The organism is Actinacidiphila sp. bgisy160 (assembly GCF_057707815.1).
The window spans coordinates 1-99,180 of record NZ_JBYIQW010000026.1 but is presented as its reverse complement, the minus strand read 5'-3'; the positions used below and the strand labels follow the sequence as shown (position 1 = coordinate 99,180).

At 73.1% G+C, this 99,180-nt stretch carries 96 protein-coding genes, 6 pseudogenes and 1 riboswitch; of the genes and pseudogenes, 58 read left to right on the top strand and 44 right to left on the bottom strand.

Going from position 1 to position 99,180, the window contains the following annotated elements:
• Positions 1-200: 200 nt before the first annotated feature.
• From AC3EUJ_RS21290 to AC3EUJ_RS21280, 3 genes are all read left to right on the top strand, one after another.
• The gene (locus AC3EUJ_RS21290; RefSeq protein ID WP_431963653.1) at positions 201-521 is read left to right on the top strand and encodes a DMT family transporter; all 321 of its coding nucleotides are present in this window, start codon (positions 201-203) and stop codon (positions 519-521) included.
• A complete protein-coding gene (locus AC3EUJ_RS21285; RefSeq protein WP_431963651.1) occupies positions 521-1,075 on the top strand; it encodes a TetR/AcrR family transcriptional regulator in 555 nt (184 codons plus the stop codon). Before AC3EUJ_RS21290 ends, AC3EUJ_RS21285 begins: the two co-directional genes overlap by 1 nt.
• A 105-nt stretch (positions 1,076-1,180) precedes the next feature.
• Positions 1,181-2,392: an MFS transporter gene (locus AC3EUJ_RS21280; protein ID WP_431963649.1), complete on the top strand. Its 1,212-nt coding sequence runs from the start codon at positions 1,181-1,183 to the stop codon at positions 2,390-2,392.
• On the opposite strand, the gene AC3EUJ_RS21275 is transcribed toward AC3EUJ_RS21280, so the two are convergent.
• Positions 2,370-3,257: a winged helix-turn-helix transcriptional regulator gene (locus AC3EUJ_RS21275; RefSeq protein ID WP_431963647.1), complete on the bottom strand. Its 888-nt coding sequence runs from the start codon at positions 3,255-3,257 to the stop codon at positions 2,370-2,372. The genes AC3EUJ_RS21280 and AC3EUJ_RS21275 overlap by 23 nt on opposite strands.
• 68 nt (positions 3,258-3,325) lie before the next feature.
• Here AC3EUJ_RS21275 and AC3EUJ_RS21270 point away from each other — a divergent pair, with 68 nt between their 5' ends.
• Together AC3EUJ_RS21270 and dapD are read left to right on the top strand one after the other, a co-directional pair.
• Entirely contained in the window at positions 3,326-4,579 is a 1,254-nt protein-coding gene (locus AC3EUJ_RS21270; RefSeq protein WP_431963645.1) for an MFS transporter, read from the top strand.
• Positions 4,580-4,589: 10 nt separating this feature from the next.
• Positions 4,590-5,582, top strand: a complete 993-nt coding sequence (gene dapD / locus AC3EUJ_RS21265; RefSeq protein ID WP_431963643.1) for a 2,3,4,5-tetrahydropyridine-2,6-dicarboxylate N-succinyltransferase — start codon at positions 4,590-4,592, stop codon at positions 5,580-5,582.
• A 416-nt stretch (positions 5,583-5,998) separates the two neighbouring features.
• On the opposite strand, the gene AC3EUJ_RS21260 is transcribed toward dapD, so the two are convergent.
• Both AC3EUJ_RS21260 and AC3EUJ_RS21255 read right to left on the bottom strand, forming a co-directional pair.
• On the bottom strand, positions 5,999-6,502 hold the full coding sequence (locus AC3EUJ_RS21260) for a GNAT family N-acetyltransferase (RefSeq protein ID WP_431963641.1): 504 nt from the start codon (positions 6,500-6,502) through the stop codon (positions 5,999-6,001).
• 319 nt (positions 6,503-6,821) lie between these two features.
• Positions 6,822-8,549, bottom strand: coding sequence for a dolichyl-phosphate-mannose--protein mannosyltransferase (locus AC3EUJ_RS21255; protein WP_431963639.1), 1,728 nt, complete (start codon positions 8,547-8,549; stop codon positions 6,822-6,824).
• A 43-nt stretch (positions 8,550-8,592) separates the two neighbouring features.
• On the opposite strand from AC3EUJ_RS21255, the gene AC3EUJ_RS21250 reads away from it, so the two are divergent.
• On the top strand, positions 8,593-9,453 hold the full coding sequence (locus tag AC3EUJ_RS21250) for an alpha/beta fold hydrolase (protein WP_431963637.1): 861 nt from the start codon (positions 8,593-8,595) through the stop codon (positions 9,451-9,453).
• 23 nt (positions 9,454-9,476) lie between these two features.
• On the opposite strand, the gene AC3EUJ_RS21245 is transcribed toward AC3EUJ_RS21250, so the two are convergent.
• A complete protein-coding gene (locus AC3EUJ_RS21245; protein WP_431963635.1) occupies positions 9,477-10,064 on the bottom strand; it encodes a suppressor of fused domain protein in 588 nt (195 codons plus the stop codon).
• A gap of 343 nt (positions 10,065-10,407) precedes the next feature.
• Between AC3EUJ_RS21245 and AC3EUJ_RS21240 the strand changes: the two genes are divergently transcribed.
• Together AC3EUJ_RS21240 and AC3EUJ_RS21235 are read left to right on the top strand one after the other, a co-directional pair.
• Positions 10,408-11,937, top strand: coding sequence for a hypothetical protein (locus AC3EUJ_RS21240; protein ID WP_431963633.1), 1,530 nt, complete (start codon positions 10,408-10,410; stop codon positions 11,935-11,937).
• A gap of 153 nt (positions 11,938-12,090) precedes the next feature.
• Positions 12,091-13,557 carry an alkaline phosphatase PhoX gene (locus AC3EUJ_RS21235; protein ID WP_431963631.1) on the top strand — a complete coding sequence of 489 codons (1,467 nt, stop codon included), beginning with the start codon at positions 12,091-12,093 and terminating at the stop codon, positions 13,555-13,557.
• Positions 13,558-13,625: 68 nt separating this feature from the next.
• Here the strand turns inward: AC3EUJ_RS21235 and AC3EUJ_RS21230 are convergent, their stop codons facing one another.
• Complete coding sequence (locus tag AC3EUJ_RS21230; RefSeq protein ID WP_431963664.1) at positions 13,626-14,837, bottom strand: TerD family protein; 1,212 nt, start codon at positions 14,835-14,837, stop codon at positions 13,626-13,628.
• Positions 14,838-14,902: 65 nt separating this feature from the next.
• Here AC3EUJ_RS21230 and AC3EUJ_RS21225 point away from each other — a divergent pair, with 65 nt between their 5' ends.
• On the top strand, positions 14,903-15,634 hold the full coding sequence (locus tag AC3EUJ_RS21225) for an SDR family NAD(P)-dependent oxidoreductase (protein WP_431963629.1): 732 nt from the start codon (positions 14,903-14,905) through the stop codon (positions 15,632-15,634).
• 12 nt (positions 15,635-15,646) lie between these two features.
• On the opposite strand, the gene AC3EUJ_RS21220 is transcribed toward AC3EUJ_RS21225, so the two are convergent.
• Positions 15,647-16,456, bottom strand: coding sequence for an NAD-dependent epimerase/dehydratase family protein (locus tag AC3EUJ_RS21220; RefSeq protein WP_431963627.1), 810 nt, complete (start codon positions 16,454-16,456; stop codon positions 15,647-15,649).
• Positions 16,457-16,665: 209 nt separating this feature from the next.
• Between AC3EUJ_RS21220 and AC3EUJ_RS21215 the strand changes: the two genes are divergently transcribed.
• The 4 genes from AC3EUJ_RS21215 (at position 16,666) to araD (ending at position 21,708) form a co-directional block, all read left to right on the top strand.
• Complete coding sequence (locus AC3EUJ_RS21215) at positions 16,666-17,646, top strand: 5-dehydro-4-deoxyglucarate dehydratase (RefSeq protein WP_431963626.1); 981 nt, start codon at positions 16,666-16,668, stop codon at positions 17,644-17,646.
• Complete coding sequence (locus AC3EUJ_RS21210; RefSeq protein WP_431963624.1) at positions 17,643-18,818, top strand: hypothetical protein; 1,176 nt, start codon at positions 17,643-17,645, stop codon at positions 18,816-18,818. Before AC3EUJ_RS21215 ends, AC3EUJ_RS21210 begins: the two co-directional genes overlap by 4 nt.
• 227 nt (positions 18,819-19,045) lie before the next feature.
• Complete coding sequence (locus AC3EUJ_RS21205; RefSeq protein WP_431963622.1) at positions 19,046-19,948, top strand: dihydrodipicolinate synthase family protein; 903 nt, start codon at positions 19,046-19,048, stop codon at positions 19,946-19,948.
• A 35-nt stretch (positions 19,949-19,983) separates the two neighbouring features.
• Positions 19,984-21,708, top strand: coding sequence for an L-arabinonate dehydratase (gene araD, locus AC3EUJ_RS21200; protein WP_431963620.1), 1,725 nt, complete (start codon positions 19,984-19,986; stop codon positions 21,706-21,708).
• 389 nt (positions 21,709-22,097) lie between these two features.
• Here the strand turns inward: araD and AC3EUJ_RS21195 are convergent, their stop codons facing one another.
• Entirely contained in the window at positions 22,098-23,009 is a 912-nt protein-coding gene (locus AC3EUJ_RS21195; protein WP_431963619.1) for an AraC family transcriptional regulator, read from the bottom strand.
• Between the two features lie 123 nt (positions 23,010-23,132).
• Here AC3EUJ_RS21195 and AC3EUJ_RS21190 point away from each other — a divergent pair, with 123 nt between their 5' ends.
• Positions 23,133-24,098 (top strand): SDR family NAD(P)-dependent oxidoreductase, encoded by a 966-nt coding sequence (locus tag AC3EUJ_RS21190; protein WP_431963618.1) that lies wholly within the window; start codon positions 23,133-23,135, stop codon positions 24,096-24,098.
• Between the two features lie 99 nt (positions 24,099-24,197).
• Complete coding sequence (locus AC3EUJ_RS21185; protein ID WP_431963617.1) at positions 24,198-24,755, top strand: carboxymuconolactone decarboxylase family protein; 558 nt, start codon at positions 24,198-24,200, stop codon at positions 24,753-24,755.
• A gap of 16 nt (positions 24,756-24,771) precedes the next feature.
• Here the strand turns inward: AC3EUJ_RS21185 and AC3EUJ_RS21180 are convergent, their stop codons facing one another.
• From AC3EUJ_RS21180 to AC3EUJ_RS21170, 3 genes and pseudogenes are all read right to left on the bottom strand, one after another.
• Complete coding sequence (locus AC3EUJ_RS21180) at positions 24,772-25,173, bottom strand: hypothetical protein (protein ID WP_431963615.1); 402 nt, start codon at positions 25,171-25,173, stop codon at positions 24,772-24,774.
• Positions 25,174-25,268: 95 nt separating this feature from the next.
• A pseudogene (locus tag AC3EUJ_RS21175) lies at positions 25,269-25,469 on the bottom strand (substrate-binding domain-containing protein); the annotation flags it as partial.
• Positions 25,470-25,679: 210 nt separating this feature from the next.
• On the bottom strand, positions 25,680-26,447 hold the full coding sequence (locus AC3EUJ_RS21170) for an IclR family transcriptional regulator (protein ID WP_431963613.1): 768 nt from the start codon (positions 26,445-26,447) through the stop codon (positions 25,680-25,682).
• 112 nt (positions 26,448-26,559) lie between these two features.
• Between AC3EUJ_RS21170 and AC3EUJ_RS21165 the strand changes: the two genes are divergently transcribed.
• On the top strand, positions 26,560-28,095 hold the full coding sequence (locus AC3EUJ_RS21165; protein WP_431963611.1) for an aldehyde dehydrogenase (NADP(+)): 1,536 nt from the start codon (positions 26,560-26,562) through the stop codon (positions 28,093-28,095).
• Between the two features lie 299 nt (positions 28,096-28,394).
• Here the strand turns inward: AC3EUJ_RS21165 and AC3EUJ_RS21160 are convergent.
• Positions 28,395-28,799 (bottom strand): annotated as a pseudogene (locus tag AC3EUJ_RS21160) (alanine--glyoxylate aminotransferase family protein); the annotation flags it as partial.
• 80 nt (positions 28,800-28,879) lie between these two features.
• Between AC3EUJ_RS21160 and AC3EUJ_RS21155 the strand changes: the two are divergent.
• From AC3EUJ_RS21155 to AC3EUJ_RS21140, 4 genes are all read left to right on the top strand, one after another.
• The gene (locus AC3EUJ_RS21155; RefSeq protein ID WP_431963609.1) at positions 28,880-29,980 is read left to right on the top strand and encodes an amidohydrolase family protein; all 1,101 of its coding nucleotides are present in this window, start codon (positions 28,880-28,882) and stop codon (positions 29,978-29,980) included.
• Positions 29,981-30,148: 168 nt separating this feature from the next.
• Positions 30,149-31,267 (top strand): Hint domain-containing protein, encoded by a 1,119-nt coding sequence (locus tag AC3EUJ_RS21150; protein WP_431963607.1) that lies wholly within the window; start codon positions 30,149-30,151, stop codon positions 31,265-31,267.
• A 213-nt stretch (positions 31,268-31,480) separates the two neighbouring features.
• A complete protein-coding gene (locus AC3EUJ_RS21145; RefSeq protein WP_431963605.1) occupies positions 31,481-32,521 on the top strand; it encodes an SCO1860 family LAETG-anchored protein in 1,041 nt (346 codons plus the stop codon).
• A 120-nt stretch (positions 32,522-32,641) separates the two neighbouring features.
• Positions 32,642-33,121 (top strand): periplasmic substrate-binding domain-containing protein, encoded by a 480-nt coding sequence (locus tag AC3EUJ_RS21140; RefSeq protein WP_431963603.1) that lies wholly within the window; start codon positions 32,642-32,644, stop codon positions 33,119-33,121.
• Between the two features lie 241 nt (positions 33,122-33,362).
• Here AC3EUJ_RS21140 and cobC read toward each other — a convergent pair whose 3' ends face one another.
• From cobC to AC3EUJ_RS21085, 11 genes and pseudogenes are all read right to left on the bottom strand, one after another.
• Positions 33,363-34,388 (bottom strand): Rv2231c family histidinol phosphate aminotransferase CobC, encoded by a 1,026-nt coding sequence (gene cobC, locus AC3EUJ_RS21135; protein ID WP_431963662.1) that lies wholly within the window; start codon positions 34,386-34,388, stop codon positions 33,363-33,365.
• A 108-nt stretch (positions 34,389-34,496) separates the two neighbouring features.
• A pseudogene (locus AC3EUJ_RS21130) lies at positions 34,497-34,730 on the bottom strand (CbiX/SirB N-terminal domain-containing protein); the annotation flags it as partial.
• An 89-nt stretch (positions 34,731-34,819) separates the two neighbouring features.
• Positions 34,820-35,272 (bottom strand): cobalamin biosynthesis protein, encoded by a 453-nt coding sequence (locus tag AC3EUJ_RS21125; RefSeq protein ID WP_431963601.1) that lies wholly within the window; start codon positions 35,270-35,272, stop codon positions 34,820-34,822.
• Between the two features lie 8 nt (positions 35,273-35,280).
• A complete protein-coding gene (locus tag AC3EUJ_RS21120) occupies positions 35,281-36,654 on the bottom strand; it encodes a cobyrinic acid a,c-diamide synthase CobB (protein WP_431963599.1) in 1,374 nt (457 codons plus the stop codon).
• Positions 36,648-37,244 carry a cob(I)yrinic acid a,c-diamide adenosyltransferase gene (gene cobO / locus AC3EUJ_RS21115; RefSeq protein WP_431963597.1) on the bottom strand — a complete coding sequence of 199 codons (597 nt, stop codon included), beginning with the start codon at positions 37,242-37,244 and terminating at the stop codon, positions 36,648-36,650. The genes AC3EUJ_RS21120 and cobO overlap by 7 nt, the downstream gene beginning before the upstream one ends.
• The gene (locus AC3EUJ_RS21110; protein ID WP_431963595.1) at positions 37,244-39,250 is read right to left on the bottom strand and encodes a putative cobaltochelatase; all 2,007 of its coding nucleotides are present in this window, start codon (positions 39,248-39,250) and stop codon (positions 37,244-37,246) included. Before AC3EUJ_RS21110 ends, cobO begins: the two co-directional genes overlap by 1 nt.
• A 73-nt stretch (positions 39,251-39,323) precedes the next feature.
• Positions 39,324-40,835, bottom strand: coding sequence for a cobyric acid synthase (locus AC3EUJ_RS21105; RefSeq protein WP_431963593.1), 1,512 nt, complete (start codon positions 40,833-40,835; stop codon positions 39,324-39,326).
• A complete protein-coding gene (locus tag AC3EUJ_RS21100) occupies positions 40,832-41,824 on the bottom strand; it encodes a cobalamin biosynthesis protein (RefSeq protein WP_431963591.1) in 993 nt (330 codons plus the stop codon). The genes AC3EUJ_RS21105 and AC3EUJ_RS21100 overlap by 4 nt, the downstream gene beginning before the upstream one ends.
• Before the next feature lie 54 nt (positions 41,825-41,878).
• Positions 41,879-42,005: riboswitch (cobalamin riboswitch) on the bottom strand.
• A gap of 154 nt (positions 42,006-42,159) precedes the next feature.
• Entirely contained in the window at positions 42,160-42,396 is a 237-nt protein-coding gene (locus AC3EUJ_RS21095) for a hypothetical protein (RefSeq protein WP_431963589.1), read from the bottom strand.
• Between the two features lie 37 nt (positions 42,397-42,433).
• Positions 42,434-43,660, bottom strand: a complete 1,227-nt coding sequence (locus tag AC3EUJ_RS21090) for an inorganic phosphate transporter (RefSeq protein ID WP_431963587.1) — start codon at positions 43,658-43,660, stop codon at positions 42,434-42,436.
• Positions 43,661-43,976: 316 nt separating this feature from the next.
• Positions 43,977-45,368, bottom strand: a complete 1,392-nt coding sequence (locus tag AC3EUJ_RS21085) for an NAD(P)/FAD-dependent oxidoreductase (RefSeq protein WP_431963585.1) — start codon at positions 45,366-45,368, stop codon at positions 43,977-43,979.
• Positions 45,369-45,485: 117 nt separating this feature from the next.
• On the opposite strand from AC3EUJ_RS21085, the pseudogene AC3EUJ_RS21080 reads away from it, so the two are divergent.
• From AC3EUJ_RS21080 to AC3EUJ_RS21070, 3 genes and pseudogenes are all read left to right on the top strand, one after another.
• A pseudogene (locus tag AC3EUJ_RS21080) lies at positions 45,486-46,136 on the top strand (class II aldolase/adducin family protein); the annotation flags it as partial.
• Between the two features lie 239 nt (positions 46,137-46,375).
• Positions 46,376-47,488 (top strand): alpha/beta hydrolase family protein, encoded by a 1,113-nt coding sequence (locus AC3EUJ_RS21075; RefSeq protein ID WP_431963583.1) that lies wholly within the window; start codon positions 46,376-46,378, stop codon positions 47,486-47,488.
• Between the two features lie 125 nt (positions 47,489-47,613).
• Entirely contained in the window at positions 47,614-48,996 is a 1,383-nt protein-coding gene (locus AC3EUJ_RS21070) for a hypothetical protein (RefSeq protein WP_431963582.1), read from the top strand.
• Between the two features lie 15 nt (positions 48,997-49,011).
• Here AC3EUJ_RS21070 and AC3EUJ_RS21065 read toward each other — a convergent pair whose 3' ends face one another.
• Positions 49,012-49,422 (bottom strand): VOC family protein, encoded by a 411-nt coding sequence (locus AC3EUJ_RS21065; RefSeq protein WP_431963580.1) that lies wholly within the window; start codon positions 49,420-49,422, stop codon positions 49,012-49,014.
• Positions 49,423-49,525: 103 nt separating this feature from the next.
• Positions 49,526-50,428, bottom strand: coding sequence for a KPN_02809 family neutral zinc metallopeptidase (ypfJ, locus tag AC3EUJ_RS21060; protein ID WP_431963578.1), 903 nt, complete (start codon positions 50,426-50,428; stop codon positions 49,526-49,528).
• A 227-nt stretch (positions 50,429-50,655) separates the two neighbouring features.
• On the opposite strand from ypfJ, the gene AC3EUJ_RS21055 reads away from it, so the two are divergent.
• The 3 genes from AC3EUJ_RS21055 (at position 50,656) to AC3EUJ_RS21045 (ending at position 53,762) form a co-directional block, all read left to right on the top strand.
• Positions 50,656-52,254 (top strand): ABC-F family ATP-binding cassette domain-containing protein, encoded by a 1,599-nt coding sequence (locus tag AC3EUJ_RS21055; protein ID WP_431963576.1) that lies wholly within the window; start codon positions 50,656-50,658, stop codon positions 52,252-52,254.
• Positions 52,255-52,630: 376 nt separating this feature from the next.
• Entirely contained in the window at positions 52,631-52,852 is a 222-nt protein-coding gene (locus tag AC3EUJ_RS21050) for a helix-turn-helix domain-containing protein (protein WP_018560612.1), read from the top strand.
• Between the two features lie 118 nt (positions 52,853-52,970).
• A complete protein-coding gene (locus AC3EUJ_RS21045; RefSeq protein ID WP_431963574.1) occupies positions 52,971-53,762 on the top strand; it encodes an enoyl-CoA hydratase/isomerase family protein in 792 nt (263 codons plus the stop codon).
• Positions 53,763-53,794: 32 nt separating this feature from the next.
• On the opposite strand, the gene AC3EUJ_RS21040 is transcribed toward AC3EUJ_RS21045, so the two are convergent.
• Positions 53,795-54,499 carry a hypothetical protein gene (locus AC3EUJ_RS21040; RefSeq protein ID WP_431963572.1) on the bottom strand — a complete coding sequence of 235 codons (705 nt, stop codon included), beginning with the start codon at positions 54,497-54,499 and terminating at the stop codon, positions 53,795-53,797.
• A gap of 154 nt (positions 54,500-54,653) precedes the next feature.
• Between AC3EUJ_RS21040 and AC3EUJ_RS21035 the strand changes: the two genes are divergently transcribed.
• From AC3EUJ_RS21035 to amaP, 5 genes are all read left to right on the top strand, one after another.
• A complete protein-coding gene (locus AC3EUJ_RS21035) occupies positions 54,654-55,145 on the top strand; it encodes an Asp23/Gls24 family envelope stress response protein (protein ID WP_431963570.1) in 492 nt (163 codons plus the stop codon).
• Positions 55,146-55,176: 31 nt separating this feature from the next.
• Positions 55,177-55,359 (top strand): hypothetical protein, encoded by a 183-nt coding sequence (locus tag AC3EUJ_RS21030; RefSeq protein WP_018560608.1) that lies wholly within the window; start codon positions 55,177-55,179, stop codon positions 55,357-55,359.
• A 63-nt stretch (positions 55,360-55,422) separates the two neighbouring features.
• Complete coding sequence (locus tag AC3EUJ_RS21025; RefSeq protein WP_431963568.1) at positions 55,423-55,758, top strand: Asp23/Gls24 family envelope stress response protein; 336 nt, start codon at positions 55,423-55,425, stop codon at positions 55,756-55,758.
• Complete coding sequence (locus AC3EUJ_RS21020; RefSeq protein ID WP_431963566.1) at positions 55,755-56,369, top strand: DUF6286 domain-containing protein; 615 nt, start codon at positions 55,755-55,757, stop codon at positions 56,367-56,369. The genes AC3EUJ_RS21025 and AC3EUJ_RS21020 overlap by 4 nt, the downstream gene beginning before the upstream one ends.
• A gap of 6 nt (positions 56,370-56,375) precedes the next feature.
• The gene (gene amaP / locus AC3EUJ_RS21015; protein WP_431963564.1) at positions 56,376-56,945 is read left to right on the top strand and encodes an alkaline shock response membrane anchor protein AmaP; all 570 of its coding nucleotides are present in this window, start codon (positions 56,376-56,378) and stop codon (positions 56,943-56,945) included.
• A 4-nt stretch (positions 56,946-56,949) separates the two neighbouring features.
• Here amaP and AC3EUJ_RS21010 read toward each other — a convergent pair.
• From AC3EUJ_RS21010 to AC3EUJ_RS20990, 5 genes and pseudogenes are all read right to left on the bottom strand, one after another.
• Positions 56,950-57,159 (bottom strand): annotated as a pseudogene (locus AC3EUJ_RS21010) (SDR family NAD(P)-dependent oxidoreductase); the annotation flags it as partial.
• A gap of 4 nt (positions 57,160-57,163) precedes the next feature.
• On the bottom strand, positions 57,164-58,957 hold the full coding sequence (locus AC3EUJ_RS21005) for a glycoside hydrolase family 15 protein (RefSeq protein ID WP_431963562.1): 1,794 nt from the start codon (positions 58,955-58,957) through the stop codon (positions 57,164-57,166).
• A 58-nt stretch (positions 58,958-59,015) separates the two neighbouring features.
• Positions 59,016-59,843 carry an SURF1 family cytochrome oxidase biogenesis protein gene (locus AC3EUJ_RS21000; protein WP_431963560.1) on the bottom strand — a complete coding sequence of 276 codons (828 nt, stop codon included), beginning with the start codon at positions 59,841-59,843 and terminating at the stop codon, positions 59,016-59,018.
• A 73-nt stretch (positions 59,844-59,916) separates the two neighbouring features.
• The gene (locus tag AC3EUJ_RS20995) at positions 59,917-60,171 is read right to left on the bottom strand and encodes a hypothetical protein (RefSeq protein WP_431963558.1); all 255 of its coding nucleotides are present in this window, start codon (positions 60,169-60,171) and stop codon (positions 59,917-59,919) included.
• 80 nt (positions 60,172-60,251) lie between these two features.
• Complete coding sequence (locus AC3EUJ_RS20990) at positions 60,252-61,238, bottom strand: DEDDh family exonuclease (protein ID WP_431963556.1); 987 nt, start codon at positions 61,236-61,238, stop codon at positions 60,252-60,254.
• A gap of 277 nt (positions 61,239-61,515) precedes the next feature.
• Between AC3EUJ_RS20990 and AC3EUJ_RS20985 the strand changes: the two genes are divergently transcribed.
• From AC3EUJ_RS20985 to AC3EUJ_RS20975, 3 genes are read left to right on the top strand one after another with little or no spacing between them, the layout of a single operon-like run.
• Positions 61,516-62,364 (top strand): sterol desaturase family protein, encoded by an 849-nt coding sequence (locus AC3EUJ_RS20985; protein WP_431963554.1) that lies wholly within the window; start codon positions 61,516-61,518, stop codon positions 62,362-62,364.
• Entirely contained in the window at positions 62,361-63,044 is a 684-nt protein-coding gene (locus AC3EUJ_RS20980; RefSeq protein ID WP_431963552.1) for a lysoplasmalogenase, read from the top strand. Before AC3EUJ_RS20985 ends, AC3EUJ_RS20980 begins: the two co-directional genes overlap by 4 nt.
• Positions 63,029-64,072, top strand: a complete 1,044-nt coding sequence (locus AC3EUJ_RS20975) for a zinc-dependent alcohol dehydrogenase family protein (protein ID WP_431963551.1) — start codon at positions 63,029-63,031, stop codon at positions 64,070-64,072. Before AC3EUJ_RS20980 ends, AC3EUJ_RS20975 begins: the two co-directional genes overlap by 16 nt.
• An 84-nt stretch (positions 64,073-64,156) precedes the next feature.
• Here the strand turns inward: AC3EUJ_RS20975 and AC3EUJ_RS20970 are convergent, their stop codons facing one another.
• Positions 64,157-65,689, bottom strand: coding sequence for a S8 family peptidase (locus AC3EUJ_RS20970; RefSeq protein ID WP_431963549.1), 1,533 nt, complete (start codon positions 65,687-65,689; stop codon positions 64,157-64,159).
• A 303-nt stretch (positions 65,690-65,992) separates the two neighbouring features.
• Here AC3EUJ_RS20970 and AC3EUJ_RS20965 point away from each other — a divergent pair, with 303 nt between their 5' ends.
• The 3 genes from AC3EUJ_RS20965 to moaA all read left to right on the top strand — a co-directional run bounded on the left by AC3EUJ_RS20965 (position 65,993) and on the right by moaA (position 69,108).
• A complete protein-coding gene (locus AC3EUJ_RS20965; protein ID WP_431963547.1) occupies positions 65,993-66,391 on the top strand; it encodes a DUF485 domain-containing protein in 399 nt (132 codons plus the stop codon).
• The gene (locus AC3EUJ_RS20960; RefSeq protein ID WP_431963545.1) at positions 66,388-68,025 is read left to right on the top strand and encodes a solute symporter family protein; all 1,638 of its coding nucleotides are present in this window, start codon (positions 66,388-66,390) and stop codon (positions 68,023-68,025) included. Before AC3EUJ_RS20965 ends, AC3EUJ_RS20960 begins: the two co-directional genes overlap by 4 nt.
• Positions 68,026-68,118: 93 nt before the next feature.
• Positions 68,119-69,108: a GTP 3',8-cyclase MoaA gene (gene moaA, locus AC3EUJ_RS20955; protein WP_431963543.1), complete on the top strand. Its 990-nt coding sequence runs from the start codon at positions 68,119-68,121 to the stop codon at positions 69,106-69,108.
• Here moaA and AC3EUJ_RS20950 read toward each other — a convergent pair.
• Together AC3EUJ_RS20950 and AC3EUJ_RS20945 are read right to left on the bottom strand one after the other, a co-directional pair.
• Positions 69,091-69,315: a hypothetical protein gene (locus AC3EUJ_RS20950; RefSeq protein ID WP_431963541.1), complete on the bottom strand. Its 225-nt coding sequence runs from the start codon at positions 69,313-69,315 to the stop codon at positions 69,091-69,093. The two genes, moaA and AC3EUJ_RS20950, sit on opposite strands and share 18 nt — an antisense overlap.
• Positions 69,316-69,495: 180 nt before the next feature.
• On the bottom strand, positions 69,496-69,858 hold the full coding sequence (locus AC3EUJ_RS20945) for a DUF3099 domain-containing protein (RefSeq protein ID WP_431963539.1): 363 nt from the start codon (positions 69,856-69,858) through the stop codon (positions 69,496-69,498).
• Positions 69,859-70,036: 178 nt separating this feature from the next.
• On the opposite strand from AC3EUJ_RS20945, the gene AC3EUJ_RS20940 reads away from it, so the two are divergent.
• Positions 70,037-70,315 (top strand): GlsB/YeaQ/YmgE family stress response membrane protein, encoded by a 279-nt coding sequence (locus tag AC3EUJ_RS20940; protein ID WP_431963537.1) that lies wholly within the window; start codon positions 70,037-70,039, stop codon positions 70,313-70,315.
• A 14-nt stretch (positions 70,316-70,329) separates the two neighbouring features.
• Here AC3EUJ_RS20940 and AC3EUJ_RS20935 read toward each other — a convergent pair whose 3' ends face one another.
• From AC3EUJ_RS20935 to AC3EUJ_RS20925, 3 genes are read right to left on the bottom strand one after another with little or no spacing between them, the layout of a single operon-like run.
• On the bottom strand, positions 70,330-70,881 hold the full coding sequence (locus AC3EUJ_RS20935) for an RNA 2'-phosphotransferase (protein WP_431963535.1): 552 nt from the start codon (positions 70,879-70,881) through the stop codon (positions 70,330-70,332).
• 20 nt (positions 70,882-70,901) lie between these two features.
• On the bottom strand, positions 70,902-72,293 hold the full coding sequence (locus AC3EUJ_RS20930) for a metallopeptidase TldD-related protein (protein ID WP_431963533.1): 1,392 nt from the start codon (positions 72,291-72,293) through the stop codon (positions 70,902-70,904).
• Positions 72,290-73,813, bottom strand: coding sequence for a TldD/PmbA family protein (locus AC3EUJ_RS20925; protein ID WP_431963531.1), 1,524 nt, complete (start codon positions 73,811-73,813; stop codon positions 72,290-72,292). Before AC3EUJ_RS20925 ends, AC3EUJ_RS20930 begins: the two co-directional genes overlap by 4 nt.
• Before the next feature lie 194 nt (positions 73,814-74,007).
• On the opposite strand from AC3EUJ_RS20925, the gene fabG reads away from it, so the two are divergent.
• From fabG to AC3EUJ_RS20910, 3 genes are all read left to right on the top strand, one after another.
• Positions 74,008-74,712 (top strand): 3-oxoacyl-[acyl-carrier-protein] reductase, encoded by a 705-nt coding sequence (gene fabG / locus AC3EUJ_RS20920; RefSeq protein ID WP_431963529.1) that lies wholly within the window; start codon positions 74,008-74,010, stop codon positions 74,710-74,712.
• Positions 74,713-74,717: 5 nt separating this feature from the next.
• The gene (gene fabI / locus AC3EUJ_RS20915; RefSeq protein WP_431963527.1) at positions 74,718-75,485 is read left to right on the top strand and encodes an enoyl-ACP reductase FabI; all 768 of its coding nucleotides are present in this window, start codon (positions 74,718-74,720) and stop codon (positions 75,483-75,485) included.
• Between the two features lie 392 nt (positions 75,486-75,877).
• Positions 75,878-76,201, top strand: a complete 324-nt coding sequence (locus AC3EUJ_RS20910) for a hypothetical protein (protein WP_431963525.1) — start codon at positions 75,878-75,880, stop codon at positions 76,199-76,201.
• Here the strand turns inward: AC3EUJ_RS20910 and AC3EUJ_RS20905 are convergent.
• Positions 76,182-76,862, bottom strand: coding sequence for a FadR/GntR family transcriptional regulator (locus tag AC3EUJ_RS20905; RefSeq protein WP_431963524.1), 681 nt, complete (start codon positions 76,860-76,862; stop codon positions 76,182-76,184). The genes AC3EUJ_RS20910 and AC3EUJ_RS20905 overlap by 20 nt on opposite strands.
• Positions 76,863-76,905: 43 nt before the next feature.
• Between AC3EUJ_RS20905 and AC3EUJ_RS20900 the strand changes: the two genes are divergently transcribed.
• The 4 genes from AC3EUJ_RS20900 (at position 76,906) to AC3EUJ_RS20885 (ending at position 79,357) form a co-directional block, all read left to right on the top strand.
• Positions 76,906-78,183, top strand: coding sequence for a CynX/NimT family MFS transporter (locus tag AC3EUJ_RS20900; protein WP_431963522.1), 1,278 nt, complete (start codon positions 76,906-76,908; stop codon positions 78,181-78,183).
• A 46-nt stretch (positions 78,184-78,229) separates the two neighbouring features.
• Entirely contained in the window at positions 78,230-78,352 is a 123-nt protein-coding gene (locus AC3EUJ_RS20895) for an SGM_5486 family transporter-associated protein (protein WP_431963520.1), read from the top strand.
• A 174-nt stretch (positions 78,353-78,526) separates the two neighbouring features.
• A complete protein-coding gene (locus AC3EUJ_RS20890; RefSeq protein WP_431963660.1) occupies positions 78,527-78,763 on the top strand; it encodes a hypothetical protein in 237 nt (78 codons plus the stop codon).
• A 72-nt stretch (positions 78,764-78,835) separates the two neighbouring features.
• Complete coding sequence (locus tag AC3EUJ_RS20885) at positions 78,836-79,357, top strand: SixA phosphatase family protein (RefSeq protein WP_431963518.1); 522 nt, start codon at positions 78,836-78,838, stop codon at positions 79,355-79,357.
• A 124-nt stretch (positions 79,358-79,481) separates the two neighbouring features.
• Here the strand turns inward: AC3EUJ_RS20885 and serB are convergent, their stop codons facing one another.
• On the bottom strand, positions 79,482-80,723 hold the full coding sequence (gene serB / locus AC3EUJ_RS20880; protein WP_431963516.1) for a phosphoserine phosphatase SerB: 1,242 nt from the start codon (positions 80,721-80,723) through the stop codon (positions 79,482-79,484).
• 70 nt (positions 80,724-80,793) lie between these two features.
• Positions 80,794-82,530, bottom strand: a complete 1,737-nt coding sequence (locus AC3EUJ_RS20875) for a streptophobe family protein (protein ID WP_431963514.1) — start codon at positions 82,528-82,530, stop codon at positions 80,794-80,796.
• 180 nt (positions 82,531-82,710) lie between these two features.
• Here AC3EUJ_RS20875 and AC3EUJ_RS20870 point away from each other — a divergent pair, with 180 nt between their 5' ends.
• Positions 82,711-85,311: an FHA domain-containing protein gene (locus tag AC3EUJ_RS20870; RefSeq protein WP_431963512.1), complete on the top strand. Its 2,601-nt coding sequence runs from the start codon at positions 82,711-82,713 to the stop codon at positions 85,309-85,311.
• An 81-nt stretch (positions 85,312-85,392) separates the two neighbouring features.
• On the opposite strand, the gene AC3EUJ_RS20865 is transcribed toward AC3EUJ_RS20870, so the two are convergent.
• Positions 85,393-86,136, bottom strand: coding sequence for an aggregation-promoting factor C-terminal-like domain-containing protein (locus AC3EUJ_RS20865; RefSeq protein WP_431963510.1), 744 nt, complete (start codon positions 86,134-86,136; stop codon positions 85,393-85,395).
• Between the two features lie 621 nt (positions 86,137-86,757).
• Here AC3EUJ_RS20865 and AC3EUJ_RS20860 point away from each other — a divergent pair.
• The 4 genes from AC3EUJ_RS20860 to AC3EUJ_RS20845 all read left to right on the top strand — a co-directional run bounded on the left by AC3EUJ_RS20860 (position 86,758) and on the right by AC3EUJ_RS20845 (position 89,542).
• Complete coding sequence (locus tag AC3EUJ_RS20860) at positions 86,758-87,912, top strand: GAF domain-containing sensor histidine kinase (protein ID WP_431963508.1); 1,155 nt, start codon at positions 86,758-86,760, stop codon at positions 87,910-87,912.
• Entirely contained in the window at positions 87,905-88,549 is a 645-nt protein-coding gene (locus tag AC3EUJ_RS20855; RefSeq protein WP_431963506.1) for a response regulator, read from the top strand. The genes AC3EUJ_RS20860 and AC3EUJ_RS20855 overlap by 8 nt, the downstream gene beginning before the upstream one ends.
• 258 nt (positions 88,550-88,807) lie before the next feature.
• Positions 88,808-89,056, top strand: coding sequence for a chaplin (locus tag AC3EUJ_RS20850; RefSeq protein ID WP_361795778.1), 249 nt, complete (start codon positions 88,808-88,810; stop codon positions 89,054-89,056).
• A 246-nt stretch (positions 89,057-89,302) separates the two neighbouring features.
• A complete protein-coding gene (locus AC3EUJ_RS20845) occupies positions 89,303-89,542 on the top strand; it encodes a chaplin (RefSeq protein WP_431963504.1) in 240 nt (79 codons plus the stop codon).
• Positions 89,543-89,608: 66 nt separating this feature from the next.
• On the opposite strand, the gene AC3EUJ_RS20840 is transcribed toward AC3EUJ_RS20845, so the two are convergent.
• Positions 89,609-90,406 carry a hypothetical protein gene (locus AC3EUJ_RS20840; protein ID WP_431963503.1) on the bottom strand — a complete coding sequence of 266 codons (798 nt, stop codon included), beginning with the start codon at positions 90,404-90,406 and terminating at the stop codon, positions 89,609-89,611.
• A 113-nt stretch (positions 90,407-90,519) separates the two neighbouring features.
• On the opposite strand from AC3EUJ_RS20840, the gene AC3EUJ_RS20835 reads away from it, so the two are divergent.
• From AC3EUJ_RS20835 to AC3EUJ_RS20820, 4 genes are all read left to right on the top strand, one after another.
• Entirely contained in the window at positions 90,520-91,311 is a 792-nt protein-coding gene (locus AC3EUJ_RS20835; RefSeq protein ID WP_431963501.1) for an ABC transporter ATP-binding protein, read from the top strand.
• 124 nt (positions 91,312-91,435) lie between these two features.
• Entirely contained in the window at positions 91,436-91,846 is a 411-nt protein-coding gene (locus tag AC3EUJ_RS20830) for an NfeD family protein (RefSeq protein WP_431963657.1), read from the top strand.
• A 126-nt stretch (positions 91,847-91,972) separates the two neighbouring features.
• Entirely contained in the window at positions 91,973-92,914 is a 942-nt protein-coding gene (locus tag AC3EUJ_RS20825) for an SPFH domain-containing protein (RefSeq protein WP_431963499.1), read from the top strand.
• Between the two features lie 102 nt (positions 92,915-93,016).
• Positions 93,017-93,784, top strand: a complete 768-nt coding sequence (locus tag AC3EUJ_RS20820) for a sulfite exporter TauE/SafE family protein (protein ID WP_431963497.1) — start codon at positions 93,017-93,019, stop codon at positions 93,782-93,784.
• Positions 93,785-93,811: 27 nt separating this feature from the next.
• Here the strand turns inward: AC3EUJ_RS20820 and AC3EUJ_RS20815 are convergent, their stop codons facing one another.
• The 3 genes from AC3EUJ_RS20815 to AC3EUJ_RS20805 all read right to left on the bottom strand — a co-directional run bounded on the left by AC3EUJ_RS20815 (position 93,812) and on the right by AC3EUJ_RS20805 (position 96,087).
• Positions 93,812-94,315 carry an HNH endonuclease gene (locus AC3EUJ_RS20815; RefSeq protein ID WP_431963495.1) on the bottom strand — a complete coding sequence of 168 codons (504 nt, stop codon included), beginning with the start codon at positions 94,313-94,315 and terminating at the stop codon, positions 93,812-93,814.
• Between the two features lie 409 nt (positions 94,316-94,724).
• Positions 94,725-95,258 carry a YbhB/YbcL family Raf kinase inhibitor-like protein gene (locus tag AC3EUJ_RS20810; RefSeq protein WP_431963493.1) on the bottom strand — a complete coding sequence of 178 codons (534 nt, stop codon included), beginning with the start codon at positions 95,256-95,258 and terminating at the stop codon, positions 94,725-94,727.
• Between the two features lie 46 nt (positions 95,259-95,304).
• Entirely contained in the window at positions 95,305-96,087 is a 783-nt protein-coding gene (locus AC3EUJ_RS20805) for a sporulation protein (protein ID WP_431963491.1), read from the bottom strand.
• An 84-nt stretch (positions 96,088-96,171) separates the two neighbouring features.
• Between AC3EUJ_RS20805 and AC3EUJ_RS20800 the strand changes: the two are divergent.
• From AC3EUJ_RS20800 to tyrS, 4 genes and pseudogenes are all read left to right on the top strand, one after another.
• Positions 96,172-96,423: pseudogene (locus tag AC3EUJ_RS20800) on the top strand (DNA-3-methyladenine glycosylase); the annotation flags it as partial.
• Between the two features lie 20 nt (positions 96,424-96,443).
• Complete coding sequence (locus AC3EUJ_RS20795) at positions 96,444-97,055, top strand: DNA-3-methyladenine glycosylase (protein ID WP_431963489.1); 612 nt, start codon at positions 96,444-96,446, stop codon at positions 97,053-97,055.
• 134 nt (positions 97,056-97,189) lie between these two features.
• Positions 97,190-97,636, top strand: coding sequence for a DNA-3-methyladenine glycosylase (locus AC3EUJ_RS20790; protein ID WP_431963655.1), 447 nt, complete (start codon positions 97,190-97,192; stop codon positions 97,634-97,636).
• On the top strand, positions 97,633-98,898 hold the full coding sequence (tyrS, locus tag AC3EUJ_RS20785; RefSeq protein WP_431963487.1) for a tyrosine--tRNA ligase: 1,266 nt from the start codon (positions 97,633-97,635) through the stop codon (positions 98,896-98,898). The genes AC3EUJ_RS20790 and tyrS overlap by 4 nt, the downstream gene beginning before the upstream one ends.
• The last annotated feature ends 282 nt before the right edge of the window (positions 98,899-99,180 follow it).

Here is a 99,180-nt window from a genome sequence, read left to right as displayed (position 1 = left end):
GAGGTCGCCGTGGCCGACGAGGAGTTGACGGACACCCCGGCCCCGGGGCACTGGGTGGACGGGGAGTTCTTCCTGACCGGTTCGCTGGGCCTGACCCCGGTCGCGGTGCCCGACGCCGCCCGGAAGCGGTGGTGGCCGCGCCGGTCGTGAGGGAGCCGTCATGCGTACGGGCGTACACATCGATGTGTACGCTTGTACGCATGGCATACGCATTGCTGGGCGGGGCGATCCTCGCCGAAGTGCTCGGTACGACGTCCATGAAGTACAGCGACGGCTTCACCAGGCTGTGGCCCTCCCTCGGTACCACCGCCGGCTACCTGATCGCCTTCGCGCTGCTCGCGCAGACGCTCAAGTCGATGTCGGTGGGCACCGCCTACGCGATATGGGCCGGAGTCGGCACGGCCGCGATCGCCGCCATCGGCATGGTGTTCCTCGGCGAGGCCGCCACCGCCGCCAAACTGACGGGGATCGCCCTGGTCATCGCCGGGGTGGTCGTCCTCAACCTCGGCGGCGCCCACTGATGGCCCGCCGGTACGACCCCGAGCGGCGGCAGCGCATCATCGACGCCGCGATCCGCGTGGTCGGCGAGCGCGGCATCGCCGGGCTCGGTCACCGGGCGGTGGCCGCGGCAGCCGACGTCCCGCTCGGCTCGACGACGTACCACTTCGCCACCCTCGACGACCTGCTGGTGGCGGCCCTGCGGCAGTGCAACGAGGCCTTCTTCCGTGAGGTCGGGGAGCGCGCCCTGCTCGGCTCGCCGGGCGCCGACCTGGCCGCGGAACTGGCCCGGTTCGTCGAGGAGACGGTCTCCCGGGACCGCCCCCGTGCGCAGCTGGAGTACGAGCTCTATCTCGCCGCGCTCCGCCGCGAGGCCGTACGCCCGGTCGCCGCGGAGTGGGTGGACCACATGGCCGCCCTCCTGGCCCGGTGGACCGACCCGGTCACCGCCCGCGCGCTCGCCGCCCTCACCGACGGGATGTGCCTGCAGGCCCTGCTGACCGGCCGCGACATCGACCGGGAAGAGGCCCGCGAGGTCTTCGCGCGGATCATCGGCAAACCCGGACGAGACTGCTGACCTATACCGGCCGCGACCTGATCCGGCATCCTCACGCGCCGCATTCGCGCCTTCACGTGATCGATTCTTGTAGAGCGTCGATCGGAGGGCAGTATGAAACAGGCGATGAAGGACATACCGAGGGTGGTGTGGCTCCTTGCCACCGGCATGTTCTTCGTGGCGGCGGTGAGCTTCACCTTCGTCTACCTCTTCGTCTACCTGACCGGACCCCGTGGGCTCAGCACCTCCCAGGCAGGGCTCGTCGCAGGTGTGGGCGGCATCGGCATGGTCGCCGGCAATTTCACCGGCGGCTGGTTCGGTGACCGCTTCGGACACCGCCGCACCCTCATCACGGGCATGGTCGTGTCCGGTCTCGGCCTCGCGGCCCTGCCGGTGACGCCGACCGCCGCCCTCGCGGTGGTCTTCCCGGTCGCCCAGTACGCCACCGGCGTCACCCGGGCCTCCAACTCGGCACTCATCGCCTTCTCCGTACCCGAGGGCTCCCGCCGCCAGGGTTTCGCCCTGCTGCGCTTCATGGCGAACCTCGGTGTCACCGTCGGCCCGCCGCTCGGCGCGCTGATCGCCACCACGGTCTCGTACGACTGGCTGTTCGTCGCCGACGGCCTCGGCATGCTCTTCTTCGGCGTCTACGCGCATTTCATCCTGCCGGCGAACGGCAACCACCGGCCCAAGGGCGACGCCGCGCCGGACGCGCCCGGTCTGTGGACCGCGCTGCGCGCCCGGCCCGCCGTCCTGGTGCTGCTCGCCGCGATCCTGGTCGCCGACACCATCTACCGCCAGCAGTACTCCACCCTGCCCGTGTACCTGAAGGACCACGGCATCGGCACCGGCGTCTACGGAGCCCTGATCGCCATCAACGGCGCACTGGTCATCCTCCTGGAACTCCCGGTCACCGTCGCCCTGCGCCGGCGCGCCCCGCTGCCGATCATCGGGCTCGGCGTGATCCTGGTCGGGCTCGGCTTCGCCGCGCTGACCACCGGCCGCTGGTACGTCGCGACCGCCGTGGTGATGATGATCCTGCTGACCGTGGGCGACATCCTCTACAAGTCGCCGTCCACCGCGTACGTCGCCGACAGTGCCCCCGACCACCTCCAGGGCCGTTTCCAGAGCATGTACGCCGGCGCCTCCATCAGCGGCGTGGTGCTGGCCGCCCCGCTCGGCGGCGTGCTCTACGAGACCGCTCCGGGCGTGCTGTGGCCGCTGTGCGCGGTCCTCGGCGTCGTCGCCGGCGCGGCCGTGCTCGGTGCCCGGCGGCTGCCGGGCGTACGGGACGCGGCGGCCGAACCGGACGCGGTCAGGGCCGCGACACAGTCCTGACGGCATCGAGGGCCTCCGCCACGCTCGCCGTGATGTCCGTGACCGGGTAGAGCACCCGCCGGACCACCCGGTCCGCGCCGACCACCAGGGTCAGCCGCTTCAGGCGCACCGCTCCGCCCGCGCGGAAGGTCGGCAGCCGCAGTGCCGCGGACAGGGCCAGCTCCGCGTCCGACAGCAGCGGGAAGCGCAACCGCTCCCGCTCGGCGAACTCCGCCTGCTCGTCCGGGCGCTGGCCGCTCACCCCGTGCACGGCCGCGCCCGCCGCGGTGAACTCCGCCAGCCGGTCGCGGTAGGTGCAGGACTCCAGCGTGCAGCCTGCCGCGCCCGGGATGTCGCCCCAGCCCGGGGGATAGGACGCGGGCCGCGCGTAGGCGCCGGGGAAGCAGTAGAGGACCGTGAACGGGCGGTCCGCGGCCACCGGGTCGCGGAGTTCGCCGCCGGGTCCGGCGGGGAGCAGCAGCGGGGGCACGCGGGTCCCCGTCAGCGCGTGCACGCGCCCGGCCTCCCGTGAGCCGTCCGCCGCGGTGCCGGTGGTCGTGCCGTCGCCCAGGACCCACTGGTCACCCCAGTCCTGAAGGGCGATCAGCACCGGCAGCAGCGCCCGGCCGCGCGGGGTGAGCCGGTACGCGTACCGGACCGGGCGGTCCTGGTAGGGCTCGCGGGTCAGCACGTCCGCGTCGACCAGCAGGCGCAGCCGTTCGGCCAGCACCTTGCGGGACACGCCGAGTTCGCGCTGCAGGTCGTCGAAGCGTTCCACGCCGCGGGCGGTGTCCCGCACGATCAGCAGCGTCCACCAGTCGCCGACCACGTCGAGGGACTGGGCGATGGAGCAGTTCGCGTCACCGAGGTCTGTGCGGCGGGCCATACCGCTATCCTGCCAGCCGAGGGTGAGTTTCCAAAAGGAACTCACTGGCGGGAGAAGGGGGTAAGGGCATGCGCGAGGTGCCCAGGGTCGTCTGGTTGCTGGCCGCGGGGGTCTTCATGAACGCGGTCGTGAGCTTCACGTTCGTCTACCTCTTCGTCTGGCTGACCGCGGTGCGCGGTCTGCCCGTCCCGGAGGCCGGGCTGATCGCCGGGACGGGCGGAGTGGGCCTGGTCGCCGGCAACTTCACCGGCGGCTGGTTCGGCGATCACCTCGGACACCGCCGTGTCCTGCTCGCCGGGTCCGCCGTCTCCGGCGCCGGACTCGTCCTGCTGCCCGCCCTGCCCACCGTCGCGCTGCTGCCCGTCCTGCTGCTCGCGCAGTACGCGGCCGGCACCGTGCGGGCCGCCAACTCCGCGCTCGTCGCCGTCTCCGTGCCCGAGGGCGCGCGCCGCCAGGGCTTCGCCGTGCTGCGCTTCGCCTCCAACGCGGGCTTCACCGTGGGGCCGCCGCTCGGCGCCCTCCTGGCCACCCGCACCTCGTACACCTGGCTCTTCGTCGCCGACGGCGTCGGCACGCTGCTCTTCGCGGGCTACGCCGCCCGCGCGCTGCCCGCCCAGGGCGTCCGCCGGACGCGTGCCCTCCGCCCCGCCCGCGCCGACGGGTTGTGGGCGGCACTGCGCGCCAGGCCCTCCGTCGTGGTGCTGCTGGCGACGATTTTTGTCACCGACACCGTCTACCGGCAGCAGTACTCCACCCTGCCCGTCTGGCTCGCCGGCCACGGCATCGGCACCGGCGCGTACGGCTGGCTGATCGCCGTCAACGGCGGCGTCATCCTCTGCCTGGAGATCCCGGCCACGGTCGCCCTGCGCCGGCGCCCGCCGCTGCCGATCATCGGCACCGGGCTCGTCCTCGTCGGCGCCGGCTACGCGGCACTGGCCGGCGGCGCGCACATCGCCACGGCGGTGACGATGATGCTGCTCCTCACCGCGGGGGAGATCCTCTACAAGACCACCGCCACCGCCTACGTGGCCGACAGCGCCCCGGACCACCTGCAGGGCCGCTTCCAGTCCCTGTACGCGGGGGCCTCCGTCAGCGGCACCGTCCTCGCCCCGCCCCTCGGCGGCGCCCTGTACGACACCGCGCCGGGCGCCCTGTGGCCGGTCTGCGCGGTCCTGGCCGCGCTCAGCGGGGCGGTGCTGCTGGCGGCCGCCGCGAGGTGGCGGGGCGGCGCGGGGGAGGAGGCCGGCGAGGGCGTGGTGGGCCAGGCGCGGCGACGTTCCGGATGGCGGGCCGGTTGGGCAAGTGCGGGACGCAGCGACTAGCGTTCGACACATGACTGAAACGACCGCCACCTCTCGCGCCACCGGTGCCGTTGCCGCAGGCCTCGCCACGATCGCCGGCGACGGCACCGTCCTCGACACATGGTTCCCCGCGCCCGAGCTCGTGGCGGCGCCCGGCCCCGCCGGGACCGAACGGCTCACCGCCGGCCAGGCCGCCGAGTTGCTGGGCGACGCCGCCCCCAAGGCACTCGGGCCGGACCCGCGCCGCGGCGTCGAGGTCGTCGCCGTACGCACCGTCATCGCCTCGACCGACGACAAGCCGCTCGACGCCCACGACGCCTACCTGCGCCTGCACCTGCTGAGCCACCGCCTGGTGAAGCCCAACGGCCAGAACCTGGACGGCATCTTCGGCCTCCTGGCCAACGTCGCCTGGACCTCCCTCGGCCCCGTCCCCGCCGGCGACATCGAGCGCGTCCGCCTCGCCGCCCGCGCCGAGGGCCTGCACCTGTCGGTCTACGGCGTCGACAAGTTCCCGCGCATGACGGACTACGTCGTCCCCGCCGGCGTCCGCATCGCCGACGCCGACCGCGTCCGCCTCGGCGCCCACCTCGCCTCCGGCACGACCGTGATGCACGAGGGCTTCTGCAACTTCAACGCCGGCACGCTGGGCACCTCCATGGTCGAGGGCCGCATCAGCCAGGGCGTCATCGTCGGCGACGGCTCCGACATCGGCGGTGGCGCCTCGATCATGGGCACCCTCTCCGGCGGCGGCAAAGCCATCGTCTCCATCGGCGAGCGCTGCCTGCTCGGCGCCGAGGCCGGCATCGGCATCTCCCTGGGTGACGACTGCGTCGTCGAGGCCGGCCTCTACGTCACGGCGGGGACCCGGGTCTCCCTCCCCGACGAGACCATCGTCAAGGCCAAGGAGCTCTCCGGCGCCGACAACCTCCTCTTCCGCCGCAACTCCATCACCGGCGCGGTCGAGGTCATTCAGCGCACGGGCTCGTGGGGCGGGCTGAACGAGATCCTCCACAGCCACAACTGACCTGCGGGCGGCTGTGAGGCCGGCTACGTGACGAGCGTCCTTCCGTGACCGATGGAGGCACGGGAGGGCGTCCGGCCATCGGCCCTCGTCCGGGCCGGAGCTCATGTCGTGTGCGCCGACGCCGAGTTCGGCACCGACGGCGGCGTGGAAGTCCCTGACCTCGCGGTCCAGGTGCCGGCCGAGGCGGTTCGGGTTGTCCGGAACCCCGGCACGCTTTCCGGGTCGCGTATCGTCGAAGTGGCGCACCACCATGAGCACCGCTCCGCCGCCTTCAGCAGCCAGGCGGCGGCGAGTTCGGCTGTGCGGCCGGTGTGGGGCCGCAGCCTGTCGACAACGCGGGAGCAGCTTGCCGCGCCGCCCGCCGAGTCATCTCGGATCATGACGGGCCATCGGCACGGCGCCTCCTGGGCCCGGGCCTACGAGGACCTCTCGGGTGACGGGGGCGGGGCGTCGGTGGCGGGGAGGGGGAGGCGCAGGACGATCTCGCCGTCGTCGATCTCGCCGGTCGGCTCGAAGCCGAACTTACGGTAGAAGGGCCACGGCTCGCCGTCGCCGGGTTCGTAGCTGGTCAGCAGCTCGGTGGCGCCGTCCGCGCGGACCAGGTCGACGATCTGCGTGAGCACCTCTCGGCCGATGCCGTGCCCCTGGTGCCGCTTGTCGATCAGGAGGCGCCAGATGAAGTGCCGCCCCTGGTAGGGGCCGGACGGCGGTTTCCACGACAGCATCACGAAGCCGACCGGCTCGTCGCCGCGGTACACCGCGCGGTACCAGGGGTTGGCGTCCGGCGTCTTCGCCGCCTGCTTCAGCGACAGGGACACGGATGCGACGAACTGCTTCTGCTTGTGCCGGACGCGGAGGGCACGGACGGCCTTTCGGTTGTCGTCGGTGATCTCCCGGAGGTGCACGCCTGCGGACGTCATGCCACACCCTTTCCCACCTGGCACGTCGGACGTCCTCGCAGGGTATGCGGGCCGGGCGCGCCGGGGCGGGACTGGCGCGCCGGGCGCGGGCCCCGCCGGTGGACCGCGTCCTCGCCGGACCGGCTCGCGGGCGGTCCCGCCCTGCCGGTTCGTGCGGCGCGGGCACGACGTACGCCGTGTGGCCGCCCTCGAAGGGCGCCGGCCGTACCGGCCACGGCTGCCGGTGGCGACGAGGCGGGCCTCCATCGCGTGGAACCGGCAGCAGATGGGCGAGCCGGAAGACGGACGACGTGCTCGGGGATGTGCGGGGCGGTCCCGCTCAGATCCATGTGTTCAGCCACATCCGGGCGTGCCAGTCGTCGTAGGGGATCGTCCGCCCGGTGTAGATCGGGAAGAAGTAGATGAAGTTCCAGACGATCAGGAGGACGAGGACGCCCGCGGCCACCGCCCCGTAGGTGCGGCGGCGTTCGGCCGCGCCGGGACGGCCGAGGAGCGCGCCGAGCGCCATGGCCAGGGCGAGGCAGAGGTAGGGGAGGAAGACGACGGCGTAGAAGGAGAAGATGGTGCGGTTCTGGTAGTGGAACCACGGCAGGTAGCCCGCGGCGACCGCGCACAGGACGGCGCCGGCGCGCCAGTCTCGGCGCAGCGCCCAGCGGTACAGCAGGTAGGCGAGGGCGAAGCAGGCCGTCCACCACAGCAGGGGCGTGCCGAGGGCGAGGATCTCCCGCGAGCAGTTGGCCGTGCCGCAGCCGTCCTGCCCCGGCTTGGGGGACTCGTAGAAGAAGGACACGGGGCGGCCGAGGACCAGCCAGCTCCACGGGTTGGACTGGTACGGGTGCGGGTCCTCCAGGCCGACGTTGAACTGGTAGACCCCGTACTCGTAGTGCCACAGGCTGCGCAGCGGCGCCGGGATCCACGACCAGGTGCCGCCGCGGCCGTCGGCCCAGTGCCGGCCGTAGCCGTCGTCGGTGAGGAACCAGCCGGTCCAGGTCATCAGGTACGTCGCCACGGCGACCGGGACGAGGGAGAGGAAGGACCAGCCGAGGTCGCGGCGAAGCACCGCGCGGTAGGGGTGGCGGGCCCCGGCCAGGCGGCGGGCGCCGACGTCCCAGAGCAGGGTCAGGAGCACGAAGAACGCGAGGTAGTACAGGCCGTTCCACTTGACGGCGGAGGCGAGGCCCAGGAGCGCGCCGGCCGCGAGCCGCCAGGGCCGCGGGCCGGTGCCCGCGCGGGCGGCGGTGACCGCCTCGGGACCGGCGAAGCCGTCGCCGCCCACCGGGAGGGCCGCCGCGAGCCGCGCCCGCGCACGGTCACGATCGATCAGCAGGCAGCCGAACGCCGCGAGCACGAAGAACATCACGACCACGTCCAGGAGGGCGACGCGGCTCATCACGAAGTGCAGCCCGTCCACCGCCATCAGCCCGCCGGCCAGGCACCCCAGTGCCGTGGAGCGGAACAGGCGACGGCCGATGCGGCACAGCATCAGCACCGAAAGCGTGCCGAGCACGGCGGCCATGAAGCGCCAGCCGAACGGGTTCAGGCCGAACATCCACTCGCCGAGGGCGATCACCCACTTGCCCATCGGCGGGTGCGCCATGAAGTGCCCGGTCTCCGAAAGGGGGATGGCCTGGGGGTCCCCCAGGATCTGCGGGTCGGAGACCTTGCTGTCGGGCCAGCCGCCCTCGTAGCCGAGCCGGAGCAGGGACCAGGCGTCCTTGGCGTAGAACGTCTCGTCGAAGACGATGGCACGCGGGCTGCCGAGGCTCACGAAGCGCAGTACGCCGGCGAGGACGGCGACCAGGACGGGGCCGAGCCAGCCCATGGCCCGTGCGGCGCGGCGCGCCCGCCCCGGTGACAGGCCCAGGGCCCGCCATATCCGGGTGCCGGGTTCGGGGAAGGCCGGGACCAGCCGCTCGCGGGTGTCGGTCCGGGGGCGTGGGCTGTGGCCGAACCGGCTCAGTCGCAGCGGCCAGTCGGCGGCGGTTGCCGCCCGGGAGTCGCCGGCGTCGTCGTCGGTGCGGTCCGGCGTAGCGGTGTCCGTCGTCACCCGGACATCCTAGGGACGTTGTCGGATCGTCATACTGGCCCCTGTGCTCGAGGAGATCCTGGTTCCGGTCTCACGCGACCCGGCGGTGCGGTTGTTCGTCGCACAGGCCGGCCGGCCGTCCGGGGCGCCGCTGCTGGTGGTGCACGGCGGGCCCGACTGGGACCACACGCATCTGCGGCGGCCCCTGGACCGTCTCGCCGGGCACCGCCGGATCGTCCTGCCGGACCTGCGCGGCTGCGGTCGCTCCACCCGCGGGCTCGCCGACGGCCACTACACGCCGGACGCGGCCACCGCCGACCTCGTGCGGCTGCTGGACACGCTGGGGATCGGGCGGACGGACGTGCTCGGCTTCTCGTACGGAGGGCTGATCGCGCAGCGCCTCGCCATGGCCGCGCCCGGGCGCGTGCGGCGACTGGTGATCGCGTCGAGCAGCGTGCTGCCGGTGCCGCCGGACGCCTTCGACGGCTGGCGGGAACGCGACGAACGGCTGGCGGCGGAGGCCGAGGTGTGGTCCGACCCCTCGCTGTCCGGACCGGCCCTCACCCGGGCGGCCGCCCTGGCCTCCGCGCCGGCGAACGTGTGGCGCGCGGACGCCCTGCCCGGTTACCTCGACGTCCTGCGCGGCGTCCGCTTCACCGCCGAATGGCTGCGCCCCTTCGAGGCCGGGACGCTGCCGGGGCCGCGCCGCCCCGGTGACCCCGAGCGGCTCGCGGCGCTCGGTCTCCCCGTACTGCTGCTGCACGGACGGCAGGACATGACCTTCCCGGCCGGCCTGATCGGACCCACGCTGCGGCTTCTTCCGTCCGCGCGGGCCGCGATCATCGAGGAGGCCGGGCACATGGCCCACATCGACCGGCCCGACGCCTGGCTGGAGGCACTGGAGGACTTCCTCCGGGAGGACTGAGGCGGCCGGCTGAGCGACGCGCCTCAGGCGACCGGCGCCCGGTGCAGGTCCAGCGGAAGGATCCCCGCGTCGTCGAAGCGCTGCTCCAGTGCCTCGGTGCCGTGTTCGCGGCGGAAGGCGATCTCGGACGCGGTCACCGGCAGCAGCCACAGCAGACGGGCGTGGCCGCCCGGCAGGTGGCACACCTCCAGGCCGGGACCGTGGAGGTACGGGAGGCTGACCAGGATGTGGTCGCAGGCCGAACCGGGGACCCAGGGTTCCCCGACCGGCAGGCTGTGGCCCAGGTCGAGCAGACGGGGCCGCGGACCGCAGTGGTAGTGGGCGGTCATGGCGATCAGGTCGGCGAAGCGCGGGTCGGGGACCGGGGCGGTCAGGATGAACTCGAGGCCGTGGCCGTCGTGGTTGGCCCGCGACCAGCAACCGGCCGTGACATAGGTCCAGTGGTCGCCGCGCGGCCCCGGGCCCACCTCGACGACCCGCAGGCCGGGGACCGTGCCGCGCCGCCCGTCCCCCAGGTCGTACGGGGCCGTTCCCACCGGGTGGCCTGCGAAGAACCGCCGTATGTGCCGGTCGAGCGCCTCGTGCGCCGGGTCCGCCTCGCTCGTGGTCATGGCGGGGATCATGTCAGGCGCCCCTACGCCGCCGGCCTCGGGGGCGTGCGGGGGCCGGCCGTACGCCCGGTCGTGCACCGGTGCTTCCGTGCGGCGCGCGCCGCCGGGCGTGCGCACCGGTGCCCGGCACCGGAGGTGGGGCGGAAGTGACCCCGCTGACGGGTGGAACCGCCGCACACGTTCCCCGGGCTTGTCCACGCGCGCCAACGCCGACATCCCACGCGTCCGTTGCCGTAACGGCGGGTGACGGAAAGCCGAAGCGCGCCCGCCGGGCGCCCACACGTCTAGGCTGGTGCTGCGCCTTCGGGCGCCCCCCGGACACCGCTGCATTGGAGACCCCGCCATGGCCGCTGACCGCCTCGACCTGCCGCCGGTGAGGCTGCTGCCCGAGGAGGAGCTGGCGCGGCTCGCAGTCGCCGTACCGCTCCTCGACCGCGCGGTACGGCTGGCACGCTGGTGCGCGCCGCACGTGACCGTGGACGCGATGGGGGAGCTGACCGCCGAGGACGTCCCGCGCGCCGTCCGCGAGCTGGGCCTGGAGGGGGAAGCGGACGGCCCGGCGGAGGCGACGCAGGCCTGGGGCGTGGCCGTGGACGCCGGCCTCGTCGACCTGGAGATCGAGGACACCGCGGACGAGGACGCGGAGCCCGGCGCCGGGAGCGTGGCCCTGGACGAGCCCGCGGGGCGAGCCGTGCCCGGCGAGGCACTGCGGCGGCTGGAGGCGGGCGAGCCCCGCGAGGTGCTGGAGCTGTGGCTCGCCGCACTGGACACGGCGCTGGCCGAGGCCGCGACCCCCGACCTCGAAGGCCTGATGGAGGAGCTGGGGCCGGACGGCGAGATCGACCTGAACACCCTGGACTGGGACCCGGAGGAGGAAGGCGAGTTCCTCGACGGCGCGCTCGCCAACCTCTACCTCTTCACCGTCATGGAGGACTCCGGCGGCGACACCAAGGACGCCGTGCCGCTGCCGGTCCTGGCCGCCTCCCTCGTCGTCCCCGAGGACGTGGAGGAGCCGAGCGACGCCCTGCTGGAGGACGTCACCGAGGTGATGGTGCGCCTCGATGAGCACTTCCGGCTGCTCACGACCACCGGGCTGCTGGAGTACCAGCCGCTGGACGAGGCCCTGATCGAGGAGGCCGAGTCCGAGGACGCCGGCCCCGCCGAGGGCGCGGCGGTCCTCCCGGAGGAGATCGGGCCCGAGGAGGTCTCCCGTTACGGCCTGGTACGGCTGACCCCGCTCGGTGTGTACGGCGTGCGGTCCCGGATGATCGACGCCGGCCTGCACGCCCCGGCCGCCGGCGAGCTGGCCGGGGAGCCCGCCGCCGCCCTCCTGGAGGCGCTGTTCCGGTACCCGGACCAGATCGCCCGCCGGGAGGCCGACGCGTGGCTCGGCAACCGCAAGCCGTACGACGCGGCCCGCGAGCTGCTGGAAGCCGCGCGCGGCGAGGACCGCAACGCGCCCGGCCGCCGGCTGGTGGCCCAGCAGACGCTCAGCCTGCTCGGCGACGAGGCCGAGCCGGCCCTGCGCGAGGTCCTGGCCGACCGCCAGCTCGGCGGACTGGCCCGGGTCTGGCTGACGGAACGCGAGGCGGTGGACGTTCCCGCGCCCGACGAGGACATGATCTTCTGGCTCACCGTCGACACCATCGCTGCCCAGCTCGACGCCGACGACGACCCCGAGTTGCTGCGCGAGCTGGTCACCGACCTCGTCGCCCGGCACGACGGCTTCTTCAGCGCGGCCTGGCGGGTGGACCACCCGGCCACCGCCGACGTCCTGGAGGCCATGGGCCGCATCCACCCCGACAAGCGACTGGCCAAGGAGGCGCGCAAGGCCGCGTTCAAGGCCCGTTCGGCGGGACCCTCGGCGCCTTGAACCGCCCGCGGGGACGCGGAACGGGCCGGGGAGGAGGCCCGAACGCCTCAGGGAATGGGCGGCGGAACATCCCGCTCCGTTCAACTCCCGTTCGCCGTGGGGCGGGAGCGTGACTGCGGAAGAGCAGTGACCTTGTGGCCTCAGGAGCAAACGATGCCTCTCACCCGCAGAGACTTCGCCAAGCGCACGGCGATCACCGGCGCCGGAGTCGCGCTGGCCGGAACCGTCGACGTCCTCGCGACCGCGCCGGGCGCCCTAGCCGCCGAGGCCCCGGCCACCGCCGCGGAGGCCGGGGCGTCCCGGCACCACGGCCGGCTGGGCTACGGCGAGCTGATCCCGGACCCCAAGGGCATCCTCGCGCTGCCCAAGGGCTTCTCGTACCGCGTCATCACCCGGACCGGCGTCACCAAGCTGGAGTCCGGCGAGTCGACCCCCTCCAACCACGACGGCACGGCCACCTTCGAGGGCCTGCGCGGTGCCACGCTGATCGCCAACAACCACGAGCTGGCCGGCGCCCGTGCCGACTGGCCGCACCCGGTCCCGCTGACCGAGGGCCTGGTCTACGACTCCGGCGCGGCCGGCGGCGTGACCATCGTGGAGGTCGCCAAGCACGGCGGCCACGTCGTGGAGTGGGTCGGCGTGGCCGGCACCGCCACCAACTGCGCGGGCGGCCGTACCCCCTGGGGCACCTGGCTGACCTGCGAGGAGACCGAGGACAAGGCCGGCAAGAACGGCTTCCTCAAGGACCACGGCTACGTCTTCGAGGTCGACCCGTACGACCGCAGGGCCAACCGGGACCCCAAGCCGATCAAGGCCCTGGGCCGCTACGCGCACGAGGCGGTCGTGGTCGACCCCAAGCGCGGCCACCTCTTCCTGACCGAGGACGCCTCCAACCCCAACGGCCTGTTCTTCCGCTGGACCCCGCCGGCCGGCTTCCACCACGGCCGCGGCAAGCTGCGCGCGCTGTCCGACGACGCGGGTGTGCTGCAGGCCTTCAAGTGCTTCGACTCCGGCGGCGGGTTCGTCGACGACCTGTCCCGCGCCACGAAGATCGGCACGGTCTACGGTGTGGACTGGGTGGACGTCCCGGACCGCGACGCCAAGGCCGTCTCCGTCCGCAAGCAGTTCGCGGCCGGCGGGGTCACGCGGGCCCGCAAGCTGGAGGGCATGTGGTGGGCTGACGGCGGCGTCTACATCGTCTCCTCCTACGCCCGGGAGGAGAGCCCGGGCGCGGCCCACGACGGCGCCGTGTGGTTCTACGACCCCAAGCGCCGCACCCTGACCCTCAAGGTCCTCCTGGGCGTCAACCCCGACCCGTCCGCCGACGGCGCCTTCGACGGCCCGGACAACATCACCGTGTCGCCCTACGGCGGTCTGGTCATCGCCGAGGACGGCGAGGGCGTGCAGCACCTGTTCGGCGCGCTCGGCGACGGCCGCACCTACCCGATCGCCCGCAACGAGCTGAACATCGGCACCGCGGAGGAGCCGGAGTACAGCGAGTTCACCGGTGTGACCTTCTCGCCCGACGGCCAGACGCTGTTCGCCAACATCCAGGACCCGGGCATCATGCTGGCCATCACCGGCCCGTGGCGCCGCCAGGGCCACGGCGGCGCCTGCTGAGGCCCGACCGCGTCACCGGCGCCCGGTGGTCCGTGCCCCGCACGGACCACCGGGCGCGAGCGCGTCGCTCAGAGCGCCTGCGCGGCGGGCTTGACCATGCCCTTCACGGTGCGGGAGTCGACGAAGTCGCCCATCGCCGTCATCTCCCACTCGCCGGAGAACTGGCGGATGAACTTCGCCATCATCACGCCCGTGCGGGGCTCGGCGCCGGTGAGGTCGAAGCGCACCAGCTCCTCGCCCGTCGTGCCGTCCATCAGGCGGCAGTATGCCTTGGCGACCTGGTTGAACTTCTGGCCGGAGAAGGAGTTCACCGTGAAGACCAGCCCGGTGACCTCCGGCGGCAGCCCGCCGAGGTGGACGGTGATGACCTCGTCGTCGCCCGCGCCCTCGCCGGTGAGATTGTCGCCGGAGTGCTGGATCGCGCCGTTCAGGATGGTGAGCCGGCCGAAGTAGCAGGACTCGATGTGGTTGCGCTGCGGTCCGTACGCGATGACCGAGGCGTCCAGGTCGATGTCCTTGCCGCGGTAGGCGGGTTCCCAGCCGAGGCCCATGCGGACCGAGGTCATGAGCGGCTTGCCGCCCTTGACCAGGGAGACCGTCTGGTTCTTCTGGAGGTTGACCCGGCCCTTGTCCAAGTTGATCTTTCCGGTGCCGACCGGCGGGGCGGGCGGGGCCGGGGGCGCGGGGGGAGGGGCCATGGCGGCGGCCGGCGGAGCGGGCGGCGGGGGAGCCACGGGCGGTGCCTGGGGCGGTGCCTGGGGCGGTGCCTGCGGCGCGGCGGCCGCGGGCTCGTCGACGGACACCCCGAAGTCGGTGGCGATGCCCGCCAGCCCGTTCGCGTACCCCTGGCCGACGGCGCGGGCCTTCCAGGCGCCGGAGCGGCGGTAGATCTCGACCACGACGAGCGCGGTCTCGCTGCTCAGGGCGGGCGGGGTGAAGGTCGCCAGGACGGTGCCGCTGTCGGCGTCCCGCACCGTCGCCGTCGGCTCGGTGCCCGCGAAGGTCGCCCCGGGCGCGTCGGGACTCGCCGTCACGACGATCTTCTCGATGTCGGCGGGTACGGCTACGGTGTCCACCGTGATCGCGTCGGGGGAGCTGCCGCCACCGGACCGGTAGGTGACACCGGGCCCCGCGGGCTGGTTGTAGAAGACGAAGTCGTCGTCGGAGCGGACCTTGCCGTTGGCGGCGATCAGGAGGCCCGACACATCCAGCCGCACGGGCGCGGATACCTCCACTGTCACGCGCGCCGCGGAGAGCGGGATGTTCGAGCCGGGTGTCATTGCGGTCATGTTCCGCTTAACGATCGTTCCGGGTTTACGGTTCCATTACCGATTGGGGTTTTCAGGTGTCACGCATCGTGGTCGTCAGCGGTGGCGGTACGGGGATCGGCCTGGCTGTCGCGGAGGCCTTCGTCCGCGACGGGGACCGGGTCGTGCTGGTCGGACGGCGGGCGGACGTCCTGGACGAGGCGGTTGCCCGGCTGGGTTCCGGATCCGCCCTGGCGGTCCCGGCGGACCTGACCGACGAGAGGGAGGCGGCCGGGGTCCGTGAGCTGGTGGCCGAGCGCTTCGGTCGGGTGGACGTGCTGGTCAACAGCGCGGGCGGGAACGTCGCGCTCGGCGCCGGCGAACCGTCGCTCACCGAGCTGTGGACGGGCAACTTCCGGTCCAACGTGCTGACCGCCGTGCTGCTCACCGAGGCGCTGCGCGATCTGCTGGCCGACGGCGGCCGGGTGCTGCTGCTCAGCTCCATCGCCGCCGTGCGCGGCGGCGGGTCCGGCTCGTACGGCGCCGCCAAGGCGGCCCTGCACCCGTACGCCTACGACCTGGCGGCCGACCTGGGCGCGCGCGGGATCACGGTCAACGTCATCGCGCCCGGCTTCATCGACGACACCGAGTTCTTCGGCGGGCGCATGACGCGGGAGCGGCGCGCGTTCCTCGTCGGCCAGACCCTGAACGGCCGGGTCGGCGTCCCCGAGGACGTGGCCTCGCTCGCGCACTGGCTCGCCTCCCCGGCTGCCGCGCACATCACGGCGCAGATCCACCAGGTGAACGGCGGCGCCGAGCGCGGCCGCTGAGGGCCGCCCAGGTCAGCGGGGCCAGATGGGCGGGTGCGTGGTGAAGTGGCCGCCGAGGTGGGCGTGGTCCGGGTTCGCGGGGTCGAGTTCGCCCTGCTCGGCGATGAGCTTCCCGGCGAAGGGCTCGGAGTCGTCCTGCGGCTCGTAGCCCAGCGCCCGCGCGGAGGACAGGTCCCACCACAGGCGGGTGTTGGCCGAGCTGCCGTAGACGACGGTGTGCCCGACGCGCTCGGCGGTGAGGGCGGCGTGGAAGAGCCGGGCGCCGTCCCCGGGGCTCATCCAGACCGAGAGCATGCGCACCGACGTCGGTTCCCGGAAGCAGGAGCCGATGCGGACCGAGACCGTCTCCAGGCCGTGCAGGTCCCAGTAGAGCTGGGCGAGGTCCTCGCCGAAGCACTTGGACAGGCCGTAGAAGGTGTCGGGGCGGCGAGGGGTGTCGATCGGGATGAGCGGGTCGTCCCCGACCGGGCGCGGGGTGAAGCCGACGGCGTGGTTGCTGGAGGCGAAGACGATCCGCGGCACGCCCTCCTCGCGGGCGGCCTCGTAGAGGTGGTACGTGCCCTCGATGTTGGCGCGCAGGATCTTGTCGAAGGGGGCTTCCAGGGAGATGCCCGCCAGGTGGATGATCGCGTCGACCCCGCGCACGGCATCGCGCAGGGCGGCGCGGTCCGCCAGGTCCGCGGTGATCGCGTCGGGCGCGCCCTCGACGGGCAGCATGTCGAGGAGGCGCAGCTGGTAGCCGTATCCCGGCAGTAGCTCGCGCATCAGGGTGCCCAGGCCGCCTGCGGCGCCGGTGAGCAGGACGGTGCGGGGAGCGGGCATGCGCGGGTCTCCTCGAGTCGAGGTCCACGTTCATGGACGTAATTCATATGCGTGGACACGCTAAAGAGCGCTTGCCGAAGCGTCAAGACTCCACCACCTGCGGCTGTCTTCCTTGACCCTTCCTCCTGTGCTGCCTTAGCGTGAACGCGTTCATGAATATAGACATCGATCAGATGCGCGCACAGACGCCAGTCTCCAGGGAGAACCCGATGACCGATGCCGCCTCACTCTCCGCGCGCCTCGACGGCCTGCTGTTCTTCCCCGTGACGCCCTTCGGCCCGGACGGCGCCGTTGACCTGGAGGTCTTCCGCGCGCACGTGCGCCGCGGGATCGAGGCCGGGGCGGGGGCGGTCTTCGCGTGCTGCGGCACCGGTGAGTTCCACGCGCTGACGCCCGAGGAGTTCCGCGCCTGCGTCGCCGCGGCCGTCGAGGAGTCCGCGGGCCGGGTCCCGGTCGTCGCCGGCGCCGGCTACGGCACCGCCCTGGCCCTGCAGTTCGCGCGCCTGGCCGAGGAGGCGGGCGCCGACGGACTGCTCGCCATGCCGCCCTACCTGGTTGTCGCCGACCAGGCCGGACTGCTGCGGCACTACGCGGAACTCGCCGCGGGCACCTCGCTCGACGTCATCGTCTACCAGCGCGACAACGCCGTCCTCACCCCGGCGACCGTCGCCGAGCTCGCCCGCATCCCCCGCATCATCGGCCTCAAGGACGGCGTCGGCGACCTCGACCTGATGCAGCGCATCATCAGTGCCGTCCGCAGCACCGTCCCCGGCCGCGACTTCCGCTACTTCAACGGTCTTCCCACCGCCGAGCTCACCGGCCTCGCCTACCGCGGCATCGGCGTCACCCTCTACTCCTCCGCCGTCTTCTGCTTCGCGCCCGAGATCGCCCTCGCCTTCCACCGCGCCCTGACCGGCGGCGACGACGCCACCGTGAACGCCCTCCTCGACGGCTTCTACCGGCCCCTGGTGGAACTGCGCCAGCAGGGCCGTGGCTACGCCGTTTCCCTGGTCAAGGCCGGCGCCCGGCTGCGCGGGCTCGACGTCGGCGAGGTGCGCCCGCCGCTGTCCGAGCCCTCGCCCGCGCACATCAAGGAACTCGCCGAACTCATCGACCGCGGACTCGCCCTGCTCGGCGAGGACCGACGTACGGTGGCCCGCGTCACCCCCCATCCGCAGGAGTCGCGTTGAGAGCCTCCACCTTCGTCTACCCGTGGGACGTCATAGGCGACCCGGCGGCGGCGGACCGCATCGCCGGCCTCGGCGTCCACCAGGTCACCCTCGCCTCCGCCTACCACTCCACGCGGGCGCTGACTCCCCGCCACCCCGGGCACCGCGTCGTCACCGCCCGGCACGCCGCCGTGCTCTACCCGCCGGACGAGGGGCGCTGGGCGGGGCGCGTCCTGAGGCCGTACACCCAGGACTGGGCGGGCGCGGAGGACGCCTACGCCGAGGCCGCCGGGGCCCTGCGGGGGGCCGGACTGGACGTGCACTCCTGGGTCGTGCTCGCCCACAACTCCCGTCTCGGGGACGAACACCCCCGGGTGAGCGTGCGCAACGCCTACGGCGACCGCTACACGTGGGCGCCGTGCATCGCCCGGCCCGAGGTGCGCGAGTACCTGGTCACACTGGCGGCGGAGGCCGCGGTGCGGCCGGGGACGGGCACGGGGGGCACGGAACTGGAGTCGTGCGGCTGGTACGGCCTCGCGCACCTGCACGCGCACGACAAGACGGGCGGCGTGCCGCTGCCCGGGGCGGCGCAGTACCTGATGTCCCTGTGCTTCTGCTCCGCGTGCGAGGCGGGGTACGCCGGGCTGGGCGCGGACCCGGTGGAAGTGCGGGCGGCCGTGCGCGGCGCCCTCGCGCCGGTGTGGGCGGGGGAGTGGACCCCCGGGTCCGACGAGTGGGCCGACGTCGAGAAGCTGCTCGGGGCGGAACTCGCGGGGCTCACGATGGCGTGGCGGGGTTCCGTCGCGCGGGACGTGCAGCGGGCGGCGGTCGAGGCGGTACGGGCCGTAGCGGCACCGGGGTTCCAGGTGCTGCTGCACGCGGATCCGCACGCGCATCGCTGCGGGGCCAACGTCGGCGTCGACCCGGGGTACGTCCTGGGCCACGCGGACGGGCTCGTGCTCCCCGGGGCGGACCTGGTGGCGGCCTGCGTGCCGCACGCCCGGGCGGGGACCGTGCTGGCGGCCAACTTCCCCGTGGTCGCGGGGATGGGGGGCAGCCCCGGCACGCTGGCCGCGGACGCGGCCCGGGCGGTGGCGGCCGGGGCGACGGAGCTGCGGCTCTACCATGCGGGGCTCGCGTCCGCGGGGGACCTGGCGGCGGTGCGGTCGTTTTTGGCGGGGGCAGGGGGCTGAGGCTCGCGCTTCGTGCGCCGGGCGTGGGGCCGCGGCCCGGTTGTCGTGCGCGGGTCGTCTGCGCCTGCGGCGGGCAGTCCCGCCCGTCCGCTCGGAAGACTTCCGGCGCCTGCGCGCCGCCGGCGTCGAGCCGGGCGCCCGCCCCGGGCCGTCTCTTCGGTCCGTCCGCTCCGTGGCCACCATGTCCCCACCGGACCCCGCAGGAAACCGAGTTGAAGGGCTACCGAATGTCATTCGAAGAGCAGTCGTCGGCGCTCGCCGATGTCGTGGCGATCCCGGTGACCCCGTTCGACGCCGACGGGGGCGTGGAGCGCGCCGCGTACCGGTCGCTGCTGCGCAGGCTGTTCGACAGCGGGGTGCGAACGGTCACGCCGAACGGCAACACCGGGGAGTTCTACGCCCTCGACCCGGCCGAGCGGCGGCTGGTCGTCGAGCTGACGATGGCGGAGGCGGATCCGCACACCCAGGTCGTGGTGGGTGTCGGCCACGACGTGCCGACGGCGGTGGCCGCGGCGCGGCACGCGCGCGACGCCGGGGCGCAGATGGTGATGGTGCACCAGCCGGTCCACCCGTACATGTCGCCGGAGGGCTGGGTGGACTACCACCGCGCCATCGCGGAGGCCGTCCCCGGGACCGGGGTCGTTCCGTACGTCCGCAACCCGGTGCTGGGCGGTGAGCCGATCGCGCGCCTCGGCGAGCTGTGCCCGAACGTCATCGGGGTCAAGTACGCGGTGCCAGACGCCGCCCGCTTCGCGGCCGTGGCGCGGGACGCGGGACTGGACCGCTTCACCTGGGTCGCGGGCCTCGCCGAGCTATACGCCCCCGCCTACTGGGCGATGGGCGCGACCGGCTTCACCTCGGGCCTGGTCAACGTCGCGCCCCGGGTGTCCCTGGAGATGCTGCGGGCGCTGCGCGACGGCGACTACGCGGCGGCGACGAAGGTGTGGGAACGGATCAGGGAGTTCGAGGACCTGCGGGCGGAGCAGGGTTCCGCCGGCAATGTGTCGGTGGTGAAGGAGGCGCTGGCGGTGCTGGGACTGTGCCGCCGCGAGGTGCGCCCGCCCAGCCGCCCGCTGACCGGGGACCGGCGCGAGCGGGTGGCCGCTCTGCTCGCCGGCTGGGGCCTGTGAGCCCGCCGGATCGCGGGAGGGGACGGAGGGCCGCCATGAAGAAGCCGGAAGAGCTCCGCAGCCACCAGTGGTACGGGACCGACGGCCTGCGCTCGTTCAGCCATCGGGCCCGCACCCGGCAGCTCGGCTACCTGCCCGAGGAGCACCTGGGCAAGCCGGTGATCGCGGTCCTCAACACCTGGAGCGACATCAACCCCTGCCACGTCCACCTCCGCGACCGGGCCCAGGCGGTCAAGCGCGGGGTGTGGCAGGCGGGCGGCTTCCCCCTGGAGTTCCCCGTCGCGACGCTGTCGGAGACGTACCAGAAGCCGACGCCCATGCTCTACCGCAACCTGCTCGCGATGGAGACCGAGGAGCTGCTGCGCTCCTACCCCGTGGACGGGGCGGTCCTGATGGGTGGCTGCGACAAGTCCACGCCCGCGCTGCTCATGGGGGCAGCGAGCGCCGACCTGCCGGCGGTGTTCGTGCCGGCCGGGCCCATGCTGCCCGGGCACTGGCGCACCGAGGTGCTCGGCTCCGGCACCGACATGTGGAAGTACTGGGACGACAAGCGGGCCGGCCTGATCGGCGACTGCGAGATGGCGGAACTGGAGAGCGGGCTGGCCCGTTCGCCCGGCCACTGCATGACCATGGGCACCGCCTCCACGCTGACCGCCGCGGCGGAGGCGCTGGGGATGACCGTGCCGGGCGCGTCGTCGATCCCCGCCGTCGACTCCGGGCACGACCGCATGGCGGCGGCCTCCGGGAGGCGGATCGTCGACCTCGTGCGCGAGGACCTGCGCCCGTCGGCGATCCTGACCCGCGAGGCGTACGAGGACGCGGTGGCCACGGTGCTCGCCCTCGGCGGTTCGACCAACGCCGTGATCCACCTCATCGCGATGGCGGGGCGCAGCGGCGTCCCGCTGACGCTGGACGACTTCGACCGCATCGCCCGCACGGTGCCGGTGCTGGCGAACCTCCGGCCGGGCGGCCGTCACCTGATGGAGGACTTCCACTTCGCGGGCGGCCTCCCCGGGTTCCTGACCCGGCTGCGGGACGCCGGTGTCCTCCACCTCGACCGGCCCACCGTCGGGCACCCGACCCTGCGCGAGCAACTGACCGGGGCCCTCGTCCACGACGACGACGTGATCCGCCCGCTGGACGCACCGCTCGCGGCGGAGGGCGGCGTCGCGGTCCTGCGCGGCAACCTCTGCCCGGACGGTGCGGTCATCAAGCACATCGCGGCCGAGCCGCGCCTGCTCGAGCACACCGGCCCGGCCGTGGTGTTCGACGACTACCGGACCCTGCAGCGCACGATCAACGACCTGGGCCTCGGCATCACCGAGGACAGCGTCCTGGTGCTGCGCGGCTCGGGCCCGCTCGGCGGCCCCGGCATGCCCGAGTACGGGATGCTGCCGCTGCCCGACCACCTTCTGAGGAAGGGGGTGCGGGACATGGTGCGGATCTCCGACGCCCGGATGAGCGGCACGAGTTACGGCGCGTGCGTGCTGCACGTGGCGCCGGAGTCGCACGTGGGCGGACCGCTCGCGCTCGTCCGCACCGGGGATCTGATCACCCTGGACGTCCAGGCGCGCACCCTGCGCCTGGAGGTCGACGACGCGGAACTGGAACGCCGGCGCGCGCGATGGCAGGCACCGCCGCCCCGCTACGGACGCGGCTACGGCGCGCTGTACCAGGACCAGATCACCCAGGCCGACACCGGCTGCGACTTCCGCTTCCTGGCCCGGCCCGGAGAAGTGCCGGAGCCCTACGCGGGCTGACGCCCTGCCGCGCACCACCCCGCACCGGCCGGTGAACGCCGTTGCGCCCGGTGGCGGCCCGCACCACTCGGCGAGCGTTTCCCCGTACCCGTAGGACGTCGCGTAGGACGTCGACCGCGCCACCCTCATCAAGAAGTGAAAGGGCACGGCCTCACCGACGACGGCAACCTCGTCGACGGCCGCCCCGTCGACCTGCTCGCCGTGCAATCAGCCCGGGCCCCGGTGAGCGGCTCGGCGACAACGCGGGACGGATCCCGGCCCTGCGCACACGGGGCGACCAGGAAGGCTCTGACGGCGCGCCGCCCGCCGCCCCCCCGCCCGCCGCGTCGGCCGACCGTTTCCGGCCGGCGAATGCCGTATCCTCCGGTCCTCCGGTCCTCCGGCCGCCGTCAGGCCGCCGGGCCGCCGCGGTACGCACGGGGAGAGCTTCCCGTCACCTCCTTGAAAGCCGTGCTGAGCGCACTCTCCGAGCCGTAGCCCACCGCGCGGGCGATGACGGCGAGGGTCTCGGTGCCCTTGCGCAGGCGCTGCGAGGCGAGTTCGATGCGCCACCGCCTGAGGTAGTCGAGCGGCGGGCAGCCCACGGTCCGCTTGAACCGCGCGGCGAGCGTGGAGCGGGACACTCCGCTGGTCCGGGCGAGTTCGGCCACCGTCCAGCCGTGCGCCGGCGCGCCGTGCAGCGCGGCCAGTGCCTGCGCCACGACGGGGTCGGCCAGGCCGGCCGGCCAGCCCGACGCGCCCTGCGACTCGCGCGCGAGGTGCAGGCGCAGCACGTGGACCAGCATGACGACGGCCAGGTGCTCCGCCACGAGCGTGGCGGCCACGGGCCGTTGCAGCAGTTCCTGCCCGATCTGTTCCAGTGCCCACCGCACCGTCTCCGCGTGCGCGGTCCCCGCGGGCACGTGGATCACCGGCGGCAACGCGTCGAGCAGCAGGGCCCGCGCGCGGTCGCCGAAGGAGAAGCGGCCGCCGACGAGCAGGACGTCGTCCCCCCGGCCGACCCGGGCGAAACCGCCTTCCGCCGCGGCGAACACCGGCTCCGCGTCGACCGGTACCACGCCGGGAGCGCTGCGCAGCACGAACGGGCGGGCCTGGGTGAGCAGGAAGCAGTCGCCCGGGGCCAGCTCCACCGGCCGGTCCGTCCCCTCGACCTCCAGGAGGCACCCGCCGCGCCGGACCGCGTTGAACTTCACCCCGGACGGCGCCCCGAAGCGCACGGCCCACTCGCCGCCCGCCATGAGGCCCGTCGACACATGGGCCCTGGTCTCCAGCAGGGCCAGCACGTCCTCGAGCGGATCCACACGTGCCTCCCGGGTCGGTCTGGACGATGAGTGAAGTTTTCCGGAGTTTTCATTATGGAGAATACGCGACCTCCTTCATAGCCTGGTGCGAGTACCAGCCGTTCCCCTCCCGAGTAGGTCCCCGTGCCCGACCAGCCCCTTCTGCAGACCCCCTTCTCCTCCCACGCCACGGCCTCCGAGGTCATCACCGGTGTCGACCTGACCGGCCGCCGCGCCCTCGTCACCGGCGGTGCCTCCGGCATCGGGCTCGAAACGGTCCGGGCCCTGGCATCGGCCGGCGCGGACGTCACCGTCGCCACGCGCGACCCCGCCGCCGCGGCACCCGCCCTCCGCGCGTTCGCCGCCACGGCCCCGGCGGGCTCGGTCGACGTACGGGCCCTCGACCTGGCCGACCTCGCGTCCGTCGCCCGTTTCGCGCGTACTTGGAGCGGCCCGCTCGACATCCTCGTCGCCAACGCCGGGATCATGGCCCTCCCCACTCGCCAGGTCACCGGCCAGGGGTGGGAGTTGCAGCTCGCCACCAACCACCTCGGGCACTTCGCCCTCGCCACGGCACTCCACCCCGAGCTGCGGGCGGCCGGTTCGGCACGCCTGGTGGTCGTCAGCTCCGGAGCCCACAGGAACGCCGCGTTCGACTTCGACGACCCCCACTTCGAGCAGCGTCCCTACGACCCCTGGACGGCGTACGCGCAGTCCAAGACCGCCGACGTCCTGCTCGCGGTCGGCGCCCGCAGGTGGGCCGCCGACGGCATCACGGCCAACGCGCTCAACCCCGGATGGATCCTCACCACCAACCTCCAGCGCCACATCGACGCCGACACCATGCGGGCGATGGGCGTGACGGACGAGGACGGCACCGTCATCCCGCAGCCGTACCACAAGACCGCCGAGCAGGGTGCCGCCACATCGGTGCTGCTCGCGGCCTCACCCTTGCTGGACGGCGTGACCGGACGCTACTTCGAGGACAACCAGGAGGCGCCGGTCGTCCACGCGGACGAGGAGCACCCCGGCGGCGTCGCCCCCCACGCCGTCGACCCGCTCGCCGCCGACCGGCTCTGGGACCGCGCCATGTGCGCCCTGCGGATGTGACCCCGGGATTGCCCCCGGCCCCGATGTCACAGCGGGGATCCCGCCGTCCGGTCGTACTCCCGCAGCACGACGCGGACGACCCCAGAAGGCACGCACCACATGTCCCGCAGAGCCCCCGACCCGCGGCGGACCCCGTTCATCCGGCTCGCCGAGCGGTATGCGCGCCGCCGGTTCGGCAGGGTCCTCGACCCCGGCCGGGCGGTCGGCCGCAACCCGAAGGTACTGATGACCCGCGTCCGGTTCGAGCACGGCGTCCAGAAGTGGCACGCGCTCGAGCCGGCGCCGGCGCACCTCGCCGTCATGGCGTCCGCGGTCCGCGTCGGCTGCTCCTGGGGCGGGGACCTCGGCCACCGGAAGCCCGAGGGCCTGGGCCTGCCCATGGAGAAGGCCGGCAAGGTGCCCGTCCGGCGCGAGCACCGGGAGGACTTCACCGAGTTCGAACAGGGGGTGATGGAGTACGCCGAGGCCATGAGCGAGACCGAGCCGTTTGTCACCGACGAGATGGCCCGCGGGCTGTTCGACCGGCTCGGCGAGGCCGCCTCCGTCTGGCTCACCGCCTCGTCGCGGTGGAGGACCTGCGCTCCCGGGTCGACCCGCCCCCGGACCGGCCGGCCAGGGCTCCTCCGCGCAGTGCGCGGTGCCGCTCCTGCGTCCTGACCGCCCCGCGGTCCGGTCACGCCGCCGCGGCGCCAGCGGGGGCCGCGGCACGGGCCCGCCGGCCCTCGTACCACAGGGCCGTGCCCGTCACCAGCGCGCCGACGCCCTCCCACACACCGACCCCGAGGAAACCGGAGGGCGCCCGGCCGATCACCACGGCCGTGGTGAAGACGGTGAACGTCAGCAGCCGGAACGGGACCGTCCAGCGGAAGAAGGCGCGCCAGTCGGCGAGGGCCGCCAGAACGTAGTACACGCCCATGTTGAGCGCCGCCATCGAGGACGCGGTGAGGAAGACCAGGGTGTAGTCGCCGGCCGCGCGGTGGTCCGGCCGGTGGAAGCCGAGCAACGACAGCTGCACGGCCGGCGAGACGATGCCGACGATGCCGAGCGCCGCGGCGAGCACACCGAAGACAGCCATGGTCCAGCCGGAAAGGGAGCGGGGGAGACGCACCGGTCCTCCAAGTCCGGGGGCGGCGGCTTCGACGCCCCAACTCCCATGATCCTAGGGGATGTTCATGCCGAAGCCCGCCGCACCGGCTCCGTCTGGAGGATCACCCCGGAGGGCTCGCCGCCGGTGCTGCGGGCGAGCAGCAGCCGCACCATCTCGGCGCTGATCCGGTCCCACGGCCGGCGGAACGTGCTCAGCGGCGGCAGCGTGGCCGGCGCCGCCGGGGAGTCGTCGAAGCCGCCGGCCGCGACATCCTCCGGCACCCGCCCCGGCCGGGCCGGACTGCCGCGTGACGCCGGGGCCGTCCGCCGCGCCGGGCACATACCTCTTCGTGATCAACCGCGCCGGGGCCGAGGCGAAGGTGCCCCCGCGACGTGCCGGGCACGGAACCGCTCACCGCGGAGCGGGCCATCGGCCGGCCCGGTGTGCCGCCGGGTGCGGTCCGGGTGCTCCGGGAGGAGTCCTGACCGGGTCGGTCAGAGGCGGCGGGTCGCCAGCGTGAGGCGGTCGCGCGCGTCGAAGAGGGCGTCCTTGATCAGCTGTTCGTGGGCCGGGGTCAGCCGGGCCACCGGGACCGAGCAGCTGATGGCGTCGCGCGCGGGTGTGCGGTAGGGGACGGCCACGCCGAAGCAGCGCAGGCCCAGCGTGTTCTCCTCGCGGTCCACGGCGTAGCCCTGCTCGCGGATCTGGTGCAGCTCCGCGATCAGCTTCTCGCGGTCGGTGTGCGTGTGCTCGGTGAGCGGCTCCAGCATCTCCGGCAGCAGCTTGCGGACCTGCTCGTCGGTGTACGTGGCGAGCAGCGCCTTGCCGAGCGAGGTGGAGTGGGCCGGCAGCCGGCGTCCGACCCGGGTGAACGGCCGCAGGTAGTGCGAGGACTGACGGGTCGCCAGGTAGACGACGCTGGTGCCGTCGAGGCGGGCCAGGTGGATGGTCTCGCTGGTGTCGTCCGAGAGCCGGTCCAGAGTCGGGCGGGCCGCGGCGACGACCTCGTCGCCGTCGATGTACGAGGTGCCGACCAGCAGGGCGCGCACGCCGATGCCGTAGCGGGTGCCGGTGGCGTCGGTCTCGATCCAGCCCAGCTCCACCAGCGTGCGCAGCAGCATGTACAGGCTGGACTTGGGGTAGCCGACGGCCTCCTGCACGGCGGCCAGGCTGTGCATGCCGGGCTGCCCGGCGAAGAACTCCAGCAGCTCCACCGTCCGCACCGCGGATTTGACCTGCGCGCCGCCGTCACCTGCAGCCATCTGGAGTGGACCCCTCTTGTTCGGCCGGGACCCGCACAAGTAGGCTCCCGAGCAGATTCACAATTGCGGATGCTGTTCAGTATATCGAACGGAAGGCCTGGAGGTACCCGCTGTGCCCGTACCAGTGTGGAGCGTCGATCCCCGAACCGGGAAGCAGCGGGAGCAGGTCGCCGTCGAAGCCACCGCCGAGGAGGTCGACGCCGCGGTGCGCGCCGCCGCCGCGGCCTTCCCGGCACTGGCCGACCGTGTGGCGCGGGCCCGGCTGCTGCGCACCGCGGCCGACTTCCTCGAGGAGGCCGGCCCCCGCATCCTGGAGGCCGCCGACGCGGAGACCGCCCTCGGGCCCGCCCGCCTCACCGGCGAACTCGGGCGGACCACCTACCAGCTGCGGGCCTTCGCCGAGATCGTCGAGGAGGGCGCCTTCCTCGACGTCATCATCGACCACGCCGACGCCACGCTCGCCCCGCCCCGGCCGGACCTGCGGCGCTACAAGATCCCGCTCGGCGTCGTGGCCGTCTACTCCGCCAGCAACTTCCCGCTCGCGTTCTCCGTGCCGGGCGGCGACACCGCCAGCGCGCTCGCGGCGGGCTGCCCCGTCGTCGTCAAGGCCCACCCCGACCACCCGGCGACGAGCGAGCTGTGCGCGGACGCGCTGCGCCGTGCCGCCGTCGCGGTCGGCCTGCCCGCCGACGTCGTCTCGGTGGTCCACGGCTTCCAGGCCGGCATCGACCTGATCAAGCACCCGCTGGTCTCCGCCGCCGGGTTCACCGGATCCGTACGGGGCGGGCGCGCCCTCTTCGACGCGGCGGCGGCACGACCGGTGCCGATCCCGTTCCACGGCGAACTCGGCAGCCTCAACCCGGTCGTCATCACGCAGGCCGCGGCCGAGGAGCGCGCCGAGCAGATCGGCGCGGGGCTCGCCGGGTCGATGACGCTCGGCGTCGGCCAGTTCTGCGTCAAGCCCGGCCTCGTACTGGCCCCGGCGGGCGAGGCGGGCGACCGCCTCCTCAAGTCCCTGGCGGCCGCGGTGGGCGACGTCGCGCCCGGCACGCTGCTCGACGCCCGCATGCGGGACAACTTCATCGCGGGCGTGCGCGAACTCACAGCGCTGCCGCAGGTGGAGGCGCCGGTCGAGCCCGGCGATGGCGGCGAGCACCTGGTGCGCGCCGGCTTCGTCGCCGTCCCGGCCGCCCGGCTGGCGGAGGGCGGCGAGCACGACGCGCTGCTGGAGGAGCACTTCGGGCCGGTCACGGTCGTCGCGCGGTACGGCAGCGCGGAGGAGGTCGAGGGGGTGCTCGGACGGCTCCCCGGCAACCTCACGGCGACGGCGCACCTGAGCGAGGCCGAGGCGTCCGGCGCCGACGGCGACGGCTCCGGCGCGGAACTGCTGCGCCGGCTCACCCCGCTGGCGGGGCGCGTCGTGGTGAACGGCTGGCCCACGGGGGTCGCGGTGGCCCCGGCCATGCACCACGGGGGGCCGTACCCGGCCACGACCTCGACCTCGACGTCGGTCGGCGGCACGGCGATCGAGCGGTGGCTGCGGCCCGTCGTGTACCAGGACGCCCCGGAGGGGTTGCTCCCGGCGGAGCTGCGCGATGGCAACCCCCTGGGGTTGCCGCGCCGCTTCAACGGCCGCCGCGAGGCCTGACCGGTCTTCCCGGGGTCGGCTGTGCGGCCCGGTCGTCGTGCGCGGGTTGTCTGCGCCTGCGGCGGGCGGTTCTCCCGCCCGCCCTCCCCCCAGCCTTCGGCCGGGGCCCCGTCCGGCGCGGGTAGGTGCGGGCCTGCGCGGGGTGCGTTGGGTGGGCCGGGGTCGGGGCCTGCGGGGCCGGGCGTTCTGTACCGCATGTTCATGTGCATGGCGGGCACTCGCGCCTGGCCGCCCCGGCCGCACAAACACATACACGTCAGCGTCCAGAACGCCCACCCTCCCCCAGTCTTCGGCCGGGGGAACAGCGCGCCGTGCGCCCGGACCACCTCGCCGATCTCCGCGACCGGGTCGGTGTTGCCGGTCGTCGCCGCCTCCGCGCGCACCAGCGACACGAAGTCGATCTCCGGGCGGTCGGACAGCGCGCGACGTCCCGCGCCCTCACGGCGGCGTGGCAGGGCACCTCCAGGTCCGCCACGGTCGCGCCCGCGTCCCGCAGCCAGTCGCCGAAGGTCTGGCCGTACGGCCCGGTCACCGCGTTCAGCGGCGTGGAACCCGGCCGCGCCCCGCGGCGGATGCAGCCCTCCAGCGGCACCAGGGCCTCGCCCTGCGTGATCACGAAGGCCTGCTCCGTATGCGGCAGGCGCGGCGACTCTCCGCTCGATCGCGGCGAAGCGCTCGGCGGTCAGCGGGGGCAGGCCGAGCAGGGGTGGGACACGGCGGCGCTGATTCCTTCGTCGAGGGGGTGCAGGGCCCGAGGGTACCCACCGACTCGTAGAGTGCTGACATGGCTGTTCGCGAGGCGTCGCAGGCGCTCCACATCAAGGGCCGCATCCTGGCCGGGCCGCAGGACGTCCGGGACGAGCTCTGGGTGGTCGGCGGGCGCGTCACCTACGGGCGCCCCACCGGCCTGCGCGACCTCACCACCGTCGAGGGCTGGGTCCTGCCCGGCCTGGTCGACGCCCACTGCCACGTCGGCCTGGACCATCACGGCCCCGTCGACCCGGGCACCTCCGAGAAGCAGGCGCTCACCGACCGCGACGCGGGCACCCTGCTGCTGCGCGACGCCGGTTCGCCCTCCGACACCCGGTGGATCGACGACCGTGAGGACCTGCCGCGGATCATCCGGGCCGGCCGGCACATCGCCCGTACCCGCCGTTACATCCGCGACTACGCCTGGGAGATCGAGCCCGAGGACCTGGTCGCCTATGTCCGTCGGGAGGCCCGGCGCGGCGACGGCTGGGTCAAGCTGGTCGGCGACTGGATCGACCGCGACGCCGGCGACCTCACCGCCTGCTGGCCGCGCGGCGCCGTCGAGGCCGCCATCGCCGCCGCGCACGAGGAGGGCGCCCGCGTCACCGCCCACTGCTTCGCCGAGGACTCCCTGCGGGACCTGGTCGAGGCGGGGATCGACTGCGTCGAGCACGCCACCGGGCTGACCGAGGACACCATCCCGCTCTTCGCCGAGCACGGGGTCGCCATCGTCCCCACCCTGGTGAACATCGCGACCTTCCCGGAACTGGCGGACGGCGGCCAGGCCAAGTTCCCGCGCTGGGCCGACCACATGCGCCGGCTCCACGCCCGCCGCTACGACACCGTCCGCGCGGCCCACGACGCCGGCATCCGGATCTTCGCCGGCACCGACGCCGGCGGCTCGCTCGCCCACGGGCTCGTCGCCGGCGAGGTCGCCGAGCTCGTCACGGCCGGCCTGCCCGTCCTCGACGCGCTCTCCGCCGCCACCTGGTCCGCCCGCGAGTGGCTCGGCCGCGACGGCCTCACTGAGGGCGCCTCCGCCGACCTGGTCGTCTACCCGGACGATCCGCGCGCCGACGTCCGCGTCCTGGCCACGCCCCGGCGCATTGTGCTGCGCGGCCGCGTGGTGGGGTGACCCGGCGGTCACGGCGGAGCCACCGCAGCGGGGCGCGACCACCAGTGCGCCCGGAATGACGCTGGAGCACCGATTCGGGTGATCCTGTACGGGAACAGTCGATCCATCCCTTTCCTTCGTGCTGCGATCGGCCGTACCGGCCGACACCGCAACGGGACGGGGAGCACCATGACCAGGCAGGGACCGCAGAAGTACCCGGGGGCCTCGCGCAGGTACTGGTACCAGGACGACTACGGCGGCGACGCGATGGAGGTCAACGCCGTCGTGCTGCACACCACCGAGGGCCGCAGCGTGCCGACGTACGGGAGCGGCAGCAGCGCGCCCAACCTGACCGCGAAACCGGACTTCGAGGACGAGAAGCTGGTCTGGTACCAGCACTTCGACATCGACATCTCCTCGCGCGCCCTGGCCAACCGGCCCGGCGGGGTGGAGACCAACACCCTCAACGTGTGCCAGGTGGAGCTGGTGGGCACCTGCGACCCCGGGCGGCACGAGGACTGGGGCGCCGCCAACCGGCACGTCTACTGGCCCAAGGCCCCGCAGTGGGCACTGCGCGAACTCGCCGAGTTCCTCGCCTGGATGCACACCCATCACGGCGTGCCGCTGAAGGGGCCGAAGCTCTGGCTGCCCTACCCCCGTTCGTACGGGAACGCGGGCGGCCAGCGGATGACCGGACGGGAGTGGAACGCCTTCCGCGGGGTCTGCGGCCACCAGCACGTTCCGGAGAACTGCGTGCACCCGGACACCCCGGTGCTCCGCGCCGACCTGAGCTGGGCCCGGGCGGCCGAACTCACCGTCGGGGACGAGATCGCGTGCTTCGACGAGGAAGACGCCGAAGGCGCCGTGGACCTCGGGGGCGGGCCCGGGCGACGCCGGCTCCGCCGCGGGGTGGTGACTCGCAACGACCCGGCGCGTAAGGACGCGTACCGGGTGACCACGGCGCGGGGCGAGGTCGTCGCGACGGCCGACCATCCGTGGCTGGTGCGCCTGCCGCACGGCGACGCGTGGGTGACCAGTCGTGAACTCACCCCGCTCAAGCACCGGATCGTCGCCCTCGCCGACCGGCAGGGCACTCCCGCGGGCGGCTGGGAGGGTGCCGCGGTCGCCGACGCCACCGGTGAGGCGGAGGTGCTCGCGGTCGAGTCGCTGGGGGAGCAGCCGATCGCCTCGCTGTCGACCTCGGCCCGTACGTATGTGGCGCGTGGGCTGCTGTGCCACAACTCCCACGGGGACCCCGGCGCGCTGGACTTCGCCAAGCTGCTCGAATACGCGCGATCGCAGGTGTGACGCGCGGGAACGCCTGTGCCGCAGGTTTCGAATGCGGAGGCGAAAACCACCCTTTGGAGTGAACCGGGCCCAGGCGGGTGCCGGTTCACTCTCCGTACGTAAATCATTACGGGGTCGAGGTCGCCCGGCGGAGCGCGCTGTCCCCTTCAGCGGCGCCGTGGCGACTCCATGACCATTTGGGGGTTTTCCACTTTGTCCAGCTCTCCCTTCAGCATGCCCGCGCGCCGTCCCGCCGCCGCGCTGGGTGCCGCCGTCGCGCTGGCGGCGGGCACCCTCGCACTGGGGCCCGCCACCCCGGCCGCCGCGACCGGGGGGACCCACGGCTCGACCGGCAAGGCCGGTGCGGTCGTCCTGCGGACCGGCCTGGAGGTCTCGCTGCTCCGCGACTCCGTCGACGTGCCGCTGAATCTGACGCTCAACGAGGTGCGCGCACCCGCGAGCGCCGACGAGACCGCGCTCACGGCCACCCTCGACGGGGTCGACCACGGCAAACCGTTCAGCGTCCTGCGCGCCGAGGTCGCCACCGCCCGGGCCACCGCCGACCGCCACAAGGCGGAGGGCTACGCCAACCTCGTCAAGGCGCGCGTCAACCTGCCGGGACTGCCGTTCCTCGGGCTCATCAAGGCCGACACGCTCTCCGCGCGCGCCACGTGCGTGGCCGGCCGGAGGCCGGTCGCCGACGTCGAGCTGCCCGGCCACGTCGTCGTCCTCGGCAAGCGCGTCGCGGTCTCGGCCGACGGCACGACCCTGGTGAAGGTGCCCGGCGTGGGCGAGGTCCGCCTCGAACTCGCCAAGAAGACCGTCACCTCGCGCAGCGCCGCCGCCACCGCACTGGAACTGTCGGTGGAGGTGAACCCGCTCAAGCTCGGCGTCGCCGAGGTGAACGGCACCGTCACCCTCGCCGGGGCCACCTGCGAGACGCCCCGCCGCGGCGGACACGGCGGCGGTGGTGGGCACCAGGACGGCGGACACGGCGGCGACGACTCCGGCAGCGGCGAGGAGCCGCAGACCGGCGGTGAGTCCGAGCAGCCGTCGCAGTCCGCGCAGCCCTCACAGTCGGCCGCGCCCTCGGAGTCCGCGCGCGCCGACCAGTCCCCCCAGGCCGCGCCCGCGGCCACCGGTGACCTCGCCGAGACCGGCAGCAGCTCCATGACCCCGTATCTCGCGGGCGGTTCGGTCCTGCTGTTCGCCGCCGGGTTCCTCGTGATCCGCAGGACCCGCCGCAAGCCGGCGGCCGAGAGCGCCCGGGACTGACGAACCCGGGTGACCCCAGGGGGCGGACCAGGGGGTGAGGGGGGACGTGGAGGGCGGCGGAGTGACCGGAGCCGCCCTCCACGTGGTTCCCGCGTCGCTCCCGGCCCCTTTCGCTCGCTCATGCGCCGCCCACGCGGCCAGCAGCAGATCAAGGACAAGGGCTGGGGGATCGACATGACCACCTGGCAGTCCGACTGGCCCTCCCCGGCCGGGTTCCTGCGCCCGCTGCCGCTGCCGTCCAGCCCCAGCAACTACGCGCGGCTGGACGACCGCGAGATCAACTCCCTGAGGAACGAGGCCGACCCCGAGACCGACCGCAAGGCCGCGGACGACCGCTGGCGCACCGTCGACTCCACCGCCCAGGACCGCGGCACGCCCCTGCCCTTCCCTTACGACCGCCGCCTCAGCTATCGCTCCGACCGCCCGACCAACGCCTACGTCCACCGCCCTGGGCGGCCTCGACATCCAGGCCCTGGGCGTCAAGGGCTGAGCCGCTGGCCGGTTCCAGGTGCCGTGCGTCCTCGGCGGGGCGTCCGTGGCCGCCCGAACGGGCCGCGTGCGTGGCCATGGCGGCGTGGCATCGCAGCCGCGGCCAGGTGACCACTCGTCAGGGGCTCGGCAGCACGGGCGGGGGCGGCCTCCGGTTCGGTGACCGGGGCCCCCTGGTGCGACGTCGCGGTGAGCCCGTCGCCGGCGGCCAGCCCGCCGGGGTCGTCTCCTGGTGATCGCGCGGCAGCGCATCGTGGGCGAGCACCGTCCCGTACCCGGCGACGAGGGGAACAAGGCGCCGCGTCGCGGTGAGCCCGCAGGGCCTGCACATGGCTCGGGTGACGAATCGGCGTCAGCCGGTCAGGGCCTTGGACAGGGCGGCCGCGAAGCGGTCGGTCGTGGCGGGGTCGCGGACGGCGAGGCGGAGCCAGTCGGGGGACAGACCCGGGAAGGTGTCGGCGCGGCGGACGGCGAAGCCGAGGTCGCGCAGGCGTTCGCGGACGGCAACCGCTCCGGGGAGGCGAAGCAGGATGAAGGGGCCGCGGGCCGGGCCGGCGACCTCGACGTCGTCGAACTCGGCGAGCCGGCGCAGCAGGTGGTCGCGGTCGGCGGCGATCCGGCGGGCCGCCTCCTCGGCCTCCGCGAGGGCCGCGGGGGCGCTGCAGGCCTCGGCGGCGGTGAGGCCGGGCGCGGAGACCGCCCACAGGGGCTGGGCGCGGCGCAGCGCCGCCACACGCTCGCGGTCGCCGAGGACGTAGCCGACCCGCAGGCCCGCCAGACCCCAGGTCTTGGTGAGGCTGCGCAGCACCACCAGGCCGGGCAGGTCGCGGCGGGCGGCGAGGCTCCCGGGCTCGCCGGGCACCGCGTCCATGAACGCCTCGTCGACGACGAGGGTGCGGCCCGGCCGGGCCAGGCGGGCGAGACGGGTCGCGGGGTGCAGCACGGAGGTGGGGTTGGTCGGGTTGCCGACGACCACCAGGTCGGCGGCTTCCGGCACCGCCCACGGGTCGAGTCGGAAGCTGTCCTCCGCGCGCAGCACGACGCGGTGGACCCGGTGCCCGGCGTCCCGCAGCGCGGCCTCCGGCTCCGTGAACTGCGGGTGCACGACCACCGCGTGGCGGGCCCGCGTGGTGCGGGCCAGCAGGACGAACGCCTCCGCGGCGCCCGCCGTGAGCAGCACCTCCTCCACCGGGCGGCCGTGGCGGGCGGCGACCGCCCGGTGCGCGGCGCGGTCGTCGGGGTAGCCGGCCAGCCCGTCGAGGGTGGCCGCGAGGCGTTCCCTCAGCCACCGCGGGGGTGTGCCGGCGCGCACGTTGACGGCGAGGTCGGTGAGGTCCCCGCCGCCGTCGCGGACCTCGGCGTCGCCATGGTGCCGCAGGTCGTGGTCACCGTCGTCGGGTCCCTGCTGCGCGGCCGCGGCGTCACCTGGCGGCGCGCGCCGCACGTCGACCCCGGGACGCGCCTCGGCCCAGCCCTGCGCCTGCCGCCCGACCCGCTCCTCCAGGGCCGCGTCCGCGGGGAAGCAGGTCAGTACGACGATCCGCCGCGCGCCGAGCCGTGCGCAGCGCTCCAGTCCGGCGGGGACGTCCGGCGCCGCCGTCGTCAGGAATGCGGTCTCCACGCCCGCGTAGCCCCGGCCCTCCCACAGCAGCCGTGCGGTACGGGCCACTTCGGCGTTGTCGGCGGCTTCGGGGGAGCCCGCGCCGACCAGCAGCACCATGGTCGCCGCCCGGTCCGGCGGCGTACGGCGGCCGCCGCCCAGCGCGGCGTCGACGCGCCGCTCGAGTACGTCCTCGGGCGAGGGGTTGATCACGGTGCCGTCTCCTCCGTCGTGCCGTGCGTGCCGGGTGTGCCGGGTGTGCCGTCATCGGGCGTACGGTGCCGCGCCACGGCCGCCGTCGCCCTCGCCGTACCGTCCCCGGGGGCGGACTTCCGCTTCGGCACCAGCAGTACGCCGCCGGCGGACGCGGCGAGCGCCGCCGCCTCCGCCACGGAGGGCGTGCCGACCGCGGTCAGCGCAGCGCCCGAGGGGGTCGGCACCTCGACCGCGGCCAGCGTTCGCGCGTCGCAGGTCACCAGGGGGACGCCCAGCCGCGCCGCGGCCGTGACGAGGCCCGGCTCACCGGCCTTGGCGTCCACGGTGGCCAGCGCCGCGACGGACGCCTCGGACACCCCGGCCTCGGCGAGCACGGACCGTACGAGCGCGAGCACTTCGGCCGCCGCCACACCCCGGCCCGCCCCGACGCCGACAACGACGCTCACGGGGGCGCTCACGGGGGCGGCCACGGGGGCACGCCCGCCCCGCCCGCGCAGGAGGCGACGAACCGCCGCGCCAGGGACGGCTCGGCGGCCCAGTGGACGTGCAGATACGACGCGTGGACGCCGCCTCGCACGAAGCCCTCGACGCGCCGCTCCGGCCGGATCACGCCCCAGGCGGGTGTGTCCCCGGCGGCGGGCTCCACCACGGTGCGGTGGAACTCGTGGCCGCGCACCCGGGTCCCGGCGGCCGCCAGCGCGTTGTCGGCGATCGCGACCGCCTCGCGGTAGCCCAGCGTGAGCCGGTCCGACATGCGGGCCGTGGTGTCCAGCACCCCGCACATGGGACGTCCGTCCAGCTCCCGCCCGAGGTAGAGCAGGCCCGCGCACTCGGCCGTCACGGGCCCGGTGAAGGCGGCGACGGCCTCGCGCAGCGGCTCGTTGGCGGACAGTTCGGGGGAGTACATCTCGGGGAACCCGCCGCCTATGACGAGGCCCGCGGCGCCGGCCGGCAGGTGCTCGTCGCGCAGCGGGTCGAAGGTGACGACCTGTGCCCCCGCCGCGGTGAGCAGTTCGACGTGCTCGGCGTAGGAGAAGGTGAAAGCGGCACCGCCCGCCACCGCGACCACCGGGCGGGCGGGCGGTGCCGCCGGGCCGGCTGCCGCCTCCAGCGGGTCCCAGGGCTCGTCCGCGAGCGGGGGAGCGCTGCGCGCCAGCGCCAGCAGCGCGTCCAGGTCACAGCCCGCCCGCGCCCGGGCGGCCAGGGCCCGCACGGAGTCGACGGCGTCCGCCCGTCGCTCCGCGACCGGGACCAGACCCAGGTGCCGGGAGGGCGTGCCGACCGCCGTGTCACGCCGCAGCGCTCCCAGCACCGGCACACCCGCGCCGTCCAGGGCGTCGCGCAGCAGCTCCTCGTGCCGGTCGGAGCCGACCTTGTTGAGGATGACGCCGGCGACCCGCACCTCCGGGTCCCACGAGGCGAAGCCGTGCACCAGCGCCGCCACCGAACGGGACTGCGACGAGGCGTCCACCACCAGCACCACCGGCGCCCGCAGCAGCTTCGCCACATGGGCGGTCGAGGCCAGCTCGCCCATCCCGGAGGCGCCGTCGAAGAGCCCCATCACACCCTCCACGACGGCCAGGTCGGCCCCGCGCGCGCCGTGCAGGAACAGCGGCGCGATCCGCTCCGGGCCGCACATGTACGCGTCCAGGTTGCGGCCCGGGCGGCCGGTGGCCAGCGCGTGGTAGCCGGGGTCGATGTAGTCGGGGCCCACCTTGTGCGGGGAGACCGCGAGCCCGGCCTCGGCGAAGGCGGCCATCAGTCCCGTGGCGACGGTGGTCTTGCCGCTGCCCGAGGCCGGGGCCGCGACGACGAGCCTGGCTACCACTCGATGCCCTTCTGGCCCTTCTGGCCGGCGTCCATCGGGTGCTTCACCTTGCCCATCTCGGTGACCAGGTCCGCGAAGTCCAGCAGCGGCTGCGGGGCGTTGCGCCCGGTGATGACGACGTGCTGGGTGCCGGGGCGGTCGCGCAGCACCGAGACCACCTCGCCGGCGTCGATCCAGCCCCAGTGCAGCGGGTAGGCGAACTCGTCCAGCACGTAAAGCCGGTAGGTCTCGGCGGCCAGGTCGCGCTTGACCTGCTCCCAGCCCTCGCGGGCGGCGTCCTCGCTCTCGGAGATGTCGCGCTGCACCCAGGACCAGCCCTCGCCCATCTTGTGCCAGGCGACGGTGCCACCCTCGCCGGACGCGCCGAGCACGCGCAGCGCCCGCTCCTCGCCGACCTTCCACTTGGCGGACTTGACGAACTGGAACACCCCGACCGGCCAGCCCTGGTTCCAGGCCCGCAGCGCCAGCCCGAAGGCGGCCGTCGACTTCCCCTTGCCGGTGCCGGTGTGCACCATCACCAGCGGCCGGTTGCGGCGCTGACGGGTCGTGAGGCCGTCCTGCGGCACGACGCCCGGCTGTCCCTGCGGCATTACGCGGCCCTCCGTACATCCCGTACCAGTGCCGCGACGCGGTCCGCGCGCAGCTCGTCCAATGTCACCGCGGCACCCCGCAGTTCGCGGGCCAGCTCGCCCGCGAGCCCCAGCCGTACCGGCCCGGACTCGCAGTCGACGACCACCGAGGCGGTGCCCCCCGCCGCCAGCAGCCGTGCGGCCCGCGCGGCGGTGCGCACCGGCTCGGTGCCGCCGGTCGCCCGTCCGTCGGTGACCACGACCAGCAGCGGGCGGCGCGAGGCGTCCCGCAGCCGCTCCACGCGCAGCACGTCGTGCGCCTTCAGCAGCCCGGCGGCCAGCGGGGTGCGGCCGCCGGTCGGCAGCCTCTCCAGGCGTGCCGCGCCCGCGTCGACCGAGGAGGTCGGCGGCAGCGCCAGCTCCGCGGCCGCGCCGCGGAAGGTGATGAGCCCGACCTTGTCGCGCCGCTGGTAGGCGTCGAGCAGCAGCGACAGCACCGCGCCCTTGACCGCCCTCATGCGCTGACGGGCGGCCATCGAACCCGAGGCGTCGACGAGGAAGAGCACGAGGTTGCCCTCGCGGCCCTCGCGGACCGCCTCGCGCAGGTCGTCCCGGCGGATCACCAGGCCCGGGCCGCCGCGTCCGCGCGCCCGCTGGTGCGGCGCGGCGGCGTGCACGGTGGCGGCCAGGTGCAGCTTGGACAGGGTGCCGTGGGGCCGCCGGGCGCCGGTCGTCCTGCCGTGCGCGGTACGGGCCCGGGAGCGGCGGCCGGCGGCGCCCTCGCCGAGTCCGGGAACGGTCAGGGCGCGGGCCTTGAACGGCTCGGCAGCGGGCACCGCGGCCCGTTCCCCGGCGTCCGGCGCGGCGTCCGCGCCCTCCGCCTGGGGTCCGGACTCCGCCGGCTCCCTGGGCGGGGCGATGTCCGGGGTGCCGTCGTCGCCCCCAGGCGGGCGGCCGCCGCCGTCGGGACCGTCGCCGTCGGGGCCGGGATCCGGGTCCGGGTCGTCGTCCTGGCCGCGGTTGCGCTCCAGGGTCTCGTCGAGCTTGTCCTGGTCCAGGCCCGGCGCGTCGAAGGGGTTGCGGCGGCGCCGGTGCGGCAGCGCGAGCAGCGCGGCCTGCCGCACGTCGGCGTCGGTCACGTCGCCGCGCCCGGCCCAGGCCGCGAGCGCGGTCGCCGCGCGCGCCATGACGATGTCCGCGCGCATCCCGTCCACCTCGAAGGCCGCGCAGGTCGCCGCGATCTGCCGGAGCACGCCGTCCCCGAGCCGCACCGAGGGCAGCAGCGCCCGCGCGGCCGCGATCCGCTCCCGCAGCTCCCGCTCTTCCGCCTGCCAGGCGGCGGCGAAGCCCGCCGGGTCCGCGTCGTAGGCCAGGCGCCGCCGTACGACCTCCACCCGCTCGTCCGTCTCCCGCGACGCCGCGACCTCCACCGTGAGGCCGAAGCGGTCGAGCAACTGCGGCCGCAGCTCGCCCTCTTCGGGGTTCATCGTGCCGACGAGGAGGAAACGCGCGGCGTGGCGCACCGAGACGCCCTCCCGCTCGACGTAGGACGCGCCCATGGCGGCCGCGTCCAGCAGCAGGTCCACCAGATGGTCGTGGAGGAGGTTGACCTCGTCCACGTAGAGCACGCCGCGGTGCGCGTCGGCCAGCAGCCCCGGCTCGAAGGCCTTCACGCCCTCCGCCAGGGCCCGTTCGATGTCCAGGGCGCCGACGAGCCGGTCCTCGGACGCGCCGACCGGCAGCTCCACCATGCGCGCCGGCCGGCTCTCCGCGCCGGCGTCCGGCCCGTGCGGCCCGTCGGGGCACGCGGGATCCGGCGCCGCCGGGTCGCAGCCGAAGCGGCAGCCGGGCACGACGTCCACGGGTGGCAGCAGCGCCGACAACGCCCGTACGGCGGTCGACTTGGCGGTGCCCTTCTCGCCGCGCACCAGCACACCGCCCACCGCCGGGCTGACCGCGTTCAGCAGCAGCGCCAGCCGCAGGTCCGCCATCCCGACGATCGCGGTGAAGGGGTAAGGGGTGCTCACGCGGCCTCCTGGGGCGAACGGTCGTTGCGGCGGTCATTGCGGACGGCCCGGCTCCGGTCCGTCGACGGGGTGCTCACGGCGCTCCCGGTGGAACGAAGGGCAGCCCCGCAGGGGGGCCCTGCTCGATCAGGCGGAGCAGGGCACCGGTGTCGGCGTGCTCCTCGATCAGATCGCCCAGCCGGTCCAGTTGCTCCTCGCGGAGCGCGCCGAAGGAGGTGCCGGGGGCGGGCACGAAGCGGCGTCCCGCGGCTCGCGCGACGCGGCGCAGGAAGGCGCGGCGGAAGCCGTCGCTCTCCAGCGAGCCGTGCCAGTGGGTGCCCCAGACCGCCCCGGTGCGGCAGCCGTCGAGGAAGGGCTCGTCGCCGCCGTGGACGTCGGCGACGCCGTGGTGGATCTCGTACCCCTCGACCGGTTCGCCATAAGCCTTTCCGGCAGGCCGGGCCAGGGTCTTCCCGACGGCGAAGCGGACCCGCACCGGCAGCAGCCCGAGTCCGCGGACCGTGCCCGCCCGCGACTCCACGTCGTCCTCGATCGTCTCGGCGAGCATCTGGAAGCCACCGCAGACGCCCAGCACCGGGCGGCCCTCGGCGGCCCTGCGGACGACCGCGTCGGCCAGGCCCCGCCGCCGCAGCCACTCCAGGGCCTTGACCGTGCCGCGGGTGCCGGGCAGCACGACGAGGTCGGCGTCGGCGAGTTCCTCCGGCCGGTCGACGAAGCGGACGACGACGCCGGGCTCAGCGGCGAGCGCGTCCACGTCGGTGAAGTTCGACATCAGCGGGACCGCCGCCACGGCCACCCGCAGGACGTCCTCCCCGTGCGGCGGCGCCGTGCCCGACTCCCGGATGGTGCCGCGCAGCGACATGCGCAGCCCGTCCTCCTCGTCGATGCCGAGGCCGTGCCGGAACGGCAGCACCCCGTAGAAGCGGCGCCCGGTCAGGCCGTGCAGCATCTCCAGTCCAGGCTCCAGCAGGGACACGTCGCCGCGGAACTTGTTGACCAGGTAGCCGCAGACCAGCTCCTGGTCCTCGGGGGCGAGCAGTGCCGTCGTGCCGAAGAACGAGGCGAAGACCCCGCCCCGGTCGATGTCGCCGACCACGACCACCGGGAGCCGGGCGGCCCGCGCCAGGCCCATGTTGACGATGTCGCCCCGCCGCAGGTTGATCTCGGCCGGGCTGCCGGCGCCCTCGCAGATCACCGCGTCGTACCGGCCGCGCAGCTGCTCCAGGCAGTCCGTGACGGTCCGCAGCAGCTCCGCGCGGCTCCCGTCGTGGTAGCCGCGCGCGCTCATCTCGCCCACCGGGCGCCCCAACAGTACGACCTGGCTCGTGCGGTCGCCGCCGGGCTTGAGCAGCACCGGGTTCATCAGGGCCGACGGCTCCACGCGCGCCGCCTGGGCCTGCATCGCCTGGGCGCGGCCGATCTCGGCGCCCTCGCGCGTCACGTACGAGTTCAGCGACATGTTCTGCGCCTTGAACGGCGCCACGGACACACCCTGCCGCGCCAGCCACCGGCAGATCCCCGCCGTGACGACGCTCTTGCCGGCGTCCGACGTCGTCCCGGCGACCAGCAGGCCCCCGCCCCTCATGCGTCCCTCCTCCGACTCCGGGCGACCGCGCCCCACGCCAGGCGTCCGCCCACCGCGACGGCCAGCGCCAGTGCGCCGACCCGCCGCGACAACCGCGCCGCCCGTTCGATGTCCCGTACCTCCACCGGCCGGTTCCCCGCCCCCAGCACGGGCCGGTGCTCCACCCGCCCGCCATAGGCAAGCGTCCCCCCGAGGCGTACGCCCAACGCCCCCGCGAACGTGGCCTCCACCGGCCCCGCGTTCGGGCTGGGATGCCGGGAGCCGTCCCCGCGCCAGGTACGCCACGCCCCTCGGGGGTCGGGGCCGGCCAGCACGGCGAGGATGGCGGTCAACCGGGCGCCGGGGTAGCCGGCCACGTCGTCCAGCCGGGCCGCCGCCCAGCCGAACCGCCGGTGCCGCGGCGACTTGTGACCGACCATCGCGTCGAGGGTGTTGACGGCCCGGAAGCCCACCAGCCCAGGCACGCCGCCCAGCGCGCCCCACACCAGTGCGCCCACGACGGCGTCCGAGGTGTTCTCCGCGACGGACTCCACGACCGCCCGTGCCAGCTGGTCCTCGTCCAGAGCCTGCGGGTCGCGGCCGCACAGATGGGGCAGCCGCTCGCGCGCCGCCCGGATGTCCCCGGCGGACAGGGCGGCGCCGATCGCGCGCGCCTCCCGTACCAGGGAGGTCCCGCCGAGCACGGCCCAGGTCGCCGCCGCCGTCAGGGCGACGGAGGCGGGGCCGGAAGGGCGTGCCACGCGCTGCAGCCCGGCCGCGGCCGCCATCGCGCCGCCCGCACACAGCGCCGTGTGGAGGGCGCCCCGGCCGCGGTGGTCGCGCCACAACGCGCGCTCCAGCCCGGCGGCGGCGCTGCCGAACAGCGCCACGGGGTGACCGCGGCGCGGGTCGGCGAGGGCGAGGTCGGCGAGCCAGCCGAGGGTGGTACCGGTGGCGAACGCGCACGCCGCGGCGGCGCCGGTGTCGGGTGAACGGCCGGGGCCGCGCATCACAGGAGTCCTCACTCAGGGTCCGCGCCCTGGTTCGACGTGACCGGCGACGAGAGTCTCCTGGCTCCCGGATCGGCGGCACCCCCGGCCTTCCAGCCCTGCGTTCGGGCCGTGGCCATGGGCGGGGGTCCGCTCCCCGGTGACAGTGGCGGGACCGCGCCGGATTCGCACCGGACTTCCTCTCCTGCCGCCGTTGGCGGTTCCGATACCACCACGCGCCGCTCCGGCCCGTCAACTCACCGCGACGGTCTGTGGAAAAGAGGAAACCCCAGCTCACGGCCGGAAAGCCGGGAGCTGAGGTCAACTTCACACCGCGGTGCGCGCGGAGGTGCGGGTCAGGCGACGATCAGGTAGATCCCGTACGCGACCGCCGCCGCGCACAGCGCGAAGCACAGGTAAGCGCCGGTGCGGGCCACGGCCGGGCCGCCGGCGGAGGTACCCGCCTCGCCGCCGTCCGCGGTGGCCTGCTTGGACAGGCCCACGATGCCGAGGGTGAACAGGCCGACGAGTCCGACGGTCACGGCGAGGCTGACGCCGAAGACGGAGCCGAGGGCAGCCCAGTCGATGTGCATGATGCTGGTTCCTTCCGGTGCCGGTGCGGCGCCGCCGTCAGGCGGAGGCCTGGGCGGGGTCGGCGTCGACGGTGGCGGCGGCCGTGAGACCGGGGGGCGGCGGGATCACCGCGGCGATGGCCGTGGTGATGACGCCCGGCTCCGCGGCGGTGCCGTGGGCCTCGGCCTCGTTGACGTTGGTGTGGTCGACGGGCTTGCGGCGCGAGGCGATCCAGATCGCGGTGCAGGCCGCGAGCGCCAGGACGGCGACCGCGGTGACGCCCAGGTCTCCCTGGTCGGCCAGGAGCGCGGCGGCCGCCGCGACCAGGCCGGCGGCCGGAAGGGTGAGCGCCCATGCGGCGGACATGCGACCCGCGGTGCTCCAGCGGACGACGCCGCCCTTGCGGCCGACACCGGCGCCCATGACGGAACCGGAGCAGACCTGTGTGGTGGACAGCGAGAAGCCGAGGTGCGAGGAGGCCAGGATGACGGTGGCGGCGCCGGTCTGGGCGGCGAAGCCCTGCGGCGGCTGGATGTCGGTGATGCCCTTGCCCATGGTGCGGATGATCCGCCAGCCGCCGATGAAGGTGCCGAGGGCGATGGCCATGCCCGCCGACACGATGACCCACAGCGGCGGGTCGGAGTCGGGGGCGACGACATTGCCCGCGATCAGGGCGAGGGTGATGACACCCATGGTCTTCTGTGCGTCGTTGGTGCCGTGCGCGAGGGAGACCAGACCGGCCGAGGCGATCTGTCCGGCCCGGTAGCCCTTGGCGGTGGCGGCGGGGTCGGCGTTGCGGCCGATGCGGTACGTCAGCCGGGTCGCCAGCATGGCGGCGATGCCGGCGACCACCGGGGCGCAGACGGCCGGGATCAGGACCTTCATGACGACCGCGTCACCGTTGATCGAGCCCCAGCCCGACGAGGCGACGGAGGCGCCGATGAGGCCGCCGAACAGGGCGTGGGAGGAACTGGAGGGAAGGCCCGCCAGCCAGGTCAGCAGGTTCCAGACGATCGCGCCGACGAGCCCCGCGAAGATCACCTCGGGCCTGATGCCCGCGGTCTCGTCGAGGATGCCGCCGGAGATCGTCTTCGCCACCTCCACGGAGAGGAAGGCGCCGACGAGATTGAGCACGGCGGACATGGCCACCGCCGTCTTGGGCTTGAGCGCGCCAGTGGAGATGGTGGTCGCCATCGCATTGGCGGTGTCGTGGAAACCGTTCGTGAAGTCGAACACGAGTGCGGTAATGATCACGATTCCGATCAGGAGCGTGATGTGTTCCATTGACCCAGGCATTCGTTCGATCGGACAGTGGCGGTGGCGACCGTACGGAGTCCGGATGAACGGAAGGTGAACGAGGGGAGGCGCGGCGGTGCCAGTGCGCGCGGGGGGTGCGGGGCGGGCTGCACTTCGCCCGGTATTCAACGCTTCTGTGCCTTTTACCGCGCCTTTCTGGTGCGGCGGAAGAGATCCTGGTCACGGGGGTCGGACGCGGTGGATCCCACGCTGGTGCGTCTCGCGCCCGAAGGGCGCGAGACGGCGGGACAGCCGAACACCCGGCGCGGCACCCACCGGCGCTCCACGTACCGGCCGCATCCCCTCAGCGGCGGCCCGAGATGCGGTCCGCGATGCGGGCGACGCGGTCGGTCTCCGTGCTGCGGCCGGTCTGCTCGCGGCGGTCGGCGGCGCGGTAGGCCGCGTACAGCCCGTGCACCCCGATCCACCGGAACGGCTCCGGCTCCCAGCGCCGCACGCGGTGGTGCACCCACGGCAGGGCCGTCAGCTCCGTGCCGTGCGCCTGGCCGGAGTCCAGCTGGACGAGGTCCCGCAGCGTCCGCGCCGCCAGGTTCGCCGTCGCGACACCGCTGCCGACGTAGCCGCCCGCCCAGCCGAGGCCGGTGGAGCGGTCCAGCTCCACCGTCGCGCACCAGTCGCGCGGTACGCCGAGCACCCCGGACCAGGCGTGGTCGACCGCCACCCGCCCCGTCGCCGGGAAGAAGCGCACCAGGAGCTCGCGCAGCGCCTCGATGGTCGCCGCCTGCGTGCGGCCGTCGTCGTCCGTGCGCGAGCCGAAGCGGTACGGCACCCCGCGGCCGCCGATGGCGACCCGGTCGTCGGCGGTGCGCTGCGCGTACATGTACGCGTGTGCCATGTCGCCGAGCGCCTCGCGGCCCTCCCAGCCGATGGTGTCCCAGACCTCCTTCGGCAGCGGCTCCGTCACGATCATCGAGGAGTTCATCGGCAGCCACGACCGCTTCTGGCCCTTGAGCGAGGCGGTGAACCCCTCCGTGCAGCGCAGGACGTAGGGGGCGCGCACGCTGCCGAACGGCGTGAGCGCGTGCTTGGGCCGGATCTCGGTCACCGGGGTCGACTCGTGGACGACGACGCCGAGCGCCTCCACCGCCCGGGCCAGCCCCTGCACCAGCTTCACCGGGTGGACGCGTGCACCGTGCGGCGTCCAGGTACCGCCGGCCGTCCCGGCGACCCTGATCCGCGCGGCGGACTCGGCCGCGCCCAGCAGCAGGCGGTCCTTCTCGCCGAAGGCGACCTCGGTCTCGTGGAACGCCCTGAGCCGGGCCAGCTGCGCGGGGGAGTGCGCGACCTCGAGCACGCCGCCCTTGTGGATGTCCGCGTCGATGCCCTCTTCGGCGGCGACCCGGATCACCTCGTCCACCGTCCCGTTCATCGCGCGTTGCAGGGCCACGGCGGCGTCACGGCCGTGCAGCGCGGCGTAGCGGTCGCGGCCGGCGATGCCGTTGTACAGCCAGCCGCCGTTGCGGCCGGAGGCGCCGTAGCCGCAGAAGCGCTGCTCCAGGACGACGATCCGCAGGAAGGGCACGGCCTTCTTGAGGTAGTAGGCGGTCCACAGTCCCGTGTAGCCGCCCCCGACGATGCACACGTCGGCGGTGGTGTCCCCGGGCAGCGGCTCACGCGGCGCGGGCAGCCCCGACTTCGCGTACCAGAAGGAGATGCCGCCGTTGACGGTGGTCATGGTGCCCCTGCAATTCGTATGCGCGATCGGTCCGGAAGGTGTGCCGGGACGTTACTGTGCCCCGGGAGCGGGCGGCAACGGTCAACCTGTCAGGATCAGCGCTCGGAGGTGGCACGGATGTCGGTGCGGAACGCGGTGGCGCGGGCCTGGTCGGAGCTGGTGGACACGGCCCGCCGTTCGGTCGACGACGGCCTCGTGGTCGGTACGTCCGGCAATGTGTCGGTGCGTGTGGGTGACGACCTCGTGCTCGTCACCCCCAGCGGAGTGCCCTACCACCGCCTCGGCCCGGACGACACGGTCGGGGTCGGCCTGGACGGCAAGCAGGTGCTCGGCAAGCTGCGCCCGACGAGCGAGCTGGCGATGCACCTGGCGATCTACCGGCACACCGACGCGGGCGCCGTCGTCCACACCCACGCCGTGCACGCCACCGCCGTCTCCACGCTCCTCTACGAACTCCCCGCCATCCACTACATGGCCGCGGCCCTGGGCGGCCGGATACGCGTCGCGGACTACGCCACGTACGGCAGCGAGGAACTGGCGGCCAACGTCCTGCGCGCGCTCCGCGACCGCACGGGCTGCCTGCTGCGCAACCACGGCACCATCGTCTACGGCGACGACCTCGAGCAGGCCTACGACCGCACCGCCCAGCTGGAATGGATGTGCCAGGTCTGGCTCGCGGCCCGCTCGGTGGCCGGTTTCTCGCCCTCGCTGCTGTCCAAGCGCGAACTCGCCCGCGTCGCCGAGAGGCTGCGCCAGTACGGCCAGCCCGGTGACGATGCGGAGGAGGAGCACGAGGTGAACGAGGTGCTTGGGGGGCAGGAGGGCCACGAGGGCCACGAGCCCGCCGACACCTACGACGCCGACGGGGAGGACGACGCCCACGGGGAGCACGGGGCCGTCCGCGCCGGCGTCCCCCGGCCCCGCGAGTCCCACGAGGACGAGCGCGACTGAGCCCGGACGGCTCCGCCCACTGGCCACCGCGGGTGTGCGCGCGGAGACTGGAGGCGATGCGCCTCACCACCGCGGCGGCCCTCGCCGCCACGACAGCGTTCGGTGCCGGGGCGGCCGCGGTGGCGGCCGGGCGGCATGTGTCCGAGCTTGCCCTGAGGCCGACCGCGGACGGCATCGACCCGGACCCGCTCACCGTCCACGCCGTGACCGGGCAGGACATCACCCTCAGCCGGACCCTGGGCACCGCCCGGCGCGGTGTGCACGGCCTGATGTCCGCCAGGGTGCACGTCACCGTCGGCGAGGTGCTCTCGACGGCCCCGGACTCCGTGACCCGCCGACTGGTGCGGATCAACCGCGGCGGCGTCGCGCCGGGCGACCAGGTGCGGCTCACCCCGCAGGTGCACGTCGGCACCCCGGGATCGGCCCTCGGCCTGGAGTACCGGGACGCCGAGATCCCCGCCGAACTCGGACTGCTGCCCGCCTGGTTCGTGCCCGGTGCCCGTGACACCTGGATCGTCCTCGCGCACGGCCTCGGCACCTCCCGCGAGCTCGGCATGAACGTCATGGCGTTCCTGGCCGACCTGCGGCTGCCCCTCCTGGCGTTCTCCTACCGCAACGACGCCGGCGCGCCCCCCTCGTGGGACGGCATCGGCCACCTCGGCGACTCCGAATGGCGCGACCTCGACGCGGCGATGCGCTACGCGGTACGGCACGGCGCGCGCCGGCTGGTGCTGCACGGCTGGTCCACCGGCGGCACGATGGCGCTGCGGGCCGCCTGCCACTCCCCGTTGCGCTCCCTGGTGTCCGGGATGGTCCTGGACTCGCCGGTGCTCGACTGGCAGAGCACGGTCCGTGCCGCCGCTGCCTCCCGGGGCGCCCCCCGCGCTCTGCTGCCCCTCGGCGTGCGCGCCACCGAGGGCCGCACCGGCCTGCACGCGGAGCGGATCGCGGAGGCGGCCCACCCGGAACGACTGGACGTCCCCACGCTCGTCTTCCACGGGCCCGGCGACACGCTCTCCCCGTGGGGGCCGTCCCGCCAACTCGCCCGTCAGCGGCCGGATCTCGTCACGCTGCACGCCGTCAGCGGCGCCTCGCACGCGGCGATGTGGAACGCCAACCCCTCAACATACGAGGAGGCCCTCCGGCGCTTCCTCACCCCCCTCCTCTGACGCCCTCCCTACGTGGTCTTTATGTCCTAATAAAGGTCTATCTCTCCCGGCAATTCGGGCGGCGTCAATCCCGGTACGGGGACGCTCGTTTGGGTTTCCGGGTGCTCACCCGCAAGACTGCTCCCGTGACGTCCCGTATCCCGCGAGACACTCCGCTGCGTCTTGTCCCGCGCAGGCCACTCGCCACCGCGCGCCGTGCCGCCACGGTGCGGCGAAGCCGCCCGCCGCGGCCGCCGGAGGGAATCCCGGCGCTGCCCGAGCTCGCCCGCAGGGCGCGCACCGAACTCTCGGACGCCGTGCGGCTGGCCCGCTGGGCCGACGTGGAGACCGGCGCCGCCGCCCCCGGGACCGCCGGGATACTGCGGGACTCCGACGTGCTGCGGGCCGCCGCCGCCCTGGCCCTGACGGAGCGGCAGGTACGCGCCGCCTGGGACCGGGCCCGGCTGACCGGCCTGATCGAGCTGCACAAAGGAGGTGCCGCCCGACCCGGCTGGCGCCTGCGCGCCTGGGACCGCGACGACACCGCCGTGCTGCGCGGCTGGGTCGCGCTCTTCGACGCCTGGTCGCTGGCGCACCCGGCGGCGCTCGAGCCGGAGTGCGCCGACGCCGACCCCTCGCTCGTCGCCGAGGTCGTCGAGGCCGCACCGCAACTGCTCTCCCTGCTCCACCTCTCCTCCGGTCCGGTCGCCGTGGCCGTGCTGCTGGACCTGTTGCGGCAGCGTGTGGCCGAGCTACGCGCGGAGCGCCACGAGCCCCCGGCCGGCGGCGGCCGCGACGAACTGCCCGCACTGCTGGACTGGACGCTGGACGCGCTCGCCCGCGTCGGCGCCCTCAAGCCCCGTGATCCGGCCCGCCCCGGCGAGGTCACCATCACCGCGCTCGGCAGCTGGGCGGTGTGGGTGAAGCTGGAACAGATCTGCGTGGCCGCGCAGGGCCCCGCCGGGCACTTCGAGCACTCCGCCGAGGAGATGCTCAAGGCCTGCATCGGAATGGCGCCCGGCGCCGCCCGCGACGAGTACAAGGCCTGGCTGGCGGCCCGCCCGGTGGCCCAGGCGGTGGGCGAGTTCCTGGAGGTGGCGCGCGGCGACGACGCCCTGCTGCGCGCCCTGGCCTTCGAGGCGCTGCGCGTCGTCGGCGGCCCGGCGGAGCCCGCCGTGCGCGACGTGGTGGACGAGGCCGGGCTGCGGCCCTACGCGCTGCTCTGGCTCGCCGAGCACGAGGGCGCGGACCCGGAGGACGTCGCTGCGCTGCTCACCCGCGAGGAGTCCACCTGGCTGTGGGTGGACACCGCCGCGGCCGTCGCCGACCACGGCGAGAGCCACCTGCTGGTGAGTCATCTCGAGACGGCCGTCCAGGGCTCGGTCACCCGCCTCCTGGAGGAGCTGCGCCACGCGGGCCACCCCCGCACCGTCCAGGTGCTCGTCGCCCTGGCCGCCGCGCACCCCGACCCGGCCCTGTCCAAGATGATCCGCCGGGCCGCCTTCCAGGTGCACACCGGCGGAGAGTGACGACAGGTCCCGTCCCTACTCCGGTATCCGCGGCACATAGGTGCCGAAGGACCAGAGGTTGCCCTCCGGGTCGCGGGCCGTGTAGTCCCGCGACCCGTAGTCCTGGTCGCTGAGCGGCAGCACGACCTCGGCCCCGGCGGCGACGGCGCGCTCGTGGTGGGCGTCGGTGTCCTCCACGGCCACGTACGCCGACGCGGCGCCCAGGTCCGCGGCGATCCGGCTGAACGCGGTGCCCGAGCGCTCGCTGCCGAGCATCACCACTCCGTTGCCGTAGGCCAGTTCCGCGTGCGCCACGATGCCGTCCTCGTCCTCGTACACCGCGACCTCGGTGAACCCGAAGGCCTCCTTGAGGAAGACGATGGCAGCCTTCGCGTCCTTGTAGCGCAGCGTCGGGCAGACGGTGGGCGCGGTTGCCTTCCCGGCCATGACGATCACTCTCCCCTTCCGGGACCGGACGTCCTGTCTCGACGTGGATCTCAGTCTGGCAGGGGGGTCTGACAATGACCCCGGGAACGGACATTCCGGCCGGTCAACGCCGGAAGGTGTCGCAGTCGCCGGGGGCGCCGGAGTCCAGTCCGGTGGTGAACCACTGCTGACGCTGCGCGGACGAGCCGTGCGTCCAGGACTCCGGGGTCACCCGGCCCTGCACCCGTGACTGGATCGCGTCGTCGCCGACCGCCGCGGCCGCGTCCAGCCCCCGGCGGATGTCCTCCTCGTCGAGCGCGCTGATCATCGGGCTGCCCGTGTCCTCGTCCATGGTCCGGGTGGCGTTGCGCGCCCACACGCCCGCGTAGCAGTCGGCCTGCAGTTCCACGCGCACCGAGTTGCTGCCCGGGCCGGTGAGCCGGTCCTGCGCCTTGCCCAGCGTCCCCACCAGGCCCTGCACATGGTGCCCGTACTCGTGGGCGACGACGTAGCTCTCGGCGAACGGCCCGCCCTGCGCCCCGAAACGGCTGGTCAGGGTCGAGAAGAAGTCCAGGTCGAGGTAGACCTTGCGGTCCACGGGGCAGTAGAAGGGCCCCGACGACGGGTCGGCGACCCCGCACCCGGTGCTGATGGGCCGGTCGAAGAAGACGGTCGGTGCGGGCTCATAGGTCATGCCGCGCTTGCGGAACTCCGACGCCCAGTACGCCTGCACGTTGTTGATCACCCCGACCATGCGGCACTCCTGGCGGGCGTTGGCGTCGGCGCCGGTGCGGCAGCCGGCGGCGAGGTCGGAGCCCGAGTTCGTGCCCGGGGCCCGGCCCGGCGGATCGGAGGAGAGCCCCAGCTGGTCGGGACTGATGCCGAAGATCAGTCCGATCACCACGACGATCAGCCCCGCGAGACCACCCCCCACCAGCTTGCCCCGCGGTCTGCCGCCGGGAGGTCCGCCGCCTCGCCGGTCCTCCACCTGGGACGTGTCGAGCGATGCGTCGTCGTCGAACTGCATACCTCCGATTATCTGCCGCTCTATCCCCCGAGGCCCGTCGCGGCCGCCGGGACGGGGACCGCCCCGCCCTGCCCCGGCCCCGGCCGAAAACCGCTTGCCGGGTACCCGTGCCGCCCCCGGTAGACTGGAGTCATGGCAGTGATCCTCACGCATTAGACGGCGTCCGACCGCGACCACCGCGACCACATCGTCCGACTGCCGTCCGATACGCCCTGGAGCTTCTTCCCGTGATTACTGCCACCGGCATCGAGCTGCGCGCCGGAGCTCGCGTCCTCATCGAGTCCGCCTCCTTCCGCATCGCCCGCGGCGACCGCGTCGGCCTGGTCGGCCGCAACGGCGCCGGCAAGACGACCCTCACCAAGGTGCTCGCGGGCGAGGGCCTGCCCGCCGGCGGCAGCGTGACGCGTTCCGGTGAGGTCGGTTATCTGCCCCAGGACCCGCGCACCGGCGACCTCGACGTGCTGGCCCGTGACCGCATCCTGTCCGCCCGCGGCCTGGACACCGTGCTCCGCAAGATGCGCGAGAACGAGGAGCGGATGGCCAACGGCAAGGGTGCCACTCGCGACAACGCGATGAAGAAGTACGCGCGCCTGGAGACCGAGTTCCTCACCAAGGGCGGTTACGCCGCCGAGGCCGAGGCCGCCACCATCGCTGCCGCCCTGGGTCTGCCCGACCGGGTCCTCGCCCAGCCGCTGCACACGCTCTCCGGCGGTCAGCGCCGCCGTGTCGAGCTGGCCCGCATCCTGTTCTCCGACGCCGACACCCTGCTGCTCGACGAGCCGACCAACCACCTCGACGCCGACTCCATCCTGTGGCTGCGGGACTTCCTCAAGACCTACCGCGGCGGCTTCATCGTCATCTCCCACGACATCAACCTGGTGGAGACGGTCGTCAACAAGGTCTTCTACCTGGACGCCAACCGTTCCCAGATCGACGTCTACAACATGGGCTGGAAGCAGTACCTCACCCAGCGGGAGGCCGACGAGAAGCGCCGCAAGCGCGAGCGCGCCAACGCCGAGAAGAAGGCCGCGACCCTCAACGCCCAGGCCGACAAGATGCGCGCCAAGGCCACCAAGACCGTCGCCGCCCAGAACATGGCGCGCCGCGCGGACAAGCTGCTGTCGGGGCTGGAGGCGGTGCGGCAGTCCGACAAGGTCGCCAAGCTGCGCTTCCCGGATCCCGCGCCCTGCGGCAAGACCCCGCTGACGGCCGAGGGGCTGTCCAAGTCGTACGGCTCGCTGGAGATCTTCACCGACGTCGACCTGGCCATCGACAAGGGCTCCCGGGTCGTCATCCTCGGCCTCAACGGTGCCGGCAAGACGACGCTTCTGCGGCTGCTGGCGGGCGTCGAGCAGCCCGACACCGGCGAGGTCGTCCCCGGCCACGGCCTGAAGCTGGGCTACTACGCCCAGGAGCACGAGACCCTCGACCCCGACCGGACCGTGCTGGAGAACATGCGCTCGGCGGCGCCCGACATGGACCTGGTCGCCGTCCGCAAGATCCTGGGCTCGTTCCTCTTCTCCGGCGACGATGTCGACAAGCCCGCCGGCGTGCTGTCCGGCGGTGAGAAGACCCGGCTCGCGCTCGCCACCCTCGTCGTCTCCAGCGCCAACGTGCTGCTGCTCGACGAGCCCACCAACAACCTCGACCCGGCCAGTCGCGAGGAGATCCTCGGCGCGCTGCGCACGTTCACGGGCGCGGTGGTCCTCGTCACCCACGACGAGGGCGCGGTGGAGGCGCTGCAGCCCGAGCGGATCATCCTCCTGCCCGACGGCGTCGAGGACCTGTGGGGCCAGGACTACGCCGACCTCGTCGCGCTCGCCTGATCTTCCGGGGCCCGCCGCCGATCATCCGTGTGGATCACTCCACCGGATCATTCGGCCGACGGGCGGTCCTTCATCTGTGTGAGACGGACTCGTACTCCGGCGCGGGAACGTGCGAAATACCGGACGTAGGGATGTATCAGCCACGTCACACGGGGAAACTCCTTACCGGCTCGGGTGACCTGCCTTTTCTCCGCCGCGCTCCGGGAGGGGTCCGGGAACGCCCGGCGGAATGCCGGATTCCACTTGTTCGGCACGAGGTGTCCGTGTCAACTGCGCGCCAAATGTTGTCGCACGGACCTTGCCGAATGGGTGGCCAGGAAGTCTCCTAGGGGTGATCATGAGAGTCACAGAGCGCACTTCCCTAGAGGAGGCACGGGTGGCCGAGACTCTGAAGAAGGGCAGCCGGGTGACCGGCGCCGCGCGCGAGAAGCTCGCGGCAGACCTCAAGAAGAAGTACGACGGTGGAGCAAGCATCCGGGCGCTGGCCGAGGAGACCGGCCGCTCGTACGGCTTCGTCCACCGGATGCTCAGTGAGTCCGGCGTGACCCTGCGCGGTCGCGGCGGAGCGACACGAGGCAAGAAGGTTTCCACGGCCTGACACAGCCGGGCGCCTCGCGTGGCGGCTCGGAGTCGTGGTGGACCACCCGGTCGCGGAAACGGCCGACCGGGTGGTTACTCTTCGGTAATCCAGACTGCGGATCGCCAGGAGGTGCCCGATGTCCGACCCCACCGTGCTGCTGGAACGTGATGGCGTACGGCTCGCGACGGAGGATTCCGTCGCCACCGTGACGCTGTGCAACGCGGCCAAGCGCAACGCCCAGTCGCCCGCCATGTGGCGGGCGCTGGTCGAGGCCGGCCGCCTGCTGCCGGGCAGCGTACGGGTCGTCGTGCTCCGCGCGGAGGGTGTGTCCTTCTCCGCCGGGCTGGACCGGCAGGCCTTCACGCCCGAGGGATTCGACGGCGAGCCGTCTTTCGTCGACCTCGCGCGCGCTCCCGAGGGTGAACTCGACGCCACGATCGCCGAGTACCAGTCGGCGTTCACCTGGTGGCGGCGGAACGACGTCGTCACCGTCGCCGCCGTACAGGGGCACGCCATCGGGGCGGGCTTCCAGCTGGCCCTCGCCTGCGACCTGCGCGTCGTCGCCGACGACGTGCAGTTCGCCATGCGCGAGACCAGCCTGGGCCTGGTCCCCGACCTCGCCGGCACCAAGCCGCTGACCGAACTGGTCGGCTACGCCCGGGCGCTGGAGATCTGCGCCACGGGCCGCTTCGTCGGCGCCGAGGAGGCCTGTGCCACCGGCCTCGCCAACGTCGCCGTCCCGGCGGCCGAGCTGGACGGCACCGTCAAGGACCTGGTGGGCGCCCTGCTGGCCGCGCCGCGCGACGCGGTCATCGAGACCAAGGCCCTCCTCCGCGAGGCCTCCGGGCGAACGTACGACGAGCAGCGCGTGGCCGAGCGCGCCGCGCAGGGCCGCCGGTTGCGGGACCTGGCGGGCGTGGGGGAGTAGCGGCCCTCCGCCGGGGGCCGCGGTCCGGGGCCTCAGCCCCCGGCGATGTCGGTGACCACGACGGTCGTGGCGTCCTGCGTCACGGCCGTCACCGCCGCGGCCACTGCCCGTCCGACGTCCAGGGCGCGATGGCCCGTGCCCACCGCGATCTGCACCTGGGAGGGATGGCGCTGCCCGCCCAGCCGCGAGGTCAGCCCGGCGACCCCGGGCACCGCCGCGGCGGCGCGGCCCGCGGTGGTGGTCCTCCGCCCCTCCTCCGGCGGGTCGGCGTCCTCCTCGGGGCATGCCGGCCGGGGGCCGCCCTCCTCCAGCAGTCCGGTGACCGTCAGGTCGATCGCCTCCGGCTCCAGCCCGACACTCTCGACGGCCGCTTCCCACAGTGCGTCGCGCAGCCGTCCGGCCGACTCGGGCAGCGGATGGTCCGCAGTGGCCTCGAAGCCGGCCTCCACCCGCAGCGGCCGTCTCGGCAGCGCCCCGGCCGGCGCCGACCCCGGCGCCGACCCCGGCGGCGCCCCGGCCGCGCCGGCGGACTCGCCCTCCGCTCCGTCCGGCCCCTTCGCCGCGCCGATGCGCAGCGCGCCCAGGCGGATCCCCGGCACCGCTTCGGCGGCCGCGCGCAGCACCCCGGCCGCCGCCCGTTCGGTGACCCACACCGTGTCCCCGGGGCCGCCGAGCGGGAGCACCCGGCCGAGCCCGAGTTGCCGGCGCACCGAACGAGCCAGCCGGTCCGCGGTCATCGGCCGTCACCTCCTCCGCTGCGCGTCCGCGCGGGCCGCCGTCCTGGCCCTGATCGCTGCATCCTCACAGCGCGACGGGGCATGCCCACATAGTGTGGTGCAAGGAGCAGCCCGTACCGCTCCCGCCATCGGAAACCCGAAGGGAAGAGGTGCGATGACCGACACCGCGCAACAGGCGGAGGGGCGGGGCCGGACCCTGGAGAAGGGGACCAGCCCGGCCGGCAACGGCACGTCAGGGCGGCGGGCACCCCTGGGCGATCCCGCGACACGCGGGCGGACCACCATCGCGGACGGCGTGGTCGAGAAGATCGCCGGGCTCGCGGCGCGCGACGTGGAGGGCGTGCACGCCCTCGGCTCCGGCGTCTCCCGGGGCTTCGGCGCGGTCCGCGACCGGGTGCCCGGCGGCAGGTCCGTGACCCGGGGCGTGCGGGCCGAGGTGGGCGAGGTGCAGGCCGCCCTCGACCTGGACATCGTCGTGGACTACGGGGTCTCGATCGTGGCGGTCGCGCACGGGGTGCGCGAGAACGTCATCGCGGCCGTGGAGCGGATGACCGGTCTCGAGGTCATCGAGGTCAACATCGCGGTGGGCGACGTCAAGCTCCCTGAGGACACGGACGACGACGACCAGGAGCAGCGGGTCCAGTGACGGGCCCCGGGAGGGAAACAGGGAGCGGACGATGAGCATGGCCGTGCTCGGCTTGATCGTCGGGATGGCGCTCGGATTCGCCGGTTACTTCGGCGGGTTCGCGGCCTTCCTGCTGGTGGCGGCGCTCGGCGCCGTCGGTTTCGTCGTCGGCCGGTTCCTCGACGGCGACCTGGAACCCGGGGAGTTCTTCCGCAGCCGTGACCGGAGGCGGTGAGCCACGCAGATGACGGCCGCGGCGCCGACACCCACGTCACCCGCCCCGCCCCCCGTCCCCGGCGTGCGCGGTTCGCTCCGCCTCGCCGACCGCGTGCTGGCGAAGATCGCCTCCCAGGCGGCCCGTGAGGCGCTTGTCGACGCCCCCGGCCGGGAGTACGTGCCGCGCGACGCGCGTCCCCAGGCCGGCGTCTCCGTCCACCGCGAGGAGGTGTACGTACGGCTCTCCGTCGAACTCGGCTACCCAGTGGACATCGCCGCGGTGTGCCGCTCGGTGCGCCGACATGTCGCCTACCGAGTCGAGGAGTTGACCGGCGTCGCGGTCGTCGGGGTGACCGTGGAGGTCGAGCGGCTGCACTCGCGGGCCAGCCACGTCCTGGAGGAGGCGAGGGTCCGGTGAGCGATCTCGGCCCGGCCCCGCTCGCGCCACCCCCGGGACCGCCGTCCGGACCGCCGCCGGCCGGTTCCCGCCCGCGGCGGCGCTTCTGGTCCCCGCGCCGCCTCCCGGCCGCGATCACCGCCGCCCTCCTGGCCGTCGCGGCCGGGCTGCTGCTCTACGACGTCGCGGCGGTCCGCGCCGGACGGCCCGGGATGGCCTGGCGCCGGACCCTCGCCGGCGAACTGGCCACCCGCCCGCTGGACGATCCGTGGATCCTGGCCGCGGCCTGCGTGGCGGTCGTGCTCGGGCTCTGGCTGCTCGTGCTGGCCGTCACCCCGGGGCTCCGCGACGTGCTCGCCATGCGCGCCGGAACGGCGCCCGTACGGGCCGGACTCGACCGTCACGCCGCCGAACTCACCCTGCGCGACCGCGCGGTGGAGGTCTCCGGGGTGCGCTCGGCACGCGTCACGGTCACCCGCCGCACCGCCACCGTGCGCGCGGTGGTCGCCTTCCGGGAGACGGAGGCGGTACGCGCCGATCTGGCGGCCACCCTGGCCGAGGCCATGGAACAACTGGGCCTGGCCCGGCCGCTCGGCCTGGCGCTGCACGTCCGCCGCATGGAAGAGGGGTGAGGCGCGGTGCGCGCCATCGTCAATCGTGCCGTCCTCGCCCTCGTGGGGCTGGCCCTGGTGCTCCTCGGCGCCCTTGTGCTGTGTTCGGCGACGGGCCTGCTGCACCGTCCGTACACCGGGCGGGACGACGTACTGCTCAGCGAAGGCGACCGGACCCGCTACGAGGACGCCTCCTGGTGGTGGCCCACCGTGATCGGCGTGCTGGCCCTGATCGTGCTGTGCGCCGTGTGGTGGCTGCTCGCCCAGGTGCGCGACCGCAGGCTGCGCCGGCTGGCGGTGGACGCCGCCGACGACGGCGTGGCCCTGCTGCGCGGCCGGGCCCTGGAGGAGATGATCGCCGCCGACGCCGAGCAGCTCCACGGCGTCGACCACGCCACCACCGCCATCATGGGCACGCCCACCGCGCCCCGCGCCCGGCTGCAGCTCGCCCTGTCCCCGCACGCCGTCCCCGGCGACGTCCTGGACGGACTCGACTCCGCCGTCCTGGACCGCGCCCGGGTCAGTGCCGGCGTCCCCCGGCTCCCCGCGGAGGTCCGCCTGCGTGCCGTCAGCCACCGGGCGGCCCGCGTCAGCTGACCCGCGCGGACGGGGGTGCGGCGTTGTCCGCGACGACGCCGGTCGCCCGCTCGGGGCCGCCCAGCGCCGCGACGGCGGCGGCCACCGAGTCCTCGTGGCGGCCGCCGACGACCACCCGCGCGCCGTCGGCGACCAGTTCCCGCGCGGCGGCGAAGCCCAGCCCGCGGGTCCCGCCCGTGACGACGTGCGCCCTGTCCCTCGGCCCGCGATCCATGGCGTCATCGTGCCGCGTCGCGGCCGGAGAGCGTGAGTGCCGTGTTGACCAGGCCGATGTGGCTGAACGCCTGCGGGAAGTTGCCCAGCTGACGCCGATCGACCGGGTCCCACTCCTCCGCCAGCAGGCCGACGTCGTTGCACAGGCCCAGCAGCCGTTGGAACAGCTCGCGAGCCTCGTCGGTGCGGCCGATGCGGTGCAGCGCGTCGGCGAGCCAGAACGAGCAGGCCAGGAAGGCGCCTTCGCCGCCGGGCAGCCCGTCCACACTGCTGTCCTCCAGGGTGTAGCGGCGGACGAAGCCGCCGTGGTCCAGTTCGCGACGCACCGCCTCCACCGTGCCGACCACCCGGCTGTCGGTGACGGGCAGGAAGCCCACCTGTGGGATGAGCAGGGTCGCCGCGTCCAGTTCCTTGGAGCCGTAGTACTGCGTGAAGGTGTTGCGCTCCCGGTCGAAACCCCTGCGGCACACCTCACGGTGCACCGCGCTGCGCATCGCCCGCCAGGAGTCCGCGTCGCCGGACAGGTGCGGATGGCTCTCCAGGGTGCGCACCGCGCGGTCGGCGGCCACCCAGGCCATCACCTTGGAGTGCACGAAGTGCTGCCGGTCGCCGCGCACCTCCCACAGGCCCTCGTCGGGCTCTTGCCACTTGGACTCCAGGAAGTCCATCAGCGTGCGCTGCACCGCCCAGGCGTGGGGTTCGTCGCGCAGCCCGAAGCTGCGGGCGAGGAAGAGCGAGTCGAGGACCTCGCCGTAGACGTCGAGCTGAAGTTGCTTGGCCGCGGCGTTGCCGGTCCGCACCGGCAAGGACGCCTCGTACCCCGGGAGCCAGTCCAGCTCCTCCTCGGGCAGCCGGCGCTCGCCCGTCAGCCCGTACATGATCTGCAGGTCGGCGGGGTCGCCGGCGACGGCGCGCAGCAGCCAGTCGCGCCAGTGGTAGGCCTCCTTGAGGTAGCCGGTCTCCACCAGCACGTTCAGGGTGAGCGTCGCGTCGCGCAGCCAGCAGAAGCGGTAGTCCCAGTTCCGCACCCCGCGGATCTCCTCCGGCAGCGAGGAGGTCGCCGCGGCGACGATCCCGCCGCTGGGCGCGTACGTCAGCGCCTTGAGGGTGATCAGCGAGCGCAGCACCGCGTCCCGCCAGGGACCGTCGTAGCGGCACGTGGCAGACCAGGACTCCCAGTCCTCGCAGCTCTGCTCCAGCGCCCGGAAGGGGTCGACCAGGCGCGGCCGGCTCTCGTGGGAGGGGTGCCAGGTCAGGGCGAAGGCGATCCGCTCGCCCTCGGCGACGGTGAAGTCGGCGTGCGTGGCGAAGCCCTTGCCGTACATGGGTACCTGGGGCTCGGTGCGCAGCCACACCGAGTCCGGCCCGGCGATCGCGACGCGGTGGCCGTCGGTGCGGCGCATCCAGGGGACGACCCTCCCGTAGTCGAAGCGCAGCCGCAGCTCGCTGGTCATGGCGACGTGCCCGCGCACCCCCTCGACGATGCGCATGACGTCCGGTGCGCGATCGCGCTGGGGCATGAAGTCGATCACTTTGGCGGTGCCGTCGCGGGTCTCCCAGACGCTCTCCAGCACCAGGGTGCCCTCGCGGTACGAGCGGCGTGTGCACGGTTCCTCGCGCCAGGCCGAGGCCGGGGCGATCCGCCAGTTGCCGTTGTCCTCGTCGCCCAGCAGCGCGGCGAAGCAGGCGGGGGAGTCGAAGCGGGGCAGGCACAGCCAGTCGATGGAGCCGCTCCTGGAGACCAGCACGGCGGTCTGCAGGTCGCCGATGATCGCGTAGTCCTCGATCAGTGCCGCCACGGCCGGCCTCCGCCTCTCCCGCTACGAGGGTCCCCGCTCTACGAGGGTGCCCCGGGCGTCAGGGCGACGCGACCGCAGCGGAGGCCGGCTCGGCCGTACCGCCCTCCTGCGCCGCCGCGTCGCGGGCGGCGAGCCGCTCCCGCCGCTCGCGGCGGACGAGGATGATCCAGCCGACCGGCACCATGGCGGTGAACAGCCACCACTGGATCGCGTACCCCATGTGCATGCCGATGCTGCCGTGGTCGGGGTCCGGGATCAGTTCCGGCTGCCGCCCGGAGGGCTTGGGGGAGGTCGTCGCCAGCTCGATGTAGCCGCCGACCGGCCGCTCCGCCGCGGGCAGGTCACGCGCCACCATCCCGCTGTTGATCAGCATGATCATGCGGTCGGGCAGTCCGCCCTTGTTCCGGATGCCGGTCGCCGCGGTGGTCTCGTCCGGGCGCAGCCGGCCGGTGACGGTGACCTCGCCGGACGGCGCCGCGGGAACCTTCGGGAACTTCGTCAGGTCGGTGCCGGCGGGGATCCAGCCCCGGTTCACCAGCACCGACCGGCCGTCGGCCAGGACCAGCGGGGTGATCACGTGGTAGCCGATGCTGTCCCCGTCGGCGGCGGTGCGCTGGCGGGCGACGACCTCATGGGCGGTGTCGTAGTGCCCGGTCGCGGTGACCGTGCGGTAGATCTGCCGCTTGGGCACGGCCGTGCCGGGGGCGGTCAGCGACTCCACAGGGACGGGCTTCGCCTCCAGGTTGTCCGCGATCAGGTGGTTGCTGGCCACCCGGCGCTCGTGCCGATGCAGCTGCCAGTAGCCCAGCTTGACCATGACGGGCATCAGGAGCAGTGCGATGAGGGTGAGGATCACCCACTGCCGGGACAACAGGAAGCGGTACACCCCACGACCGTACAACTCGGTCGCGGGGCGCTTTCCGGAGGGGTCGGGCGGTGTCGCGGCGCGGTCGACGGGATCAGCCGCCGCCCGGCAGCGAGCCGACCCGGTCCACGATGCCGCTGCGGCCCTCCGCCTTCGAACAGTGACCGCCGCAATACCAGTGGCCGTCGACCTCGACTCCGTGGCCGACGATGCGCACCCGGCAGTGCTCGCAGATCGGCGCCATCCGGTGGATGGCGCACTCGAAGCTGTCGAAGACGTGCACGGCCCCCTGGGCGTGCACTTCGAAGCTCATCACGTAGTCGTTTCCGCATACTTCGCATCGGGCCATGAGGCCCAGGGTGCTGGCCGGTCCCCGGCGCGGCAATCGGTGACCGGGTGCGTCGCGGGCGCACCACTCGAACGGCGGCGTCAGCCGTGCACGTCCGGCGCGGGGGCGACGTCCCTCAGCAGCTCGGCGAAGCGGCGCTCGTCGACGACCGGGGTGCCGAGCTGCCGGGCTCGCACCGTCTTCGTGGTGAGCGAGTCCGGGTCGTTGGTCACCAGGAGACTGGTCAGCCGGCTCACCGAGGACGACACGTGCAGACCCGCCTCGGTGGCGCGGTCCTCCAGCAGCTCGCGGTCGATGCTCGTGTCGCCCGAAAAGGCGACCCGCATCCCCTGCACCAGCGGTCCCCCGGCCTCCAGCCGCCCCGGGTTGGGGTAGGGGCAGGCGGGCCGCTTGCGCGAGGGCCGCCAGCTCATCGGCCGGTACGTGGTGCGGTAGCCCGCGGCGACCGACTGCGCGGGGACGGCCGTGTCGATCCACTCCGTCAGCGGGCGGCAGGCGTGCAGCGGCAACCGCAGTCCGCCCGCCGCGGCCTGCCGCAGGCTGGGGCGGAACACCTCCGCCAGCACGCGCGCGTCGTCCAGGGCGTGGTGGGCGCGCTGCTGGACGACACCGAAATGCGCCGCCAGGGACTCCAGCTTGTGGTTGGTCAGCGGCAGCCCCAGTGCCTTGGAGAGCACGATGGTGCACAGCCGGTGCTCCACGGGGGCCACGGTGCCCGCCCGCGCGAATTCCCGGGCGAGCATGGACCAGTCGAAGACCGCGTTGTGGGCGACGAACACCCGGCCCGACAGTCGTTCCGCCAGCTCCGCGGCGACCTCGCGGAAGAGCGGGGCGTCCGCCAGCATGTCCGAGGTGAGGCCGTGGATCCACACCGGGCCCGGGTCTCGCTGCGGGTTGACCGGGGTGTACCAGTGGTCCTGCACCTCGCCGCGCGCGTCCAGCCGGTAGACGGCCGCGGACACTATCCGGTCGTCGCGGCCGAGGCCGGTGGTCTCGACGTCCACGACGGCGTATCCGTCGGGGTAGGCCTCTGGCCACGACGGTTGCGGAAGCTGGGGCGCGTGCATGGAGGAACACAATACGGGCGGCCACCGACAGTGCCCGCCGCCACCCGCCCCTGGCGCACCGTCGGATCCCGCGGCGGACGGGTCGGCGGTGGCGTGCGGCCCTCGCCGGGCGCCGCCCTCGTGCGTCAACCGCCCCTTGTGCGACCCCGTTTGGCCTCCACCCGCGCCGCGGCGGCCGGCCCGGCGGAAGTCCCGCGCAATCCCGCCCGTACCGCCGGGTAGAACCGATCGGTAACGACCTCTAGCCGGGGCCGCCGCGCGCCCTTAAAGTGCGCGCATGCCGCAACTGCCCGATGCCGTGATGTGGTCCATACCCGCGTTCGTGCTGCTCACCGTCCTGGAGCTGGTCAGCTACCGGATCCATCCGGACGAGGACGCCGCCGGGTACGCCGCCAAGGACACCGCGACGAGCCTGTCGATGGGACTCGGCAGCCTCTTCTTCGACTTCCTCTGGAAGATCCCGATCGTCGCGGTCTACACCGCTGTGTACGCGTTCACCCCGCTGAGGGTGCCCGTGGTGTGGTGGACGATCCCGCTGATGCTGCTCGCGCAGGACTTCTTCTACTACTGGCAGCACCGCGGCCACCACGTGATCCGCGTCCTGTGGGCGAGCCATGTGGTGCACCACTCCAGCCGGAAGTTCAACCTCTCCACCGCGCTGCGCCAGCCCTGGACCGGCATGACCTCGTGGGTGTTCTACCTGCCGGTGATCGTCTGCGGGGTCCACCCGGCGGCACTGGCGTTCTGCTCCTCGCTCAGCCTCGTCTACCAGTTCTGGATCCACACCGAGCGGATCGGCAAGCTGCCCCGCCCGGTCGAGTTCGTGCTCAACACGCCCTCGCACCACCGCGTGCACCACGCCTCGCAGGGCGGTTACCTGGACCGCAACTTCGGCGGCATCCTCATCGTCTGGGACCGGCTGTTCGGTTCGTTCGCGGCGGAGGGCGAGCGTCCGGTCTTCGGACTCACCAAGAACATCACCACCTTCAACCCGCTGCGCGTGGCCACCCACGAGTACGCCGCCATCGCCCGCGACGTCGTCGCCGCCCGCACCTGGCGCGACCGCGCGGGCCACGTCCTGCGCGGTCCCGGCTGGCGTCCGCGGGGCGAGGAGTCGGCGGCGTGAGGCGGGAGCGCGCGGCCCGTGCGGCGCTCGCCGCCTTCGCGGTGGTGGCCGTCGTCCACCTGGCCTCGCAGCTCGCGGGGTTCGTGGTGGCCGGCCACCTCACCAAGCCGGTCCTGGTGCCGCTGCTCGCGGCCTGCGCGGCGCTGCGGGGCGGCCCCCGGCGGCTGGTCGGCGCGCTGCTGTGCGGCTGGGCCGGGGATGTGCTGCTGCAGCTCGACGGGGACGTGCCCTTCCTCGCCGGGATGGGCGCGTTCGCGGCCGGGCACGTCTGTTACCTGACTCTCTTCACCGCCCGCGGGGCCTTCACCGACCGGCGGCGGGCGGCCCTCACGGCGGCCGGCTACGCGGCCGTGTGGCTCGCCGTGCTCGTCGTGGTGTGGCCGGGCCTGCCCTCCGGGCTGCGGCTCCCGGTCGCCGCGTACAGCCTGTTGCTGACGGCGATGGCGGCCGGTGCAGCCGCACTCGGCCCGTGGCCGACGGCGGTGGGCGGGGGGCTCTTCCTGCTCTCCGACACCCTGCTCGCGACCCGGCTCGCGGGCCTGCCGCAGCTCGCGGCGGCCGACTTCTGGATCATGCTCACCTATCTCGGCGCGCAGTTCCTGCTCGCCACGGGCCGGTACCGTTGTACGACTCCATTCGTACAGCCAGCAAGGACGACCTCCGTATGCGCGCCACCGTGATCCACGCCCCCCACGACATCCGGGTGGAGGAGGTGCCGGACCCGGCGGTCCGGCAGCCCACCGACGCGGTGGTGCGCGTGGTCCTGGCCTGCATCTGCGGCAGCGATCTGTGGGCCTACCGCGGCGAGTCGGCCCGGCAGCCGGGACAGCGCATCGGGCACGAGTTCCTCGGTGTGGTCGAGGAGACCGGCTCAGAGGTGTCCGGGCTGAAGCCCGGCGATCTGGTCGTCTCGCCCTTCGTGTGGTCCGACGGTACGTGCGCCTACTGCGCGGAGGGCCTGACGACCTCCTGCGCGGCCGGCGGCTTCTGGGGCCAGGTCGGCTCCGACGGCGGCCAGGGCGAGGCCGTACGCGTGCCGTTCGCGGACGCCACCCTCGTACGGCTGCCTGCCGAGGCGCTCTCCGACGACCGCCTGCTGGCCGGTCTGCTCACCCTCTCCGACGTGCTGGGCACCGGCCACCACGCCGCCGTCGGGGCGGGCGTGCGGCCGGGCGCCACGGTCGCGGTCGTCGGGGACGGCGCGGTCGGGCTGTGCGGCGTGCTCGCCGCCAGGCGGCTCGGCGCGGAGCGGATCATCGCGCTCGGCCGGCACGGGGCCCGCACCGCCGTCGCCCGCACCTTCGGCGCCACCGACGTCGTCGCCGAGCGCGGCGAGGCCGCCGTCACGGCGGTCCGCGAACTGACCGGCGGCCACGGCGCCCACGCGGTCATCGAGGCCGTCGGCACCGAGCAGTCGATGCGCACCGCGGTCGCCATCACCCGTGACGGCGGCGCCGTCGGCTACGTCGGCGTCCCGCATGGCAGCGGCACCGGCCTCGACCTCAGCGACATGTTCGACCGCAACGTCTCCCTGCGCGGCGGCGTCGCCCCGGTCCGCACCTACATCCCCGAGCTGCTGCCGGACGTCCTGGACGGGACCGTCGACCCGTCCCCGGTCTTCGACCTCACCGTCGGCCTGGACGATGTCCCGGGCGGCTACAAGGCGATGGACGAGCGGGTCGCGCTGAAGGTCCTGGTCAAGGCCTGACCCCGGCCCGGGCAGCCGAACGCCCGGACGACGGAGCGCCCGGCGGGGATCCTGCCGGGCGCTCCTGGCATCACGCGGGGCGCGTCACTTCGTGACGGCGTCCAGGGCGTCGACGAGGCCGTGGCCGTAGAAGCTGGTCACGTGTCGGCCGGTGGTGCAGGTGGCGTCCTGCACACCGTTGCCGTCCGGGTCGTACAGACCCGTCGGGCAACCCGGGTCGTCCGCCTGCGCCTTGAGCATCCACTGCAGCTGCTCCGGGGAGGCGTGCGGGTGGCGGCTCTTGATGAGCGCGGCGACGGCGGCCACGTGCGGACTGGCCATCGACGTGCCCTGCAGGTAGCCGTAGGTGTTGCCGGGCAGCGTGGACAGGATGCGCCCGTTGGCCGAGGGGGTGGCGGGGATCTGGTAGCGGTCGCCGCCGGGGCCCGCGACGTCGACGACGCCCAGACCGTAGCTGGAGTAGTACGACTTCAGGTTCTGCACGCCGGTCGCGGAGACGGTGACCACGCCCGGCAGCTGGGTCGGGAGGTCCCAGCAGACATGCGGGTCGATGGTCCGGGTGACCGCGGTGGTGTCGTCGGGGCTCGTCGCGTCCACGATCGCGTCGGAGTCGAGGTCGTGGTTGGAGTTGCCCGCCGAGGCGACGTTCAGCACGCCCTTCTTGTGGGAGTACTGCGCGGCCCGGTTGACGGCGTCGACGATGGCCCGCTGGTCGGGGTCGCCGAAGCAGTTGTAGAGCCACGGGTCGATGTAGTAGCTGTTGTTGGTGATCTCGACGCCGTGGTCGGCGGCGAAGACGAAGGCGCAGACCACACTCTCCGGGAAGAACAACTGCGTGCCGGGGTCGGCCACCTTGATGGAGGCGACCTTCACACCCGGGGCGACACCGGCCACGCCGATCCCGTTGCGCGCCGCGGCGATCTCACCCGCGACGTGCGTGCCGTGGTAGGCGTCCGGGGTGTACGGACGCCATGCGCCCGGGCTGGTGTCGGCCTTGCCGCCCACGCAGTTGGCGGACTGCGACGCCGAGAAGTTGGCGGTGAGGTCCGGGTGCGTGTCGTCGACACCGGTGTCGATGACGGCGACGGTGACCTTGCCGCTGCCCGGGTTGATCCGGGCGGCCTTGTCGGCCCGGATCGCCGGCAGGTCCCACTGGTCCGCCTCCATCGGCTCCTGCCCGGCGGTGGCCGCGGCCTTCGCCCGGGCGGCGTCGGCCGCGGTGATCGCCTGCACCGCGCCCAGATCGGTCGTCGACGCCGTGGACAGCGCGGCCGTGCGGGTGGCACCGGCCGTCTGTACGCCGCGGACCTTGCGCATCTGGGAGGCGAACGCGGGGTTCGCCGAGTGGACGACGATCACGCCGATCCGGTCGTAGGTGGTGACGACGTCACCACCGTTGCGGGACACGGCCCGCTCCACGGACTTGAGGGTTCCCCGGTCGGTGCTGGTGTTGACCACGTACGACAGCGCCGGGCCGTCGTACGCGGAACTGCCGCCGCCCGAGGCGGATCCGGCGGTGGCGGCCGAGGCGGCGTTCGGCAGGAAGGCGAGAGCACTCGCCACCGCGACACCGATGGGTATCGAGAAGGCGCGGCGCCGTCTTGGCAGTGGAGCCATGGGATCTCCAATCGTCCAGACACCCGTCCTGGCGGCAGGGTTGCCCTTGGACGGGTACATGACGCTGGAAGCTATCGCCGCCGTCGGCGCCCTATCAATGGATCGGTAAAGAAAGCTCAGGTTCCGGTTTCCGAAGAAGAATCAGTTTTCAACTACCGCCCCCTGTCGAAGGCCGTGGTCGCGCCTTTACCATGCGCGGGTCCGATCATTGCGTGACGTAGCTCACGTCGGCGCCGCGTGCGCCCGCGTGGGACGCGTCGCGTGCTCGCGCCCTCTCAAAGTCCGCCCCCCACAGGAGGCATCGTGGACCCCGCACGACCGTCGGCAACCTCCGGTCCCCCGTCCGCCGACTCCTACGCCGAGGTGCAGGCGAGCGCGGAGTTCGCCCAACTGCGCCGTTCCTACCGTTCCTTCGCGTTCCCGCTCACGGTCGCGTTCATCACCTGGTACCTGCTGTACGTCCTGCTGTCGAACTACGCCGGCGGCTTCATGGACACCAAGGTCGTGGGCCAGATCAACATCGCCCTGGTCTTCGGGCTCGCGCAGTTCGCCACCACCTTCGGCATCGCCGTCTGGTACTCCCGGCACGCGAACGCCAAACTCGACTCCCGTGCCGCCGACATCAAGGCGCGTCTGGAAGGCCCCGGCCCCCGGGGCGCCGACGACACCGACGACACCGAGAGCACGGAGGCCACCGCATGACCGCGCTGCACACCACGGGAGTCCAGGTGGTCGCGGTCGGCGCGAGCGAACACCGGCCGCTGATCATCACCCTGTTCTCGGTCTTCGTCATCGCGACGCTCGGCATCACCGTCTGGGCCGGCCGCCAGACCAAGGACGCCACCGACTTCTATGCCGGCGGCCGCTCCTTCAGCGGCTTCCAGAACGGGCTGGCGATCTCCGGCGACTACATGTCGGCCGCGTCCTTCCTGGGCATCGCGGGATCCATCGCCCTCGTCGGCTACGACGGCTTCCTCTACTCGATCGGATTCCTCGTCGCCTGGCTGGTGGCGCTGCTGCTGGTCGCCGAACCGCTGCGCAACTCCGGCCGGTTCACCATGGCCGACGCCCTCGCCTTCCGGCTGCGGCAACGCCCCGTGCGCACGGCCGCGGGCATCTCGACCATCGTTGTCAGCATCTTCTATCTGCTGGCCCAGATGGTCGGCGCGGGCGCCCTGGTGGCGCTGCTGCTCGGCATCACCGGTGAGGGGCCGCGCCGCCTGATCGTCATCCTGGTCGGCGTCGTCATGGTGCTGTACGTGACCATCGGCGGCATGAAGGGCACCACCTGGGTGCAGATGGTCAAGGCGGTGCTGCTGATCGGCGGCACGCTGCTGATCACCTTCCTGGTCTTCGCCAAGTTCAACTGGAACCTGTCCTCGCTGCTCGGCGCGGCCGCGGAGAAGAGCGGCAAGGGAGCGGCCTTCCTGGAGCCGGGCCTGAAGTACGGCGTCACCTCGACCTCGAAGATCGACTTCATCTCGCTGGGTCTGGCCCTCGTCCTGGGTACGGCCGGCCTGCCGCACATCCTGATCCGCTTCTACACCGTGCCCACCGCCCGGGCCGCCCGTACCTCGGTGAACTGGGCGATCGGCATCATCGGCTGCTTCTACCTGATGACGATCGCGCTGGGCTTCGGGGCCGCCGCCCTGCTCACCCCGGAGACGATCACCACCTCCAACGCCGCCGGCAACACCGCGGCCCCGCTGCTCGCCCAGGAGGTCGGCGGCGGCGCGGGCTCCACCGGCGGCGCGATCCTGCTCGCCGTGATCTCCGCGGTCGCCTTCGCCACCATCCTGGCGGTGGTCGCGGGTCTCACCCTCGCCTCCTCGTCGTCCTTCGCGCACGACCTGTACGCCAACGTCATCCGCAAGGGCACGGCGAGCGAGAAGGAGGAGGTCGCGGCGGCGAAGATCGCGGCGATCGCCATCGGGGCCGTGGCGATCCTGCTGGGCATCTTCGCCGGCAAGCTCAACATCGCCTTCCTGGTCGCCCTGGCCTTCGCCGTCGCGGCCTCCGCGAACCTGCCCACGCTCCTCTACAGCCTGTTCTGGAAGCGCTTCAACACCACCGGGGCGCTGTGGAGCATCTACGGCGGCCTGATCACCTCCGTGTTCCTCGTGGTCTTCTCGCCCGTGGTCTCGGGCAAGGAGACCGCGATGTTCCCCGGTGTGGACTTCCACTGGTTCCCGTTGGAGAACCCCGGGATCGTCTCCATCCCCGTCGGTTTCCTGCTCGGTCTGGTGGGCACGCTCCTGTCCAGGCCCGAGGAGGACGCCGACCGCAAGTACGCGGAGCTGGAGGTCCGCTCCCTCACCGGAGCCGGAGCGCATTAAACAGACTGTGGAAGGTCAGTGCCGTCCCGTAGGCTGCGAAGTAACGGGACGGCACTGCCGTCCCACCGACCCAGCCCCAGAGGGAGGCGCGCCGTGCTGATCGACACCTACGGCCGGATCGCGACCGACCTGAGGGTCTCGCTGACCGACCGGTGCAATCTGCGCTGCACCTACTGCATGCCCGAGGAGGGGCTGCAGTGGCTCGGCAAGCCGGAACTCCTCACCGACGACGAGATCGTCCGGCTGGTGCGGATCGCCGTCACCCTGCTCGGGGTCAGGGACGTCCGCTTCACCGGCGGCGAGCCCCTGCTGCGCCCCGGCCTCGTCGGTATCGTCGAGCGCTGCGCGGAGCTGGAGCCCCGCCCTAAACTCTCCCTCACCACCAACGGCATAGGCCTGGCCCGTACCGCGGCCGCGCTGCGCGGGGCCGGCCTGGACCGGGTCAACGTCTCCCTGGACACCCTGCGTCCCGATGTCTTCCAGACCCTCACCCGCCGCAAGCGCCACGAGGACGTCGTCCGCGGCCTGGAGGCCGCCCACGCCGCGGGCCTGACCCCGGTCAAGGTCAACACCGTGCTGATGCGCGGCATCAACGACGACGAGGCCCCCGAGCTGCTGGCCTGGGCGCTGGAGCGCGACTACGAACTGCGCTTCATCGAGCAGATGCCGCTCGACGCCCAGCACGGCTGGCAGCGCAGCGACATGGTCACCGCACAGGAGATCCTGGAGAGCCTGCGGACCCGGTTCGCGCTGACCGCCGAGCCCGACGAGGCCCGTGGGCACGCCCCCGCCGAACGCTGGCTGGTGGACGGCGGCCCCGCCCGGGTCGGTGTGATCGCCTCCGTCACCCGGCCCTTCTGCCGGGCCTGCGACCGCACCCGGCTCACCGCCGACGGTCAGGTGCGCAACTGCCTGTTCGCGCGGGAGGAGACCGATCTGCGCGCCGCGCTGCGCTCCGACGGCTCCGACGAGGAGATCGCCGAGCTCTGGCGCACCGCGATGTGGGGCAAGAAGGCCGGCTCCGGCCTGGACGACCCCACCTTCCTGCAGCCCGAGCGGCCCATGTCAGCCATCGGCGGCTGAGCTCGTCTGCCACTCCTCGAAGGGCACCACGTCCTTCAGGAAGCCGCGAACGCCCAGGAACGACGACAGGTGCTCGCGGTGCTCCTCGCACGCCAGCCAGGTCTTGCGGCGTTCGGGCGTGTGGATCTTCGGGTTGTTCCAGGCGAGCACCCAGACGGCGGGGGTGCGGCAGCCCTTGGCGGAGCAGATCGGCGATTCGTCGTTCACGAACCCCATCCAAACATGGCGACGCCGGGCAGCCACGGGGGGAGCCGCCCGGCGTCGGTCCGTCGCTCCGACGGGGGATGCGGAGCGCGTACGCAGTATGTCACGCGGAAAGGCCCGCAGTGGAGTGGATACCCATGATTGATCTGAGGTTTTCTTGAGCTTCGGAGCGGTGGAAAAGGTTCAGTCCTGGCCGGAGTGGGACCGTTCGTCTCGTTCCGTGGTCCGCTCCGCCGGAAGCAGGGGTTCGCCGGGGCCGAGCGCCGGCCGAGCGGGCGGCGCGATACGGGCCGAGGGCAGCCCGGGCGCGTTCTCCCGGCCGGCGTTGGCGATGACGACCGCGACGTAGGGCAGCACCAGACCGAGGACCAGCGCGATCCAGGCCAGAGGCGTTGAGACGTGCCACAGCACGACCGCCAGGATGAACGACACGGTGCGGACCGACATCGAGATCATGTAGCGACGCTGCCGTCCGCGGACGTCCTCGGTGAGCCCTGCCGCAGTCCCGGTGATCCGGAAGACCTCGGTACCGCTACGCTTCCGCATCACGTTCCACCACCTGCTCGAAACGCCGGAAGCCACCCGGTTCCGGCATGGTCCACGTTACGCCGTGGGTCCGCCGCAGTGGAGACCGGGGAGGCCCTCCGGGTACGACAACACCCGCCGTACGGCGTATGGCCGCCCTCCGCATGCGGCGTACCCGGCCTGTGCTCAGACTGGCCGCATGAACTGGATCTGGGCGATCATCGTCGGCATCGTTCTCGGCTTCCTGGCGAAGCTGCTTCTGCCGGGGAAGCAGGACATCCCCTGGTGGCTCACCATCATCTGCGGCATCCTCGGCGCCTTGCTGGGCAACGCGGTCGCCGGGTGGGTCGGTGTCCGGCACACCAGCGGCATCGACTGGATCCGCCACGTACTGCAGATCCTGGGCGCGATCCTCGTGGTCGCCGTGATCACCCCGCTGTGGGCCTCGATCCGCGGCAGGCGGCGGACCGCCGCCTGACGGGAGCGCCCCGCTCAGAGGAGGTGCTGCCGCAGATGTGTCGGCGGCACCAGGTCGGTGAGCCACACGCCGTTGGCGCTCACCCGGAACAGATGGCCCGCGGCGGCCAGCCCCGCCGCGTCCACCGCCAGCACCACCGGACGGCCGTGCCGCGCACCGACGCGCACGGCCGTCTCCACATCCGCGGACAGGTGGACGTCCTGCCGGGACATCGGCTTGAGCCCCTCGCGCAGCACGATCGGCAGGGTGGTGCTCGCCGTGCCGTGGAAGAGGACGGCCGGCGGCTCCGCCGGGGAGAGGCCGAGGTCGACCTCGACCGAATGCCCCTGGCTGGCCCGGATCCGCCGTCCGTCCTCCGAGAAGGCGTACCGCTTCTTGTTGTTGGTGGCCACGACGTGGTCGAGGTCGGCGCGCGAGAAACTCCGGCCCGACCGGCGGGACGCGGCGATCAGCTCGTCCACGTCCACCCAGCCGGCCTCGTCGAGGCTGATCCCGATCGAGGCCGGGTCGTGCCGCAGCACCCGCGCCAGGAACTTCGAGACCTTGACCGTCTGCCTCTCGTCCATCGCCCCACCCATCGTCCTGGTCAGACCCCCTGGCTGACCGAGCTCATGTTGAAGTCCGGGACCCGCATCGCCGGGAACGCGGCCCTGGTGAACCAGTCGCCCCACTCGCGCGGCAGCGTCCGCTCCGTGCGGCCCACCTCGGTGGCCCGGCCCAGCAGGTCCACCGGCGACTCGTTGAACCGGAAGTTGTTCACCACACCGGTCACCTCGCCGCCCTCCACCAGGTAGACACCGTCCCGGGTCAGCCCGGTCAGCAGCAGGGTGGCCGGATCCACCTCGCGGATGTACCACAGGCAGGTCAGCAGCAGGCCGCGCTCGGTGTCCGCCACCATCTCCTCCAGCGAGCGCTTGCCGCCGCCGTCCAGGATCAGGTTGCCCCCGGACGGCGCGAACGGCAGCCCGGTCAGGGCTGCGCTGTACCGGGTGGTGGACAGCCGGTTGAGCACGCCCTCGCGCATCCAGTCGGTCGCCTCGACGGGCAGCCCGTTGTCGAAGACCGACGCGACGTCGCCCGAGGCGTGCGCGATGACGAAAGGCGCCGACTCCAGCCCCGGTTCGGCCGGGTCGCTGCGCAGCGTCAGCGGCAGTTCCGACAGCCTCTCGCCGACCCTGGTGCCCCCGCCCGGTCGGCTGAAGACCGTACGGCCCTCCGCCGCGTCCCGGGCCGCCGCGCTCCACTGCTGGTAGATCACCAGATCCGCCACGGCGGACGGCGGCAGCAGCGTCTCGTACCGCCCGGCGGGCAGGTCGATCCGGCGCTCGGCCCAGGCCAGGCGCTGCGCCAGGTCGGCGTCGAGGGCCGCCGGGTCGACGTCGGTGAAGTCGCGGGTGGCGGTACCGGCCCACGCCGAGCGCGACATGTCCTCGGACTTGGCGTTGAGTTCCAGGGTGCCGCTGGGCTGGTCGTGCCGGAGCCGCAGCCCCGAGGACGTGCCCAGGTAGGTGGAGGTGACGGAGTGATACGCGAAGCCGTACAGCCGCCGGCCGCCGGCCCGCGCCGAGGCGAAGGACTCGCCGAGGGCAGGCGCGAAGGCGGAGAACACCTCGGAGGAGGTCGCGGCCGGCGGCTCGGTGAAGGAGGCGCTCGCCGGCACCCCCTCGACCAGCGGCTGGGCGTCCTCGGCAGGACCCGCCGCGCGCGCGGCCGCCTCCGCGGCCCGCACCAGCGGCTCCAGTTCGTCGGCGGTGACCGCGGCGCGGGACACCACGCCCGAGGCGGTGCCCTGGGAGCCGTTCACCGTGGCGACCACGGTGAGGGCGCGGCCCCGCGTCACGCCGTTGGTGGTCAGGGCGTTGCCCGCCCAGCGCAGGTTCGCCGAGGACTCCTCGTCGGCGATGACGACACAGCCGTCCGCCCGGGACAGCTCCAGGGCGCGCTCGACGATCTCGTGGGGCTTCGAAACGGCGCTCATCGACCGGCCTCCTGCGTGGTGTTGAGGATGTTGACGCCGCGGAAGAGCGCGGAGGGGCAGCCGTGCGAGACGGCGGCGACCTGGCCCGGCTGGGCCTTGCCGCAGTTGAAGGCACCGCCCAGGACGTAGGTCTGCGGCCCGCCGACGGCCTCCATGGAGCCCCAGAAGTCTGTGGTGGTGGCCTGGTAGGCGACGTCGCGCAGCTGTCCGGCCAGCCGGCCGTTCTCGATCCTGAAGAAGCGCTGACCGGTGAACTGGAAGTTGTAGCGCTGCATGTCGATCGACCAGGAGCGGTCGCCCACGACGTAGATGCCGCGTTCGACGCCGCCGATCAGCTCCTGCGTGGACGGCCCGTCCGACGCGGGCTGCAGCGACACGTTCGCCATCCGCTGCACCGGCACGTGGCCGGGGGAGTCCGCATAGGCGCAGCCGTTGGAGCGCTCGAACCCGGTCAGCCGGGCGATCCTGCGGTCGAGCTGGTAGCCGACCAGGACGCCGTCCTTGACCAGGTCCCAGGACTGCCCGGCGACGCCCTCGTCGTCGTAACCGATGGTCGCCAGGCCGTGCTCCGCGGTGCGGTCACCGGTGACGTTCATATGCCGGGAGCCGTAGCGCAGCTTGCCCAACTGGTCGAAAGTGGCGAAGGACGTGCCCGCGTAAGCGGCCTCGTAGCCCAGCGCGCGGTCGAGCTCGGTGGCGTGGCCGATGGACTCGTGGATGGTCAGCCACAGGTTCGACGGGTCGACCACGAGGTCGTACGAGCCCGCCTCCACCGAGGGCGCGGCCATCTTCTCGGCGAGCAGCCCGGGGATCTCCGAGAGCTCCGCGTCCCAGTCCCAGCCGGTGCCGGTCAGGTACTCCCAGCCACGGCCGGCCGGCGGCGCGAGGGTCCGCATCGAGTCGAACTCGCCGGACCGCGGGTCCACCGTGACGGCGGTCAGCTCCGGGTGCACCCGCACCCGCTGCTGGGTCGTGGTCGTCCCCGCCGTGTCGGCGTAGAACTTGTTCTCGTGGACGGTCATGAGGGAGGCGTCGACGTGCGACACGCCGTCGGCGGCCAGCAACCGGCCGCTCCACTCGGACAGCAGACCCGTCTTGTCGGCATCGGGCACCTCGAAGGGGTCGATCTCGTACGAGGAGACCCACACCCTGTCGGAGTGGACCGGCTCGGCGGCCAGCTCCACATGCTCGCCGGAGCCCGCCGCGGCGATCACCTTGGCCGACAGCTTCGCCATCGCCACCGCCTGCCCGGCCACGCGCGCCGCGGCGTCCATCGTCAGGTCGACCCCGGAGGCGAAGCCCCACGCGCCGCCGTGCACCACGCGCACCGCGTAGCCCACATCCGTGGTGTCCGACGAGCCGGACGCCCTGCCGTCACGCAGGCGCCACGAGGCGCTGCGCACCCGCTCGAAGCGGAAGTCGGCGTGCTCGGCCCCCAGGGCGCGGGCGCGCGCAAGTGCCGCGTCGGCGAGCGCCCGCAGCGGCAGCGCCAGGAATGACTGATCGACCTCATGGGGCACGACGGCCTCCCCTTCTGCCCGATGGCCAATGTCTCCGCAGTGAATCATGCCGCTCCGACAATCCGCCCGCCTGCGGTTTTCTGTAGGGACTCGACAGCGACTCGCACATGCCCCTGTCGGGGGTCGATTCTCCGTACCGCGAGGTAGGCAGATAGTTTTCTGGAGTACCAGACCTCTAGGGAAAGGGTGATCCGTTGAGCCGCTCGGTTCTCGTCACCGGAGGAAACCGGGGTATCGGCCTCGCCATCGCCAGGGCGTTCGCCGACGCGGGCGACAAGGTCGCCGTCACCTACCGCTCGGGCGAGCCCCCGGAGGGTTTCTTCGCCGTCAAGTGCGACATCACCGACGGCGAGCAGGTCGAGCAGGCCTTCAAGGAGATCGAGGCCCAGCAGGGCGCGGTGGAGGTGCTGGTGGCCAACGCCGGCGTCACCCGCGACCAGCTGCTGCTGCGGATGTCCGACGACGACTTCACGACCGTCCTGGACACCAACCTCACCGGCACCTTCCGCGTGGTCAAGGCCGCGTCGCGGAAGATGCTGCGGGCCCGCAAGGGCCGCATCGTGCTGATCTCCTCCGTGGTGGGGCTGCTCGGCTCGGCGGGCCAGGCCAACTACGCCGCGTCCAAGGCCGGCCTGGTGGGCTTCGCGCGCTCCCTGGCCCGGGAGCTCGGCTCACGCAACATCACCGTCAACGTGGTCGCTCCCGGCTTCGTCGACACCGACATGACCCGGGTACTCACCGACGAGCAGCGGAAGAACATCGTCGGCCAGGTCCCGCTGGCCCGTTACGCGCAGCCCGAGGAGATCGCCTCCTCGGTCCGCTTCCTCGCCTCCGACGAGGCCGCATACATCACCGGAGCCGTCATTCCCGTCGACGGCGGATTGGGCATGGGTCACTGAGCATCATGAGCGGAATCCTCGCTGGAAAGCGCGTCCTCATCACCGGTGTGCTGATGGAGTCCTCCATCGCCTTCCACACCGCGAAGCTCGCCCAGGAGCAGGGCGCCGAGATCATCCTCACGGCGTTCCCGCGGCCCACGCTCACCGAGCGCATCGCCAAGAAGCTGCCCAAGCCGGTGAAGGTCATCGAGCTGGACGTCACCAACGACGAGCAGTTGGCCTCGCTCGCCGACGTGGTCCGCGAGGAGCTGGGCGGCCTCGACGGGGTCGTGCACTCCATCGGCTTCGCGCCGCAGGACGCCCTCGGCGGCAACTTCCTCAACACGCCGTTCGAGTCCGTCGCCACCGCGATGCACGTCTCCGCGTACTCGCTGAAGTCGCTCACCATGGCCTGCCTGCCCCTGATGCAGGAGGGCGGCTCGGTGGTCGGCCTGACCTTCGACGCGCAGTACGCCTGGCCCCAGTACGACTGGATGGGCCCGGCCAAGGCGGCGCTGGAGGCCACCTCCCGCTACATGGCCCGCGACCTCGGCAAGCAGAACATCCGCTGCAACCTGATCTCGGCCGGCCCGATCGGCTCCATGGCCGCCAAGTCCATCCCGGGTTTCAGCGAGCTGGCCGACGTCTGGAACCACCGCTCCCCGCTCGAGTGGAACCTCGCCGACCCCGAGCCGGCCGGCCGCGGTGTCGTCGCACTGCTGAGCGACTGGTTCCCCAAGACCACGGGCGAGATCATCCACGTCGACGGCGGTCTGCACGCGGTGGGTGCGTAGCGGCTTGCGCCGTGTGGACCGGTGGGTGCCTTGCGGGGGTGCCTGCCGGTGGGCCGCCGGCGGGCGGTGTCCGGCGCAGCCGTGCCGTAGCCGTGGAGGCCCTCCAGGGCCGAGCTGTGAGGGCGGCGGGTAGGGCCGGGTCCCGGGCGAGATCATCCACGTCGGCGGCGGCCCGCGCGCGGGGGGTGCGTAGCGGCTCGCGCCGCGTGGTGCCTGACCGTACGGGGCGTTCCGGCCCCTTCGCGTACGGCCCCGGTGCCGCCTTCGGGTGGCGCCGGGGCCGTACGCGTGTTCGGGGCGTTGTCCCCCGTTCGGCCCAGCAGACCGGGTGGCCGGGCGCTCCGGGCCGCGAGGATGGCTGTGTGGGGGTGAGCGGAGGGAGGGCGTCAATCGTGCGTGCCTACGTGTGCGTCGCTGCGGCGCTCGCGGCGCTCGCCGCGGGCGTGGGCCCGGCGGCCGCGGCGGCGGGGGCCGCGGCACGGCTGCCGGACGTCGCGCAGTGCCGGACCTCGGTGCAGGGCAGCGAGGGCGTCGCCGTGTGCTTCAACCCCGACCCTGACCTGGACAGCGTGCAACTGCACATCGAGTGCCGCCAGTGGTGGGACCCGGACGTCGACGGAGCCCCCGTCCCTGTCGGCCCCGCGGAGACCGTCACGCTCAGCGACCGCTGCTGGAAGGAGATCCAGGAGGTCTGGGTCACCGGGATGCTGGACTGAAGCGGCAGCTGAAGGCGTGCGCCGAGGCCTCGGCGGAGGCTGCCTCCGGATCACCGGCCCGGATCGCCTCGACCAGCCGGGCGTGGTCCACGTACTGCTCGGGGCGCAGCTCCTCGCCGACGTCCGCGCGCAGGAAGGCCCGCAGCACCTCGCCGAGGTCGGCGTAGAGCTCTGCGACCACGTCATTGTGCGAGGCCGCCACGACGGACAGGTGCAGTGCCGCGTCGGCGTCGACGAAGGCCTCGGTGCGGCCCGACTCCCAGGCGCGTTCGCGCCGGGCCAGGGCCGCGTCCAGCTGCTTCAGGTCGCGGTCCGTGCGCCGCCGCGCGGCGAGCGCCGCGGCGGACGCCTCCAGGGCGCTGCGCAGCTCGGCGACGTGCCGGGGGTCGGCGTCGGTGAAGCGGCGGTGCATCACCCCGGCCAGCTCGCTGGTGGCCAGCACATAGGTGCCGGAGCCCTGCCGGATGTCGAGCAGTCCGTTGTGCGCGAGCGCCCGGACCGCTTCGCGGACGGTGTTGCGGGCCACCCCGAGCTGCTCGACCAGCTGGGCCTCGGTGGGGATCCGCGACCCGACCGGCCACTCACCGGAGGTGATCTGGGCGCGCAGCTGCGCGATCACCTGGTCGGCCAGGGCGGAGCGCCGGGGTGAGGTCAGGGGCATGGGCTCTCCTCAACATTCATCCCATCATTCTATGATAGTCGGCATGCGTGACGACGAAGCGACGCTCGACCCTGCCACGGAACGGGCCACCATGCCCGCACACCTCCCCCCGGCTACGCAAGGCGTACGGCGCACCCGGATCCTTGTGGCGGTCGCGCTGGTGCCGGCCGCACTCAATCTGCGGCCCGCCATCACCAGCCTCGGCGCGCTCCTGGAGGAGGTCCGCGACGGCCTCGGCATGAGCGGCACCATCGCGGGCCTGCTCACCTCCGTCCCCGCGCTGTGCTTCGCCGTCTTCGGGGTCACCGCGCCCCGGCTGGCCCGCCGTCGGGGTCCCGGCGCCGTGGTCTGCGCGGGCCTGGTCGCGATCACCCTGGGGCTCTTCCTGCGTCCGTTCGCCGGCGGCACGGCGCTCTTCCTCGCCGCCAGCGCCCTCGCGCTCGGCGGCATAGCCGTCGGCAACGTCCTGATGCCCGTCGTCGTCAAGCGCTGGTTCCCGGACCGCGTGGGCACCATGACGGGGCTCTACTCGATGGCCCTCTCCCTGGGCACCGCCCTCGCCGCCGCGGTGACGGTACCGGCGACCCGCGCCCTCGGCGGCGACTGGCGGCTCGGTCTCGGCGCCTGGGGCGTGATCGCCGCAGTCGCCGTACTGCCCTGGCTCGCGCTCGTCCGCGACCGGGGCCACGTCCCCGCGGCCGCTCGCCCGGCCCGCGCCGCGGACGCGGAGCAGGCGCCGGCCGGCAGCATCGCCCGCAGTCGCACCGCCTGGGCGCTGGCCGTCTATTTCGGGCTCCAGGCCACGGGCGCGTACATCACCATGGGGTGGCTGCCGCAGATCTTCCGTGATGCCGGAGTCTCCGCCTCCACCGCGGGCGTGCTGCTCGCCGTCACCATGGTGATGGGCGTACCGCTCTCCTTCGTGCTGCCCGCGCTCGCCGGCCGGATGCGGCACCAGGGCGGGCTCGCCGTCGGCCTCGGCCTGTTCGGGATCGTCGGCTACGGCGGTCTGTGGGCGGCACCGGCCGCGGCGCCGTGGGTGTGGGCCCTGCTGCTGGGCATCTCCAACTGCTCGTTCCCGCTCGCCCTCACCATGATCGGGATGCGCTCGCGCACCGGCGGCGGGGTGGTGCGGCTGTCGGCCTTCGCGCAGTGCACCGGCTACCTGCTCTCCATCCCCGGTCCGATCCTGGTCGGGACCCTCTACCAGCACACCGGCGGCTGGGACCTGCCGGTGGCCTTCATGCTCGCCCTGCTCGTGCCGCAGATCGCCGCCGGCGTGGTCGCCGGACGTGACCGCGCGGTCGAGGACGAGCTCTGACCACCCGCGTGCGCGGGTACCGCCGCCGGATGCGAGACTGGGCGGCATGCCCGTGCTCGAGCCCAACCCTCCGCAGCCGCAGAAGAAGCTCCTGATCATCTTCGGCCTCATGATGGCCGTGCCCGCCCTCGTGGCGGTGATCGCCGTCATCGGCGCCAAGCTCGGCTGACCCGCCACCCCGAGAGCCGGGGTAGGGACAACCCCACCTCCCCTAGGGGGCCAGGGTCAGGGTCAAGTGGGTGGGCCACCCGATGGGACCGGCGGCCGCCTTTCCGTAGCGTCGTGGTGCAAGGTCGGACAACGCTCCGGCACCCCGGCTGACCAACGGAGGCGACCCGTGTCCATGCAGGCTGTTCCCTCGCGTACCCCGCTCACCCGCGCCGCCCGCCCGGCGGCTGGGGGCGGCACGCAGACGCGCCTGCCGTGGTGGGCGCTCGCCCTGCCCGCGCTCGCCTTCGCGGCGCTGCTCGCCCTGGTCGCGGGCCCGGGGGCCGCGGAGGCCTCGGCCGCGGAGCCTGTCGGACAGCTCCTGCACGCGGTCGGCGAAGGCCTCCCGGGGCTCCTGCAGCGCCTGCTGTGACCCTCCCGCGGCGAACCGTGATCCGTCCCGCAGCCCGCGCCTGGCGGCCGGATTTCTGGAAAGCTGAGGGTCATGAGCGCAGCTGCATCGCCCCGCCGGATCGTCCTGCTCCGGCACGCCAAAGCCGACTGGCCTGACGTCCCCGACCACGAGCGACCGCTGGCGGAGCGGGGACGCAAGGAGGCTCCCGTCGCCGGCCGCAGGCTCGCCGAGCTGGGCATCCCGATCGACCTGACCCTCTGCTCCTCTGCCACGCGCACCCGCGAGACGTGGAAGCTGGCCGCCCACGAACTCCCGCACCGCCCCCGCACCGTCTACGAGGAGCGCCTCTACGACGCCACCCTCGGTGACCTGATCGCCCTGCTCAACGAGACCTCTGAGGACGTCGACCAGGTACTGCTGGTGGGCCACAATCCGGCCATCCACGCGCTCGCCGACGCCCTCGCGGGGGAGAGCGACGGCGACGCCCGCGCGCGGATGAACCGCACCGGCTTCCCGACGGCGGCCATCGCGGTCATCACCTTCACCGGTCCGTGGAAGACGGTCGAGCACGGGCTCGGCCGCCTCGTCGACTTCTGGTCGCCGCACGACTGAGCCGCGCCCGGCTGCGGCAGGGCGCGCCCCGGGGACCGTACGGAAGGGGCCCCGGAGCAGGTGGGTGAGGTGGGTGCTCCGGGGCCCCTCGCCGTGCCCGTGGTCCGCGCTGGTCGGACGCCGGTCAGACCGCGGCTGCCGCCCCGTCCCCGGCGTCGGCCGCCTCGACCTCCTCGCGGGTGATGCCCAGCAGGTAGAGCACGGTGTCCAGGAACGGCACGTTGACCGCGGCGTCCGCGGCCCGCCGCACCACCGGCTTGGCGTTGAAGGCGACCCCGAGGCCCGCGGCATTGAGCATGTCGAGGTCGTTGGCGCCGTCACCGATGGCGACGGTCTGACTCAGCGGCACCCCGGCCTCCGCCGCGAAGCGCCTGAGCAGCCGGGCCTTGCCCGCCCGGTCCACGACCTCGCCGGTCACCCGGCCGGTGAGCTTGCCGTCCACGATCTCCAGGGTGTTGGCGGCGGCGAAGTCCAGCCCCAGGCGCTCCTTGAGGTCGTCGGTGACCTGCGTGAAGCCCCCGGAGACCACGCCCACCTGGTAGCCCATCCGCTTGAGCGTGCGGATCAGCGTGCGGGCCCCGGCCGTCAGCCGCACCTCCTGGCGGACCTTGTCCACCACGGACTCGTCCAGCCCCTTGAGCAGGGCGACCCGGGCGTGCAGGGACTGCTCGAAGTCCAGTTCGCCGCGCATCGCCGCGGCCGTCACCTCGGCGACCTGGTCCTCGCAGCCCGCGTGCGCCGCGAAGAGCTCGATCACCTCGTCCTGGATGACGGTGGAGTCCACGTCCATGACCACCAGGCGCCGCGCCCGGCGGTGCAGGCCCGCCGACACCACGGCCACGTCCACCCCGCGTTCGTGGGCCTCCAGGGCCAGCGCGGGGCGCAGCGTGTCGGTGGCGACACCGGACACGGCGAACTCCACCGCCGTGACCGGGTACTTCGCGAGCCGGAAGATGCGGTCGATGTTGCCGCCCGTGCCGGTGATCCGGGCGGCTATGGCCGCCGTGGACTCCGCGGTCAGCGGGTGCCCCAGCACCGTCACATGGGAGCGGCCCTCGCCGCGCGGCCGGTTGTCACCGATGCCGGAGATGATCTCGGCCTGCAGGCGCATCGTCTCCGCCCACGCGTGCACCGTCGCGCGCAGCTCCCCCTCCACGGAACGGTCCGTGGGCGCGGGCACCAGGGCGCAGAGCACGATGCGCCCCCGGGTGACGACCTGCTCGATGTCGATGACGTTCACCTGGAAGCGGGCCAGCGTCTCGAAGAGCCCGGCGGTGATCCCCGGCCGGTCCTTCCCGAAGATCTTGACCAGCAGTGTCGGCACATTGGCGGCGGTGGCAGCGGTCGCCTGCGATGCGTCGTTCATGGTCTCTCCACCGTATCGGGCAGCGTGCCCGGGACGGACATGTGTTCCGCCTGGCGGACACCGTCCGTGGTCAGCGGCGGCCCCCGGGCGCGCCGGGCGGTGGCGGGCCCTCGCGCCACGGGCCGCGTGACGGGCCGGGCGGAGGCCCCGGGGGAGGACCGGGCGGCGGGGGCAGTGGCGCCCCGGTGACGGTCCGCGCGGAATGCGGCGACTGGCCCTGGGGCGGTGGGCCCTGCGGTGCCTGACCCTGCGGGGGCTGCCGGTAGGGGTTGGACCCGGCGTCCGGGGGGCCGTAGCCGGGGCTCGGGAGGTACGGCCCGGGCTGGTAGGCGATGCCCGGATACGTGCGGGAGCTGCTCTCCCCGGCCGCAGCCTCGGCCGCCCGGCGCAGCGCGTACGGCGACACCCGGCGCCCGGCCGTGCCCGTCAGCAGTGTCAGCAGCGCCCCCGCGCCGCCCGCCACCGCCCCCCACGCGGCGCCCAGCAGGAAGGCCAGGGGAAGGCTGCCATGCAGGTCGACGCCGGCGCCCACGGCGTCGAAGCCGAAGACCGAGACGCCCGCGTTCACCGAGACGCCCGTCACCCACACCAGCAGCGGGAAGGCGAGCGCCGTGGCGAGGCCGAGCCGCACCGCGCAGCGCCCCGCGTACCCGGCCCGTGTCGACCCCCACAGCGGGGTGCGGGCGGCCGCCAGCGCCCCCGCTGCCAGCATCATCAGCGCCGCGGCGACGGTCAGCAGCCACACCCGCTGGTCGTACTCGGCCAGCCTGGCGGGGGTCACCGGCTCCCGCACGCTGGTCGACAGCAGCCGGTCCAGCGGATCCGGGAGCACCTTGGCCAGCTCGCCGGTGGCCGTGCCCCGCCAGGACACGAACAGCCCGAGCGGCACCGCCAGCCACACCCCGTTGGGCGCCCCCAGCAGGGCGGCCCCGGCGATCCGGCCCGGCTCGTCACCCGTCACCGCCGCGTACCCGGCCGCGGCGCAGCCCGCGACGACGGCCAGCAGCAGGACCCAGCGCAGCGCCGACGCTGCGGGCCGGACGCCGCGGTGCAGCCCCTCCAGGGCGGGCGGCAGCGGCGTACGGCGCGAGGTGAGCAGCGCCAGCAGCAGGACGACCAGCACCCACAGCAAGCCGCCCAGCAGGGTGCGGCCGGTGGCGACGTGGAAACTCACCGACGCCTTGGCGTCGATCAGGTCCTGCAGCCCGTCCCCGAGGCCGCCGCCGAGGTCACCGATGCCCGGCAGCCGGTCCGTCAGGCCGCCGCCCCTGTCCCCGCCCAGCGCGGCGCCGTCGAGCGCGATGGTGTCCTCCCCCGCCCACGCCAACGCGCCCAGCAGCGCCACGAAGAGCACCACCACCGTCCCGGCCCGTGCGGCGAGTTCACCCCCTGGGACGGTCAGCCCGGCCCCGCGCAGGGACCGCAGGAACACCCAGGCGAGCAGCAGGGCCCCCACGAGGCCGACGCCCAGCGGCATGAGGTCCAGCCGGCCCTCGCCGCCCGCGCCGTCCAGCCCGAACACCGCGACGTCACCGGAGGGGACGACCTTGCCGCCCACCGCCATCGCGACCACGGCCGCCGTCATCGGCCCGAGCGAGCCCGCTGTGTCCGCGCCGAGCAGGTGCAGGCCCAGCGCGGCGGCCCCCACCATCCCCAGGTACGCCCAGCTCACCGCGGCGACCGCGGAGAGCAGCACACCGCCCCAGGGGGCCGGGCGCCCCGGGCGCGCGGGCGCGTTCGAAGGTGTGGAGGTGTACGCGGTCATGCCCGCCCCCGAGGTCTCGCGTCCGAACCGCCTGCGATGCATGGTGCCCTGATCCGTCGTGATCCGCACGGTTCATGGGCGGTTACCACTCTCCGGTGGTGTTTCGGTGGCGTCAACGGCTTCTCGGAAGAGGGTTCATATCACTCCTTCGGCGTGACTTCCTGACGAGTGGGCGTGCCTGGAATAGTTCCTCCCGATGTTCGCAATCCCTAGACTCCCCTCATGGGGAACTCGGGGGACAACTTTGTGGGGCTTGGGGTGCCTGGACTCGTACTCGAACTGAACGGACGGACCTGGGCGCTCGATCCGGCCAGGTCGTACAGCCTCGGCCGGGATCCGCAGTCGGACGTCGTCCTCGACGACGCGCGGGTCTCCTGGCGGCATGCCACCATCCGCCGCGGCGAGCGTGGTTGGGTCATCGAGGACCTCGGCAGTACCAACGGCACCTATGTGCAGGGCCAGCGCGTCCACGCCTACGACGTCGCCGCAGGGGCCGCCGTCAACCTCGGCAACGCCACCGACGGCCCGCGTCTGAACTTCAGCGGCGGTGCCGCGGCCGGCGGCGACATCTACAGCGCCGAGACCGCGCTGGCGAACCCGCAACAGGCCCGCCAGTCCGGACCGGCGGCGCAGGCGGCGCCTCACAACTCGGTGGCCCCGCCGCGACAGGGCGGCTGGGGGAAGGGGTCGTCCGCCGCCCACGTGCCGCAGCCCTCGTCGGGCCCGCGGCCGGACCAGCGGGGGCCTCAGGCGTACATCCCGTCCCCGCACGGGCCGTCGGGCGCCGGCGGCGCGCCGCCCGTCTACGGTGACCGCAGCCCGACCACCTTCCACCACCTCGTGCTCGGCCGCGTCATGAAGATCGGCCGTGCCCTGGAGAACGACCTGGTCGTCTCCGACCTGCAGGTCTCCCGTTTCCACGCGGAGTTCCGGGCACACCCCGACGGCCGCTACGAGATCGTCGACCTGGGCAGCCACAACGGCACATATGTCAACGGCCAGCCGATACAGCGTCATCTGCTGGGGCCCAACGACATCGTGGGCGTCGGCCACTCCACCTTCCGGCTCGTCGGCGACCAGCTCGAGGAATTCGTCGACACCGGTGAGATCTCCTTCTCCGCCCGCCGGCTCACCGTCCGCGTGCCCCAGGGCAGTACCACCAAGACCATCCTCAACGATGTCTCCTTCGGCGTCCCCGAGAAGTCGCTGATCGCCGTCATCGGCCCGTCCGGCTCCGGCAAGTCGACGCTGCTGCGCGCCCTGACCGGCTACCGCCCGGCCGAAGAGGGCGAGGTGCTGTACGACAGCCGCAACCTCTACAAGCAGTTCGCCGAGCTGCGGCAGCGCATCGGTCTCGTCCCGCAGGACGACATCCTGCACAAGGAGCTGACGATCCGCAGAGCCCTGCGCTACGCGGCCAAGCTCCGCTTCCCCGGCGACACCAAGGCCGCCGAGCGCGAGGCCCGCATCGACGAGGTGCTGCGCGAGCTCAAGCTCGACGTGCACGCCGACAAGCGCGTCACCTCGCTCTCCGGCGGCCAGCGCAAGCGCGTCTCCGTCGCCCTGGAACTGCTCACCAAGCCCTCTCTGATCTTCCTGGACGAGCCCACCTCCGGCCTCGACCCGGGCATGGACCGCGACGTGATGAAGCTGCTGCGCGGCCTCGCGGACGACGGCCGCACCGTGCTCGTCGTGACCCACTCGGTGGCCGAACTCGCCCTGTGCGACAAGCTGCTGGTGATGGCGCCGGGTGGCGCCGTGGCCTACTTCGGCCCGCCCGAGGAGGCGCTGAACTTCTTCGGCTACGAAACCTGGGCCGACGTCTTCTCCGCCTTCGAGAACTACCGCGACTACGACTGGTCCGGTCGCTGGCGCGGCTCCCAGCACTACCAGATCTACGCCGCGGACCTGGACGCGGTCGCCCCGCAGTCCGTAGGCGCCGCACCGCAGCGGGCCAAGCCGCCCAAGCCGCAGAGCTGGCCGGCCCAGTTCGTCACCCTCGTCCGCCGCTATCTGTCGGTGATCGCGTCCGACAGGGGCTTCATGGCGCTGATGGTGATCCTCCCGGCCGTCCTCGGCCTGGTGAGCGTGGTCATCCCGGCGAAGTCCGGTCTGGCGCCGCCCGACGAGGCCGGCAAGTTCAACGCCGACGCGGGCACCATCATGCTGATCATCGCGGTGGGCGCCTGCTTCTCGGGCGCCGCCAACTCGGTGCGCGAGCTGATCAAGGAGCGGGTGATCTACGAACGGGAACGCGCCACCGGCCTGTCCCGCTCCGCGTACCTGCTGTCCAAGGTCTTCGTACTCGGCCTGATCAGCGCCCTGCAGGGCGTCATCATCTGCGCGATCGGGCTGTCGGTGCGCAGGCTCCCCGACGAGGGCCTGATCGTCAAGAGCTTCCCGGCCGCGGAGATCACCCTGGTGGTCATCGCGCTGGGCTTCACCTCGATGATGTTCGGCCTGGTCATCTCCTCGCTGGTGAAGACCGCCGAGAAGACCATGCCCCTGCTGGTGATGTTCGCGATCGTCCAGGTCGTCTTCACCGGCGTCCTGTTCCAGATCTTCGGCACCGCCGGCCTGGAACAGGTCGCCTGGCTGATGCCCTCCCGCTGGGCCGTCGGCGCCGCCGGCGCCACCCTCGACCTCGGCCGGCTCATGCCGCCGTGGGACCAGGCCAAGCCCGACAACCTGGACCCGCTGTGGGAGCACTCGGCGAGCCAGTGGGGGTTCGACATGGCGATCCTGCTCGGCATCGCCCTCTTCTGCGGCATCCTCGTCCTGAGGCTGCTGCGCCGCCACGAGCCCGAGGTCATGCGCAAGTAGCGGCCCCGCGTACGCCAACGGAAGGCGGCGGCCCCCCCGAGGAGGGGAACCGCCGCCTTCCGCATGTCCGCGCCGGCCGGCTCAGTACCAGTGGTTGGCCTGCCAGAACGACCAGGCGCCGCAGGGGCTGCCGTAGCGCCCGTTCATGTAGTCCAGACCCCACTTGATCTGCGTGGCCGGATTGGTGCGCCAGTCGGCGCCCGCGGAGGCCATCTTGGCGCCCGGCAGCGCCTGGACCAGGCCGTACGCGCCGGAGGAGGGGTTGACCGCGTAGGGGTTCCAGGTGCTCTCGTGCATCACGATGTTGGAGAAGCACTGGAACTGCGCCGCGTCACCGATGATCTGCTGCGCCATCTGCTGCGGGGTGCCGGACGGCGCGGCGGGCGCCTGCGGCGCGGCCGCGCGCGGTGCCGGTGCCGAGGCCGCGTGCCGCTGCTGCGGGACGAGGGCCCTGCGCTCGTGGCTGCGGTTGGCGGCCTGCTGCTCCTGCCGGCTCGCGTGGGCCCGGTGCGCCAGGTGGGCGGCGTGGCGCGCGTGCTCCGCGGCCTGGCGCTTGCGCGTCGCGGCCTGGTGCGCGACGTGGGCGGCGTGCTGCTTCGCAAGGACCTTGCGGTGCGCGACGTGCGCGGCGTGCTGCTGGGCCGCGGCGGACCGCGCCTGTCCGGTGGCCGCTTCCGCCGCCCTGCCGGAGGCCTGTGCCGTCCCGCTGGTCCCGGTCACACCGGTGATGGCCAGGACGCCCACACCGGCCGCGGCGATGCCGGCGGCGGAGTACTTGTGGGTCTTGGTCAGACGGTCGAACTTCGGGATCGTCGGGAGCTGCATGGGGGAGTGACCTCTTCCATTCGGCTGCGCGCGCCCCATTCCGCCCTCGGGCAAGGAGAAGCGCCGCGTGTCGAACGCGGCGCGGAGCGACCCGAGCATTCTTAGCCCCGGCGAATTCTCCGACCAAACCAACCCATTACTACCCGAAGTCGTAGTGGCCGGACCGGCCGGATACGGCACACGCGTACCTCCGGCCGTTCGCGCCGCCCGCTTCCTACTACGCGCCTTCGTACGTGACGTACGTCCTGTGCCCCGCCTCACAGGCGCGTCGCGCACCGCGACCGCGACGCGACGCCACGTGCCCCGGACGGGCCGGTCGGGGCAGCAGCAGGTTGACGTCCCCGAACCCGTGCCAGAGGCAACCCGCCCCCGCGGCCTCGTGGCCCCGTTCCAGCAGCTCCCGCCCGGCCACCGCCTCCTCGACCGCCACCGGCATGACGTGTCATAGCCCCGCCGCCAGGCCGGCGCCCGGCGCTGCCCCCACCGCAGGAACGGGCCCGTCCCGGGCACCTCGGTCGCCCACAGCGCCGGGGGAAGGAACTTCGGCCTAGGTCCACGGACCGGCGACGCTCGGCCACCCGGCCGATCCTGCCGGCCGCACCCCGCCGGTACGGTGATGTCATGTCCAGCCGATCGTCCCGACGCGGCATCGAGGCGGTGAGCGCGGCCGTCCTCGCCATGAGCCGGCACCTGGAAGTGCGCGAGGTCCTGCAGACGATCGTCTCGTCCGCCCGCGAACTGCTCGAGGCCGAGTACGCGGCGCTCGGCGTGCCGGACGACCACGGCGGCTTCGCCCAGTTCGTCGTCGACGGCGTCAGCGACGAGCAGTGGAAGGCGATCGGCCCGCTGCCCCGGCAGCACGGCATCCTCGCGGCGATGCTGCACGAGGCCACCCCGCAGCGCCTGCCCGACGTGAAGCGCGACCCCCGCTTCGGCGGCTGGCCGTCCGCGCACCCCGACATGGCCGACTTCCTCGGCATGCCCGTGGTGGACGGCGATGAGATCCTGGGCGCCCTCTTCCTGGCCAACAAGCGCTGCGCCACCCGCCCGGGGGAGGACGGCCGGGGCTTCACCGAGGAGGACGAGGAACTGCTGCGCACCCTGGCCGCGCACGCCGCCATTGCCCTCAGCAACGCCCGCCTGTACGAGCGCAGTCGTGAGCTGACCCTGGCCGGGGAACGGGCCCGCATCGCCCACGAACTGCACGACGCCGTCTCGCAGAAGCTGTTCTCGCTGCGGCTGACCGCCCAGGCCGCGTCCGCCCTGGTGGCCCGCGATCCGGCACGCGCCCGCGAGGAGTTGAAGCAGGTCGCCACGCTCGCCGCCGAGGCCGCCGACGAACTGCGCGCGGTCGTGGTGGAGTTGCGGCCCGCCGCGCTGGACGAGGACGGCCTGCTGGCCACCCTGCGCACCCAGGTCGACGTCCTGGACCGGGCGCACTCGGCCCGCGTCTCCTTCGCCCACCGCCAGGTCCGCGCCCTGCCCGCCGCCCAGGAGGAGGCGCTGCTGCGGGTCGCCCAGGAAGCCCTGCACAACGCGCTGCGCCACGCGGACGCCGCCTCGGTGACGGTGCGCCTGGAGGGCCGGGGCAGGGGAGCGGTGCTCACGGTGCGCGACGACGGGCGGGGCTTCGATCCGTCCGCGGTGCGCCGCGCCGGCCGTCACCTGGGACTGGTCTCCATGCGGGACCGGGCCGACGGGGTCGGCGGCGGACTGACGGTGGACTCGGCGCCCGGCAAGGGCACCGTGATCGAGATGGAGGTGCCCGGTGGCTGACGGCCCCATTCGCGTCCTGGTGGTCGACGACCACCAGGTGGTCCGCCGCGGCCTGCGGACCTTCCTCGAGGTGCAGCCCGACATCGAGGTGGTCGGCGAGGCGGGGGACGGCGAGGAGGGCGTGCAGCGCGCCGGGGAACTCGCCCCCGACGTGATCCTGATGGACGTCCGGATGCCGGGCGTCGACGGCATCGAGGCTTTGCGCCGGCTGCGCGACAACGGCACCAAGGCCCGCGTCCTGGTTGTGACCAGCTTCACCGAGCAGCGCACCGTCGTCCCGGCGCTGCGCGCGGGCGCGGCCGGGTACGTCTACAAGGACGTGGACCCGGACGCGCTGGCCGGCGCCATCCGCTCGGTGCACGCCGGTCATGTGCTGTTGCAGCCGGAGGTCGCCGACGCCTTGCTCTCCCCGGAGGACAACGGCCCGGGGCAGGGTCGCGGGAGCACCCTCACCGACCGGGAGCGCGAGGTGCTGTCATTGATCGCGGAGGGCCGCTCCAACCGGGAGATCGCCCGCGCCCTGGTGCTGTCGGAGAAGACGGTCAAGACCCACGTGTCGAACATCCTGATGAAGCTGGACCTCTCCGACCGCACCCAGGCCGCCCTGTGGGCGGTGCGGCACGGCATCGGCAGCTGACCCGGCGGCACCAGCCGGCCCAGCGGAACCGGACGGAATACCGGACGAACCGGACGGAACCGGACGGCCCATCCGGGCACGCGCCGCCGCGAAAGCCGGGGCGCTTAGCGGTAGGACAAGCGGATCGTCGCGGTCCGGAGTGAGATTCATACCGTCGGGTGTATGTCGCCCGGATGGCGCAACCTGGCCGGGCGTGGGCCGTTCTCCATGGCGTGCTGCGGCGACTGCCGCGGCACCCATGCAAGGAGGGTCAAGAACGTGAAGAACCTGCACAAGGCCGCCGCCGTCGCCATGGTCGCCGGAAGCCTCGCCATGGTCGGCGCGGGTGCCGCCTCCGCCCACACCGGTGGCGCCCAGGCCCACGGTGGCGCGAAGAACAGCCCCGGTGTGGTCTCGGGCAACGTCATCCAGGTGCCGGTGCACGTCCCGGTGAACGTCTGCGGCAACACCATCAGCGTCATCGGTCTGCTGAACCCGGCCATCGGGAACGTCTGCGTCAACCGCTGACCCAGGACGCCACCCCACGGCGCGGCCGTGACCACCGGCCCCGGAGCGCTCCGCCGCCCCGGGGCCGGTCCGTTCGCGCAGCTCGGGGACCTTCGGCGGTACGGCGCGCGGCGCGCCGCGGTGCGACACGCGGATTCCGCCGTACGGAGGTTTCCGGCGCCCTCCCCGTGTCACCGCCCCGGGCTCCGCGTTCCTCACAGTGCGGCTCCTCGAACCGGGCCGCGCCATCACAGGAGGAACAGTTTCATGAACAGCGCCAAGAAGGCCGCCCTGATCATCGCCGCTGCCGGTGCGGCCGCTGCCGGTTCGGCCGGTACCGCGCTCGCCGACTCCCACGCGGGTGCCGTGGCCGCCGGCTCGCCCGGTGTGCTCTCCGGCAACGTGATCCAGGTTCCGGTGAACATCCCGATCAACCTGTGCGGCAACACCATCAACGGTCTTGCCCTTCTGAACCCCGCGATCGGCAACGTCTGCTTCAACCGCTGACGTGCGCGGACGGAAGGCCCCGTGGACAGCGTCGTCCGCGGGGCCTTCGCCCGTTGACGGCCGGCCTCAGCCGCGGCGCCGCTCGGCCTCCTCGACGTACGCGTTGTACGCCGCCACCTGCGCCCGCCGCGCCGTACGCTCCACGGGCCGCAGCAGCTCCGCCCGGGCGGCGATCTCCGAGGCGCTGACCGCCGCCCCGTGCCCGGCCCGCGCGCCCGTCGCGATCCCGACCAGAGCACCCACCCGCTGGGCCAGTTCCAGCACCCGCACCGCCCGCGGGGGATACCCCGGCGCCAGCACCTCGCGGCCGCGCGCCGCCCGCGCCCGGTACGCCTCCAGAGCCTCCTGCGCCGCCGGGCCCGCGCCGGCCACGTCCAGCCGCGCCAGCGCCTGTGTGGCGTCCCGCAGTGCCTCCGCGAGCTCCCGTTCCGCCTCGCCCAGCGACGGCACGTCCGCCGGCGGAGCGTCCCGCACCTCCAGGCACCGCCACTCGACCGACACGTGCACGTCCCCACGCGGCCCGGCCTCCGTGACCTCCGGCACCAGGCCGATGGCCGGTCCGCCGACGGCGATGACCGCCTCGCCCGCCGCGAGTGCCCGCGCGTTGAACTCCGGCGGCCCGCTGAGCCCGAGCGGGTGTCCGGGCACCGGGAGCGCGATCCGCAGCCCGGACACGCCGAGCGCGCGCAACCGTCCCAGCCCCAGCGTCAGCCCCACCGGGCCGTCCTCCCCGGGGAGTCCGGAGATCCGGTGGGCCGAATCGTCGGCGATCACTTCCTGAGCTGCGTCATCCGGCGCGGCAAGTCCGGCAATCAGGGCATTTCCCCAAGCCGCCAGCCGTCCTGAGCGAGGTTCGTCGAGCATCCCCCCAGCCTAAGGACTGGGGTGCCCCGGGGGTGGCGTAGATTTCCTGGGGCAGCGCCTACAGGTGCTCACGACGGCAGACATGCGATCGGGAAGTGGGAGACAACACGCTCATGAGCGATGTTCTGGAGCTGGTGGACGTATCCGTGGTCCGAGACGGCCGGGCTCTGCTGGACCAGGTCTCCTGGTCGGTCGCCGAGGGCGAGCGATGGGTCATCCTCGGTCCCAACGGCGCCGGCAAGACGACTCTGCTGAACATCGCCTCGAGCTACCTCTTCCCGACCTCCGGCACCGTCCAGATCCTCGGCGAGAAGATGGGCGGCGTCGACGTCTTCGAACTGCGCCCCCGCATCGGCATCGCGGGCGTCGCCCTGGCCGAGAAGCTGCCGCGCAGGCAGACCGTCCTGGAGACCGTGCTCACCGCCGCGTACGGCATGACCGCGCACTGGCAGGAGAGCTACGAGCAGGTCGACGAGGACCGCGCCCGCGCCTTCCTCGACCGGCTCGGCATGAGCGACTACCTCGACCGCAAGTTCGGCACCCTCTCCGAGGGCGAGCGCAAGCGCACCCTCATCGCGCGCGCCATGATGACCGACCCCGAGCTCCTCCTGCTGGACGAGCCCGCCGCCGGCCTCGACCTCGGCGGCCGCGAGGACCTCGTCCGCCGCCTCGGCCGGCTCGCCCGCGACCCGATCGCCCCCTCCATGGTGATGGTCACCCACCACGTCGAGGAGATCGCCCCCGGCTTCACCCACGTCCTGATGATCCGCCAGGGCAAGGTCGTCGCCGCCGGCCCCATGGAGACCGAGCTCAGCTCCCGCAACCTCTCCCTGTGCTTCGGCCTCCCGCTCGTCGTCGAGCGCCGGGGCGACCGCTGGACCGCCAGCGGGCTGCCCCTGAAGTGACCCCTGAAGTGACCCGCTGAGGGCCACCCGCGCACGAAGCCCCGCGCCAAAAGCGTCGGGGAGAGCCGTCGCACCCTGTCACAGATCCACTGCGGACCCCTACGATGGGCCCGTGGACGACTGGTTGTGGTGGCTGATCGCCGCCGTGGGGCTGGGTATTCCGCTTGTGGTGACCGCGATGCCCGAGTTCGGGATGTTCGCGGTCGGAGCCGTCGCCGCCGCGATCGCGGCCGGCCTCGGCCTCGGCATCACTCCGCAGGTGCTGATCTTCGTCATTGTCTCGGTCGCGGGCATCGCCGTCGTACGCCCGCTGGCCAACCGGAGCCGCGCGCAGCGACCGGAGTTGCGCAGCGGCATTGACGCGCTCAAGGGCCGCCAGGCCGTCGTCCTGGAACGGGTCGACGTGCACGGCGGCCGGATCAAGCTCAACGGCGAGGTCTGGTCGGCCCGCGCCCTCGACGCGGGACGGGCCTTCGACCCCGGCGAGAGCGTGGACGTCGTCGAGATCGAGGGCGCGACGGCCGTCGTGGTGTGATCGCGTGCGCCCCGCACCGGAGACGGCACGGGAATTCGCCGAACCCGGCCCGCCTCCGCGCGGGTTCTGCCAGACTTGATCATGTCTTCGTACGGATAGTCACCGGCAAACGGCGTGGGAGTGGACGTGCAGCCGATCATCATCGTCCTGATCATCCTGGTGGTGCTCGTCTTCATCGCGCTCATCAAGACGGTCCAGGTCATCCCGCAGGCCAGCGCGGCGATCGTCGAGCGCTTCGGCCGCTACACCAGGACCCTGAGCGCGGGCCTCAACATCGTGGTGCCGTTCATCGACACCATCCGCAACCGCATCGACCTGCGTGAGCAGGTCGTGCCGTTCCCGCCGCAACCGGTGATCACCCAGGACAACCTGGTCGTCAACATCGACACGGTCATCTACTACCAGGTCACCGACGCGCGGGCCGCCACCTACGAGGTCGCCAGCTACATCCAGGCGATCGAGCAGCTCACCGTCACCACCCTCCGCAACATCATCGGCGGCATGGACCTGGAACGGACCCTGACCTCCCGTGAGGAGATCAACGCGGCCCTGCGCGGCGTCCTCGACGAGGCCACCGGCAAGTGGGGCATCCGCGTCAACCGCGTCGAGCTCAAGGCCATCGAGCCGCCGACCTCCATCCAGGACTCGATGGAGAAGCAGATGCGCGCCGACCGCGACAAGCGCGCCGCCATCCTCACCGCCGAGGGCATCCGGCAGTCCCAGATCCTCACCGCCGAGGGCGAGAAGCAGTCCGCGATCCTGCGCGCCGAGGGTGAGGCCAAGGCCGCCGCCCTCAAGGCGGAGGGCGAGGCCCAGGCCATCCGCACGGTCTTCGAGTCCATCCACGCGGGTGACCCCGACCAGAAGCTGCTCGCCTACCAGTACCTGCAGATGCTGCCCAAGATCGCCGAGGGCGAGTCCAACAAGCTCTGGATCATCCCGAGCGAGCTCAACGACGCCCTCAAGGGCCTCGGCGGCATCGTCAACCTCCCCGGAGCCCCGGGCAGCGGCCCCAACAACGGCGAGGGCGGCACCCGCCGCGAGACCCCCCGGCTCGACAAGGACTGAGCAGCGCGGCGGCCGCCGCAAACGCGTATGACATGATCCGTGCGCTCGGGCTCCCCCGGTCCCGCCGGGGGGAGGGGAGCCGCACCGACCATGGAGACGCCTATGACCTACTGGGAAGCCCTGGCCGTGTTCGCGGCCGGAATCGGGGCCGGCACCATCAACACCGTCGTCGGCTCCGGCACGCTCATCACCTTCCCCGTCCTGCTGGCCGTCGGCCTGCCGCCCGTCATGGCCAACGTCTCCAACACCCTCGGCCTCGTGCCCGGCTCCGTCAGCGGCGCCATCGGCTACCGGCGTGAACTCGCCGGACAGCGCACCCGCCTGCTGCGCCTGGGCGCCGCCGCACTCGTCGGCGGACTCACCGGGGCCGTCCTGCTGCTGACGCTCCCCTCCCAGGCCTTCGACACGATCGTGCCGGTCCTCATCGGACTCGCCCTCGTCCTCGTCGTCGTCCAGCCCCGGCTCACCCGCGCCCTGCAGGCCCGCCGGTCCGGCAACGGCACCCACGTCCCCGAGCACGGCGGCCCGGTCCTGCTCGGGGGACTCCTCCTCGCCGGCATGTACGGCGGCTACTTCGGCGCCGCCCAGGGGGTCATCTACCTCTCCCTGATGGGCGTCCTCCTCGAGGAGTCCTGGCAGCGGATCAACGCGGTGAAGAACGTCCTCGCGCTGATGGTCAACGGGGTCGCCGCGGTGTTCTTCGTCTTCGTCGCCGACTTCGACTGGACCGCCGTCGCGCTCATCGCCGTCGGGGCCGCGCTCGGCGGTGTCCTCGGCGCCCGCATCGGCCGCCGCCTGCCGCCCGTCGCCCTGCGCGGCGTCATCGTCGTCGTGGGCCTCGTGGCGATCACCCAGCTCCTGCTGAAGTAGCCGGGCGACCGCCTCGGGGCTCAGGGCTCAGGCCGGCAGCGCGAGCCAGTGCGGAACGCCCTCACGGTCCTTCAGCCCCAGGTGCAGCAGCAGCGCGTCCGCCGGCGTCGGCTCGAACGGCTGCGTCAGCAGCCGCATCCCCGCCTGCTCCGGCGTACGGTCCGCCTTGCGGTGGTTGTCCTCCGCGCACGACGCCACCGTGTTCAGCCAGGTGTCCCCGCCACCGTGCGAACGCGGCAGCACGTGGTCCACGGTCGTCGCCCGCCGGCCGCAGTACGCGCACCTGTGCCGGTCCCTGACCAGCACACCCCGCCGCGACCACGCCGCCCGTTGTCGGAAGGGCACCCTCACGTACCTGCAGAGCCTGATCACCTGCGGCACCGGTACCTCCACCGCCGCCGCGCGGATCCGCAGCCCGGGATGAGCCTGCTCGACCACGGCCTTGTCCTGCATGACCAGCACCACCGCACGCCGCAGCGACACAGTCGACAGCGGCTCGAAGGTCGCGTTCAGCACCAGCGTCTCACGCACGTCGCCCACCCCTCGGGTCCATCCCCGCCCCGGCGGCGAGGTGGCTCCACTGTGACCGGGCGATACCCGTGCGGACAACGCAATTTCCGCACGTCAAAGCGAACAGGAAGAAACAGGAAACAAAACAGCGGACCCTGGGGCCGGCCACCCCGGGCGCCCACCCCCGTAGGGTCAGGGGCGCCCGGAGCGCGGCGATCGGCGTGGACGCCCGGGCGCATGACCGGGCTCCGGCGGACGGCAGGCAGGTCGCGCGGCGAGAACCGCACAGCGCAACGCCCCGCCGCCCCCGCCACTGCGGTGCCGACCCCCGGTGACGGTCAGGTCACCAGGCAGACACCACAGTGCGATGCGGGAGCGCCGGGGCGCAACGGGATTTCGGGACGCCCGGCCCGCGGCCGGGGCGACACGACTACTGCGGATTCTCGTACTCGCCGATCAAGTTGGCCCGCGCGATCGCGTGGAACCGCAGGTTGAAGCCGACGACGGCGGGCGACACGTCCCCGTCCGGCCCCAGCTTCTCCTGGTCCACCGCGTACACGGTGAACACGTACCGGTGCGGCCCGTCGCCGGGCGGCGGTGCGGCACCGCCGAAGTCCCTGCTGCCGTAGTCGTTGCGCACGTGCACCGCACCCTCGGGCAGCCCCTTGAAGCCGTCGCTGCCGGCGCCCGCCGGCAGCTCCGTCACCGACACCGGGATGTCGAAGAGCACCCAGTGCCAGAAACCGCTTCCCGTGGGCGCGTCGGGGTCGTAACACGTGACGGCGAAGCTCCTGGTCCCCTCGGGGAAGCCCTCCCACCGCAGGTGAGGCGAGACGTTGCCCTTGGCGTAGACCTGGGAGTCCTTCAGCGTGCCACCCGGCTCGATGTCATCGCTCACCACCGCGAACGACGCCACCGGCGGATGGAAATCGTGGGGGAGCGGCCGCCGCTGCTGTTCGGTCACCTCGGTACCTCCTGCTGATCGCGAAACGCGCTTCCGCCCGCCGATCCTAGAACCAGTTGCGCTTCCCGCCGACCTCGGCCAGCCATTGGTTGAGGTACCCCGCCCAATCGGTCGTGTGGAAGTTGTTCAGGTCCACCGTGAACGAGCGGAAGGCGTCGCTGCCCTCGCTGAACAGCCCCGGCTTCTTGTCCATCTCCAGGACGACGTCCATCTCGTGACCGTCGGCGACGAAGCTCAGCTCGACCTGGTTCAGCCCGCGGTACTGCTGCGGCGCGAAGAACTCGATCTCCTGGTAGAACGGCAGCCGTTGCCGCGTGTTGCGGATGTGCCCGCGCTCCAGGTCCGCGTTCTTGAAGCCGAAGCCCAGCTGGCCGAACGCGTCGAGGATCGCCTGCTGCGCCGGCACCGGATGCACGTTGATCGGGTCGAGGTCACCGGAGTCCACCGCTCGGGCGATCGCCAGCTCCGTGGTCACCCCGACGCTCATCCCCGTCAGGTGACGCCCCAGGAAGGTCGTGATCGGGGTCTCCCACGGGATCTCCAGCCCGAACGGCACCACGTGCACCGCACCCGGCTGCACCTCGAACGCCCCGCCCAGCCGCTGCCGGTGGAACTCGACGTCCTGCTTGTACTCCGTGTCCTGGCCCTCGACCTCGACGCGGGCCTGCAGGCCCACCGACAGCCCCTCGATCTGCTGCGGCACCGAGCCGCCCTGGATGCGGACCTCGCCTTGGACGACCCCGCCCGGGACGACGTTCGGCTCGTTGAGTACCGTCTCGACCGACGCGCCACCGGCGCCCAAGCTCGCAAGCAGCTTCTTGAAGCCCACGATGTCCCTCTCCCTTTACTGGCGGTTGCCTCGGTCCATACGAACGTGGCCCCACCCCGAACGGTTCCATTACTCTCGTACCGCATGATCCCCCCTCCTGAAAGCACCCCTCTCCCCAGGTCCTTCTTCGACCGGCCGGTGCTGGAGGTGGCTCCCGACCTCCTGGGGCGAACGCTCGTACGCAGGACGGACGACGGCCCCGTCGCGCTCAGGCCGACCGAGGTCGAGACCTACGCCGGCCCACTCGACCCCGGCTCCCACACCCACCGCGGACGCGCCGACCGCAACGCGGTCATGTTCGGCCCGCCCGGCCACGCGTACGTCTACTTCACCTATCGCGTGTCGAGGCGGTCAGCATGAACGTCGACCTCCTCGCCCACCCTGCCGAAGAGGTCGCTCCCAAGCTGCTCGGGAGTCTCCTCACCTGCAAGACCCCCGAGGGGACCGTGAGCATCGCCATCACGGAGACCGAGGCGTACTCCGGTACGGCTGATCCAGCTTCCCACGCCTACCGGGGCCGGACACCCCGCAACGCCGTCATGTTCGGACCCGCAGGACACCTGTACGTCTACCGCTCCCACGGTCTTCACTGGTGCGCCAACGTCGTCACCGGGACGGACGGCATCGCCTCGGCTGTCCTCATCCGGGCAGGCAGGGTCGTCGAGGGGGAGGACCTGGCACGCGAGCGGCGAGGGGAGAGGGTCGAAAGCCCACGGCTTGCCCGAGGTCCGGGGAACTTCTGCCAGGCACTCGGCATCACGGCGGAACACAACGGCGCAGACCTCCTGACAGGCACGTCGGTCATGTTGTCCGAGGGCGAGCCGGTACCTGCCGCGCTCATCCAGGTTGGTCCTCGGGTCGGCGTGAGCAAGGCCCACGACTGGCAACACCGCTTCTACCTCGCCGGTGATCCAACAGTCTCGGCGTACCGGCTGAGCCCCAGAGCCAAGCCGCCCGGCGGAGCCTGAGCCGTCACCTACGACGGACCAGCCGTTCCGGTCGCACAGCGACCGACTCAGCTCGACCCGTTGTGTCAGGTTCCCGCCCTTGGACTCCTCGCCCCTCGGGGTGGGGCCGAGCCTGGCGCAGATGATCGCTCGCCCTGCACGTCGCCTGCGCTCCGCAGGGCGACCCCGGCGGAATCCTGCCGGGGCGGAGACCTCATCGAGGGCGTCGATCCCGCGAGCGCCGGGTCACCTCACGACGCCCCCACGACCTCACCCAGGGGCCCGCCCGCCTCGCCACCGCACTCGACATCGACCGCGCCCTCAACGGCGCCGACGTATGCCTGGCGACCCCGCCGGTTCCGCCTTCCGCGTCCTCACCGGCACGCCGCCCGACCCCGCGGCGGTCCGCACCGGACCGCGCACCGGCGTCAGCGGCGGCGCCGCCCACCCCTGGCGTATCCGGACTGGCGGCGACCCCACCGTCAGCCGCTACCGCGCACCGGGGGGCGCAAAAGGAGTCGAGCGGAACGCGTAGTCTCGGAAAGACTCCGTACGAACGAGTACGAGGCACCGAACGACACCAGGAGGCACGAGAACCGTGACGGACATCGTCGACGAGCTGCGGTGGCGAGGGCTGATCGCCGTTTCCACCGACGAGGACGCACTGCGCAAGGCGTTCGCGGACGGCCCGGTCACGGTCTATTGCGGCTTCGACCCCACCGCTCCCAGCCTCCACCTCGGCAACCTGGTGCAGATCCTCACCATCCGCCGGCTCCAGCTGGCCGGCCACCGGCCGCTCGCCCTGGTCGGCGGCGCCACCGGTCTGATCGGCGACCCCAAGCCGACCGCCGAGCGGACGCTGAACGACGCCGGTGTCGTCGCCGGCTGGGTCGAGCGGATCCGCGCCCAGATCGAGCCCTTCCTCTCCTTCGAGGGCCCGAACGCCGCGGTGATGGTCAACAACCTCGACTGGACCTCGGGCCTGTCGGCCATCGAGTTCCTGCGCGACATGGGCAAGTACTTCCGGGTCAACAAGATGATCGCCAAGGAGGCCGTCGCCCGCCGGCTCAACTCCGAGGCAGGCATCAGCTACACGGAGTTCAGCTACCAGATCCTCCAGGGCATGGACTTCCTGGAGCTCTACCGCCGGTACGGCTGCACCATGCAGACCGGCGGCAGCGACCAGTGGGGCAATCTGACGGCCGGCATCGACCTCATCGGGCGCGTCGAAGGCACCTCCGTGCACGCCCTCGCCACCCCGCTCATCACCAAGGCCGACGGCACGAAGTTCGGCAAGACGGAGTCCGGCACGGTCTGGCTCGACCCCGAGATGACCACGCCGTACGGCTTCTACCAGTTCTGGCTGAACGCCGACGACCGCGACGTGTCCAAGTTCCTGCGCATCTTCAGCTTCAAGTCGCAGGCGGAGATCGAGGAACTGGAGCGGCTCACCGAGGAGCGGCCGCAGGTTCGCGCCGCACAGCGTGCCCTCGCCGAGGAGCTCACCACCCTTGTCCACGGTGCCCAGCAGTGCGCCGCGGTGATCGCCGCGTCCAAGGCACTTTTCGGCCAGGGCGAACTCGCCGAGCTCGACGAGCGGACCCTCGCCGCGGCGCTCGGCGAACTGCCGCACGCCAAGGTCGCCGAGCTGGCCTCCGTCGCCGACCTCTTCGCCGAGGTCGGGCTCGTGGCCAGCAAGTCAGCGGCCCGCCGCACCATCAAGGAGGGCGGCGCGTACGTGAACAATGTCAAGATCGGTGACGAGGACGCGACGCCCGGGGCCGCCGACCTGCTGCACGGCCGCTGGCTCGTGCTGCGGCGCGGCAAGAAGAGCCTGGCGGCCGTCGAGGTCGCCGGCGGCTGACGTCGGCCGGTTTTCCACGTTTGAGCGGCGGCGGAGCTTGACTCCGCCGCCGCACTTGCGTAACGTAGCCCGAGCCGCTTGAGACGGTGCGCCCGGTTCGTCCGGATCCTCCGATCGGCGGTCACTCACCACGACGACATCACCCCGAAGATTTCGGGCGCACTTTCGTGCTCTCGAATTTCATTGGCGTGGAATCGAACGGCGAGTGCGGGATGAATTCGCATGACGCGAAGGAATCCGCTAACGTAGTGAATGTCGCCGAGGCGGAAACGCCGAAAGCGA

Coding starts and splice junctions, on each gene's coding strand:
- AC3EUJ_RS20840 (WP_431963503.1), bottom strand. CDS start 90,406: ATGCTCGACGAACCTCGCTCAGGACGGCTGGCGGCTTGGGGAAATGCC.
- araD (WP_431963620.1), top strand. CDS start 19,984: ATGAAGAAGCCGGAAGAGCTCCGCAGCCACCAGTGGTACGGGACCGAC.
- AC3EUJ_RS21150 (WP_431963607.1), top strand. CDS start 30,149: ATGACCAGGCAGGGACCGCAGAAGTACCCGGGGGCCTCGCGCAGGTAC.
- dapD (WP_431963643.1), top strand. CDS start 4,590: ATGACTGAAACGACCGCCACCTCTCGCGCCACCGGTGCCGTTGCCGCA.
- AC3EUJ_RS20960 (WP_431963545.1), top strand. CDS start 66,388: ATGACCGCGCTGCACACCACGGGAGTCCAGGTGGTCGCGGTCGGCGCG.
- AC3EUJ_RS21065 (WP_431963580.1), bottom strand. CDS start 49,422: ATGGCCGGGAAGGCAACCGCGCCCACCGTCTGCCCGACGCTGCGCTAC.
- AC3EUJ_RS21140 (WP_431963603.1), top strand. CDS start 32,642: ATGCGCCGCCCACGCGGCCAGCAGCAGATCAAGGACAAGGGCTGGGGG.
- AC3EUJ_RS21180 (WP_431963615.1), bottom strand. CDS start 25,173: ATGGCTGTCTTCGGTGTGCTCGCCGCGGCGCTCGGCATCGTCGGCATC.
- AC3EUJ_RS20895 (WP_431963520.1), top strand. CDS start 78,230: ATGCCCGTGCTCGAGCCCAACCCTCCGCAGCCGCAGAAGAAGCTCCTG.
- AC3EUJ_RS21230 (WP_431963664.1), bottom strand. CDS start 14,837: ATGACACCCGGCTCGAACATCCCGCTCTCCGCGGCGCGCGTGACAGTG.
- AC3EUJ_RS20945 (WP_431963539.1), bottom strand. CDS start 69,858: ATGCGGAAGCGTAGCGGTACCGAGGTCTTCCGGATCACCGGGACTGCG.
- AC3EUJ_RS21090 (WP_431963587.1), bottom strand. CDS start 43,660: ATGGAACACATCACGCTCCTGATCGGAATCGTGATCATTACCGCACTC.
- AC3EUJ_RS20885 (WP_431963518.1), top strand. CDS start 78,836: ATGAGCGCAGCTGCATCGCCCCGCCGGATCGTCCTGCTCCGGCACGCC.
- AC3EUJ_RS21185 (WP_431963617.1), top strand. CDS start 24,198: ATGTCCCGCAGAGCCCCCGACCCGCGGCGGACCCCGTTCATCCGGCTC.
- AC3EUJ_RS21085 (WP_431963585.1), bottom strand. CDS start 45,368: ATGACCACCGTCAACGGCGGCATCTCCTTCTGGTACGCGAAGTCGGGG.
- serB (WP_431963516.1), bottom strand. CDS start 80,723: ATGAACGACGCATCGCAGGCGACCGCTGCCACCGCCGCCAATGTGCCG.
- AC3EUJ_RS21170 (WP_431963613.1), bottom strand. CDS start 26,447: ATGGCTGCAGGTGACGGCGGCGCGCAGGTCAAATCCGCGGTGCGGACG.
- AC3EUJ_RS20870 (WP_431963512.1), top strand. CDS start 82,711: ATGGGGAACTCGGGGGACAACTTTGTGGGGCTTGGGGTGCCTGGACTC.
- cobO (WP_431963597.1), bottom strand. CDS start 37,244: ATGCCGCAGGGACAGCCGGGCGTCGTGCCGCAGGACGGCCTCACGACC.
- AC3EUJ_RS20990 (WP_431963556.1), bottom strand. CDS start 61,238: ATGCACGCGCCCCAGCTTCCGCAACCGTCGTGGCCAGAGGCCTACCCC.
- fabI (WP_431963527.1), top strand. CDS start 74,718: ATGAGCGGAATCCTCGCTGGAAAGCGCGTCCTCATCACCGGTGTGCTG.
- AC3EUJ_RS20820 (WP_431963497.1), top strand. CDS start 93,017: ATGACCTACTGGGAAGCCCTGGCCGTGTTCGCGGCCGGAATCGGGGCC.
- AC3EUJ_RS20865 (WP_431963510.1), bottom strand. CDS start 86,136: ATGCAGCTCCCGACGATCCCGAAGTTCGACCGTCTGACCAAGACCCAC.
- AC3EUJ_RS20930 (WP_431963533.1), bottom strand. CDS start 72,293: ATGAGCGCCGTTTCGAAGCCCCACGAGATCGTCGAGCGCGCCCTGGAG.
- AC3EUJ_RS21105 (WP_431963593.1), bottom strand. CDS start 40,835: ATGAGGGGCGGGGGCCTGCTGGTCGCCGGGACGACGTCGGACGCCGGC.
- AC3EUJ_RS21280 (WP_431963649.1), top strand. CDS start 1,181: ATGAAGGACATACCGAGGGTGGTGTGGCTCCTTGCCACCGGCATGTTC.
- AC3EUJ_RS21100 (WP_431963591.1), bottom strand. CDS start 41,824: ATGCGCGGCCCCGGCCGTTCACCCGACACCGGCGCCGCCGCGGCGTGC.
- AC3EUJ_RS20935 (WP_431963535.1), bottom strand. CDS start 70,881: ATGGACGAGAGGCAGACGGTCAAGGTCTCGAAGTTCCTGGCGCGGGTG.
- ypfJ (WP_431963578.1), bottom strand. CDS start 50,428: ATGCAGTTCGACGACGACGCATCGCTCGACACGTCCCAGGTGGAGGAC.
- AC3EUJ_RS20900 (WP_431963522.1), top strand. CDS start 76,906: ATGCGTGACGACGAAGCGACGCTCGACCCTGCCACGGAACGGGCCACC.
- AC3EUJ_RS20835 (WP_431963501.1), top strand. CDS start 90,520: ATGAGCGATGTTCTGGAGCTGGTGGACGTATCCGTGGTCCGAGACGGC.
- AC3EUJ_RS20875 (WP_431963514.1), bottom strand. CDS start 82,530: ATGCATCGCAGGCGGTTCGGACGCGAGACCTCGGGGGCGGGCATGACC.
- AC3EUJ_RS21040 (WP_431963572.1), bottom strand. CDS start 54,499: ATGACCGCGGACCGGCTGGCTCGTTCGGTGCGCCGGCAACTCGGGCTC.
- AC3EUJ_RS20890 (WP_431963660.1), top strand. CDS start 78,527: ATGCAGGCTGTTCCCTCGCGTACCCCGCTCACCCGCGCCGCCCGCCCG.
- AC3EUJ_RS21205 (WP_431963622.1), top strand. CDS start 19,046: ATGTCATTCGAAGAGCAGTCGTCGGCGCTCGCCGATGTCGTGGCGATC.
- AC3EUJ_RS21035 (WP_431963570.1), top strand. CDS start 54,654: ATGACCGACACCGCGCAACAGGCGGAGGGGCGGGGCCGGACCCTGGAG.
- AC3EUJ_RS20975 (WP_431963551.1), top strand. CDS start 63,029: ATGCGCGCCACCGTGATCCACGCCCCCCACGACATCCGGGTGGAGGAG.
- AC3EUJ_RS20845 (WP_431963504.1), top strand. CDS start 89,303: ATGAACAGCGCCAAGAAGGCCGCCCTGATCATCGCCGCTGCCGGTGCG.
- AC3EUJ_RS21145 (WP_431963605.1), top strand. CDS start 31,481: ATGCCCGCGCGCCGTCCCGCCGCCGCGCTGGGTGCCGCCGTCGCGCTG.
- AC3EUJ_RS21155 (WP_431963609.1), top strand. CDS start 28,880: ATGGCTGTTCGCGAGGCGTCGCAGGCGCTCCACATCAAGGGCCGCATC.
- AC3EUJ_RS21235 (WP_431963631.1), top strand. CDS start 12,091: ATGCCTCTCACCCGCAGAGACTTCGCCAAGCGCACGGCGATCACCGGC.
- AC3EUJ_RS21260 (WP_431963641.1), bottom strand. CDS start 6,502: ATGACGTCCGCAGGCGTGCACCTCCGGGAGATCACCGACGACAACCGA.
- AC3EUJ_RS20860 (WP_431963508.1), top strand. CDS start 86,758: ATGTCCAGCCGATCGTCCCGACGCGGCATCGAGGCGGTGAGCGCGGCC.
- AC3EUJ_RS21095 (WP_431963589.1), bottom strand. CDS start 42,396: ATGCACATCGACTGGGCTGCCCTCGGCTCCGTCTTCGGCGTCAGCCTC.
- AC3EUJ_RS20795 (WP_431963489.1), top strand. CDS start 96,444: ATGAACGTCGACCTCCTCGCCCACCCTGCCGAAGAGGTCGCTCCCAAG.
- AC3EUJ_RS20985 (WP_431963554.1), top strand. CDS start 61,516: ATGCCGCAACTGCCCGATGCCGTGATGTGGTCCATACCCGCGTTCGTG.
- AC3EUJ_RS21290 (WP_431963653.1), top strand. CDS start 201: ATGGCATACGCATTGCTGGGCGGGGCGATCCTCGCCGAAGTGCTCGGT.
- AC3EUJ_RS21220 (WP_431963627.1), bottom strand. CDS start 16,456: ATGCCCGCTCCCCGCACCGTCCTGCTCACCGGCGCCGCAGGCGGCCTG.
- AC3EUJ_RS21285 (WP_431963651.1), top strand. CDS start 521: ATGGCCCGCCGGTACGACCCCGAGCGGCGGCAGCGCATCATCGACGCC.
- AC3EUJ_RS20995 (WP_431963558.1), bottom strand. CDS start 60,171: ATGGCCCGATGCGAAGTATGCGGAAACGACTACGTGATGAGCTTCGAA.
- AC3EUJ_RS21215 (WP_431963626.1), top strand. CDS start 16,666: ATGACCGATGCCGCCTCACTCTCCGCGCGCCTCGACGGCCTGCTGTTC.
- AC3EUJ_RS21275 (WP_431963647.1), bottom strand. CDS start 3,257: ATGGCCCGCCGCACAGACCTCGGTGACGCGAACTGCTCCATCGCCCAG.
- AC3EUJ_RS20970 (WP_431963549.1), bottom strand. CDS start 65,689: ATGGCTCCACTGCCAAGACGGCGCCGCGCCTTCTCGATACCCATCGGT.
- AC3EUJ_RS21245 (WP_431963635.1), bottom strand. CDS start 10,064: ATGACCACGAGCGAGGCGGACCCGGCGCACGAGGCGCTCGACCGGCAC.
- AC3EUJ_RS20905 (WP_431963524.1), bottom strand. CDS start 76,862: ATGCCCCTGACCTCACCCCGGCGCTCCGCCCTGGCCGACCAGGTGATC.
- AC3EUJ_RS20940 (WP_431963537.1), top strand. CDS start 70,037: ATGAACTGGATCTGGGCGATCATCGTCGGCATCGTTCTCGGCTTCCTG.
- AC3EUJ_RS21270 (WP_431963645.1), top strand. CDS start 3,326: ATGCGCGAGGTGCCCAGGGTCGTCTGGTTGCTGGCCGCGGGGGTCTTC.
- AC3EUJ_RS21075 (WP_431963583.1), top strand. CDS start 46,376: ATGCGCCTCACCACCGCGGCGGCCCTCGCCGCCACGACAGCGTTCGGT.
- AC3EUJ_RS21045 (WP_431963574.1), top strand. CDS start 52,971: ATGTCCGACCCCACCGTGCTGCTGGAACGTGATGGCGTACGGCTCGCG.
- AC3EUJ_RS21240 (WP_431963633.1), top strand. CDS start 10,408: ATGGCCGCTGACCGCCTCGACCTGCCGCCGGTGAGGCTGCTGCCCGAG.
- AC3EUJ_RS21030 (WP_018560608.1), top strand. CDS start 55,177: ATGAGCATGGCCGTGCTCGGCTTGATCGTCGGGATGGCGCTCGGATTC.